This window comes from Thiocapsa sp. C2-2m (genome assembly GCF_041903745.1).
In the GTDB taxonomy this organism is placed as follows: domain Bacteria; phylum Pseudomonadota; class Gammaproteobacteria; order Chromatiales; family Chromatiaceae; genus Thiocapsa; species Thiocapsa roseilacustris.
The window spans coordinates 1-105,291 of the sequence record NZ_JBBWVD010000022.1 but is presented as its reverse complement, the minus strand read 5'-3'; the positions used below and the strand labels follow the sequence as shown (position 1 = coordinate 105,291).

113 protein-coding genes, 1 tRNA gene, 1 other RNA gene and 5 pseudogenes are annotated in these 105,291 nt (G+C 64.5%); 61 read left to right on the top strand and 59 right to left on the bottom strand.

The window, feature by feature from the left end:
- Positions 1–539: 539 nt before the first annotated feature.
- On the top strand, positions 540–1,226 hold the full coding sequence (locus AADX97_RS17655) for a choice-of-anchor Q domain-containing protein (protein ID WP_374239310.1): 687 nt from the start codon (positions 540–542) through the stop codon (positions 1,224–1,226).
- Positions 1,227–1,559: 333 nt separating this feature from the next.
- Here the strand turns inward: AADX97_RS17655 and AADX97_RS17650 are convergent, their stop codons facing one another.
- The 4 genes from AADX97_RS17650 to AADX97_RS17635 are packed head-to-tail and all read right to left on the bottom strand — an operon-like array spanning position 1,560 to position 4,943.
- A complete protein-coding gene (locus tag AADX97_RS17650) occupies positions 1,560–1,967 on the bottom strand; it encodes an ARMT1-like domain-containing protein (protein WP_374237310.1) in 408 nt (135 codons plus the stop codon).
- Between the two features lie 40 nt (positions 1,968–2,007).
- On the bottom strand, positions 2,008–3,168 hold the full coding sequence (locus AADX97_RS17645) for an ankyrin repeat domain-containing protein (RefSeq protein ID WP_374237309.1): 1,161 nt from the start codon (positions 3,166–3,168) through the stop codon (positions 2,008–2,010).
- Entirely contained in the window at positions 3,165–3,788 is a 624-nt protein-coding gene (locus AADX97_RS17640; protein WP_374237308.1) for a hypothetical protein, read from the bottom strand. Before AADX97_RS17640 ends, AADX97_RS17645 begins: the two co-directional genes overlap by 4 nt.
- Positions 3,789–3,842: 54 nt before the next feature.
- Positions 3,843–4,943, bottom strand: coding sequence for a hypothetical protein (locus tag AADX97_RS17635; protein ID WP_374237307.1), 1,101 nt, complete (start codon positions 4,941–4,943; stop codon positions 3,843–3,845).
- Positions 4,944–5,570: 627 nt separating this feature from the next.
- Between AADX97_RS17635 and AADX97_RS17630 the strand changes: the two genes are divergently transcribed.
- Positions 5,571–5,984 carry a metallophosphoesterase gene (locus AADX97_RS17630; RefSeq protein ID WP_374237306.1) on the top strand — a complete coding sequence of 138 codons (414 nt, stop codon included), beginning with the start codon at positions 5,571–5,573 and terminating at the stop codon, positions 5,982–5,984.
- Between the two features lie 111 nt (positions 5,985–6,095).
- Positions 6,096–6,323 carry a hypothetical protein gene (locus tag AADX97_RS17625; protein WP_374233925.1) on the top strand — a complete coding sequence of 76 codons (228 nt, stop codon included), beginning with the start codon at positions 6,096–6,098 and terminating at the stop codon, positions 6,321–6,323.
- 79 nt (positions 6,324–6,402) lie between these two features.
- Here AADX97_RS17625 and AADX97_RS17620 read toward each other — a convergent pair whose 3' ends face one another.
- From AADX97_RS17620 to AADX97_RS17610, 3 genes are all read right to left on the bottom strand, one after another.
- A complete protein-coding gene (locus AADX97_RS17620; protein WP_374235985.1) occupies positions 6,403–6,789 on the bottom strand; it encodes a cytochrome c in 387 nt (128 codons plus the stop codon).
- Positions 6,786–7,853, bottom strand: coding sequence for a flavin monoamine oxidase family protein (locus AADX97_RS17615; protein WP_374237305.1), 1,068 nt, complete (start codon positions 7,851–7,853; stop codon positions 6,786–6,788). Before AADX97_RS17615 ends, AADX97_RS17620 begins: the two co-directional genes overlap by 4 nt.
- Before the next feature lie 167 nt (positions 7,854–8,020).
- Positions 8,021–8,338 carry an antibiotic biosynthesis monooxygenase gene (locus AADX97_RS17610; protein ID WP_374237304.1) on the bottom strand — a complete coding sequence of 106 codons (318 nt, stop codon included), beginning with the start codon at positions 8,336–8,338 and terminating at the stop codon, positions 8,021–8,023.
- A 491-nt stretch (positions 8,339–8,829) separates the two neighbouring features.
- Between AADX97_RS17610 and AADX97_RS17605 the strand changes: the two genes are divergently transcribed.
- A complete protein-coding gene (locus AADX97_RS17605) occupies positions 8,830–9,333 on the top strand; it encodes a globin family protein (protein ID WP_374239309.1) in 504 nt (167 codons plus the stop codon).
- A 61-nt stretch (positions 9,334–9,394) separates the two neighbouring features.
- Here the strand turns inward: AADX97_RS17605 and AADX97_RS17600 are convergent, their stop codons facing one another.
- Positions 9,395–10,363, bottom strand: a complete 969-nt coding sequence (locus tag AADX97_RS17600) for a zinc metalloprotease HtpX (protein ID WP_374238626.1) — start codon at positions 10,361–10,363, stop codon at positions 9,395–9,397.
- Between the two features lie 105 nt (positions 10,364–10,468).
- On the opposite strand from AADX97_RS17600, the gene AADX97_RS17595 reads away from it, so the two are divergent.
- From AADX97_RS17595 to AADX97_RS17585, 3 genes are all read left to right on the top strand, one after another.
- A complete protein-coding gene (locus tag AADX97_RS17595) occupies positions 10,469–11,131 on the top strand; it encodes a class I SAM-dependent methyltransferase (RefSeq protein WP_374238627.1) in 663 nt (220 codons plus the stop codon).
- Between the two features lie 110 nt (positions 11,132–11,241).
- Positions 11,242–11,583 carry a GNAT family N-acetyltransferase gene (locus tag AADX97_RS17590; protein WP_374237313.1) on the top strand — a complete coding sequence of 114 codons (342 nt, stop codon included), beginning with the start codon at positions 11,242–11,244 and terminating at the stop codon, positions 11,581–11,583.
- On the top strand, positions 11,570–12,331 hold the full coding sequence (locus AADX97_RS17585) for a class I SAM-dependent methyltransferase (protein WP_374237314.1): 762 nt from the start codon (positions 11,570–11,572) through the stop codon (positions 12,329–12,331). Before AADX97_RS17590 ends, AADX97_RS17585 begins: the two co-directional genes overlap by 14 nt.
- 220 nt (positions 12,332–12,551) lie before the next feature.
- Here AADX97_RS17585 and AADX97_RS17580 read toward each other — a convergent pair whose 3' ends face one another.
- Together AADX97_RS17580 and AADX97_RS17575 are read right to left on the bottom strand one after the other, a co-directional pair.
- Positions 12,552–12,857, bottom strand: coding sequence for a transposase zinc-binding domain-containing protein (locus AADX97_RS17580; protein WP_374237315.1), 306 nt, complete (start codon positions 12,855–12,857; stop codon positions 12,552–12,554).
- 44 nt (positions 12,858–12,901) lie between these two features.
- Complete coding sequence (locus AADX97_RS17575) at positions 12,902–13,279, bottom strand: winged helix-turn-helix transcriptional regulator (protein ID WP_374237316.1); 378 nt, start codon at positions 13,277–13,279, stop codon at positions 12,902–12,904.
- An 87-nt stretch (positions 13,280–13,366) separates the two neighbouring features.
- On the opposite strand from AADX97_RS17575, the gene AADX97_RS17570 reads away from it, so the two are divergent.
- Both AADX97_RS17570 and AADX97_RS17565 read left to right on the top strand, forming a co-directional pair.
- A complete protein-coding gene (locus AADX97_RS17570; RefSeq protein ID WP_374237317.1) occupies positions 13,367–13,687 on the top strand; it encodes a YdhR family protein in 321 nt (106 codons plus the stop codon).
- A 420-nt stretch (positions 13,688–14,107) separates the two neighbouring features.
- Entirely contained in the window at positions 14,108–14,857 is a 750-nt protein-coding gene (locus tag AADX97_RS17565) for a sulfurtransferase TusA family protein (protein ID WP_374237318.1), read from the top strand.
- A gap of 452 nt (positions 14,858–15,309) precedes the next feature.
- Here AADX97_RS17565 and AADX97_RS17560 read toward each other — a convergent pair whose 3' ends face one another.
- The 5 genes and pseudogenes from AADX97_RS17560 to AADX97_RS17540 all read right to left on the bottom strand — a co-directional run bounded on the left by AADX97_RS17560 (position 15,310) and on the right by AADX97_RS17540 (position 19,739).
- Positions 15,310–15,582 carry a LexA family protein gene (locus tag AADX97_RS17560; protein ID WP_374237319.1) on the bottom strand — a complete coding sequence of 91 codons (273 nt, stop codon included), beginning with the start codon at positions 15,580–15,582 and terminating at the stop codon, positions 15,310–15,312.
- A 137-nt stretch (positions 15,583–15,719) separates the two neighbouring features.
- On the bottom strand, positions 15,720–16,664 hold the full coding sequence (locus AADX97_RS17555; RefSeq protein WP_374237320.1) for a TIGR02452 family protein: 945 nt from the start codon (positions 16,662–16,664) through the stop codon (positions 15,720–15,722).
- Positions 16,661–18,622 carry a TIGR02452 family protein gene (locus AADX97_RS17550; RefSeq protein ID WP_374237321.1) on the bottom strand — a complete coding sequence of 654 codons (1,962 nt, stop codon included), beginning with the start codon at positions 18,620–18,622 and terminating at the stop codon, positions 16,661–16,663. The genes AADX97_RS17555 and AADX97_RS17550 overlap by 4 nt, the downstream gene beginning before the upstream one ends.
- A 98-nt stretch (positions 18,623–18,720) precedes the next feature.
- Positions 18,721–19,089: pseudogene (locus tag AADX97_RS17545) on the bottom strand (ARPP-1 family domain-containing protein); the annotation flags it as partial.
- A 119-nt stretch (positions 19,090–19,208) separates the two neighbouring features.
- Positions 19,209–19,739, bottom strand: coding sequence for a MerR family transcriptional regulator (locus AADX97_RS17540; RefSeq protein WP_374237322.1), 531 nt, complete (start codon positions 19,737–19,739; stop codon positions 19,209–19,211).
- Between the two features lie 251 nt (positions 19,740–19,990).
- Between AADX97_RS17540 and AADX97_RS17535 the strand changes: the two genes are divergently transcribed.
- From AADX97_RS17535 to AADX97_RS17520, 4 genes are all read left to right on the top strand, one after another.
- Positions 19,991–20,728 (top strand): class I SAM-dependent methyltransferase, encoded by a 738-nt coding sequence (locus AADX97_RS17535; protein ID WP_374237323.1) that lies wholly within the window; start codon positions 19,991–19,993, stop codon positions 20,726–20,728.
- A 4-nt stretch (positions 20,729–20,732) separates the two neighbouring features.
- Positions 20,733–20,954 (top strand): hypothetical protein, encoded by a 222-nt coding sequence (locus AADX97_RS17530; protein WP_374237324.1) that lies wholly within the window; start codon positions 20,733–20,735, stop codon positions 20,952–20,954.
- Positions 20,954–21,241 (top strand): zinc-ribbon domain containing protein, encoded by a 288-nt coding sequence (locus tag AADX97_RS17525; protein WP_374237325.1) that lies wholly within the window; start codon positions 20,954–20,956, stop codon positions 21,239–21,241. Before AADX97_RS17530 ends, AADX97_RS17525 begins: the two co-directional genes overlap by 1 nt.
- 286 nt (positions 21,242–21,527) lie before the next feature.
- On the top strand, positions 21,528–21,920 hold the full coding sequence (locus tag AADX97_RS17520) for a YchJ family protein (RefSeq protein WP_374237326.1): 393 nt from the start codon (positions 21,528–21,530) through the stop codon (positions 21,918–21,920).
- Positions 21,921–21,973: 53 nt separating this feature from the next.
- Here the strand turns inward: AADX97_RS17520 and AADX97_RS17515 are convergent, their stop codons facing one another.
- The gene (locus tag AADX97_RS17515) at positions 21,974–22,114 is read right to left on the bottom strand and encodes a hypothetical protein (protein WP_374237327.1); all 141 of its coding nucleotides are present in this window, start codon (positions 22,112–22,114) and stop codon (positions 21,974–21,976) included.
- 131 nt (positions 22,115–22,245) lie between these two features.
- Here AADX97_RS17515 and AADX97_RS17510 point away from each other — a divergent pair, with 131 nt between their 5' ends.
- The 3 genes from AADX97_RS17510 to AADX97_RS17500 all read left to right on the top strand — a co-directional run bounded on the left by AADX97_RS17510 (position 22,246) and on the right by AADX97_RS17500 (position 25,518).
- Entirely contained in the window at positions 22,246–22,950 is a 705-nt protein-coding gene (locus tag AADX97_RS17510) for a cupin domain-containing protein (protein WP_374238628.1), read from the top strand.
- A gap of 327 nt (positions 22,951–23,277) precedes the next feature.
- Positions 23,278–25,002 (top strand): hypothetical protein, encoded by a 1,725-nt coding sequence (locus AADX97_RS17505; RefSeq protein ID WP_374238629.1) that lies wholly within the window; start codon positions 23,278–23,280, stop codon positions 25,000–25,002.
- Between the two features lie 273 nt (positions 25,003–25,275).
- On the top strand, positions 25,276–25,518 hold the full coding sequence (locus AADX97_RS17500; RefSeq protein ID WP_374235915.1) for a DUF4172 domain-containing protein: 243 nt from the start codon (positions 25,276–25,278) through the stop codon (positions 25,516–25,518).
- A gap of 77 nt (positions 25,519–25,595) precedes the next feature.
- Here the strand turns inward: AADX97_RS17500 and AADX97_RS17495 are convergent, their stop codons facing one another.
- Together AADX97_RS17495 and AADX97_RS17490 are read right to left on the bottom strand one after the other, a co-directional pair.
- The gene (locus AADX97_RS17495) at positions 25,596–26,033 is read right to left on the bottom strand and encodes a type II toxin-antitoxin system VapC family toxin (RefSeq protein ID WP_374235916.1); all 438 of its coding nucleotides are present in this window, start codon (positions 26,031–26,033) and stop codon (positions 25,596–25,598) included.
- A gap of 5 nt (positions 26,034–26,038) precedes the next feature.
- On the bottom strand, positions 26,039–26,281 hold the full coding sequence (locus AADX97_RS17490) for an antitoxin (protein ID WP_120795411.1): 243 nt from the start codon (positions 26,279–26,281) through the stop codon (positions 26,039–26,041).
- A 172-nt stretch (positions 26,282–26,453) separates the two neighbouring features.
- Here AADX97_RS17490 and AADX97_RS17485 point away from each other — a divergent pair.
- Together AADX97_RS17485 and AADX97_RS17480 are read left to right on the top strand one after the other, a co-directional pair.
- Positions 26,454–27,215: pseudogene (locus AADX97_RS17485) on the top strand (Fic family protein); the annotation flags it as partial.
- Positions 27,216–27,230: 15 nt separating this feature from the next.
- Positions 27,231–27,398: a hypothetical protein gene (locus AADX97_RS17480; protein WP_374235917.1), complete on the top strand. Its 168-nt coding sequence runs from the start codon at positions 27,231–27,233 to the stop codon at positions 27,396–27,398.
- A 93-nt stretch (positions 27,399–27,491) separates the two neighbouring features.
- On the opposite strand, the gene AADX97_RS17475 is transcribed toward AADX97_RS17480, so the two are convergent.
- The 4 genes from AADX97_RS17475 to smpB form a co-directional block, all read right to left on the bottom strand.
- Positions 27,492–27,584, bottom strand: coding sequence for a type II toxin-antitoxin system ParD family antitoxin (locus AADX97_RS17475; protein WP_374235918.1), 93 nt, complete (start codon positions 27,582–27,584; stop codon positions 27,492–27,494).
- Between the two features lie 252 nt (positions 27,585–27,836).
- On the bottom strand, positions 27,837–28,271 hold the full coding sequence (locus AADX97_RS17470; RefSeq protein WP_374235919.1) for an LAGLIDADG family homing endonuclease: 435 nt from the start codon (positions 28,269–28,271) through the stop codon (positions 27,837–27,839).
- Positions 28,272–28,631: 360 nt separating this feature from the next.
- Positions 28,632–28,967: a transfer-messenger RNA gene (ssrA, locus tag AADX97_RS17465) on the bottom strand.
- A 54-nt stretch (positions 28,968–29,021) separates the two neighbouring features.
- Positions 29,022–29,501, bottom strand: coding sequence for an SsrA-binding protein SmpB (smpB, locus tag AADX97_RS17460; protein WP_374235920.1), 480 nt, complete (start codon positions 29,499–29,501; stop codon positions 29,022–29,024).
- Between the two features lie 273 nt (positions 29,502–29,774).
- Here smpB and tpiA point away from each other — a divergent pair, with 273 nt between their 5' ends.
- The 20 genes from tpiA to AADX97_RS17360 all read left to right on the top strand — a co-directional run bounded on the left by tpiA (position 29,775) and on the right by AADX97_RS17360 (position 49,496).
- Complete coding sequence (gene tpiA, locus AADX97_RS17455; protein ID WP_374235921.1) at positions 29,775–30,539, top strand: triose-phosphate isomerase; 765 nt, start codon at positions 29,775–29,777, stop codon at positions 30,537–30,539.
- Positions 30,540–30,560: 21 nt separating this feature from the next.
- On the top strand, positions 30,561–31,097 hold the full coding sequence (gene secG / locus AADX97_RS17450; protein ID WP_374235922.1) for a preprotein translocase subunit SecG: 537 nt from the start codon (positions 30,561–30,563) through the stop codon (positions 31,095–31,097).
- A gap of 9 nt (positions 31,098–31,106) precedes the next feature.
- Positions 31,107–31,191 (top strand) — tRNA-Leu (locus AADX97_RS17445).
- 188 nt (positions 31,192–31,379) lie between these two features.
- Positions 31,380–31,736, top strand: coding sequence for an NADH-quinone oxidoreductase subunit A (locus AADX97_RS17440; protein WP_374235923.1), 357 nt, complete (start codon positions 31,380–31,382; stop codon positions 31,734–31,736).
- Positions 31,727–32,203 (top strand): NADH-quinone oxidoreductase subunit B family protein, encoded by a 477-nt coding sequence (locus AADX97_RS17435; protein WP_007190930.1) that lies wholly within the window; start codon positions 31,727–31,729, stop codon positions 32,201–32,203. Before AADX97_RS17440 ends, AADX97_RS17435 begins: the two co-directional genes overlap by 10 nt.
- A gap of 16 nt (positions 32,204–32,219) precedes the next feature.
- Positions 32,220–32,933, top strand: coding sequence for an NADH-quinone oxidoreductase subunit C (locus AADX97_RS17430; RefSeq protein WP_374235924.1), 714 nt, complete (start codon positions 32,220–32,222; stop codon positions 32,931–32,933).
- The gene (locus AADX97_RS17425) at positions 32,926–34,182 is read left to right on the top strand and encodes an NADH-quinone oxidoreductase subunit D (RefSeq protein ID WP_374235925.1); all 1,257 of its coding nucleotides are present in this window, start codon (positions 32,926–32,928) and stop codon (positions 34,180–34,182) included. Before AADX97_RS17430 ends, AADX97_RS17425 begins: the two co-directional genes overlap by 8 nt.
- On the top strand, positions 34,182–34,709 hold the full coding sequence (gene nuoE, locus AADX97_RS17420; RefSeq protein WP_374235926.1) for an NADH-quinone oxidoreductase subunit NuoE: 528 nt from the start codon (positions 34,182–34,184) through the stop codon (positions 34,707–34,709). Before AADX97_RS17425 ends, nuoE begins: the two co-directional genes overlap by 1 nt.
- 4 nt (positions 34,710–34,713) lie before the next feature.
- The gene (nuoF, locus tag AADX97_RS17415) at positions 34,714–35,997 is read left to right on the top strand and encodes an NADH-quinone oxidoreductase subunit NuoF (protein WP_374235927.1); all 1,284 of its coding nucleotides are present in this window, start codon (positions 34,714–34,716) and stop codon (positions 35,995–35,997) included.
- A gap of 160 nt (positions 35,998–36,157) precedes the next feature.
- Positions 36,158–38,560: an NADH-quinone oxidoreductase subunit NuoG gene (gene nuoG / locus AADX97_RS17410; protein WP_374235928.1), complete on the top strand. Its 2,403-nt coding sequence runs from the start codon at positions 36,158–36,160 to the stop codon at positions 38,558–38,560.
- Between the two features lie 7 nt (positions 38,561–38,567).
- A complete protein-coding gene (gene nuoH, locus AADX97_RS17405) occupies positions 38,568–39,602 on the top strand; it encodes an NADH-quinone oxidoreductase subunit NuoH (protein ID WP_374235988.1) in 1,035 nt (344 codons plus the stop codon).
- Between the two features lie 14 nt (positions 39,603–39,616).
- Complete coding sequence (nuoI, locus tag AADX97_RS17400; protein ID WP_374235929.1) at positions 39,617–40,108, top strand: NADH-quinone oxidoreductase subunit NuoI; 492 nt, start codon at positions 39,617–39,619, stop codon at positions 40,106–40,108.
- A gap of 208 nt (positions 40,109–40,316) precedes the next feature.
- Positions 40,317–40,970 carry an NADH-quinone oxidoreductase subunit J gene (locus tag AADX97_RS17395; RefSeq protein ID WP_374235930.1) on the top strand — a complete coding sequence of 218 codons (654 nt, stop codon included), beginning with the start codon at positions 40,317–40,319 and terminating at the stop codon, positions 40,968–40,970.
- The gene (gene nuoK, locus AADX97_RS17390) at positions 40,967–41,272 is read left to right on the top strand and encodes an NADH-quinone oxidoreductase subunit NuoK (RefSeq protein WP_374235931.1); all 306 of its coding nucleotides are present in this window, start codon (positions 40,967–40,969) and stop codon (positions 41,270–41,272) included. Before AADX97_RS17395 ends, nuoK begins: the two co-directional genes overlap by 4 nt.
- Before the next feature lie 75 nt (positions 41,273–41,347).
- Positions 41,348–43,354 carry an NADH-quinone oxidoreductase subunit L gene (gene nuoL / locus AADX97_RS17385; protein WP_374235932.1) on the top strand — a complete coding sequence of 669 codons (2,007 nt, stop codon included), beginning with the start codon at positions 41,348–41,350 and terminating at the stop codon, positions 43,352–43,354.
- Between the two features lie 20 nt (positions 43,355–43,374).
- Positions 43,375–44,955 (top strand): NADH-quinone oxidoreductase subunit M, encoded by a 1,581-nt coding sequence (locus AADX97_RS17380; RefSeq protein WP_374235933.1) that lies wholly within the window; start codon positions 43,375–43,377, stop codon positions 44,953–44,955.
- A 54-nt stretch (positions 44,956–45,009) separates the two neighbouring features.
- A complete protein-coding gene (gene nuoN, locus AADX97_RS17375; protein WP_374235934.1) occupies positions 45,010–46,449 on the top strand; it encodes an NADH-quinone oxidoreductase subunit NuoN in 1,440 nt (479 codons plus the stop codon).
- A gap of 141 nt (positions 46,450–46,590) precedes the next feature.
- Complete coding sequence (gene dapA, locus AADX97_RS17370) at positions 46,591–47,466, top strand: 4-hydroxy-tetrahydrodipicolinate synthase (RefSeq protein ID WP_374235935.1); 876 nt, start codon at positions 46,591–46,593, stop codon at positions 47,464–47,466.
- A gap of 67 nt (positions 47,467–47,533) precedes the next feature.
- Entirely contained in the window at positions 47,534–48,721 is a 1,188-nt protein-coding gene (bamC, locus tag AADX97_RS17365) for an outer membrane protein assembly factor BamC (RefSeq protein ID WP_374235936.1), read from the top strand.
- Positions 48,722–48,734: 13 nt separating this feature from the next.
- The gene (locus AADX97_RS17360) at positions 48,735–49,496 is read left to right on the top strand and encodes an MBL fold metallo-hydrolase (protein ID WP_374235937.1); all 762 of its coding nucleotides are present in this window, start codon (positions 48,735–48,737) and stop codon (positions 49,494–49,496) included.
- 101 nt (positions 49,497–49,597) lie between these two features.
- On the opposite strand, the gene AADX97_RS17355 is transcribed toward AADX97_RS17360, so the two are convergent.
- The 4 genes from AADX97_RS17355 to AADX97_RS17340 all read right to left on the bottom strand — a co-directional run bounded on the left by AADX97_RS17355 (position 49,598) and on the right by AADX97_RS17340 (position 52,644).
- Complete coding sequence (locus AADX97_RS17355; protein ID WP_374235938.1) at positions 49,598–50,983, bottom strand: cation-translocating P-type ATPase; 1,386 nt, start codon at positions 50,981–50,983, stop codon at positions 49,598–49,600.
- A complete protein-coding gene (locus AADX97_RS17350; protein WP_374235939.1) occupies positions 50,914–51,603 on the bottom strand; it encodes an HAD-IC family P-type ATPase in 690 nt (229 codons plus the stop codon). Before AADX97_RS17350 ends, AADX97_RS17355 begins: the two co-directional genes overlap by 70 nt.
- 61 nt (positions 51,604–51,664) lie before the next feature.
- A complete protein-coding gene (locus AADX97_RS17345) occupies positions 51,665–51,952 on the bottom strand; it encodes a hypothetical protein (protein WP_213455760.1) in 288 nt (95 codons plus the stop codon).
- Between the two features lie 23 nt (positions 51,953–51,975).
- Complete coding sequence (locus AADX97_RS17340) at positions 51,976–52,644, bottom strand: ankyrin repeat domain-containing protein (protein ID WP_374235940.1); 669 nt, start codon at positions 52,642–52,644, stop codon at positions 51,976–51,978.
- 111 nt (positions 52,645–52,755) lie between these two features.
- On the opposite strand from AADX97_RS17340, the gene AADX97_RS17335 reads away from it, so the two are divergent.
- The gene (locus AADX97_RS17335) at positions 52,756–53,130 is read left to right on the top strand and encodes a hypothetical protein (RefSeq protein WP_374235941.1); all 375 of its coding nucleotides are present in this window, start codon (positions 52,756–52,758) and stop codon (positions 53,128–53,130) included.
- Positions 53,131–53,384: 254 nt separating this feature from the next.
- Here AADX97_RS17335 and AADX97_RS17330 read toward each other — a convergent pair whose 3' ends face one another.
- From AADX97_RS17330 to AADX97_RS17310, 5 genes and pseudogenes are all read right to left on the bottom strand, one after another.
- Positions 53,385–53,828 (bottom strand): DUF4399 domain-containing protein, encoded by a 444-nt coding sequence (locus AADX97_RS17330; protein WP_374235942.1) that lies wholly within the window; start codon positions 53,826–53,828, stop codon positions 53,385–53,387.
- Positions 53,829–54,307: 479 nt separating this feature from the next.
- Positions 54,308–55,189: pseudogene (gene groEL, locus AADX97_RS17325) on the bottom strand (chaperonin GroEL); the annotation flags it as partial.
- A gap of 164 nt (positions 55,190–55,353) precedes the next feature.
- Complete coding sequence (locus AADX97_RS17320) at positions 55,354–55,980, bottom strand: potassium channel family protein (protein ID WP_374235943.1); 627 nt, start codon at positions 55,978–55,980, stop codon at positions 55,354–55,356.
- Between the two features lie 482 nt (positions 55,981–56,462).
- On the bottom strand, positions 56,463–58,094 hold the full coding sequence (groL, locus tag AADX97_RS17315; RefSeq protein ID WP_374235944.1) for a chaperonin GroEL: 1,632 nt from the start codon (positions 58,092–58,094) through the stop codon (positions 56,463–56,465).
- A gap of 56 nt (positions 58,095–58,150) precedes the next feature.
- The gene (locus AADX97_RS17310) at positions 58,151–58,438 is read right to left on the bottom strand and encodes a co-chaperone GroES (protein ID WP_120799636.1); all 288 of its coding nucleotides are present in this window, start codon (positions 58,436–58,438) and stop codon (positions 58,151–58,153) included.
- A 312-nt stretch (positions 58,439–58,750) separates the two neighbouring features.
- On the opposite strand from AADX97_RS17310, the gene tcdA reads away from it, so the two are divergent.
- Entirely contained in the window at positions 58,751–59,569 is an 819-nt protein-coding gene (tcdA, locus tag AADX97_RS17305; protein ID WP_374235945.1) for a tRNA cyclic N6-threonylcarbamoyladenosine(37) synthase TcdA, read from the top strand.
- Positions 59,570–59,780: 211 nt separating this feature from the next.
- On the opposite strand, the gene AADX97_RS17300 is transcribed toward tcdA, so the two are convergent.
- From AADX97_RS17300 to AADX97_RS17240, 13 genes are all read right to left on the bottom strand, one after another.
- Positions 59,781–60,695: a 5-bromo-4-chloroindolyl phosphate hydrolysis family protein gene (locus AADX97_RS17300; protein WP_374235946.1), complete on the bottom strand. Its 915-nt coding sequence runs from the start codon at positions 60,693–60,695 to the stop codon at positions 59,781–59,783.
- 19 nt (positions 60,696–60,714) lie between these two features.
- Positions 60,715–60,855: a hypothetical protein gene (locus AADX97_RS17295; protein ID WP_374235947.1), complete on the bottom strand. Its 141-nt coding sequence runs from the start codon at positions 60,853–60,855 to the stop codon at positions 60,715–60,717.
- 16 nt (positions 60,856–60,871) lie between these two features.
- The gene (locus AADX97_RS17290; protein WP_374235948.1) at positions 60,872–61,495 is read right to left on the bottom strand and encodes a V-type ATP synthase subunit D; all 624 of its coding nucleotides are present in this window, start codon (positions 61,493–61,495) and stop codon (positions 60,872–60,874) included.
- Positions 61,496–61,941: 446 nt separating this feature from the next.
- Positions 61,942–62,271, bottom strand: coding sequence for a YkgJ family cysteine cluster protein (locus tag AADX97_RS17285; RefSeq protein ID WP_374235949.1), 330 nt, complete (start codon positions 62,269–62,271; stop codon positions 61,942–61,944).
- A 222-nt stretch (positions 62,272–62,493) separates the two neighbouring features.
- Positions 62,494–62,841 carry a hypothetical protein gene (locus AADX97_RS17280; RefSeq protein ID WP_374235950.1) on the bottom strand — a complete coding sequence of 116 codons (348 nt, stop codon included), beginning with the start codon at positions 62,839–62,841 and terminating at the stop codon, positions 62,494–62,496.
- A 418-nt stretch (positions 62,842–63,259) separates the two neighbouring features.
- Positions 63,260–64,000, bottom strand: a complete 741-nt coding sequence (locus AADX97_RS17275; protein ID WP_374235951.1) for an esterase family protein — start codon at positions 63,998–64,000, stop codon at positions 63,260–63,262.
- Between the two features lie 71 nt (positions 64,001–64,071).
- A complete protein-coding gene (locus tag AADX97_RS17270) occupies positions 64,072–64,974 on the bottom strand; it encodes an acetylxylan esterase (protein WP_374238845.1) in 903 nt (300 codons plus the stop codon).
- A gap of 59 nt (positions 64,975–65,033) precedes the next feature.
- A complete protein-coding gene (locus AADX97_RS17265; protein WP_374235952.1) occupies positions 65,034–65,231 on the bottom strand; it encodes a hypothetical protein in 198 nt (65 codons plus the stop codon).
- A gap of 299 nt (positions 65,232–65,530) precedes the next feature.
- Positions 65,531–66,229: an alpha/beta fold hydrolase gene (locus AADX97_RS17260; RefSeq protein WP_374238844.1), complete on the bottom strand. Its 699-nt coding sequence runs from the start codon at positions 66,227–66,229 to the stop codon at positions 65,531–65,533.
- Between the two features lie 5 nt (positions 66,230–66,234).
- Positions 66,235–67,089 (bottom strand): GTP cyclohydrolase FolE2, encoded by an 855-nt coding sequence (gene folE2 / locus AADX97_RS17255; protein WP_374235953.1) that lies wholly within the window; start codon positions 67,087–67,089, stop codon positions 66,235–66,237.
- Positions 67,090–67,237: 148 nt separating this feature from the next.
- Entirely contained in the window at positions 67,238–68,131 is an 894-nt protein-coding gene (gene ispA, locus AADX97_RS17250; RefSeq protein ID WP_374235954.1) for a (2E,6E)-farnesyl diphosphate synthase, read from the bottom strand.
- On the bottom strand, positions 68,124–68,390 hold the full coding sequence (locus tag AADX97_RS17245; protein ID WP_093187289.1) for an exodeoxyribonuclease VII small subunit: 267 nt from the start codon (positions 68,388–68,390) through the stop codon (positions 68,124–68,126). Before AADX97_RS17245 ends, ispA begins: the two co-directional genes overlap by 8 nt.
- A 112-nt stretch (positions 68,391–68,502) precedes the next feature.
- A complete protein-coding gene (locus AADX97_RS17240; protein ID WP_374235955.1) occupies positions 68,503–68,688 on the bottom strand; it encodes a hypothetical protein in 186 nt (61 codons plus the stop codon).
- A 146-nt stretch (positions 68,689–68,834) separates the two neighbouring features.
- Here AADX97_RS17240 and parE point away from each other — a divergent pair, with 146 nt between their 5' ends.
- The 9 genes from parE (at position 68,835) to AADX97_RS17195 (ending at position 78,831) form a co-directional block, all read left to right on the top strand.
- Complete coding sequence (gene parE / locus AADX97_RS17235) at positions 68,835–70,721, top strand: DNA topoisomerase IV subunit B (protein ID WP_374235956.1); 1,887 nt, start codon at positions 68,835–68,837, stop codon at positions 70,719–70,721.
- A 48-nt stretch (positions 70,722–70,769) separates the two neighbouring features.
- Positions 70,770–71,888 (top strand): FIST N-terminal domain-containing protein, encoded by a 1,119-nt coding sequence (locus AADX97_RS17230; RefSeq protein WP_374235957.1) that lies wholly within the window; start codon positions 70,770–70,772, stop codon positions 71,886–71,888.
- Positions 71,889–71,923: 35 nt separating this feature from the next.
- Positions 71,924–72,799 carry a GNAT family N-acetyltransferase gene (locus tag AADX97_RS17225; protein WP_374235958.1) on the top strand — a complete coding sequence of 292 codons (876 nt, stop codon included), beginning with the start codon at positions 71,924–71,926 and terminating at the stop codon, positions 72,797–72,799.
- 363 nt (positions 72,800–73,162) lie between these two features.
- A complete protein-coding gene (locus tag AADX97_RS17220; protein ID WP_374235959.1) occupies positions 73,163–73,546 on the top strand; it encodes a DUF6394 family protein in 384 nt (127 codons plus the stop codon).
- A 79-nt stretch (positions 73,547–73,625) separates the two neighbouring features.
- Entirely contained in the window at positions 73,626–75,344 is a 1,719-nt protein-coding gene (locus AADX97_RS17215; protein WP_374235960.1) for a TrkA family potassium uptake protein, read from the top strand.
- Between the two features lie 173 nt (positions 75,345–75,517).
- On the top strand, positions 75,518–76,069 hold the full coding sequence (locus AADX97_RS17210) for a hemerythrin domain-containing protein (protein ID WP_374235961.1): 552 nt from the start codon (positions 75,518–75,520) through the stop codon (positions 76,067–76,069).
- The gene (hemH, locus tag AADX97_RS17205) at positions 76,066–77,166 is read left to right on the top strand and encodes a ferrochelatase (RefSeq protein WP_374235962.1); all 1,101 of its coding nucleotides are present in this window, start codon (positions 76,066–76,068) and stop codon (positions 77,164–77,166) included. Before AADX97_RS17210 ends, hemH begins: the two co-directional genes overlap by 4 nt.
- Before the next feature lie 43 nt (positions 77,167–77,209).
- Positions 77,210–77,674 (top strand): gamma-butyrobetaine hydroxylase-like domain-containing protein, encoded by a 465-nt coding sequence (locus AADX97_RS17200; protein ID WP_374235963.1) that lies wholly within the window; start codon positions 77,210–77,212, stop codon positions 77,672–77,674.
- The gene (locus AADX97_RS17195; RefSeq protein ID WP_374235964.1) at positions 77,671–78,831 is read left to right on the top strand and encodes a PQQ-dependent sugar dehydrogenase; all 1,161 of its coding nucleotides are present in this window, start codon (positions 77,671–77,673) and stop codon (positions 78,829–78,831) included. The genes AADX97_RS17200 and AADX97_RS17195 overlap by 4 nt, the downstream gene beginning before the upstream one ends.
- Positions 78,832–79,039: 208 nt before the next feature.
- Here the strand turns inward: AADX97_RS17195 and AADX97_RS17190 are convergent, their stop codons facing one another.
- The 6 genes from AADX97_RS17190 to AADX97_RS17165 all read right to left on the bottom strand — a co-directional run bounded on the left by AADX97_RS17190 (position 79,040) and on the right by AADX97_RS17165 (position 83,564).
- The gene (locus AADX97_RS17190; RefSeq protein WP_374235965.1) at positions 79,040–79,402 is read right to left on the bottom strand and encodes a DUF5615 family PIN-like protein; all 363 of its coding nucleotides are present in this window, start codon (positions 79,400–79,402) and stop codon (positions 79,040–79,042) included.
- Entirely contained in the window at positions 79,402–79,635 is a 234-nt protein-coding gene (locus AADX97_RS17185) for a DUF433 domain-containing protein (RefSeq protein ID WP_213461593.1), read from the bottom strand. The genes AADX97_RS17190 and AADX97_RS17185 overlap by 1 nt, the downstream gene beginning before the upstream one ends.
- Positions 79,636–79,788: 153 nt before the next feature.
- Positions 79,789–81,009: an argininosuccinate synthase gene (locus tag AADX97_RS17180; protein WP_374235966.1), complete on the bottom strand. Its 1,221-nt coding sequence runs from the start codon at positions 81,007–81,009 to the stop codon at positions 79,789–79,791.
- A gap of 130 nt (positions 81,010–81,139) precedes the next feature.
- Positions 81,140–81,934, bottom strand: coding sequence for an ERCC4 domain-containing protein (locus AADX97_RS17175; RefSeq protein ID WP_374235967.1), 795 nt, complete (start codon positions 81,932–81,934; stop codon positions 81,140–81,142).
- Between the two features lie 78 nt (positions 81,935–82,012).
- Positions 82,013–82,459: a hypothetical protein gene (locus AADX97_RS17170; RefSeq protein ID WP_374235968.1), complete on the bottom strand. Its 447-nt coding sequence runs from the start codon at positions 82,457–82,459 to the stop codon at positions 82,013–82,015.
- A 376-nt stretch (positions 82,460–82,835) separates the two neighbouring features.
- Complete coding sequence (locus AADX97_RS17165; RefSeq protein ID WP_374235969.1) at positions 82,836–83,564, bottom strand: hypothetical protein; 729 nt, start codon at positions 83,562–83,564, stop codon at positions 82,836–82,838.
- A gap of 547 nt (positions 83,565–84,111) precedes the next feature.
- On the opposite strand from AADX97_RS17165, the gene AADX97_RS17160 reads away from it, so the two are divergent.
- Both AADX97_RS17160 and AADX97_RS17155 read left to right on the top strand, forming a co-directional pair.
- A complete protein-coding gene (locus tag AADX97_RS17160; protein ID WP_374235970.1) occupies positions 84,112–84,555 on the top strand; it encodes a transposase in 444 nt (147 codons plus the stop codon).
- Positions 84,556–84,576: 21 nt separating this feature from the next.
- The gene (locus tag AADX97_RS17155) at positions 84,577–85,116 is read left to right on the top strand and encodes a helix-turn-helix domain-containing protein (RefSeq protein WP_374235971.1); all 540 of its coding nucleotides are present in this window, start codon (positions 84,577–84,579) and stop codon (positions 85,114–85,116) included.
- A 230-nt stretch (positions 85,117–85,346) separates the two neighbouring features.
- Here AADX97_RS17155 and AADX97_RS17150 read toward each other — a convergent pair whose 3' ends face one another.
- The 4 genes from AADX97_RS17150 to nhaR all read right to left on the bottom strand — a co-directional run bounded on the left by AADX97_RS17150 (position 85,347) and on the right by nhaR (position 89,956).
- Entirely contained in the window at positions 85,347–85,784 is a 438-nt protein-coding gene (locus AADX97_RS17150; RefSeq protein ID WP_374235972.1) for a CoA-binding protein, read from the bottom strand.
- Positions 85,785–85,990: 206 nt separating this feature from the next.
- Positions 85,991–87,652 (bottom strand): cation:proton antiporter, encoded by a 1,662-nt coding sequence (locus AADX97_RS17145; RefSeq protein WP_374235973.1) that lies wholly within the window; start codon positions 87,650–87,652, stop codon positions 85,991–85,993.
- 800 nt (positions 87,653–88,452) lie between these two features.
- Positions 88,453–88,818 carry a low-complexity protein gene (locus tag AADX97_RS17140; protein ID WP_374235974.1) on the bottom strand — a complete coding sequence of 122 codons (366 nt, stop codon included), beginning with the start codon at positions 88,816–88,818 and terminating at the stop codon, positions 88,453–88,455.
- Between the two features lie 220 nt (positions 88,819–89,038).
- Positions 89,039–89,956 carry a transcriptional activator NhaR gene (nhaR, locus tag AADX97_RS17135; protein ID WP_374235975.1) on the bottom strand — a complete coding sequence of 306 codons (918 nt, stop codon included), beginning with the start codon at positions 89,954–89,956 and terminating at the stop codon, positions 89,039–89,041.
- Positions 89,957–90,346: 390 nt separating this feature from the next.
- Here nhaR and AADX97_RS17130 point away from each other — a divergent pair, with 390 nt between their 5' ends.
- From AADX97_RS17130 to AADX97_RS17090, 9 genes and pseudogenes are all read left to right on the top strand, one after another.
- Entirely contained in the window at positions 90,347–90,994 is a 648-nt protein-coding gene (locus AADX97_RS17130) for a CDGSH iron-sulfur domain-containing protein (RefSeq protein WP_374235976.1), read from the top strand.
- A 286-nt stretch (positions 90,995–91,280) separates the two neighbouring features.
- Positions 91,281–91,949 (top strand): annotated as a pseudogene (locus AADX97_RS17125) (HAD hydrolase-like protein).
- Positions 91,946–93,049: an AAA family ATPase gene (locus AADX97_RS17120; RefSeq protein WP_374235977.1), complete on the top strand. Its 1,104-nt coding sequence runs from the start codon at positions 91,946–91,948 to the stop codon at positions 93,047–93,049. The pseudogene AADX97_RS17125 and the gene AADX97_RS17120 overlap by 4 nt, the downstream one beginning before the upstream one ends.
- 12 nt (positions 93,050–93,061) lie before the next feature.
- On the top strand, positions 93,062–94,063 hold the full coding sequence (locus AADX97_RS17115; protein ID WP_374235978.1) for a DUF58 domain-containing protein: 1,002 nt from the start codon (positions 93,062–93,064) through the stop codon (positions 94,061–94,063).
- Complete coding sequence (locus tag AADX97_RS17110; protein ID WP_374235979.1) at positions 94,060–94,578, top strand: DUF4381 domain-containing protein; 519 nt, start codon at positions 94,060–94,062, stop codon at positions 94,576–94,578. Before AADX97_RS17115 ends, AADX97_RS17110 begins: the two co-directional genes overlap by 4 nt.
- 123 nt (positions 94,579–94,701) lie before the next feature.
- On the top strand, positions 94,702–94,914 hold the full coding sequence (locus tag AADX97_RS17105) for a hypothetical protein (protein WP_374238965.1): 213 nt from the start codon (positions 94,702–94,704) through the stop codon (positions 94,912–94,914).
- The gene (locus tag AADX97_RS17100) at positions 94,911–95,927 is read left to right on the top strand and encodes a VWA domain-containing protein (protein ID WP_374235980.1); all 1,017 of its coding nucleotides are present in this window, start codon (positions 94,911–94,913) and stop codon (positions 95,925–95,927) included. Before AADX97_RS17105 ends, AADX97_RS17100 begins: the two co-directional genes overlap by 4 nt.
- Positions 95,917–97,950 carry a VWA domain-containing protein gene (locus AADX97_RS17095; protein WP_374235981.1) on the top strand — a complete coding sequence of 678 codons (2,034 nt, stop codon included), beginning with the start codon at positions 95,917–95,919 and terminating at the stop codon, positions 97,948–97,950. Before AADX97_RS17100 ends, AADX97_RS17095 begins: the two co-directional genes overlap by 11 nt.
- A gap of 114 nt (positions 97,951–98,064) precedes the next feature.
- Positions 98,065–100,002 (top strand): BatD family protein, encoded by a 1,938-nt coding sequence (locus AADX97_RS17090; RefSeq protein WP_374235982.1) that lies wholly within the window; start codon positions 98,065–98,067, stop codon positions 100,000–100,002.
- Between the two features lie 831 nt (positions 100,003–100,833).
- Here the strand turns inward: AADX97_RS17090 and AADX97_RS17085 are convergent.
- On the bottom strand, positions 100,834–101,184 hold the full coding sequence (locus AADX97_RS17085) for a helix-turn-helix domain-containing protein (protein ID WP_374235983.1): 351 nt from the start codon (positions 101,182–101,184) through the stop codon (positions 100,834–100,836).
- A gap of 356 nt (positions 101,185–101,540) precedes the next feature.
- Between AADX97_RS17085 and AADX97_RS17080 the strand changes: the two genes are divergently transcribed.
- Positions 101,541–101,741 carry a hypothetical protein gene (locus tag AADX97_RS17080; protein ID WP_374235984.1) on the top strand — a complete coding sequence of 67 codons (201 nt, stop codon included), beginning with the start codon at positions 101,541–101,543 and terminating at the stop codon, positions 101,739–101,741.
- Between the two features lie 81 nt (positions 101,742–101,822).
- On the opposite strand, the gene AADX97_RS17075 is transcribed toward AADX97_RS17080, so the two are convergent.
- The 4 genes and pseudogenes from AADX97_RS17075 to AADX97_RS17060 all read right to left on the bottom strand — a co-directional run bounded on the left by AADX97_RS17075 (position 101,823) and on the right by AADX97_RS17060 (position 104,822).
- Positions 101,823–102,209 carry a cytochrome c gene (locus AADX97_RS17075; RefSeq protein ID WP_374235985.1) on the bottom strand — a complete coding sequence of 129 codons (387 nt, stop codon included), beginning with the start codon at positions 102,207–102,209 and terminating at the stop codon, positions 101,823–101,825.
- Entirely contained in the window at positions 102,206–102,349 is a 144-nt protein-coding gene (locus tag AADX97_RS17070) for a hypothetical protein (RefSeq protein ID WP_374235986.1), read from the bottom strand. The genes AADX97_RS17075 and AADX97_RS17070 overlap by 4 nt, the downstream gene beginning before the upstream one ends.
- A gap of 215 nt (positions 102,350–102,564) precedes the next feature.
- Positions 102,565–103,452: a phosphoribulokinase gene (locus AADX97_RS17065; RefSeq protein WP_374235987.1), complete on the bottom strand. Its 888-nt coding sequence runs from the start codon at positions 103,450–103,452 to the stop codon at positions 102,565–102,567.
- Positions 103,453–104,348: 896 nt separating this feature from the next.
- Positions 104,349–104,822: pseudogene (locus AADX97_RS17060) on the bottom strand (glycosyltransferase).
- Between the last annotated feature and the right edge of the window lie 469 nt (positions 104,823–105,291).

Below are 105,291 nucleotides of genomic sequence, written 5' to 3'. Positions count from 1 at the left end.
TAATCCGGTTTAATTCCACGAATCCGCATCGAATGCGGCTCGATTGAATACGCTGGCCCCGGCCCGCCATTCAGGGCGAGGTGCCGGGGCGGGAAAAAACGGGGTTTTCGGTCGAGCACTACCTATACTTCTCCGGTGACCACAGTTTCACGGGTAACCGGTTTGAGGACAACACCTCGTCCGGCAACCAAGGAGGCGGCCTACGGGTTTTTAACTTCAACGCCACGCTCACCCTCGTCGAGAACCAATTCGAGGACAACGAATCAAAATCGCATGGCGGGGGCGCTTATGTGATGGGGTGGGGGTCGGCCAGCACCGCGCTGACCGCGAATCGCTTCATCCGTAATCGGTGCATATCCAGCTCCGGAGACGACTCCGGGGGCGGTGGCCTCTTGATCACCGGAGCCAGAGGGACTCCGGAGGATCCCCTCCCCGCGGCAACACTCATCGGCAACACCTTCATCGGAAATAGCTGCGGAGCCGCGGGCGGCGGGCTCAGAATCGGAACAAATCCGGCATCATCCATCTGGGACCGCCTCGTGCTGAGCGGCAGTCTATTCAGCGGCAACCACTCCGCACTGGCGGGCGGCGGGCTGTACCTGCGCTTGGAGGCGGTGGAAAACGCGATCCTCACCAACAACAGCTTTGCCGGCAACCTCGCCGGGGACTCCGGCCTTCACGGGGGCGGCGGCATCGCCGCGGTGCTCGAGGACGAGGAAGCCGTCGCACTGTCGCTGCACAACAACCTGTTCTGGGACAACAGCGCCTCGGCTGGCGAGGGCGCAGACCTCCATTTGGCCAACGACTGGGACGCCGACGGTATCCCGGCGTCCGTGACCCTGATGAACAACGCCTTCGACCAGAGCGCCGCGGGCTTCTACGCGGATGTGGCGTTCGCCGTCGACCCGAGCAACCTGGATGCGGTCGACCCGATGTTCGTCGATGCGGCCAGCGGTGACCTGCACCTGCAGGCCGGCTCGCCGGTCATCGATCGAGGCGACGATACGGCCCCCGAGCTGCCGGCGACCGACATCGACGGCGAGGCGCGTATCTCCGGTGCGGCGGTGGATATCGGCGCGGACGAGACAAGCGCAGCGCCCAACTGCGATCGGAATCAAGATGGAATGTTCAACTTCCGCGATATCCTTCTGTTCTACAGGAGTTGCGGCGGAGCCTGCAGCCCCGGCGAAATCAAGGGATTCATCCGCGAGTGTCGCCCGCAGTAGCGAAAAGGGAAACGTGCCCCGGCAAGCGATCCCACTGTGACGAGCAGTGGGATCTCGCTTTACTGATACCAATAAGTGCGGGATTTCGTAGATTCTCAATAAGTCGTGGCAAGCTCGCGCACTTACCTCGAAAAATCCGTAATTTACGGAACCGCCTCTGTGTTTGCTACGGGTTATTGAGAAGCTACGAACACCCTACCGCACCACATCGGACTTCTTCATCACCCGCGGCGCCGACCCCGACCAGCTCCGCCATAACCACCAAGATCGCATCAATCCGCCCCAGCCGACGCCCTGGCGGATCCCTATCGCTCTCCAATCCCCCTCGAGCGCTCATGACGCGGTCGGCCCCTTGACCACAAGCGCACCCGGCGCAACCCCCAGATCGGCGGCGATGACCGCGCATTTGGCCTGCAGCAGAAAAAAAACCGGAGCCGACACGGTGCTGAGCGTCTCGTAGTTGGCCTGCCCCTTCGCGATGATCAGCTCTGCCTCGGCGAAGCGCTCGCGAAAGGATTCGGCGCACTGTTCGAGCACCGTACCGGGCGCTTGCGAGCCGTTGTCGACGATCTCGGCGATCCGGTCGATCCCGGCAACCAAGGCAGCCTCGCGGGTGGCATCGTTTCGGAGCACGGGCAGCAAGGCCAATGCCTCGCGGGTCGCCTCGGCCTTGGCCTCTCGGTAGGGGTCCGGGTTTGCGGTGCGCGTGCGCACCAGGCGGTGAATGTCATCCGCCATCATCGGCGGCGTGGCCTCCGGGATCGGAGCCTGCCGGATGGGCTCAGTCCCACCACAAGGCGATCGAATGCGTGGCCTTCAGCGATCGGCCCAGCACCCATGCGATGAAGCTCGGGTCTTCCGGGTCGGCCGCCGCGATCTTCTTTGCCGCCGCCGGTGTCCACCAGCCCTCTCGCTGTGCCGTCTCCGAGACGCACGCCAGACCGGCTGCGTCGCCGTAGCCTTCGAGCAGCTCCGGGCAGAGCGCGCCGAGCGACGCGATCAACCGGGACAGGTCGCGCGGAAGCCTGGCGAAGGTGACCCGCAGGGCGCTGTGCGTCACCTCGCTGACCGTGACGCCATAGCCTTGATCCCACAGCTCCAGTCGCCGGATCAGGGCCTCGGTCGTCAACCCGACATTCGGACCGGCGGTCTGCTGCTCGGCGAGTGCCGCGAACTTGGCAGAGGGCGCCGGTGGTTGGTCGGATGGCGGGGCAGATCGGCCCCGGTCCATCGCGGCCTGCAACCCATCGGCGAGAGCCGTATGGCCTGCATCACGCGCGAGGAAAGCGGCGGTCGCGCGCGGGTCGCCATAGGCCACGGCGAAGAGGTCGGCCCCTGCCGCGACCAAGAGCTCGACGAGGGCCTGTTGACCGTCGCGGGCGGCCTGCACCAGAGGTGGCTCCTGCGCGGCATGGCGCGGACCGTCCGGCGACAGTCCGTGCCGAAGGAGCCGCCGCAGCATCGCAACATCCTGCCTCATCACCGCGCTACCGATCAGGTTGATAAAGGGCGCATCCGTCGCTACACCTTGCGCCAACAGAGCCTCAACTTGATCCGAGTCGCCGGCGAGCACCGCCTCCTGCAGCAACAGGGCCGGCTCGTCGCCGCGATCGGCGCCGTGCTCGAGCAACAGATCGGCGATCCGCTGTTGCCGTTTGGCGACCACCGGATTGTCGCGGGCCGCGAAACAGGCGCCCCACGGCGTCCAGCCATTGCGATCGCGCTGGTTCGGGTCCGCACCGTGCGCGAGCAGCACCTGAACTGCGCGCGAGCTGCCGATGCCGCCCTGGATGGCCTCGGTCAGCGGCGTGCGGCCGTTCTCGAACATCGCATCGCGATGGACACCCGCCGCGCACAGCTCGGCGATGCGGCGCGCTCCGTCGGGCTGATGAGAGCGCGCAATGGCGAGAGACAACAACTGGAGCGGATCATCGCCGGTCATGTGTCGATGTCCTCGGAGCGAGGCGACTGCGTGCCGCCGCCGGGCCTCGAGCCCCTCGCGCGTGGTCGACGGGCCAACAACCGGATGAACCAGCCGCCGCTGCGCTTCGCGAACCCGATGTCCTCGGTCCCGCCGCCGTCAAACCGGCGGGTGCCCCATGCTCGGTGGCCATCGATCTCGACCCCCTCCAGGCGCTCGCCGACGAAAAGCGACGACGAGACCGAGCCGCCGGAACCGGCCGCGCGAAACGTCCTCTCCAACGCCGCCGCAAACCGCCCCGGATCGGCGATTCCTTTCAGTATCCGCTTGAGCAGATCCTCGTACGCGCCGACGATCGCCCGGTGAGCTGCGGACGGTGTTGCGGCACGGGCGGAGGATACGATGCGCTCCACGCCGGCAATCAGCTCGGCGACCATCTCCGCGTTGATAGCGTGCTCGGCACCGAGGTCGCGGAGAATGGCGGCTCCGCTCGGACCCTGGCCGACCAGGCGATTCACTCCGTTCGCGGCGATCTTCATCAGATCATCGCGATCCAGCGTCGCGAAGAAGCCATCCCAATCGCCGTTGGTCATCGCGGCCTGCGCCTCGGCAAAGGTCTCTGCTGGAGTGGTCAGCGCCATCGTCATCTCCCGATGAATGAATGAACCGCCTGATTCGATCCGCTGCCACCGTGCCTACCGCACCACATACGGCGTCGTCGTCACCCCGGCCGCGCCCGCTCCGACCAACTCATCCGCGTTCACCAACACCGGCTGAATCAAACCGCTCGCCGCCGACCGCCCCGGATCGAACGACTCCTCCGTCCAATCCACCCCGGTCAGCAGCACCGACAGCATCCGCGCCCGCTCGGCGCACGACAGATAGAGATTCGTCACCAATCCCGGCTGATAGGCCGTGTTCGGGAAGAACGCCTGGAACGCAAGCGTCCCCTCCTCATAGCCGAAGCTGCCGAACCCGTAGCCCATCGGGGCCTCGCTCAAGGCGCGAGCATTCAGCTCGAGCGCCAGGTGCCGCCCCTCCACGTTCGATGTCACCGACACGGGGAAGCGCTGCCGTAATGCCAAGCCGTGGCCATACCAGGGGTGGGTCTGATCCGTGGCGACCTCGCAGAGCGAGGAGGCGCGCTTGCCGTGGGGAAACTCCACCGTAAAACCCGTCGCGTCCCCGGTTCCCAAAAGGGCAGGGGACTGATCCAGATAGGACTCGGCGAAGCGCACGAGCTCCTCGCCCGGCCAGCGTGACGCCGCCCGGCCCTCGGCATCGAGTCGCAGCAGGGCTTCGGCGATCAACGCATCCGGCTCCGCGCGCGCTCCCCGCTCGGGATGGCCACTCCGGGCGGGCGCAGCACCAACCGCCTCGGCGATGGCCGACGCGCCGCGATCGGCATCACGGATCTGCAGCATGGCGGCCAAGCCGATCAGACGCCGCATCCAGCCGTCGATGTCGGCATACACCCGTACCAGCGTGCAGAGATCCAGGGTGCGGCGCGCCGGGTCATAGACCGGACCGGCCATCCCCGCCGTGCGCAGCGTGACCGCCTGCAGCACCGCCAAGACCTCCTCGTCGAGATCCAGGTCGCGCAGCAGCTCGGTGTGCACCAGCACCAGTGCCGCCGGCGCGCCGTCCGGCCCGGCTTCCGGGCCGATGACCTCCAGCGTCTGAGCCTGCTGATGCGGCCACCAGCGGAACCCGCGCGCGGTCTCCACCGACGAGGCTGCTTCGACCTGGAACAGCTCGGTACGCAGCCAATCCAGCGTGTTCTGTCCAATGCTCATCCTGATCCTTCCTTCGGGTTGTGATGCGGGCAAGCCGCCGTCGATGCCCCTTGCGGTTACCGTCATGCCCGATTCGGTGGATCATGACCCGAGCTTGAGCAGGATCCCATCGCGCCTCGTCGTTGTCCGACAGATCGGCACAGACTTGTTCGGTCATCTCGACTCCCTGTTGCCCATCGTCAGTGCTCCGGCCTGCACGAGCCACGGAGCGAAATCGCCCGCCTCGTGCGGCCAGCCTATGCACAGGTCCATGGCGTACATCCGGGCGAAACGGCCTGTCGGAGGCATGCTCGCGAAACGGATAAAATCGTACGCTGATAGGATGTTAAAATCGTCGCGTCACAATCATGAATTTTTTTACTCGCCCGAGTCTTTATCAATTCAACCCGAAAGGCTTGGCCTTGCCGTACGATTGTTTCCGTTTCGTGAGTGGCCCCCGGGGACCACGGCTTGGATGGCCGCGACAACACAGCGCTGCAAGGAGATCCTGATGATCGACGACACCCGCCCGCCGCGACCGCTCCGGGGGCGCCAGGGGGCCGCCTCGCTCCCGCACGCGTGGCTTGCAACCCGAGTGCAACCTGCGCGGCGTGCCGCCCGCGCGGATCGCCCCGTGGCACCCGCACCATGATCAGTCGCCCTTCACCGCTGGTGGTGATCGGCGATCTGCACGGGCACCTAGACCTGTTCGAGCGTCAACTCGCGTGGATCGACCAAGAGGTGCCGGATGCGCGGATCGTCACCCTGGGGGACTATGTCGACAATGGACCCCAGATCCCCGCACTCCTGGACCGCCTGAACGCGTTGCAGGAGGCGCGCCAGGGGCGCTTCTGTCCGATCCTCGGCAACCACGATCTGGCGCTGCTGCGTGCGCTCGGGTGGCCGCACGCGGACCCGGACCCGGCCTGGTATGCGCGCTGGGCATCAGGCTACTGGAATCCGGGACTGGGCACGCCACATGCGTATAGCGCGCAGGATGCGCCGAGCTTCGCACGCCGGTTCCCCGAGACGCATCGACGCTTCCTCGCCGCGCTGCCCTGATACCACGACGACGGCGAGCACTTCTGTGTCCATGCCGGCCTGGAAGTGGGACCGATCGCCCCGCAACGCGCCGCGCTCGCGGCCCGGACGCTGCCCGCGGAACCCGCCTTCATGCCCGCCCCCCTGCGCGACAAGCGCTTGGCGCTGCAACATGATCCGACGTGGGAACGTGTCGTGGTGAGCAGCCACACGCATCTGCGCGGACAGCCGTTCTTCTTCGCACCGAGGCGGGTCTGCGTCTCGGCCACCGCCGATCACGGCGGAGGACTCTTCGCGGTCCTGCTCCCGGAGCGGCGCTGCTGGTGGACCGACGGGGGTCCGGTGACCGAGGTCGCGTGACCGTGTGCCGGCACGGGGCCGGGCTTCGCCGGATCAGCACAACGGCGTTGGGGCCGAGACGACCGGGAGCTTGCGCCGTTCACTCGGCGGGTACCGGCGCGTCGTCCGGTGCCGGGCGCAGGGCCGTGACCTGAGCGGCGCTCAGCGCCGGCGCCCGACTGCCGTTGGCAATCGCCAGATGGTTGGCCAGCGCTACGACCTCGGCGTCGCCGAGCAGATGGGCGAGGGGATACATGTTCCCGGCACCCCGCAGCATCTTGTTGGCAACGAGGATCGGACCACCGGCCGCGATGCGCGGATTGTCGTACAAGGGTGGATACAGCACCATGTCGAGCGGCGCCCCGCGTTGCCCGTGGCAGGCCGCGCAAAGCGCGTCATGCAGACGCTCCGGCTCATCGCCCATCAGCGCACCGCTCCACAGCAGGGCGACGAACGCGCCTATGGACGATCGGTGTCGGATCCTCATGCGGGTGACTCCCAACGCTGTTGCAGCAGGGCCACGCCGGCGTGCGCGGACTGGACCGCACCCTCGATCCAGGCCGGCAGCGCACTGACGTGCTCGCCCGCGAAGATCACCCGACGATCGCCCTCGGCGATCCGTGGCAGAGCGTCGCGACGGGCGCGCGCGGTCCATTCGCCATAACAGCCCGCACTGTAGGGGATGCGCGACCAGGCCACCGACACGAGGTGCTCCACCGCGCCGCCGGCCCCCGGATGCAACCGCTCCACGTGCGCCAGCGCGAGGCGGTGACGCTCCGCGGGCGGCAGACCACTGAGCCACAGTGCAGGCCGCTCCATGTAGTAGTTGGTGAGCACTCCCCGGGACGATCCCAGCCCGCTGCTGGGATAGGCGACGAACAACTCGGGGTCGTCCAGATACGAATAGCCGCCGTAGATCCGATCCTCTTGCTCCCAGAAACGCCGCCCAAACGCGAGCCCGACCTTCACCGCCGGGGCATAGGCCAGTTGCCCGACGACCCGCTTGATCTCGGGGGGGAAGTCGGTGTCGATGCGCGCCAGCACGATGAAGGGGAGGGTGCAGATCAGCGCCTCGGCACGTTCCGCGTGGATCTCGCCGGTCGCGGTCTCGCGCCAGTGCACCTCCACCCCGTCGGCATCTTGACGCAGGCGCACGACCTCGGCGCCGAGCTGGATGGCGGTCGCGGGCAAGGCGGTGGCGAGCGCGCGCGGGAGGCGATCCATCCCGCCCGGGATCGTCAAGACCGGCGTCGGAAAGGTGGCACTGTTGACCGCCGCCGTGGTCGTGTCGAGCGATCCATAGGACCAGACCACATCGGGCGGGTACGGTGCGGACCACTCGCCCGGCTGACCCGTCGCCCCCGGCGGAACCCGATAGCCGCGTGCCGCACCGCCGTGATAGCGCCCGTCCTCGGCGAGGAGGCCAAAACGTCGCGCCCACCGCGCGAGCACTTCATCCTCCGGCGCGGGCGCAGCGGTGTCCCCCAACAATTCGACCAACCGCTGCATGGCATAGCCGATCTCGTCGCGGTCGAGCTCGCGAAAGCGCACTCGCTGCCCGTTCGCTCATACGCTGCGTGCTGTCGGTCAACGGCCCTTCCTCTGCCATGCGGTCGGTCTTGCGGGCGTGTCATGCCCATGACTGGGGAGCATTATAGACCTGTGGCGAACGGGACTTGGGCACGGGGTTGGGCCGGTACCGGACTTCGGCTTGCCGATCAGGATCCAGGGACCGGGGCCGACTCCTCCAGCACCACATCGAACAGCTCCAGCAAGGGATGGCCCGCATAGGTCCCCTGAGGCGCTTTGGCCTGCGCATGGGCCTTGTGGAACGCCTCGGACTCGCGCCAAGCGTCGAAGTGACCGCGCGAGGCCCAGGTCGTGTGAGAGGCGTAAAGCGTAGTCTCCTCGTCTTCCGGCCCTTTGAGGAGCCGAAAAGTCACGAAGCCCGGCACCTGCGCGAGTTGTGATTGACGCTCCCGCCAGAGGCGCTCGAAATCGGACTCGAAACCCCGGTTGATGCGAAAGCGATTCATGGCGATGAACATCGATCGGATACCTCATGCAGTGACTGTGAATGACAAGACGGTCCGGCTTGCCCAAGGGACTGTAACGCGGCCGTTCCGGCACTGCTAGGCATTCGCCTGGTTGCCGCGAGGGTCGGCTGAACCTGTTCGGGATCACGCCCCGAGGCGGCCGGTCTCAGGTCGTGGGTTAGGATGCGCAGCAGAACCGACGCGGTCTGCGCCCGTATCGCATCCGCACATCGAGACGAGACCATGACTCGCACAACACCGGACGACCCGATCCTCGCCTACTACGAGAACCAGGCCGAGACTTTCTTCACCGAAACCGTCGACCTCGACATGGCCCCGCTGAACTCCCCGTTTCCTCGCCCACGCTCAGTCCGGTGCGCATATCCTCGAAACCGGCTTCGGCTCGGGGCGCGATGATCCAGCGATTCCGCGTACCGACCTTAGACGATTTGATTTCCTCCCCCCGAGACTCTTGGCGCACGGAATTGGTCATGTTGAAATCGGTCACCGTCGACCAGGAAAGCGCATTGGATCAGCGTTTCCATCACCGAATCGCCAGAGCAAACCGGAGAGAAACGTCCATGAACCCAGAGACCATAGCGCTCGTCAGAGCCTCTTGGGCGAAGGTGGAGCCCATATCCGAACAGGCCGCGGGGCTTTTCTACGGGCGCTTGTTCGAGGTTTATCCCGAGGTCAGGCCCATGTTCAAGGGCGATATGAAAAAGCAGGGCAATAAGCTCGTCGTCATGCTCAGCACCGCCGTAAACGCCCTCGACGATCTCGATCCCTTGATCCCGGCCATCAAGAAGATGGGGGCACGCCATGCACGCTACGGGGTTCATGACGACGACTACGCAAAAGTCGCCGACGCCCTGCTGTGGACCCTTGGCCAGGGCCTCGGCGATGATTTCACCCCCGAGGTAAAGAACGCTTGGGTGGGTGTCTATAGCGCCTTGGCCGACACCATGAAGGCAGGCGCCGCTGAGTCCACCTAACCGACAGTTCCGAGGCAGGACCTCGGATTCGGATTCCAGCGTGCATTCACACCACGAGCGCTCAGTACCACAGACCGGTCCAGTGCCGACGCGGCGCTTGCCGGGGCGGGCTCCCGGCCCAACCCGAAGGATCCGCAAGAGGCAACCAAAGCGGGCTTCCCGAGGAAAATCCGGTCGCGCGCGTTGACGCGAGATCGCGCAGACGCTCCACCCGCTCGGCCGTCGGCGGATGGGTACGCAACAGCGAGGGCTCGGGCAGACGTCGACCGGGCAGCAACAGTTGCTCCCAGGACGCACGCCCGGTCTGCTCCAGCTTCACCAAGGCCGAGGCCAAGGCGGCGGGATCGCCCGACAGCTCCACCGCGCCGCGGTCGGCCTCGTACTCGCGACTGCGCGACAGCGCGAGCTGCACCAGCGCGCTGAGTGTCGGCGCGGCCAGCAAGATCAGGATGGGAAGCCACGGCAGCCCGTCCATGCCGAGGACGAGTGCCGGCAGCACCAGAAGGAGCAAGAGCTGGCCGGCGAGGCTCAGCGCGGCGGTGATGCGGCTGACCAGATCGGCGAGAGCCATCACCCGAATGTCATCGTGGGCGATATGGGCGACCTCGTGCGCCAACACCGCCGCCAGCTCGCGCCGGTCGAGCCGCCGCAGCAGGCCATCGGAGACGAGGATCGCAGCATCGTCGCGACGTCCGGTCGCAAAGGCGTTGACGGTCGCCGAGGGCAGATAATGGAGCTGCGGGACGCGTGCCAATCCGGCACGCCGCGACAGCGCGCCCAGCAGGCGATAGAGCCCCGGAGCCTCGCCCGGTCGCACCGGGGGAGCGCGATACAGCGACATCAGCAGACGCGGCGGGATCGCGGGATTGGCCGCGGCGAGGACCAGCACACCGAGCAGGGTGCCCCACAGCAGCGGCTCGCCCCCGATCGCCCAGGCCGGCGAACCGAGCAAGAGGGCGAGCAACGCCAACAGCCCCAGGCTCTGAAGATTGTTGCGCAGCTTGTGCCGAGCGAGTTGACCGTGATTCATGCACCATCCGTGAGGTCGTCCGGCTCGAACCTCAATCGGACGGCGCGGGTCTCGCCGCGCCGGTCACCGGCCTTCCCGGCGGGTGCTGCCACGCGGAGCGATGCCTTGACCGTAACCAGAGATCGAGAGTTCGCCATGTCGCATGATCCCAAGCCGCAAGACCGAGACACCGAAGCCGACTCGATCGCCTACTACGAAGACCAGGCCGAGACCTTCTTCGCCGAAACCGTCGACGTCGACATGGCCCCGCTGTACGCCCGGTTCCTCGCCCGCGTTCCGCCCGGCGGGCATCTCCTCGATGCCGGCTGTGGGTCGGGGCGCGATGCGCTGGCGTTTCGGCGGCTCGGCTATGCCGTGACTGCCTTCGAGGCATCGCCGAAGCTGGCGCGGCTGGCCTCCGAGCACTGCGGCTTGCCGGTCGAGGTGCGGCGCTTCCAGGAGATTGACTGGGAGGGCTGCTTCGACGGTATCTGGGCCTGTGCGAGTCTGCTGCATGTGCCGTTGGCGGAGTTGCCCGAGGTGCTCGGGCGTCTCGGGCGTGCGCTCAAGCCGGGGGCCGTGCTCTATGCCTCGTTCAAGTACGGGGCTGGGGAGCGGGAGCATGGCGGGCGGCGGTTTACGGATCTGGACGAGGCGGGGCTTGCGGGGCTGGTCGGGGCGGTGCCGGTGCTTGCGGTGCTCGAGGTCTGGGTCAGCGGGGATCGGCGGGAGGGGAGGGAGGGGGAGCGGTGGTTGAATGCTGTTGTCGCGAGGGGATCGCCGACATAGGCGGTTCGCCGGATGTCCGGACAACCGCATGAGTCGTCGGGGCCGGCCGAGGGCGCGACCTAAAGGTTCGGATTGCTGCCAGTCGAGCCGCCTCGACCAGTGCTGTTCCAGTGAGAGACGCCGGAGCTTCGTCGGTCCGAGTCGTCATCGGGCAGACCGCCGACGTTCACCCCCTTCACGAGCTCCTCATCGACATCATGATCGGCGAGCGCGGTGACGCCGGAAAGGGCGTGGGGGCGGCAGCCATCCGTCTCGTCGCTGAGGTGGCCTTGTCCGATCCCGCCGTGCCGTTCGTGATTGCGGCCGTGTTGGCGGACAACCTGGCCTCGCAGCGTGCCTTCGCCAAGGCTGGCTTCCGCAACGACCGGGAGTTCGACGACGTGCCTAGCGGGCGTTGCGTGCTCATGTCGCGTCCCCGTCAGGACGGGGAGGTCGCTCATGAGCGACCCTAGTCCGCGTTTTCAAGAGATCTTCTTCGAGGTCTACGAACACTTGCCCAGGCAGGGTCCCGGCAACCGTGCCTGCGCCGCAAGGGCACTCGGTCTGTGCCATGCGCTTCCGGAGTCCCCGGCAATCCTCGACCTGGGATGCGGAGTCGGCGGGCAAACCCTCCACCTCGCCGAGCTGACCTCGGGCTCCATCCTGGCGATCGACAGCCACGCCCCGAGCATCGAGCGACTGAAGGGGGCAGTCGCCGGGCGTGATCTTTCACAGCGCATTCACGCCCTCGTTGCAGACATGGCCAACCCGGCGTTGCCGCTCGGGAGCTTCGATCTCATCTGGTCGGAAGGCGCGCTCTACAACATCGGGATCGGGAACGCCCTGCGGATCTGTCGCGGCTTGCTGCGCCCCGGCGGCTATCTCGCCTTCACGGATGCGGTCTGGCGCAAGGAGAACCCTCCGGCCGAGGTCCAGGCGAGCTTCGATCTGGACTACCCGGCCATGGGCCGTATCGACGACCTCGTAGCGATCATCGAGGATTTCGAGCTCGATCTGATCGGCCATTTTTCCCTGCCGGACGATGCCTGGTGGGATGACTTCTACACGCCCATGGAACAACGCATCCATCAGTTGCGTGGCAAGTACAGCCGAAGCGCCGAAGACCTCGTCATCCTCGACATCCTTTCACAGGAAGTCGAGATACACCGTCGCTACGCAGATGATTACGCCTATGAGTTCTTCGTAACGCGTCATCCCTGAGCCTATCCTGCCGCTGGCAAAAACGCCGACAAGGGGCTGAGAAGTATGACGAAAACACTCCTCTGGACATCCGTTCGCCGACGTGTTCGACGACCTTGGTTCGATGGCGAGGGTCCGCTATCCGGTGGTCTCTCGACAACACGGATCCGTCCGCTCCACGCCTTTGCGGTCACCGATCTGCGCCGTAAGGGGGCAGGCCGACCAGGAGCAAGCGGACATTCTACCGAGGATGGTGGCGAGGCCTGCCGCCCCCCGCACGGGTTGAAACCTGTCTGCCGCTGGTAGAACCGGACCCGCCACGGGACCCGTCATAAGCAGACAGCTTCGGATACATCGGAGTCATCCTCGACTGCGCGAACACCCCCCGACGATTGCATGAGAAGGCAACCAGGAAATGACGACCGCAGTCTGGACATCTGGTCCGGGCGAACGCATAGGCAAGGATGCCGCACTCGAGGTAACGCCGGAACTCGCGTTCCACATAGGCCGGCACGCGCTGCCCGTCGCAGCTGGCTTGGGACGACATCGATCGGGCGGTCGCGCTGACCTGCGCGTGGGGCGGTTCCTCTATTAACGGGAGTTGACCCCGTTACCTCGGACCCCTTTACCTCGGATTGCCATGATGGCTGGATAGTTCGCGACGACCCACTGCTCCATCGCGCGCGCCAGTTCGCTCAAAGACCGACCGAGCTCCGTAAGCTGGTACTCGACGCGAGGCGGCACCTCCGGATAGCTGATGCGCTCAACGAACCCGTCGCGCTCAAGATCGCGCAGGGTTTGTGTGAGCATCTTCTGCGAGATACCCCCCACCGAACGCATCAAGGTGCCCGTTCGAACCGGGCCCTGCTGGAGGCAGCACAGAATCAGGATCGTCCACTTGCCCCCGATCAGGTCGAGCAGGTCGCGGGAGGGACAATTCAGGTTGTACGGGTTGGCAGCTTCAAACATGGGCTCAAATATTACCAAAAGGTGCGTACTTGCCAAGAGTATACAGGTGAATCTACGATGCTCAACAATTAACCGAAGGAGCCAGCCATGATGCAACCAGGTCGTGTTTTTCTTTATGCCGAATTTCAAGCCTCCGTGCCTTTCAACGAAGGCGTTTGGCGGGAGGCAAATGCCGCCATGCAGTCCGTGCCCGGACTGCGCAGCAAGACTTGGTTGAGCGGTATCAACACCCACTCCGTCGGGGGGTTCTACGAGTTCGACTCTGAGCAGAACGCCAGAAACTATGCCGAAGGCATGCTGGACGAGTTTGCCAAAGCTGCCGGCGCCAGCCTCAGCGTCAAGCTATTCGATGGCGACATTGTGGCCGAGGCGAGTAAGGGCATGAATTCGCCGTTCTTCGCAATTTGACTGCTGCCTCGGCCGAAGCGGTGATAGATAGCCCTGTAGCGACAGTATGCCATTCCCACCTTTAACATGGCCGCTTTCGGCGCTAGCGTCCGCGCGTTCGCTCCTGGCCTCCAACGGTATTCCTTGCGCTACCGCGTAACTTAGGCGAATACCGGAAACCCTCATACCAACGGCGTAGGTTGTGCCGAGCCGCGCGAGGCACAACCAACCGTCGGCGCAAGTTGTGCTTCCTATCGTCAGCACAACCTACGGGTATGGAAGTTTGCGGAAATCACCTTAAGCGTTGGGCAGTCAAGGGATCTTGATGGGTTTGAAATGGATCGATGTTGCACATCAACCGCGCGTCGCATCTGCACGATTTGGCGGTTCCAGCAGTACGAGATATTCCCACAATTGAGCGAGGCATAACTGGCTTCCGTCATGCTAGACAATCACGATGCATCGAAACAGTCTGTCGCTTTACTGCCTGGTACGCTCGCAGGCATTATCGACTGGCATATCCTCGACCGGATTTTTAGTGTCATCCGCCAGTCAGATGGCTCAGGGTGGTGGCTTTACAGAAATGATGCACGTATGCCAGGTGATAACCGACCCAGTGAAGTCGATACCAGTGGCGACCTCGCCTCCTCGCTAAATTCACTTCAAGCCTACCTTCGTCAGTCACATCCACGCCCCTATTGCGGGCTCGTATTCGCAGACTCATTTACAGATCCGACACTAATGCGGATCTTTGACCCGAAATCCCTCACGTCAATATGCAACATCTATGGTAATACGCCAGCGCCAAGCTGGGTCATCTCCACACTGAATTCGGAACAACTTTCCGCGAGTCAAAAGACATCGTCGAAACTCCAAAATCATCGTTTCGGTAAAGATTTGCCCACCGCGCCAAAGCATCCACAGATAGCAGACTCTCTTGATGCTAGACGCATGGGATGCCCGCTTCCGCTGGTCCACACTGCCCGTTCACTTCGTCGATTAGCGGTCGGAGAAATCCTTGAAATCGTTACGATCGATCCGGGCTCTGTCAACGATATTGAATATTTGTGTAGATGCACGGGCGCAAAGCATCTGGCTTTGGTCGAAGGGGAATACGGGTATTCATATTATCTCGAGCGTGGTTCGGACGAAAAGCTCGATAGCGAGAGAAAGATTGCGAACAACCAGTAAGCCCACCGCATGTTGGGCTCTGCCATGGAGCATACGTTCAGAAACTCCAGAGTTGCCCTTCCAAATCTCGGCAGATAAAACCCCTCCCGCCGTAGACTTCATCCCGAATGTCGATGGCAATCTCAGCCCCGCAGCTTTCGGAAAAGCATAGTCTGCATGCTTGCCCTGATTGGTGCCGTTTCGGCCGAGGGCCGGAATGCGTCGGGAACGGTCGCCCATGATGAAGCGCCCGGCGGCTGGTCTGGGTCGACTCCGTAAGCTGCCCCTCGGTAACGCGAAAAGAGCCCAGCAGCCTGATGGCCGACTGACCGACCCAATGCTTTCTCAAGCCCTCGCAACATTCGGCCGCACAAGCCGCGGAATCTGGCCTCGTTCATAACTCCGACCACATGGTCGACTGCCTGCGTAGTCAGGCCATCCTGGCTTGACAGAATCAGGGCTAGAAGCCCTGACTACGCACTGTTCGTCAGCCACTGGCCGGGACTATGATCAAGGCCCGGAATCTCCTCCGGCTCGACCAAGAGCAGGATGGACCACGCCTTCCCCGGCGTGCGGCGGATCAACTCCTTTTCCGCGAGCGTCACGAGCATCTGATGGATGGTCGGCGGTGACGTCCCGAAGAAGTGCTGCAGATCGGCTTCAGCCGGAGGTTGGCCGAACATCATGGAGGAGTTGTCGATGAAGGCCAGGTATTGGCCCTGTTTTGCAGTGAATCGTTCGGCCAAATCGGACTCCGGGTGTGGTCGAGCAGCCCTCGCCATCTGATCACTCGTACGCGTGGCGTGGCGGATTACCGCCCCGTCCAAGGTTGTCGCTCGAAAGGATGGTGGCGCAGGGCATTGGCGGATCCAGCGGTGCTCGATCAAGGCGTCGGAGCAAACGACAACGCAAACGGCGTCAGAAACCGCCGCTCCGGCGACCAGTCCGCAACCGCGAAGACAACCTGCGCAAAGGCGCCGGCATGCCGCATCAAGGCGGCATGAAAATCACGCGCGGTGCGGTGCGGATCGTTGCCGAACGCACCGCAGCCCCAGGCGCCGAGCACCAGGGCGGTGTAGCCGTGGGTCCGAGCGATGTCCAGGACCCGCGCGATGCGCTGCTGCAGCAGGTCGCCCGCGCGCGGTTGGCCAACCCCCGGCGCATAGGGCGCGGCACAGGTGATGACGCTCAGCGGCCAATGCGCGTCGAGGGGCGTGCCGTCGTCGCTGCGGAAGACCGGCACATCCGGGGAGAGAATCGCCCAATCGGTGGAATCCGGCAGGGTCCTTTGTCGGTGGGCGTCGTACATCGGATCACCGCGCAGCGTCGCGTAGAGCGCGCTCGAGCGGCACAGCACCTCCTCCTGTGCGCGGGCGCCGTGCAGGAATCCGCCGCCGGGCGCGATGCCGTTGGCGAAGTTCAGCGCGAGGACCCGCTCGCCCGTCTCGGTCAGGCGCTTGGCCGCGACGAGCGTGGTTTCGTTGGCCACCTGCACGCCGGTCTCGCGCCGGCTCGGCGCAGGCGCGGACGGCAAGGCCGCATCCGGCGGCAGGCTGCGCTTGGCGGCGACGGCCGCGGTGACCGCCTCGCCCCAGTCGACCGGACGACCCGCACGATCGACATACACCCCGCGCTCGATCGCCTCCAGCGCACTGCGCCCGAGCCGGGCGGCCTGCTCCCTCGGCACGGCAAGGTCAGCTTGGCAGCGCTGCGCGTGTGCCTCGGAATCGAGACAGGGCAGCGCGACCAGGCCGGTCGCGGTGTCTTCAGGGTCGAGGCGGTCCATGGCCTCGCCGCGCAACCCGTGCGAAGACTCTGAGCGGCTCATCGCGATCCTCCAAACTCCGCAGCGAAGGGCCCGAAGAACGCCCGCTCCGATGACCCGTCCGTGACCGCAAACACGACCTTGGCGAAGGCGCCGGCCTGCTCGCGCAGTGCCGCGTGAAAGATCGCCGCGATGCGCGCCGGGTCATTGCCGTAGGTGCCGCACCCCCACGCCCCCAAGACCAGGGCCTCGTATCGATAAGCACGCGCGACGGCCAACACCCGACGGATCCGACTCTCCATCAGAGCTGCCGATGCCTCCACCCCCAGCGTGGGCGCATAGGGCGCCGCGCAGGTGATGACGCTTAAGAGCCAGGGACGCTCCAGCGGCGTACCGTCATCCGTGCGGAACACCGGCACGTCCGGGGAGAGGATCGCCCACTCGGTGGAGTCCGGCAGTGGGCGAGCCTGGTGGTACGCATACATCGGATCCCCCTGCAGGGTGGCGTAGAGTGCGCTGGAGCGGCACAGCACGCTCTCCTGTCCGCGGTGGCCCTGGAGAAAGCCGCCGCCCGGCTCGATGCCGTTGGCGAAGTTCAGCGCCAGCACTCGAAGACCCTGTTCACTCAGACGCCGTGCGGCAGCCAGCGTGGTCTCGTTGGCGACCTGGATCCGCGTGGTCGGATAGACCGGCGACAGCGGAGCGGGCAAGGGCGCATCGGGCGGCAGGCTGCGCTTGGCGGCAACGGCCGCTTGGATGGCAACCCGCCAATCGACCGCGCGACCGGCGGCATCGGTATAGAGACCGGTGCCGAGCGCCGTCACGGTCGCATTGCCCCACGCCGCGGTCTGTTGACGCGGGATCGCCCGCAAGCGCACGTTCGTCTCGGCGTGTTCCCGGCTATCCACGGCCGGCAGCACCTGAAGACGCGGCGCCGGCCGCGACGGCTCGTCACGGTGCCTGCAGCCGTCTTCGGTACGGCCGGACTGCATGTTTCTGTCGCGATAGAGGCGCTCCTTCAAGTCGCGCGGCGTCTGCCGCGCGCGATGCCGCTCGCACTCCGCATCGAGCGCCTCGGCCAACGCCCGGAGCGCGGGGTTGTCGGTCCCGTAGGCGCGAATCGCCGCGGCGCCTTCGCGCAGATGCCCCCGCGCCCGATCAAGATCGCCTTCGCGGTTAGCGGCGTTCGCGGCCAGACGAGCCCGGCTCGCGAGCATCTCCCCGACCCGCTGCTCGACGATCCAGTCATGCGGCTGAGCCTTGCGTCGGGCGCTGTCGACCCAGGTCCAATCGAAGCGGGTCTGCGCCAAGATCGCTGCGCCGTCGGTCACCCGAACCTGCATCGCGCAGTCGGTGTCTTGCGCGCCGGCGGGGAAACGCACCGCCACCAGCAGATCGAGCACCTGGCCACTCACCAGATCGCCGGGCTGAATGGTCAGGGTCCGCTGCCCGGCCTTACTCGACCATGGTCCGAGCACCTCCACCTGCAGATCGGACGCCCACTCGAGCTGGATCTGCGGCGCGGCGTAGACGACCTCGAGCGCATCGCCCAACTCGCGATCCAGGACGGCCGCGATCGTCTCGGCCCCGGCGATGTCGTGGAAGGCGCCACCCCCGGCATCGGCTAAGGTACCGAGCAGGGCCTCGTCGTAGTCGTCGCCGACCCCGAAGGTGCCGGTGACGACACCGAGCCGACGGAGCTCGGCGGCATGGTGCGCCAGGATCGCGGGATCGACGATGCCGTGGTTCGCCTGCCCGTCGGTCAGCAGGAAACACCGATGCAGGCGCTCGTCCCCGTCCGCACCCCCGATCAGACCGCACCCGGTGAGCCAGCCCCCGGCCAGATCGGTTTGGCCGCGCGGCCCGATCCTGTCCAAAACCCGCGCCGCCGCGGTTTGCGCCTCGTGCGCACGACACAACGGCAGCAGGGTGTCGACCTGCTCGTCGAACACCACCAGCGCGACCCGGTCTTCGGACCCGAGACGCGCGATGGCCGCCTGCGCCGCATCGCGGGCATGCACCCATTTCCCGCCGCCCATGGATCCGGAGCGATCGAGCACCGCCAGACCGCCCCCTGATCGCTCTCGCGCGATCCACGCCGACGCAGCGAGCTGCTCACGTCGGCCGCCTTGCGGGCACGTCCGCTCGCAAAGTGCGCACGGCGCGCACTGGCGAACGCGGTCGACCGGGCATGCCAGCGACCCTGCTCGACACAGGAGACCGGAATCGTGATGGTCCGGTGTGCCGGGGCGAGGATCGTGAGATTGAGGATGCGATTCTGCTTGGCGCCGATCAGCTCCTCGCCATCGAGCAGCAGCACGGGACGATCCCCGTCGTTGACGAAGCGAAGCTCCGGCACCGAACCCGACGCGGAGACCTCGGTCACGCGGGCAGTCCCGTCGGCCAGGGCGGCATCGAGCAATCGATAGACCGGCTCGGCCACGCCATCGGCCAAGAGCGGGAACAGGGTCAGCTGACCGTGCTGCATCGGCGATCCGATGGTCACGCGGGACAAACATTCGGCGATGACGGACATCGTATTGTCTCCTTGAAGTATCGCGGCCGGCGCTCGGCATTGATCGCGCGCCGGTGTCCCGGGGTCCCGGTTCAGTCGTTGCCGACGAACAGCCGCTTGGCCTGTTCCAGCAATGCCTCGAGCCGGCGTTGATCGGCGCGGGCCAAGGGCCGGCGCACATGCAATTCGATGTCGGGATGCACGGTGATCCGCTCCCAGGTGCTGCGGGGCGGCATCTTGGGCGACGTGATCTGCTCGGTCCCTTGCGTGGAGGGCGTCTCCGGGATCGACTCGCCCTGTCTCGCTTGGGCCATCACCTGACGGACATAATCGGCGGCCGAGCGTGGTTCAGCTTGAACCTCGCCTTCAAACTCGGCGAGTGCTCGCGCCACCCCGGCCGGATCGAGTTCGGCCAGCCGCGTCTTGATCAGGGCCAGCGGCTGGTGGGCATCCTGCAGACGGCGGATCAGTCGGAGCCGATCCAGGTGCTCCCGGCTGTAGCTCGACGCCGGACCCCGGCCATTGGGCGACGGCAGCAGCCCTTCCGCGAGGTAGTAGCGGATCGTCCGCACCGGGACGTCGGCGGCGCGGCTCAGGCTGTTGATGTCCAGAGTCTCGTTCATGGGAGTCAATATAGACAGTGACAGCGTTACTGTCAATACAGCGGCGCCGAAGAGCCAAGCCATACAGGTTGAAGAATCCGCAGACCCCTCGATGCAGGGATGAGCGCTGCCACCTCGCCTGTTGAAACCCGAAGCACGACGACCTGTCTGAGCCTGCTTCGATCCGTGCCTGACGAACGGCCGGTGTGATTTGATCGTGCCGTCCAGCCGGACTGCGTCGTCCCGCCACCACATCTCGGAGAATGCTCCCGATGAAACCCTGGAATCCGCGGTTGCTGCTGGTCGCCGGCTTGTGCCTGCTCGCAGCCGTCCCTGCGCTTGCGCAATCCGAACCCGCCGCCGACAGCCTCTACACCTTCCATACACCGAGCCGCGACGGGATCGGCAAGACCTATTTCGGCCGCGAGATCTCCCAAGTCATGGGTCACCAGGGCGCCGCTTGGCTGGAGCGAAGGACCCGTGTCGTCGAGGAGCGGCCCGACCGGGTCGTGGAGGGCATGGGGCTCGCGCCCGATGCGCAGGTCGCCGACATCGGCGCAGGGACCGGGTACTTCACCTTCCGGATCGCCGAGGCCGTCCCGACGGGTCGCGTCTACGCGGTCGACGTTCAACCGGAGATGCTCGAGGTCCTGCACAAGCGCATCGAGCGACGCGCGATCACCAACGTGGTCCCGGTCCTCGGCGCGGAGGATGATCCCAAGCTGCCGTCGGAGAGTCTCGATGCCGTGCTGCTTGTGGATGCCTACCACGAGTTCGCCTATCCCTACGAGATGATGCAGGGCATCCGCAGCGCGCTGCGACCGGGCGGACGGGTGTTCCTGATCGAGTACCGCGGCGAGGATCCACGGGTCCCCATCAAACCACTGCACAAGATGACCCAAGCGCAGGCCATCACCGAGCTCGAAGCCGTCGGGCTGCGCTGGGTCGAGAGCCTCGACATCCTGCCCACGCAGCATTTCATGGTGTTCGAGAGACCTGCCGAGGGCTGACTCCGTGCACAAGGTCGACCGCATCATCGAAGCCCCCGCCGGCGTCGCCTGGCGGATCCTGACCGACACACGTGAATGGCCGATCTGGGGGCCGAGCGTGCGCGCGGTGGAGGCACCAGCTGATCTGATCGGCCCCGGCATGCGAGGCCGGATCCAGACCCCGGTCGGCCTCTGGAAGGGATCGATCCGCGCAACGAGCTCGTGGTACCACCGCCGGGAGCCGTGATGGCAGATCCCGAGCAGCTCCGCCACAACAACACCTATGCTGTTCTTCCGCGGTTCTATATCGACAGGGTGGTGGTATGCCGTCAGTGTGGACAGGAAGATGTCTGGCCTGCCGCGCGGCAAATGTGGTGGTACGAGGTGGCGAAAGGCAACATCAACACCGAGGCGGTGTTGTGCCGAGCCTGCCGCAAGGCTGAGCAAACTCGCAGAGAAGAGGCTCGGCGGCGCCACCTGGAGGGCCTCGCGAGAACGCGCCGGTGCAGTGAAACAGAACCTCGATCGAACTGACGGCCTTGAACGCTTGCGGCGTTCGCCCGCCGGGTCCGCGCCCGGCTGCCGTCAGGCGGCCGAAGGTCGACGATGCCGTGCCGCGGTCATGAATCCCGTCGACCGCTATGGCAGACTGCCCAGTAAGGCGAATTCCGGAAACCTTCATGCCAAGGGCGTAGGTTGTGCCGAGCCGTGCGAGGCACAACCAACCGTCGGCGCAAGTTGTGCTTCCTATCGTCAGCACAACCTACGGGTATGGAAGTTCGCGGAAATCACCTAAGACATCCAACTGATGCCCAGACCCATGACGCAAGCGACTCCGTGCCCCTGTGGCGGCCCACGGCCCTATGAGCGCTGCTGCGGACCCTATCTGGACGCCGCCGCGCTCCCGCCCGGCGTCGAGGCCCTGATGCGTTCGCGCTACGTGGCCTATGTCATGGATCGAACCGACTACATCCTCTCGACCTGGCATCCCCGCACGCGACCGCCCAAGCTCGATCAGGACCGCGCGCCGGTGCGCTGGCTCGGGCTGACGATCCGCCGGGTCGAGGCGGGCACACCCGAGGATCGCGAGGGCCTCGTCGAGTTCGTCGCACGCTACAAGGTCGGCGGTCGCGCCCACCGGCTCCACGAGACCAGCCGATTTGTGAAAGAAGACGGGCGATGGCTCTATCTGGAGGCCGTCGCGCCGGACTGATGCACGGCCGCTGGGCCGCCCTCCATCGGCACTGCCTTCACGGGCGGCCATGTTCAGTGAGCACACTTCACGGCCTCGTGATCAGTACGGGTTAGACGGATGCCGGCCGTGACGCGCTCCAACGCAGCGAGCAGGGCAGGAAGGTGGGCGCGGATGCGTCGGCGGATCTCTTCCAGCAGGGCCTTGCAGTTCATGGCGTCGCCTCGTCGCTGCGTTGATGTCGACGGCGGGTGCCGCAACGTCCGGAAGATCGGCAGAACGACCAAGCATGTGCGTCGTGCACTGCGGTCCGATGCATTCTCCTCGACTCGACCACCGACCCGCCATGATCGAAGCCCCGTCCACATCGACGCCGACCCCTACGACCCTTGCAGACGTCCATGCCGACCTCGGCCGACGCACGGTGGTCGACACGGCCGCGATGTCCTGGGAACCCAGCCCGAGCGGCACCGTTTGGCGCAAGCCGCTGTACCGGGCGGGCGGTGAATCCGGCCCGGTCACCAGTCTGGTGCGCTATACCCCCGGCGGTGCCTTCCCCGAGCATACCCATCCCGAGGGCGAAGAGATTCTGGTGCTCGACGGTGTCTTCTCCGACGAGCACGGCGACTACCCGGCCGGCACCTTCCTGATGAACCCCCACGGCAGCCGGCATTCTCCGCGCTCCGCTCCGGGCTGCACGCTCTTCGTGCGACTGCGCCAGTATCCGGGCGCGGATCGCCCGCGGTTGGTCGAGGACACGCGCGCCCCCTACGGCTGGCGCCCCGGCCTGGTGGAAGGTCTCACCGTGCGCCCCCTCTACGCACAGTCCGGCTACCCTGAGAGCGTCGCCCTGGTGCGCTGGGCGCCGGGAACGCGGTTTCAGACCCACACCCATTGGGGTGGCGAGGAGATCCTGGTCCTCGAGGGTGAGTTCGCCGACGAGCACGGGCGCTATCCACCGGGAACCTGGATTCGCAGTCCGCATCTGAGCCGGCATACCCCGTTCTCGGATACGGGGTGTCTGATCTACGTGCGGGTCGGGGGGCTGTAACCGCCCGGCTAGCGATTCTTCCGATACCGTCTCGGGAATGCCTCGACCGGCAAAGCGCGCGTGCGATTGATTAGCCCGAAAGCGATCCCGCATCTCACCACCAGCTCATCAAGCCCAAGACCGTTGCACCGTCGACGCCTCCGGCTAGGGAGTTCAATCTGACCCGATAAGGCACGAAATAGCTCATGCCGGTCTCGTGTCGCGGGGTGCGGGTGGTGATGCGCCGGCTGTCCTCCCGCCGGCCGCCATCGACAGCCCTGTCGCCTCCAGGCACACTTCGCGGCACCGGGACCCCACCACCAGCCGAATCCGAGCCGACGCACACCGATGGACACTTTCAAAACCCCCGTGGCCCGATTGGCCCGACTGTTCCGGGCATCGCGCGATGCGTGGCGGGCCAAAGCCCTGGACAAGCAACAGCGACTGCGCGCGGCTCGGGTCAAGATCCGAGATCTGGAAGCGAGCCGCACCTATTGGAAGAACCGGGCGCTGGCGTCGGAAGGCGGTGAACAGCCCGCGGCATCGGCAGCAACACCCGCCGGCGAGGCGGAGGACCCGGACGATGCGGTTCGGCAGCTGGTGCGCTTGCCCCCGCCCGGTCACCGGCATTCGGTCCTGGTCATTCAACTGACGCTGCGGATGTATCTAAGTGCCGGACTCGGCAGCCGCGGGGTGCCCCGCGTACTGGGTCTGCTCGCGCCCTGGATGCCGGTGAGCATGCCGGCGCATACGACGGTCCTCAACTGGGTTTACCGCTGCGGATTGGCGATCCTCCTGCAGCCGCCGCAGCGGCGCGAGGATTGGATTTTCGTGGCCGATCATACGCTTGAACTGGGCACATCGAAGTGTCTCGTGATTCTGGGCATCCCCGCCGCCCGACTGCTCGAGACCGGCTACAGCCCGTCGCACCGGGCCATGCAGGTGCTCGCCGTGAAGGTGACGACGCACAGCACCGGGGAGTGGGTCGCCACGGTGCTGCGCGAGGTCGCCGAGCGCACCGGTGTGCCGGTGCAGATCGTCGCCGATCACGGCAGCGACCTGCACAAGGGGATCACGCTGTTTCGGCAGGAACAGACTACAGACTGTGTGGAAACCTATGATATTTCGCACCGCATCGCCACCCTGCTCAAGGCGGAGTTGCATCCGGACGGGCGCTGGCAGACCTTTTTGTCGCACTGCACGCGGACCCTGGCGTCTTTTCAGCAAACCGACTTGGCCTTTCTGTTGCCGCCGCGTCAGCGCACCAAGGCGCGCTTCATGCACGTCGACACCCATGTCGAGTGGGCGCAAAACCTACTCGCCTACCAGGAGCGGGGAGATTTCAGTGCCGTTCGGCCCACCTGCGTTCTGACGGTCGCCGCCCGGGACCACCTGCGCGATCGCTTGGGCGTCGCCCGCGTGCGTCCCCTGCACGTGCTGCTGGGCCATCGGCATCCCGATAAGGCAGCCTTCTGCGAGGCCCTGCAGGCGGCATCCGACCTACAGCTCGCGGATCTGGACGACGCCTTTTGGGATCTCGCCGACACCGGCCGCGCGCGCTTTCTGGAAGGCTTCGCCTGGGTGAGTGCCTATCGCGAGGATCTGGCGGTCTATGCGCAGATGATGGAACAGTCCAAGGCCATCCAGAGCGTTCTCAAGTCCGAGGGACTGCACGCCGGCGTCTGCGAATCGCTTCAATCCACACTCGCCCCGCGCACCGCGCTCGCTCCGCGAGCCGCCCGCTTTACCGACCGGGTCCTGGAACAAGTCGCGGTACAAGCCGCCAAGATCCCGCCCGGCGCGACCTGGCTGGCGTCCTCCGACATCATCGAATCGGTGTTCGGAAAATACAAAATGTTCACCGCACGCGGCCCCCTCAAAGAGATCGGCCGGCTGGTGTTGGCGATTCCCGCCTTCCTCACCGATCTGACGAGCCCGGTTATTCACGAGGCGATGACCTCGGTGCGCACCCTGGATGTCGAGCAATGGGTCAAGACGCATCTCGGCGACTCTATGCTGGCCCGGCGACGACAGGCGTTCAAGGCGCCGAAGCTCGACATGAAAACGGCATGAAGGTTTTGATGGGAAAGCCTGGGCGATTGAACATCCTACCCTTGGGCTTCGGCGATTTGACGCAGTGCTGCCAGAACCTCAGGCGCCGCTTGGGATGAGAACTTCTCTCGTGCAGTGGTCGACATGGGCGAATCCGTCAAGATGAATCTTGATGTTGCAGGGTAGGGCATCGTGGAGCGCTTGACTATCGATCAAGGCGCATTGCGCCCACTTTCACCGCGCAAAGTGCGGCGAATAACTTGAGCATGCGGAGAGTCCGGCCATAATCTCCGCATGAACAGCGGTGATGACACATACCTCTGGCAGGCCAACGATTGGCCGAGCTGGCGCTTTGACTTGGCGGCATTGGCCGGTCCGATGGCGGACTTGAGTCGCGCACAGGGTCTATTGATGGGCCGCCTAGCCGATGTCGGGATGGCGCTGCGCGATCAGGCCAGCCTGGGCGCGCTCACCGAGCGCAGCGGTCGCGGGGTCGAGTCTTTCCTTTTGCGCTTAAGGCGAGATGGCTCGATCTAGATGGCTGCTGCCCCCCTAAAGCGGACAATCCTCTACCCAGCGCCGCTGACCGCTCCATAACTGGCCTATCCGGAGAATCATTGCGTCTCGGACGCCGGGCTGTTCAGCCAATTCTCCACACGCAGCCCGGCAACTCGCACGAACTCGTCCACATTGTCGGTCACGAGGATTAGACCGGACTCCAGAGCATGCGCCGCGATCAGCAGATCGTTGGGTCCGATGGGCGTCCCGGCTCGCTCCAGCTGATGTCGTATGTCCGCGTAGGTCCGATCGGCTTCGGAGTCCAAGGGCAGGACGGGCAGCGAGGCCAACAGGTCGTCGACCCTGTCGGTCAGGGACTTGGAGCCGAGCTTACGGGCACCGAAGCGCAGCTCGGCGGCCACGACGATGCTGGTACAGACACTCCCGTAGCCGCGCCGAGCAAGTGTCGCGGCCACTGATCCCTGGGGTTGACGAATCAGCGCGGAGAGGATGTTGGTGTCGAGCAGGTAGCGCAGGCCCGCAACGTTTGCCATGGCACTTAGAGTCGGATGTCGTCCAAGGGCAATAGCCCTTCGTCGACATCGGGGAGGGTCTCGTCCAGCGGCTCCCATCCGGCGAGTAGCGTGGCGAGGTCTGGCCGGCGCTTCACCGGCTCGACGATCAGACGCTCGCCGTCCTTGCGGATAATCGCCTCGTCCGCGTCCAGCTCGAGCTCCCGAGGGATGCGTAAAGCTTGATTGCGACCGTTGCGAAACAGGCGGACGTGGCGTTCAGGGTGCATTGGAGATCGATCCGACGGGAAGGGCGAAGACATACGCGCGAGCATATGCCAATTGCTGGGGTCGCGCGAGATGTCGGGAGCGGCGGTTGTGGAAATGCTCTCTGCGCTTCATGCGCGGGAACCCGTTTGAGTACCGGCTTGGTGAGCCGACTGCCATGCCCCGGTGTCGCGGGAGCGGTTGTTCGGCTGGCACGCTGCGCTGTGTCCCACCGGCTACTCAGGTCTATCCAAGATCAAGGTCGGAACTTGGCGCGACGATAATAGCGGCCCGATGCAGGTGGTGTCCGGCCCCATCGGCCGACAGCCTGTGCGTTTCGAGGCACCGCCGGCGGATCGTCTGGACGCAGAAACGAGTCGATTCCTCGATTGGGTCAATGGCGCCTCGAAGGATCCGCCGCTCATCAAGGCAGGGCTAGGCCATCTGTGGTTCGTCACCCTTCACCCGTTCGACGACGGCAATGGCCGTATCGCCCGAGCCATCGGCGATCTGCTGCTGGCGCGCGCCGACGGCAGCCCCCAGCGCTTCTACAGCCTGTCGGCGCAGATCCAGCGGGAGCGCACGGCCTACTACGTCATTCTGGAACGGACCCAGAAACAGTCGATGGATGTCACCGAGTGGCTCGCCTGGTTTCTCGACACCCTCCATCGCGCCGTCGATCAGGCACAGCACAGCCTCGACGCCGTGCTCTTGAAGACACGGTTCCGGCAGCGATGGGCGACCACGCCATTGAACGAGCGGCAAGTGAATCTGCTCAACCGGCTGCTCGACGGCTTCGAAGGCAAGCTCACCAGCAGCAAGTGGGCGGCCATTGCCAAGTGTTCTCCGGACACGGCCTTGCGTGACATCAACGACCTGCTTGCGCGGGGCGTACTGCGGAAAACGGATGCGGGCGGGCGCAGCACCGGGTATGAGCTTAACGAACTGTTTGAGTAGCCGCGTCTGCGACAAATGCCTTGGCTCCCTGAAGCAGAAACGGACGGCGCCAACGAGCATGTCCTCGCCGTGCTGGCGGAGCTGCTCGCGCGGGACGACGGGCTTGGTCTTCAGCCCGCCGATCAGGTCCTGCGTCGGGTCTTGATCTCACCGCGCACCCGCTCGCACAGGCTGTCGAAGTAAGCCTCGTTCACCGGCGCGGTAGGAGCAGACGAGGCGCCCGCGAGCAGCAGGTTGCGCAGTTGCAACCGATCCTGATCGCGGCGGATCAGCTCGCTAGTCACTGCTGGTGCCGAAGCCACGCTGGCTGACCTGCTCGTCGACGAATGCCTTGAGGCTGTCGGGCAAAGAGATGTTCATCGTGCTCATGGTGCGAGGTTAGGTTCCTTGGCAAAATTTGGCAAGCCATCATCCTGGTCGAGAACGACTCCCTTGCGCCGGTGTCGCGGGAGCGGTTGTTCGGCTGGCTTGCCGCGCTGTTTCCCACCGGCTACTCAGATCCGTCTAAGATCAACGTCGGATGTTCGCCGGACACGTCTCTCTGAGACATCAATGACGTGCCCACGTCTGGCGCGCTGCGAAGGGGTCGTTACGGATCGGGCTAAGTCGCTCTCCTGAAAACTACGGCTCGATCGCGAAGAATGCTTCGATAAAGGCATCCCTTTCCAATGCTCCAGCCAGGGAGTATCGGCCATTCCGCGGGGTGAGCCTGATGTAGTCTACAAGCAGCAGCTCGGTTCGCCGGGCTTTGTAAGTTCGAAGGTACGGGGCGACCTGCCGGAGCAGATCGAGCGCGTGACGGTTGGTGATGGCGTACGTGAAACTCGGCGTATGCCGGTCGGAATAGGTGCGCTTGCCTGTCGCCTTGCCGGCTCCGATGGTCTCGAGCAGGTAGTTGATCAACGGGCGGTCTGTGTTGGAAATGGAGACGACGACCTGGCGGTTGTCCTGTTTGTGCTTTCGCAGCAGGGAGACTGTGCCTTCCCCGTCGATCAAACCGGCAATATAGGCTGCGTCGATGCCGCTCAAGGTGTTGACTTTGCGATAATTCGCCACGGACTTTGTGAACACGAAAAGAAAACGGGCCTTGGAGTGTACTCCAAGGCCCGTTGATTTGGTGGAGGCGGCGGGACAGTGATTCCCCACCTTTCGGTGAGGCCTGGACTATGCCTTCATCCGGATCGGATACGACCCGATGGGGTCCGGATGCGGGGCGTGTTATCCGCGTTGCCGCGGATCCTAGTGGACGCTCCACCGTTGCCGGGTCAGCGTCTCTATGAGTCTCTACAGGGCAGGTCTGAGGTTGGCCCTCTTCCTACCCCTCGGCGTTGCCGTGTCGGTCTGAGCCGACTGCAGGGTTCGCCGATGTGAGCCCCGTTTTCACTTTGCCCTTACGAGCAAAGGCGACCTGTGCGTTGATCGAACCCGCGTCCGCAAGCCCTCTGCCATTGGCCCTACATGCTTAGCCCGTTCTATTATTTTTAGCTTTCCGCCGCCCGAAGGGCAGGGCGATCAGTCGGCGATCTCGAATTAGGTTTTAGCGGATCAGGTCCGAGCCCCCGTCACCGCGATCCCATGTTATGTTACCCCTGGAATCCGCCCCCCATAGGCAGGGAACGGTCAGAGGCTCGCTGGCCTAAGCCGCGAGAGCGTAGTTGTCGTCGTTGGCAACTATAGATTTGCGGTTGGATTTACGAGGTCACCCGCACCTCGGCATGCACCTCAGGTTTTGCGACCCACGTCGAAACCATGTCGCCCCCAGGTATCAGTAGGACACTCTAGAGGAACCGCGGTTCCACGGCAAGCTCAGCCGGTCTTGAAGAGACGTTCCTTGTCGCGCTGCCAGTCGCGGTCCTTCTCGGTGTCGCGCTTGTCGTGCTGTTTCTTGCCCTTGGCGAGCCCGATCTCGAGCTTGGCGTTCCCGCGCTTCCAGTACATGGCCGTGGGGACCAGGGTGTAGCCGGCGCGCTCGGTCTGGCCGATCAGGCGGCTGATCTCGCTGCGTTTGAGCAGTAGCTTGCGGCTGCGGGTGGGGTCCGGGTTGACGTGGGTGGAGGCGGCGGCCAAGGCGGAGATGTGCGCACCGATCAGGAACGCCTCGCCGTGCAGAATCTTGACGTAACCCTCTTTGAGCTGGAGCCGGCCGGCGCGCAGGCTCTTGACCTCCCAACCTTCCAAGACGAGGCCGGCCTCGATGCGCTGCTCGATGAAGTACTCGTGCCCGGCCTTCTTGTTGAGCGCAATGGTCGAGCCGCCATCGTTCTTCTTCTGTTTTCCTTTCGCCATTGAACCGCGTCCCGGGAGTCAAAACCGTCGTTGGATCTGAGGCCGGCCCGGGTAGACCGACGCGGGCCTCGTACCTGACGCGGTTCAAGAAATGTTTAAGAGCAGATTGTTTGAAATGCGTCTGGAAGGCGCTCGTCGGTGGCTCCGAGCATGGCCGACGGGCTCGGAGAAGACAGGAGGCACCGGACGCATTTCAAGTGTAAATCAAACGAGGCTTGATTTCCGCACCGAGGGCGGCTAAATTCGCGGGCTCGACTTACCTGGAGGGGTTCGATGCGCCAGCCGCTGATCGCCGGAAACTGGAAAATGAACGGCAGCAAGTCCAGTGCCGAGGCACTGTTGAACGGCGTCGTCGCCGGGGCCGGAAGTCTCTCGAAGACCGAGATTGCGGTGTGCGTACCGTTCCCGTACCTCTACCTCGGCGAGCAGTTGCTCGCCGGTAGCACGGTGCGGCTCGGTGCTCAAAACCTCTGTACCGAAGCCGGCGGCGCCTTCACCGGCGAGGTGTCGGGCTCGATGCTGGCCGATTTCGGATGCAAGTATGTCATCTGTGGTCATTCCGAGCGTCGCGAGTATTATGGCGAGAACGAGGCATCCATCGCGCAGAAGCTGGCACGCGCGACCGAGAGCGGCCTGATCCCGATCCTGTGCGTCGGCGAGACGCTGCAGCAGCGCGAGGCGGGCGAGACGGAGTCGGTGATTGCCGCTCAGATCGATGGCGTGGTCGAACGCGTCGGTATCGACGCCTTCGCTGGGGTCGAGATCGCGTATGAGCCGGTCTGGGCGATCGGCACCGGGATGACGGCGACGCCTGAGCAGGCGCAGGCGGTTCACGCATATATCCGCGGCCGGATCGCCGCACTGGACGGTTCGATCGCCGAAAAATTACGCATCCTCTACGGAGGCAGCATGAAGCTGGGTAATGCAGCGGAGTTGCTCGCGCAACCGGATATTGACGGCGGTCTGATCGGTGGCGCATCGCTGAGCGCCGATGATTTTCTAGCGATCTGTCTAGCCGGGGAACAGTTAGCGGCCTAACGCTGCAGCAACGAGATACTCATGCAAACCATTTTGACCATCATGCAGGTCTTCCTGTCGCTGGGATTGATCGGGTTGATCCTGATCCAACACGGGAAGGGTGCGGATGCAGGTGCTGCGTTCGGGAGTGGCGCTTCTGCGACTGTGTTCGGCTCGCGCGGATCGGGTTCGTTCCTGACGCGCACGACCGCGATCATGGCGACGGTCTTCTTCCTTACCAGCATCGCTTTGGCGTATTATGCGACGAAGGGGTCAGAGCCGGTGACGATTATGGACAGCGTGGACGAGCGCACGATCATCGTCCCGCCGCCCGCAGCAACGCCGACCTCGGACATTCCGGCGATTCCCGAGGACGAGGGTGGGAACGAGCTCGATTCACAATCGGACGTTCCGGTCGGGCTGACGCCAGACGTTGAGGAGCCTCTCGAGGCCGTCGGCGAGACCCTTATCGAAGGCTCGGGCGAGGTCGAGGTCGACACTGGCGAGGTGATTTTCGACGAAAACGCTGTCGAAGCGCAGAATAAAGACGTGGATGCCGATACGGCGACACGAGAGTAAAGCGACAACGCCGACGTGGTGAAATTGGTAGACACGCTATCTTGAGGGGGTAGTGGCGTAAGCCGTGCCAGTTCGAGTCTGGCCGTCGGCACCATCTGCAGTTGCAGGAAAGCAAACGGCATGCCGCTATAGTGGTATGCCGTTTTTTTTGCGTGGCATGATGCGCAAAGGTTTGAAAAACTTAATGAATTGAATTGTTCCTCGGGTTGACAGTGCCGTGATGGCTGCACTAGACTCTTTCTCCGGCTCGACGTCAGAGAATAAGTAAATTCGGGAGGACTGATGCTCGACAATTATCTGCCGATCCTGATCTTCATCATCGTCGGGATCTTGGTTGGCGTCGGCCCGCTCGTTTTGGGTTACTTTTTGGGACCTCGCCGCCCCGACGCGGAGAAAGACTCCCCCTATGAATGTGGGTTTGCGGCCTTCGAGAGTGCGCGTTTAAAGTTCGACGTGCGCTACTACCTGGTGGCGATCCTCTTCATCGTTTTCGATCTGGAGATCGCCTTCCTCTTCCCCTGGGCGGTGGTGCTCGAGGAGCTCGGTATGTACGGCTTCTGGGCCATGGTCATCTTCCTGGGGATCCTGGTGGTCGGCTTTATCTACGAGTGGAAGAAGGGGGCGCTGGAATGGGAATAGAGGGCATCCTCGAAGAGGGCGTCGTCACGACCACGGCCGACAAACTCATTAATTGGGCCCGGACCGGGTCCTTGTGGCCTATGACCTTCGGTCTGGCCTGCTGCGCGGTCGAGATGATGCACGCGGGCGCAGCTCGTTATGACCTGGATCGCTTCGGGATCGTCTTTCGGCCCAGCCCCCGCCAATCCGACGTCATGATCGTCGCGGGCACCCTGGTCAACAAGATGGCCCCGGCGCTGCGCAAGGTCTACGACCAGATGGCAGAGCCGCGTTGGGTCATCTCGATGGGGTCTTGTGCGAACGGTGGTGGTTATTACCACTACTCCTATGCGGTGGTGCGCGGTTGCGATCGGATTGTCCCGGTCGACATCTACGTGCCGGGATGTCCGCCCACTGCCGAGGCCCTGCTTTACGGCATCCTGCAGTTGCAGAACAAGATTCGCCGAACCAATACCATCGCTCGCTGAGTCGTACCCAATTCCAATGGCAAAAGACATCCTGTCCAACCCCGTCAGGCTGACCGCGCTCGTCGATGCACTCGGCGAGGCGCTCGCCGACAAGGGATGCGAGACCATCACGGGCCTCGGCGAGGTCACCTTGATCGTGCCGTCGGGGCGTTTGACCGAGGTGGCCTGGATCCTTCGCGACCATCCGCAACTGCGGTTCGAGCAGCTCATCGACCTTTGCGGCGTCGACTATGCCGCCTACGGCAAGTCCGAGTGGGCGACCGAAGAGGCGTCCACGACCGGTTTCGGCCGCGGTGTCGACCGCGATCAAGAGCTGGCGGTCGACGACCCCAAGCGCTTCGCCGTCGTCTACCATCTCCTATCGCTTGTACACAATTGGCGGGTTCGCCTGCGTGTCTATGCAGGGAGCAGTCAGCCGATGGTCGACTCGATCGTCCCGGTTTGGGCGGCGGCCAATTGGTTCGAGCGCGAGGCATTCGATCTCTTCGGGATCCTCTTCCGGGGTCATCCGGACCTGCGTCGAATCCTTACCGACTACGGCTTTGTCGGATACCCCTTCCGGAAGGATTTTCCCCTATCCGGGCATGTCGAGATGCGCTACGACCCGGAGCAGGGTCGCGTCATCTACGAGCCGGTCTCGATCCCGCCGCGTGTCCTGGTGCCGCGCGTGATCCGCTCCGACAGTCGATACGTGCAGACGGGCGCGAGCTCGGAGTCCGCCGATGCCTGAGATTCGCAACTACACCCTGAACTTCGGACCTCAGCATCCCTCGGCCCACGGCGTCCTGCGCCTGGTGCTCGAGATGGACGGCGAGGTGATCGAGCGGGCCGATCCCCATATCGGTCTGCTGCATCGCGGGACCGAGAAGCTCGCCGAGTCAAAGCCATTCAACCAGAGCATCGGTTACATGGACCGGCTCGACTATGTGTCCATGATGTGCAATGAGCATGGCTATGTCCGCGCCATCGAGAAGCTGCTCGGCGTCGATGCCCCGGAGCGCGCGCAGTACATCCGGACTCTGTTCGACGAGATCACCCGCATCCTGAACCATCTGATGTGGCTCGCCGCGCACGGCCTGGACATCGGGGCCATGTCGATCTTTCTCTACTGCTTCCGCGAGCGCGAAGACCTTCTCGATTGTTACGAGGCCGTCTCGGGTGCGCGGATGCACGCGACCTATTATCGGCCCGGCGGAGTTTACCGGGATCTGCCCGATCGGATGCCGCAGTATTCGGGAAGCTCCAAGTGGCACAGCGCCAAGACGATCGCCAAGCGCAACGGTCCGCGTCAGGGCTCGCTGCTGGACTTTATCGAGGATTTCACCGATCGCTTTCCGGGTCATGTCGACGAATACGAGACCCTGCTGACCGATAATCGAATCTGGAAGCAGCGTACCGTCGGCATCGGTGTCGTATCCCCTGAACGTGCGCTTCAATTGGGTTTCACCGGGCCGATGCTCCGCGGATCCGGCGTGGAATGGGATCTGCGCAAGAAACAGCCCTATGCCGCCTACGACAAGATGGACTTCGATATCCCGGTCGGGGTCAACGGCGACTGCTATGACCGCTATCTGGTCCGTATGGAGGAAATGCGACAGTCCAATCGGATCATCAGGCAGTGCGTGCAATGGCTGCGCAACAATCCGGGACCGGTCGCCATCGAGGATCACAAGGTCATGCCGCCGTCGCGGGCAGACATGAAGGACGACATGGAAGCCTTGATTCACCACTTCAAACTCTTTACCGAGGGCTATTGCCCGCCGCCCGGCGAGGTCTATGCCGCGGTGGAGGCGCCGAAGGGCGAATTCGGCTGCTATATCGTGTCCGACGGGGCCAATAAGCCCTATCGTTTGAAGGTCCGTGCGCCCGGCTTTCCGCATCTCGCCGCGCTGGACGAGATGTCCCAAGGCCATATGCTCGCCGACGTGGTGGCGATCATCGGGACGCTGGACGTGGTATTCGGGGAGATCGATCGCTGATGAGCTTTCGCAACGCACCGCTTGCGGTCATTCACGATCGCGATCAATCGACCCTGTTCACCGCTGAGGTTCGCGAGCAAATCGATAGCTGGATCGCCAAGTATCCGGCCGAATGGAAACAGTCCGCGGTGATGCCCGCGTTGACCATCGTGCAGGACGCCAACGGCGGCTGGCTGACCACCGAGCTCATGAACGACGTCGCCGCCTATCTGGACATGCCGGAGGTGTCCGTCTACGAGGTTGCAACCTTCTACGGGATGTACGACCTGGAGCCGCAGGGTCGGCACAAGGTGTGTGTCTGCAACAGCGTCTCCTGCTTGCTGCTGGGCTCCGAAGCGCTGATCGAGCATGTCGAGCACAAGTACGACGTGCGTCTGGGCGAGACCACGGCCGACGGCCGCTTTACCTTCAAAGAGGTGGAGTGTCTCGGCGCATGCAGGCATGCGCCCGCGGTGCTGGTCGACAAGACCTATCACGAGAACCTCTCGCCACAGGCGCTCGATAAGCTGATCGACGAGCTGGAGTAGGCCGATGGTCCCGAATCAGAACAGCGTCTGTTTTCGCAATATGCACCTGAATGTCACGACTCGGCATACCTTGGATGCGTATCGAAGCCTGGGCGGCTATGTGCAGTGGGAGAAGATCCTGCGCGAGCGCCCGGACCCGGCCGACATCATCGAGGAGATCAAGCTCTCGGCGTTACGTGGTCGCGGCGGTGCAGGCTTCCCGACGGGTCTGAAGTGGAGTTTCATGCCCCGCACGGCGCCCGGCCAAAAGTACATCGTCTGCAACTCGGACGAGGGCGAGCCCGGCACCTGCAAGGATCGCGACATCCTGCGCTACAACCCGCATCAGTTGATCGAGGGCATGGCGATCGCCGGTTACTGTATCGGGGCGACGGTCGGCTACAACTATATCCGCGGCGAGTTCTACGAGCCGATCGAGCGGTGCGAGGACGCCATTCGCGAGGCTTACGCGGCGGGTCTGTTGGGCAAGGACATCCAGGGCTCGGGCGTGGATTTCGACCTCTACAACCATCTGGGGGCGGGGGCCTACATCTGCGGCGAGGAGACGGCTCTCCTGGAGTCGATCGAGGGCAAGAAGGGACAGCCGCGCTTCAAGCCGCCGTTCCCGGCCCAGGTCGGTCTCTACGGGCGTCCGACCACCATCAACAATACCGAGTCGCTGGCCTCGATCCCGGTCATCCTGGAGAAGGGCGGGAAATGGTTCTTGGAGCAGGGGCGCCCGAACAACGGCGGTCCAAAGCTCTTCTCGGTCACCGGGCATGTCGCTCGACCGGACAACTTCGAGGTTCCGCTCGGCACACCCTTCCGGGATCTGCTCGAGCTGGCCGGCGGGATGAAGGACGGCCGAGCGATCAAGGCGGTGATTCCCGGCGGGTCATCGGTCCCGGTGGTGCCCGGCGACATCATGATGGATGTTGACATGGATTACGATTCGATCGCCAAGGCCGGCTCCATGCTGGGTTCGGGTGCCGTGATCGTGATCGCCGAGGGGACCTGCATGGTCAAAGTCCTGCACAACCTGTCGCACTTCTATATGCATGAGTCCTGCGGCCAGTGCACACCCTGCCGAGAAGGCACCGGCTGGCTCGAGCGGGTGCTGCGTCGCATCCTGGACGGCAAGGGGCGGCCGGGCGACCTGGATCTGCTCGACAGTGTTGCGGGTCGGATCGGAGGACGCACCATCTGTGCCCTGGGCGATGCCGCGGCAATGCCGGTGCAGAGCTTTCTCAAGCATTATCGACACGAATTCGAGCACCTGATCGAGCGCGGCCAAAGCATGGCAGCTTAGACCTGCGGCCTGATCCGAATCGGGGCGAGCACGGTATGCCGTCGCTGTCCCGGAATCGCAACTTGTAGAATGGCCCCGTTCGCGCGAGCGAGCAGGTCCGAGGGCGCGCGCCGAAGCGGTGCGCGACATCCGGCCCACGGGCGCCGATCGAGAGAGCTGAATGACGGACAAGATCACCATCGAGATCGACGGCCGCACCTGCGAAGCGGCGCCGGGAGAGATGATCATCACGGTCGCGGACCGCGAGGGGATCAGCATCCCGCGTTTTTGCTATCACAAGAAGCTGTCGATCGCGGCCAACTGCCGCATGTGTCTGGTCGAGGCGGAGCAGGGAGGCCGCCCCTTCCCCAAACCGGTGCCCGCGTGCGCCACGCCGGTCGGCGCGGGCATGAAGGTCCTGACCCGCTCGCCCAAGGCCATCGATGCCCAGCAGGGGACGATGGAGTTCCTGCTCATCAACCATCCGCTTGACTGCCCCATCTGCGACCAGGGCGGCGAATGCGAGCTGCAGGATGTGGCGATGGGTTACGGCGGCGATGTCTCGCGCTTCTCCGAGCGCAAGCGGGTCGTCAAGGACGAGGATCTCGGTCCGCTCATCGCCACCGATATGACCCGCTGTATCCATTGCACCCGCTGCGTGCGCTTCGGCGCCGAGATCGCCGGCGTGCGTGAGCTCGGCGCCACGGGGCGCGGCGAAGACATGCGTATCGGGACCTTCGTTGCCCATACCGTGAGCCATGAGCTGTCGGGCAACATCATCGATCTCTGTCCGGTTGGTGCGCTCACCTCCAAGCCCTATCGTTTCACCGCGCGGGCCTGGGAGCTGACCGACGCCGACAGCATCGCCCCGCACGACGGGGTCGGCTCGAACATCCGTCTGCATGTGCGTGGCGGTCAAGTGATGCGGGTGCACCCGCGCGACAACGAGGCAGTCAACGAGACCTGGATCTCGGACCGCGATCGGTTCAGCTACGCGGGCCTGAACGCCGAGGATCGTCTGACCGCGCCTATGATCAAGGCCGACGGGATCTGGCGCGAGGTCGAGTGGCAGGAGGCACTGACCCTGGTCGCCGAGCGTCTGAAGGCGGCTGATGCGAACCGTATGGGCTGGCTGATGGCCCCGAACGCGACGCTCGAAGAGCTGTATTTGGCGCAGCGGGTCGCGCGCGGCCTGGGTTGCGCCAATGTCGATCATCGTCTGCGCCAACAGGACTTCAGCGGCGATGACGCAGATCCGATGTTGCCCTGGCTGGGTCTGCCGATCGCCGATCTGGAGACCCGCGAGGCGATCCTCCTGATCGGAACAGAGATTCGCACAGAGCAGCCGCTCTTGGCCCATCGCATCCGTAAGGCTGCGCTGGAGGGTGCGACCGTCGCCTGCGTGAATCCCCTGACCCTGGCTCTGACCCATCCCGCCCGGCAGTTGGTCGGGACGCCGGCGCAGATGGTCTCGGATCTCGCGGCGATCGCCAAGGCGCTGGGCGCTAAGGCGTCGGGGACGCTCAAAGCGATCGTCGGCTCGGCCAAGCCCGACGATGCCCATCAGGCGATCGCCGACGCTTTGCGTGCTGCGGAGGAGAAGGCGACCGGCGCTGTTCTGCTGGGCGCGCTGGCCGCCGCGCATCCGAACTATGGGGTGCTCAAGGCGTTGGCCTATCGGATCGGCGAGTTGAGCGGCGCCGTCGTGGGTTTCCTGCCGGCATCGGCGAACAGCGTCGGCGCGTATCTGGCCGGTGCTGTACCGCAGGGGCTGCCCGGCGGCCGGCCTACCGAGTCGAAGGGCCTCGGGTTGGGCGAGATGCTGAGCGCACCGCCGAGCACGCTGGTCCTTTGGGGCTTGGAGCCGGATCGGGATCTGAATGATCCCGCGCGGGCGATGGCCATGTGCGAGGCGGCCGATCTGGTGATCGCCTGCTCCGCCTTCCGTTCCCCGTCGCTCGAAGCCGTTGCCGACGTGCTGCTTCCGATCGGGGCCTTCGCCGAGACCTCCGGGACCTTCGTCAATGCGGGCGGCCTCCGGCAGCGGTTTCAAGGTGCTGTCGCGCCCCCCGGCGAGGCCCGTCCCGGCTGGAAGGTGCTGCGCGTGCTGGGCAATCTGCTGGATCTTCCGGGCTTCGAGTACCGGGATGCGGCGCAGGTGCGCGACGAGCTTGACGGGCTGTGCGGCGATGCCGCACACGACAACGCCCCGCGCGAGGATTATCCGACGGCGACACCCGGCACAGCCGCCGGGCTGATGCGGCTCGGGAGCGTGCCCATTTATGCCCTGGATCCGCTGGTCCGACGGGCTCCGGCGCTGCAGCGTACGCCCGTGCAGGGTGCGGCATTCGGTGTCTATCTGCATCCGGAGCAGGCACGTGGCGATGGACTGATTGCCGATCAGACGGTCTTGATCGTTCAGAACGGCCACGAGGTCGAGGCCAATGTGTTCCTGGACGAGGCTATCGCCATGGGCTGTGCGCGGATCCCGGCAGCCGTGACCGGAAGCGGGCGCCTGGGCACGCAGATCGGCCCGGTCGAGATCAGGCCATGGTTCGGCGAGACGGGTAGCGAGGCGGGATGATTCAATGATGATCGAACTATGGAATGCGCTTCCCGTGGTGATCCAGATCCTGATCAAGATCATCGCAATCGTGTTGCCGCTGCTCGGCATGGTGGCCTATTACACCTTGGCCGAGCGCAAGGTCATCGGCTATATCCAGGTCCGCATCGGGCCGAACCGGGTCGGCTGGCGCGGCTCGTTGCAGCCGATCGCGGATGCGGTCAAGCTGATGATGAAGGAGATCGTCATCCCGACCAAGGCCGACAAGGCGTTGTTCTTGTTGGCGCCCATGATTGCGATCGCGCCGGCCTTGGCCGCCTGGGCGGTATTCCCCTTCGATGAAGGCATGGTGCTCGCCGACATCAATGCCGGCTTGCTCTATCTCCTTGCGCTGACCTCGCTCGGTGTCTACGGCATCATCATTGCGGGTTGGGCGTCGAACTCGAAATATGCCCTGCTCGGGGCCATGCGCTCGGCGGCTCAGATCGTTGCCTACGAGATCGCAATGGGCTTTGCGCTGGTCGGTGTGCTGGTGGCCGCCGGGAGCCTGAATCTGGGTGCGATCGTCGCGGCCCAGGAAGGGAATATCCTGACTTGGTTTTGGCTGCCGCTGCTGCCCTTGTTCGGCGTCTATCTGATCTCGGGTATCGCGGAGACCAATCGGGCGCCATTCGACGTCGCCGAAGGCGAGTCCGAGATCGTCGCCGGTTTCCATGTCGAATATTCCGGGATGGCCTTCGCGGTCTTCTTCCTGGCCGAATACGCGAACATGATCCTCATCTCGGCGCTCTCGGCCCTGCTCTTCATGGGCGGCTGGCTGTCGCCTTTCCCGCAGACGTGGGTCGAGGGCAGCCTGCTGCTGGGTGACGGCTTCCATTGGCTGTTGCTCAAGACCTTCTTCTTCATGTTCGTGTTCCTGTGGTTACGGGCGACCTTCCCGCGCTATCGCTACGACCAGATCATGCGTCTGGGTTGGAAGGTGTTCATCCCGATCACGATCGTCTGGATCTTGGTGGTGGCGCTCGCGGTGCTCGCAGAGCTGCCCCCTTGGTGGTCCGCCTGAGCCGGAGACGACCGATGCTGAAAGCCACACGCGATTATCTTCAAAGCCTCTTGATGGTGGAGCTCTTCAAGGGCTTGAGCCTGACCGGCGCTTATCTGTTCAAGCGCAAGTTCACGGTTCAGTACCCGGAAGAGAAGGCCCCGATATCGCCGCGTTTTCGCGGCCTGCATGCCTTACGGCGCTATCCGAACGGCGAGGAGCGCTGCATCGCCTGCAAGCTCTGCGAGGCGGTCTGTCCGGCACTGGCCATCACGATTGAGGCCGAGCCGCGCGAGGACGGGTCGAGACGGACGACGCGCTACGACATCGACCTCTTCAAGTGCATCTATTGCGGGTTTTGCGAGGAGTCTTGCCCGGTGGACTCGATCGTCGAGACCGGGGTCTACGAGTACCACTTCGAGAATCGCGGCGAGAACATCATGACCAAGGAGAAGCTCCTTGCGATCGGGGACAAATACGAGGCGGACATCGCCGCGGCACGCGCCGCGGATGCGCCTTACCGCTGACCGCGATGGACCCCGGATCGCAGGGATTGCGTCCGGCGATGCAGGCATGCTCGAGGATCGATGCCTTCATGCCGAGCGGGCCGGAGCTTTCGTCGATCCGCCTGCGGCGCTTCGGGGCTCGATCGAACAGAGGGCGATCAGGCGCCGAGCGGGCGCTCCGTTGGCGCTTATTTGACCATTGCGCCTAACCACGGCATTCGGATGAATCATGGGCTTTGAAAAATTCCTCTTCTATGTCTTTGCGGCCATAACCCTAGTTGCTGCAGGGATGGTGATCACGCGTCGCAATCCGGTCCACGCCGTTCTCTATCTGGTGCTGGCCTTCATCAGCAGCGCGACCCTCTGGATCATGCTCGAGGCGGAGTTCCTCGGCATTGTACTGATCCTGGTCTATGTGGGCGCGGTGATGGTGCTTTTCCTCTTCGTGGTCATGATGCTCGATGTCGATATCGCGACGCTGCGTGCGGGCTTTATTCGCTATTTGCCGATCGGTGCGCTGATTGCGGTCGTGCTCGCCCTCGAGATCTTCCTGATCGTCGGACCGGCCAACTTCGGATTGCAGCATTTCCCGTCGCCGGTGCCGGCAGGCCCCGAGGTGAGCAATACCGAGGAGCTCGGTCTCCTGCTCTATACCCTCTATGTCTATCCGTTCGAGATTGCCGCCGTCATCCTGCTTGTCGCCATCGTCGCCGCGATTCGCTTGACGCTGCGCCGTCGGCCCGAGACGAAGTACATGGATCCGGCGAAGCAGGTCAGGGTCAAGAAGGGTCCAGACCGGGTTCGTATCGTCAAGATGCCTTCCGAGCGTGCCGCGGTTCCGGCCGTCGCTGCCTCGGCTGCACCACAGGAATCGACCGAATGATCGCGCTCTCAGACTATCTGATCCTGGCCTCAGGGCTCTTTATGCTGGCGGTCGCCGGGATCTTCCTGAATCGCAAAAACGTCATCCTGCTGCTGATGTGCATCGAGCTGATGCTCTTGGCGGTGAATATGAATTTCGTCGCCTTTTCCCATTTCCTCGGGGATATGACGGGGCAGGTCTTCGTCTTTTTCATCCTGACCGTGGCGGCGGCGGAGGCGGCGATCGGGCTGGCGATCCTGGTGGTGCTTTTCCGTAATCGGCAGACGATCAACGTGGAGGATCTGGACAGCCTCAAGGGGTAGCGCGCACGGCGTCAAGGTGTCTGCGCAACTGGCGGGTCGATTCGGATCACATCAAGCGAAAGAGCGAGCTAAACAGTGGAAAACGTCTACCTGACCATCGTGCTTGCGCCGCTCCTGGGCGCCATCATCGCGGGCTTTTTCGGCGGCCGAATCGGCCGACAGGGGGCGCATGCGGTGACGATCGCCGGCGTCGGGCTCTCCACGGCGCTGTCGCTCATGGTGCTGGCGCGCTTCATCTGGGGCGATCTGCCGGTCTACAACGAATCGGTCTATACCTGGATGGTCTCGGACGGGATCCGCTTCGAGATCGGCTTCTTGGTCGATCGGCTCACGGCGGTCATGATGGCGACCGTGACCTTTGTTTCCTTGATGGTCCATATCTACACGATCGGCTACATGGCCGATGACGAGCACAACTGGCCGAAAGGCGCGCTGACCGGCAAGAACAGTTACCAGCGGTTCTTCAGCTACATCTCGCTCTTCACCTTCTCCATGTTGATGTTGGTGATGTCCAACAACTTCATGCAGCTCTTCTTCGGGTGGGAGGCGGTCGGTCTGGTCTCTTACCTGCTTATCGGTTTCTGGTCGACGCGCGAGACGGCGATCTTCGCCAACATGAAGGCCTTCCTGGTCAACCGCGTCGGCGACTTCGGGTTCATCCTCGGCATCGCTGCCATCGGGATGTATTTCAACAGCATGGATTACGCGGAGGTCTTTGCCGCGGCACCCGCCCATGCCGGCACGCAGGTCGCCCTGTTCGGCGGCGTTTCGCTCATGACCCTGATCTGCATTCTGCTCTTCATCGGTGCCATGGGTAAATCCGCACAGGTCCCTTTGCATGTGTGGCTGCCGGACTCGATGGAAGGCCCCACGCCCATCTCGGCCTTGATTCACGCCGCGACCATGGTCACCGCCGGCGTCTTCATGGTCGCGCGGATGTCGCCGCTGTTCGAGATGTCGGAGACGGCGCTCAGCTTCATCCTCATCATCGGCGCGACGACGGCACTGTTCATGGGCCTGATCGGTCTGGTGCAGAACGACATCAAGCGCGTGGTCGCCTATTCGACCCTCTCGCAGCTCGGTTATATGGTGACGGCGCTCGGTGCCTCGGCCTATGCGGCCGGGATGTTCCATCTGATGACCCATGCCTTCTTCAAGGCGCTGCTGTTCCTGGCGGCCGGCTCGGTGATCATCGCTCTGCATCACAAGCAGGACATCCGCGAGATGGGCGGCCTGCGCCGTTACATGCCGATCACCTGGATCACCGCGTTGATCGGCTCGCTGGCCCTGATTGGTTTCCCGGCCTTCTCCGGCTTCTTCTCGAAGGACGCCATCATCGAGGCGGTGGGGCATTCGACGCTCTACGGGTCCGGTTATGCCTCGCTCCTACTGACGATCGGTGTCTTCGTCACGGCGCTCTACAGTTTCCGCATGTACTTCCTGGTCTTTCACGGCAAGCCGCGGATGGACGAGCACACACGACACCATCTGCACGAAACCCCGTGGGTAGTGACCTTGCCGTTGGTGCTGCTGGCGATCCCCTCGGTGGTGCTCGGCTGGCTGGTCGTCGAGCCGCTGCTGGTGACCAATTGGTTCGCGACCGGTGACTGGAACCCCATCGTCGTGGCGCCCGAGCACGACACCCTGCAGCCGCTGCGCGAGCACTGGCATGGTCAATGGGCCTTCGTCCTGCACGGGATGAGCATGCCGCCTTTCTTCCTGGCGATGGGTGGTTTGATCTTGGCCGCCGTCGTTTGGTGGTTTGTCTTTGCGAGGAATCCGAAGATCGACGATCAACTGCAGGCGATGGGTGGTCCCGTGACCAAGGTCCTGCAGGCGAAGTACGGGTTCGACGATTTCAATCAGAAGATCTTTGCCGGCGGCAGTCGTTGGCTGGGCAAGGTACTCTGGCTCGGCGGTGACCGCGCGATCATCGACGACGGTGTGGTCAACGGATCGGCTCACCGGGTTGCAGCGCTGGCGCAGCGCGCGCGGCATTTGCAAACCGGTTACCTCTATCACTACGCGATTGCGATGATCGTCGGGCTCGTCGGGCTCTTGACGATCTTCGTCGTGCTCTAAAGCGGAAGGAGACACCCCGCATGTACGAGTTACCTCTCCTGACGCTGATCATCTGGTTGCCGATCATCGGCGGTATCGCCGTACTGGCGAGCGGAGATCGAGGCTCCGACATCTCCAAGTGGATCGCGCTCGCTTTTGCGATCCTGACCTTCGCGATCAGCCTCGGTCTCTGGACAGGGTTCGACGCCGGCATCGGGCAGATGCAGTTCGTCGAGCGTGCGCCCTGGATACCGACCTTCAATGTCGAGTACTACCTGGGCGTCGACGGCATCTCCATGCCGCTGATCATCCTCACGACCTTCATCACCATCTTCGTGATCATCGCGGGCTGGGATGTCATTACCTACAAGCCGTCGCATTACATGGCGGCCTTCCTGATCATGGAAGGCGTGATGGTCGGCGTCTTTTCGGCGCTCGATGCCATCCTCTTTTATGTCTTCTGGGAGGCGATGCTGATCCCGATGTTCATCATCATCGGGGTCTGGGGCGGACCGAATCGGGTCTATGCGACCATCAAGTTCTTCCTCTATACCTTCTTCGGCTCGGTCTTCATGTTGGTCGCCTTGATCTACATGTTCTTCCAGGCCGACAGCTTCAGTATCCTGGATTTCCACGATCTGGAGCTCGGCATGACCGCCCAGATCCTGATCTTCATCGCCTTCCTGCTCGCCTTTGCGGTGAAGGTGCCGATGTTCCCGGTCCACACCTGGTTGCCCGACGCGCATGTCGAGGCGCCGACCGGCGGGTCGGTCATCCTTGCGGCCATCATGCTGAAGATCGGCGGTTACGGGTTCCTGCGCTTCTCGATGCCGATCACACCGGACGCTAGTGCCTCGCTCGATTTGCTGATGATCGCGTTGTCTCTGATCGCCGTGGTCTACATCGGATTCGTGGCCCTGGTTCAGCAGGACATGAAGAAGCTGATCGCCTATTCGTCGATCGCGCACATGGGTTTCGTGACGCTCGGTTTCTTTATCGTTTTCACCATCATCCGCAATCCGGATGTCGCCGGCGGTGCGGTGATGGGGATCGAGGGCGGAATGGTCCAGATGATCTCGCACGGCTTCATCTCGGGTGCGCTCTTCCTCTGCGTGGGCGTGCTCTATGACCGCGTTCATTCACGCGAGATCGCAGACTACGGCGGTGTCATCAACACTATGCCCTGGTTCGGCGCCTTCGTCGTCTTTTTCGCGATGGCCAATGCAGGCCTGCCCGGAACCTCAGGTTTCGTCGGCGAGTTCATGGTGATCCTCGCGACCTTCCGGGCCGATTTCTGGTGGGCCTTCCTGGCCGCGACCACCTTGATCCTGGCGGCGGCCTTTACCCTTTGGATGGTCAAGCGGGTGATCTTCGGCGAGGTCAAGAACGAGAAGGTGGCCGGTCTGCAGGATCTGAGCCGCCGCGAGACCTTCAATCTCGGGGTGCTGGCAGCCGCGGTCCTGGCCCTCGGGATCTGGCCCGCCCCCTTGATGGAGGTGATGCACGCCTCGGTCGAGAACCTGGTTGCCCATGTCAGCGAATGCAAGCTGCCGGCCTCCGAGGCGGCGGACTGCGTCCTTGCGGTGCCCGCATCCGTCGCCGGTCTGACTGGGCAGCCCTGACGACCTGTTCGGGGATGCGCTCGGGCGCGGGTCTCACTTAATCGGAATTCTCACATGCCATTCGACGCCGCCAATCTGATCCCCATCCTGCCGGAGATCGCGATCCTGGTCACCGCCAGCATCGTGCTGGTGCTGGATCTCTATCTCAAGGAGAAGGATAAGGACATTAACCATACCCTGACCCTGATCGGTCTGCTGGTCGCGATCGGCCTCACGGGTGCCGTGGGCGGCGGCGAGACGCGCATCGTCTTCGACGGCAATGTCGTGCGCGACGGCCTGACCGATCTGCTCAGGGGCGCGATTTTGGTGGTCAGCCTGCTCGCCTTCGTCTACGCGCGGCCCTGGCTGAAGGATCGCGGACTCTTCGTCGGGGAGTTCTATGTCTTGGGGCTCTTTGCGATCCTCGGGATGTTGATCATGGTCTCGGCCAACAGCTTCCTGACCATCTATCTCGGTCTTGAGCTTCAGGCGCTCTGTCTCTATGCCTTGGTCGCCTTCGATCGCGACTCGAAGAAGGGCGCCGAAGCGGCGATGAAGTATTTCGTGCTTGGCGCGCTTGGCTCGGGAATGCTCCTCTACGGCGTCTCCATGATCTACGGCGCGACCGGTTCGATCGAGTTCGGTCCGGTCGCAGAGGCGGTGGCCGAGCAGGGGATGGACAACAGGGTCCTGGTCTTCGGCGTGGTCTTCCTGGTCATCGGCGTGGGATTCAAGTTCGGCGCCGTGCCCTTCCACATGTGGGTTCCGGACATCTACGAGGGTGCGCCCACGCCGGCCGTCCTTCTGCTCGGCAGTGCGCCGAAGATCGCGGCCTTCGCGTTGGCGATCCGCATGTTGGTGGATGGACTGGAGGCGGTCCAGCCGGATTGGCAAGGCATGCTCCTGATTCTCGCCGTGCTCTCCATGGGTCTGGGAAACCTGGTCGCGATCGCACAGACCAACATCAAGCGCATGCTGGCCTACTCGACGATCTCGCACGTCGGCTTTATCTTCCTCGGGCTCTTGGCCGGCTCCGCGCAGGGCTACGCATCGGCGATGTTCTATGCGATCGTCTACGCCGTCATGTCGACCGGCGCCTTCGGCATCCTGCTGATCCTGAGCCGAAAAGGCTTCGACGCGGAGAATCTGGACGACCTCAAGGGGCTGAACGACCGGGATTCCTGGTACGCCGCCATGATGGCGCTGGTGATGTTCTCGATGGCCGGTGTCCCGCCGACGGTCGGCTTTATGGCGAAGCTGCTGGTGCTGGAGTCTGTCGTGCGCATCGACTTGGTCTGGCTCGCCCTGGTCGCCGTTGCCTTTTCGATCATCGGGGCCTTCTACTACCTGCGCGTGGTCAAGCTCATCTATTTCGACAAGCCGGATCCGGATATGCCGGTCTTGACGACCAGCGGCGGCGTGCGTTTCGCCATGAGCCTCAACGGTCTTTCCCTGTTGGTCCTCGGCCTGTTCCCGGCGGCGCTTCTGAGTTGGTGTCAAAGTGTCTTTGCTTGAGCCTCTGGGCTTAGAACGCCTCGGGGGTGAGTGCATAGGGGCCGAACGCTCGGGGTCCTCGCACCCGGGCTCGGATCATCTCGGTTGTGTCGGCGACGTCTCGCGTACTACCATCAGGGCTTTCGCCTAACGGAGTTGGACATGTTTCGCGGCAGCATCGTTGCCCTCATTACCCCCATGCACGAGGACGGGGGCATCGACGACGCGAGCCTCCGGCGTCTCGTGGACTTCCATGTCGACGCGGGGACGACGGCGATCGTCGCCGTGGGGACCACCGGAGAATCGGCGACGCTCGACGAGGAGGAGCACTGCGCCGTCATTCGCAAGACGCTTGAGCTTGCCGACGGCAGGATCCCCATCATCGCGGGCACTGGCGCCAATTCGACCCGCGAGGCGATCAACCTGACCCGCTGCGCCAAAGAGGCCGGCGCACAGGCCGCCCTTCTGGTGACGCCTTACTACAACAAGCCCACTCAAGAGGGGCTGTATCTGCATTATCGTGCGATCGCCGAGGCCGTCGATATCCCTCAGATCCTCTACAACGTGCCGGGTCGTACGGCGTGTGATCTGCTGCCCGAGACGACCGTTCGGCTCGCACCGATCGACAACATTGTCGGCATCAAGGATGCGACGGGCGACCTAACCCGTGTTGCGCGGTTGCGCGACGGCTGCGGCGAGGGATTCGCCCTCTACAGCGGAGACGATGCGACCGGATGCGAGTTCATGCTGACGGGAGGAAACGGAGTCATCTCGGTGACCTCGAATCTCGCTCCTCGATTCATGCAGGACATGTGCGACGCGGCGCTGGCGGGCGATCGCGAGCATGCGGAGGCCATGAATCGTCGGCTTGATGCGTTGCATCATGACCTGTTCGTACAGTCCAATCCGATCCCTGTAAAATGGGCCGTTGCCGAGATGGGGCTGTGCACGAAAGGCATTCGGCTTCCGCTCACCTGGCTCTCCGAAGAGCATCATGCACGCGTGCGTGCCGCGATGGAGCAGGCGGGTGTGCTCTGACGCCCTTTGCAGCGCTGCCCCGCCGGATCGGAGGCGTATGCGCAATCGATTAAAGAGGTCGCTCACCTTGAGACCACGTTTTTGGCTGACCTGCGGAATCTGTGCCGGACTTGCGCTGACTCTGCTGCTGTCCGGCTGCGGCTCGAACGTCATCAACGACGCGATCCCCGATCAGCGACTTGCCTACAAGAAGCAGCAGGAGGCCGGCGAGAATCTCGAGATCCCTCCGGATCTGACCGCAGGGCGGTTTGACGATGCCTTGGACATTCCGCCAGCCGGCGGGGCGACCTTCTCGGAATACAGCGGGAGTCGCGCGCAACGCCAGCGCGTCGCGGCTTCGGGCGAGGTTCTCCCCGAGACACCCAATGTGGAGCTGAGGCGGCGCGACTCCGAGCGGTGGCTCGAGGTCCAGGCCTCGCCGCAGCAGGTGTGGCCCAAGGTCATCGCCTTCTGGCGCGAGCAGGGCATCCTCTTGGTCGAGCAAAATCCATCCGTCGGCGTGATGCGTACCGATTGGCTGGATAACCGCGCCGAGATCCGGCGCGATTTCGTCACGCGCATGATCAGCAAGGTCGTCGAGGGGGTTTACGCGACCTCGACGCGCGATCAGTACAGTCTGCGTATCGAGCCCGGGACGACACCCGGAACCACCGACATCCATCTTACGCATCGCGGGATGGAGGAGCGTCTGGTGACCAATGCGATCGGTGACGGGAGCCGGACCATTTGGGAGCCCAGCGGGACCGATCCGGCCAAGGAGGCCGAGATGCTGCGGCGCCTCATGGTCTTTCTGGGTGCATCCGAGCAGCGTGCCGCGGCCGCGAGCCCCGTCTCCGCGGGCAGATCCGGCGCCGCCGGAAGCGGTCTTGCCATGCAGGCCGTCGGTGCTCGCCTCGTTACCGAGGGAGGCTCTCAAGCCTTGGTGATCCAGGAGGATTTTCGCCGTGCATGGAGAACCGCCGGATCGGCACTGGATCGGGCCGGATTCGCCGTTGAAGATCGCGATATGAGTCGGGGTGTCTACTATGTCCGCTATGCAGGGCAGGACGGCGCGTCCGACGACAAGCGCCCCGGCCTCCTCTCGCGAATGGCCTTCTGGAAGAAGAACGAGGTCGACCCGGTCAAGCAGTATCAGGTGCGTGTGCAGGGGGGCGAGACCGAATCACGTGTCACCGTGCTGGATGCGAGCGGGAATCCGGATACATCCGAGTCGAGCCAACGGATCCTGACGCTGATGAAGGAACAAATGCGTTAGGCTGAGACGCGACGTGCGTTTCTGCTCGCTTGGCAGCGGCAGCCGCGGCAATGCCACGCTGGTGGAAAGCGCGGGCTGCCGCGTGTTGGTGGACAACGGCCTCAGCCTACGCGAGCTGAATCAGCGACTGCGGTCGGTGGATGTCGAGCCGGACAGCATCGATGTCCTGCTCCTGACCCACGAGCACGGTGACCATGTGAAGGGCGTGTGGTCCTTCGCAAGGCGGCATCGCGTGGAGGTTTGGACAACACCCGGGACTTGGCGGGCGGTGGGCGCCCCCGAGATCCCGAGGATGCGGCTGCTCTCCGGTCAGGGGCAGTCGATCCGAATCGACGGCCTGCGTATCCGGTCTTATCCTGTCCCGCACGATGCCCGCGAGCCCTGTCAGTTCCTCTTCGAGGCCGACGGGCGTCGCCTGGGGATGTTGACGGATACCGGCTGCGTGACTCCCCACATGACGGAGGTTCTTCAGGATTGCGACGCGCTGATCCTGGAGCTCAACCATGATCCGGAGCTGCTGCGTCGCGGCCCTTATCCGCCGAGTCTGCAGCGACGCGTCGCCGGCGACTTCGGGCATCTCAGCAACCTGCAAGCCGCCGGCCTGCTCGATGCCTTGCCGAACCGAGCCATCGCGCAGCTCTGCGTCGCGCATGTCAGCGAGACCAACAACCATCCCGATCTCGTCCGCGCAAGCATCCGCGGGGTTTGCGAGTCGCTCGCCGATCGGACTTTGATCTTTGAGCAGGATCAGGCGAGCCCTTGGTGTGTCTCTTGATCAAGGCAGGAGTGCGGCCTCGTTCGTCGTGCGGCCATGGCGGCAGTAGGCGCAGAGCGCCAGGGCATGCGTGACACCGCGGAGCGGATGTCACGAGCCCCTCACGGTCCGGGTGGCCGGTCTAACGAGCGAGGCTCGAATCGCCGCTGCGCCCACTTCCTGCCGTCGTCGAGCAGGAGCACGCTGGATGCGATGAGCGTGGCCGTGAGCCAGTCAATGGGTTGCAGGTGAACCGTTCCGAAGAACTCCTGAGCCGTTGACCAATTCACGACCAGGACCTGGAGTGCGAGGACGGCGCCGAGTGCGAGCCAGAGTTTGCCGTTTGCGAGGAAGTGGGTGTTGAATGCGCTGCCGTGCTCGCTGCGGGCATTGAAGACATTGAAGAACTGAAAGAGCACGAAGGTGGTGAAGGCGAGTGTGAGGGCATAGGCCTGGCCGTGGCTGGTCAAGGCATCCTGAAACAGCCAGAGGGTGCCGACCATCATGATGGTGCCGTAGAGGCCGAGGAGGGCCGAGCGCTGCAGCGTGAGGATCTGAGAGTCCTGTCGGCGGGGCAGGGCCCGCATGTTGCCGGGGCGCGCCGGCTCGACGCCGAGTGTCATCGCGGGCGGGCCGTCCATGATGATGTTGATCCAGAGGAGCTGGATCGCCGTGAAGGGTGTCGGCAGCCCCATCAGGGTTGCCGCCAGCACAGTCAGGATGGCGCCGATATTGGTCGAGAGCTGAAAGCGTACGAACTTCACGATGTTGTCGAAGATCACGCGCCCTTCCTCGACTGCCCGGACGATGGTCGCGAAGTTGTCGTCCATCAACACCATGGTCGCGGCCTCGCGCGTGACCGCCGTGCCCGTCAGACCCATGGCGACACCGATATCCGCGGCCTTGACCGCTGGCGCGTCGTTCACCCCGTCGCCGGTCATGGCGACGACATGGCCACGCGCCTTGAGCGCCTTCACGATCCGGACCTTGTGGGCCGGCGAGACCCGCGCGATGACGCCGATGTTCTCGATCCGCTGCCCGAGTGCGGCCTCGTCCATCGCGTCGAGCTCCGCGCCGGTGACGACCTCGCCGGTCAACCCGAGCTCGCGCCCGATGGCCTCGGCAGTGAGCTTGTGGTCGCCCGTAAGGCGGCGAGCCTGCTCGGATTCGGGGTCCAGACCGGCCTTGCGGGCGAGAATCCAGAGCGCTCCCTCGGTGGGATCCCCGATCAACGCGCCGTCGCGCACGCGCGATTCGTTGCAGAGCGCCATGGGGCGGCCTAAGTGGACCGGAGCGATCTGATCGCTCGGATCGTCCCGAAGAATCGCGCCTTCGGTCCCGTAGCCGTCGCCTTCGACACTGAAGCGCCCGCCTGCAAACCAGCCGGCATGCGCCGTCATACGGTTGAGTGTGAGTGTCCCCGTCTTGTCGGAACAAATCACGGTGGTCGAGCCCAGGGTTTCGACCGCCGAGAGCTTCTTGTTGAGGATCGTCCGGTTTTGGGCCATCCGCCACATGCCGATCGCCAAAGCATGTTCAGGCGCTCGGCCAGCGGCGGACCCGCGGCGTCCAAGGCCTGCGTGCTCTTGCCAGCCGGCTGAGACTCGCCGGTCAGGGCGGCCTCGTCGACCTCCAGGTTGGGTGCCGTCAGCAGCCGCCCGTCCGCGGGAACGCGATCGCCCGCCTCTAGCAGCACAAGATCCCCGGGCATCAGATCGGTCGCTTCGACCTCGCCGATCCGACCGTCCCGACGCACGCGAGCACGGACGGCGACCATCGCCTTCAGGGTGGAGAGTGTTCGCTCCGCACGGTGCTCTTGATAAAAGCCGAGCGCCGCATTGAGGATCACGACGATCAGGATGGCCACGGCGTCTTTGAGGTCCCCGATCGTCCAGGCCAGTACTGCCGCGCAGAGGAGCACGATCACCAGCAGGTTTCGGAACTGGTCCAGGAATCTGAGCCAGAGCGGGCGCGACTTGGTCTCGGCGAGCGCGTTCTCGCCGTGACGGTGACGTCGCAGGTCTGCCTCGGCCGTGGAGAGACCCCGAGCGGGATCCGCCTCCAGCGCCTTGGTCGTCTCCACGACACCCAAGCAGTGCCACGGACGCGTCTGCGTCTTGGCAGTCATCGTCACGCCCCCCGCCTCACCCACCGGTTTGGGCTATCGGTGTCCACCCGCTTGCGCGCGATCAGTCGTCAGTCAGCCAACCCTGCAATGCCTCGACGAGTGCTTGGGCCTGTGCGCGGCTGGAAATGTTGAACTTCGACTGCTGCCGGTACTCTCCACTGCGTTTCTGATAGCGACGAATTGTATATTTGTCCGGACCGTACGCCTCCTTTGCGCGATCCCAATCCTGGTAGCGAAAGAGGATCGTGGTCCAACTCCCCTTGGAGAGGACGACCTTGTCGATCTCCTTGGTCGTGTCGATACCGTCTTCCGTGTAGGTCACCGTCAGATCTTCGATCCGCTCGGCCATTCGGTCGCTCCTGTGCGTGTCTGTCAGGGGAGTGGGTCGGCCCTCGCACCGTTGCGCTCAAGGGTCGAGACGATAAACCGGGCGTCGCGCCCGGGCGCCGATTCTCGCGCAATCCGCAGCGGCAAGCGACCGTCACCGGCGACTTGATTCACATCTGCGCCTGCAAGGATCAGTCGCCGTACCGTCTCGAGATGCCCATTGCGGATGGCGACATGCAGCGGCGCATCCCCGTTCGGATCCGGTCTGTCGAGCTGTGCGCCTGCATTGACGAGGAAATTCAGGGTATCGCGGTCGATTGTTCCTGCCTCGACCAACGCGACCAGCGTGACCTGCGCATCGAGGGGTGCACCTTGGTCGACGAGCATGCTCGCGACCTGCGTGCGCCCGTGCTCGAGTGCGACGGCGAGCGGGGTCTTCCCCGCGGCGTTCAGCGACTCGATACTCCCGCCTTTGCGGGCGAGCTCCCGCGCGATGGTGACGCGTCCTGCGCGCGCGGCGACGTGTAGCGGCGGATCGCCGTGCGCATCCGGCCGATCGAGATCGCTTTTCCAGTGGATATGACGCGAGACCTGGTCGATATCCCCGATCTCGACCGCCCGGTGCAAATTCACCGTCGGTGCGGCGGGTTCCGTGCAGCCCAGGAGCGACAGCGCCGCAATCAGCAGCAGCGTCGGAACGTAAACCTTCTTCATGCCTGCGCTCCGATCTCGTCGCCGCCGGGCCTTCTGTCGCGGCCGGCGGCCGCGACCCCGCAGCGCGCGAATGGGCTGCCTGAACCGGCCGGTCGTGCTAACGTAAACACCATGATCTGGAAACTCCTCCTAACCGCTGCTGTCATCTTCGGGGCCTATCTTGTCATCCGAGCCCGCATCATGCGCTCTCGCGAGGCCGCCGGCCTCGTGGCGCCGCGTCCACCTCTGATTCCTCCGGCGCTGATCCGTCCGCTCGCCTATGTCCTCCTCGGGGTCATGTTGCTCGGGAGTTTGTCGCTTCTCGTTCGGGATTGGGATCGCGACCGGGAGATCATCCCCGTTCGGATCGTCAATGCCAACACGGGAGAGGTCACGCTCTACGAGGTCCGTCGCGGCAGCGTCGACGGCCGGCGATTCGTGACCGCCGACGGTCGAGAGATCCGCATCGCCGAGGTCGAACGCTTGGAAATGGTCATGGACCGCTAGGCGAATCTCGCCGGGTCAGCTTCTAAGGCGATTTCCGCAAACTTCCATACCCGTAGGTTGTGCTGACGATAGGAGGCACAACTTGCGCCGACGGTTGGTTGTGCCTCGCACGGCTCGGCACAACCTACGCCATTGGCACGAAGGTTTCCGGAGTTCGCCTTAACGGGTCTCGGGCGATTCAACGCTCCGATCGCAGACATAGGTCGAAACTCTCCGGCGCCCGGCATGAGGCGCACGGGTGGCCTGCGGCAGCTCTACTCGACCGTTACGGTGATCCGCTCCGAGAGGATCGGTGGGTCATGCGGAATGTGATTTTTGTCGCCCAGGAGGATCTGCAGGGTGTGCTCGCCCGGCGGCAGCGTGAGCTCGGTCTCCGTCTGACCGCCCCCGAAATGCAGGATGTCGGCGCCGATCGGTTGGTCGAGCGGCGGCAGACCGTCCATGTCGACCAGCAGGTGATGATGTCCCGTCTTGGGGAGATCGGCTCCCGCCGGTGCAACCCCCATCCCGGAGAGTCCGAACCGCACCACGAAGGTCTGTGGCACGGTCGCACCGTCCTCCGGCGCAATGATGTACGCCTTGGCCCCCTCGGGCGCTGGGGTGCGTTCGACGGCTGCGAGCGCCCCGAAGGCACCGAAGGCCAGGCCTGCGGCGATCAGCAGGGACAGTGATGCACGTTTGAACCCTCTCTTCTTCATCGGTCGTCTCCTCTTGTGGTTTCGAACAATATTCTGAGGAGAGTCAGGAGCCCGGGCGCCGATTTCAAGCAAATCTGTGTTGCAGACGACCCGCCAGGCGCGGGTGCGGCCATGCCGGATCGAGGGTCTTCCGCTCCCGATCACCTTCGCGGCGCGCCGAGACGGGACGATCCTAGCGACCTGCTTGCATGGGGATCGGCGCGGTCATCAGGAGCACCAAAAACATGTTACAGCGGGGCCGCACTCTAAACCGCGCCCAGCGCGGTATGTGATGTTTTTGGATGGGATCGGCCCCGGCAGACTTGACGATTGTAGGAGCTGGCGCGGTTTAAAGTTCTAAAAAATATGCAATTTTAAACCCTGTATCCGCCGATCCGATAGCTGTTGATGGAGCATGAGCAGCAGGAGGAGCGCCGCCAAGCTGCGATCCGGATCTCTCCGGAACCGCCGCCCACCCGATAAAGAAACGTTGCGCTGGCTCACGGTGCGGCGCCATCATCCTTCTTGGGCTCCTCGGCCACCATGGCTTCGGTGGTGATCATCAAACCGGCGATGGACGCGGCGTTTTGAAGCGCCGTGCGGGTGACCTTCGTGGGATCGATGATGCCCATGTCCATCATGTCGCCGTACTCGCCGGTCGCGGCGTTGTAGCCGAAGCTTGCGATGCCTTCGGCGACCTTGCTCAGGACCACGGATGCCTCGTCGCCCGCGTTCGTGACGATCTGACGCAGCGGCTCTTCCAGGGCGCGGCGCGCGATGGCGATGCCGAGATCCTGGTCGCTGTTGGCGCCCTTCAGACCGACGACTGCGCCGATGGCGCGGATCAGAGCGACACCGCCGCCGGGAACGATCCCTTCCTCGACTGCCGCACGGGTGGCGTGCAGGGCGTCTTCCACACGCGCCTTTATCTCCATCTCGGTCGCCGCACCGACCTTGACCACGGCCACGCCGCCGGCCAGCTTGGCGAGACGCTCTTGCAGCTTCTCGCGATCATTGTCGGAGGTGGTGTCCTCGATCTGACTGCGGATCTGATCGCAGCGGCCCTTGATCTCGTCGTGTGAGCCGGCGCCGTCGATGACGGTGGTCTCCTCCTTGGCGATCTGGACGGTCTTGGCCGAGCCCAGATCATTGAGGGTTGCCTTCTCGAGCGACAGACCGACCTCTTCGAAGATCACGGTGCCGCCGGTGAGGAAGGCGAGATCCTGCAGCATGGCTTTGCGACGATCGCCGAAGCCCGGCGCCTTCACCGCACAGACCTTCAAGATGCCGCGCAGATTGTTTACGACCAGGGTTGCCAGCGCCGGTGGGGCATGCGGTTTGGAGAGTGCCGTAGATGCGGTGACCTCAGTTCCGGGCAGCATTCAGGTCGCGGTCTATGACATTGCCGAAGTCACACGCCGTCGCACGCTTAGGGAGTTCAATCTGACCCGAAAAGGCACTCCATCGCTCATGCCGGTCTCGTGGCGCGGGGTGCGGGCGGTGATGCGCCGGGGTTCGGGGTTCAGGGGTTTCATGGGTTCGCGGTTCATGGATCACGACGATAGAGGGTGACCAGTCGCGCGATCAAGATAGTCGGATAGAGTTGACCGATCAGGGCCTGCATGGTGACGAGTGATCGTGCGACGGGATGCAGGGGTGTGATATCACCGTAGCCGACCGTCGTCAGCGTCATGAAGCTGAAATAGACCAATTCTGGAAGTGGTGGGTCGTTGATTTGGACGCCGGGTGCAAACCGAAAGGCATCCGGTGCCAGAAGCGAGAGGAAGAGGTAGGCGTTCGCGAAGATCATCCCGATGATCAGATAGCCCGCGATGGCGCCGAGGATCCGGTAACTGTTGATGGGGCCCGCTCGGAAGACCCGCTGAACGGTGAAATAGGCCTGGGCGATAAAAAACAGCATCGCACCTGCGGTATCGATCAGATGGATCGTGATCCCGCCCAAAACGAAATGCGCCCAATGCGAGGCGAAGGCCATCAGCGCGATGATCGTGATGCCGACCCGAGTCGCGTCATATTGGGCCGTCGTGAAGACACCCGTTAGCAGGATCAGCGAGAAGGTGATGCTGATCAATCCGCCGTCGGCAAGCGGCGAGCCGTACATCGGCGTAAAGACCAGGATGTAGAGGATGAGCAGCAGGAGGAGTACCGCCAAGCAGCGATCCGGATCTCTCCAGAAGCGCCACCAACCCGATAAAGAAACCTTGCACTGACTCACGGCGCGGCGTCCGATCCTGTGGGGCGATTGCCTGTATTCGGCAGGGTCCAATATGATATCCCTTCTGCGCCGTGTCGAGTCAGGGCGATCGGATCGGCGAGGTGAGGAATCTGCTTCGAAGCATATCGAGGCGACGGGGCAGACCATCTACAAGTCATAAAACTCGGCGAAAGAACACCTGTGCCACGGCTGTCGTTGTCGTATTCGTAATCGACAACGACAACGACAACGATTAGATTCGGTGCTCAGCCGATTTCCGGCGCGTTTCTGAGTGCGCGCGCCGGGTTCCGTCGGCTCCTGGAGCCGGAACGACAAAGGAGCCTTCCGGCTCCTTTGTCGTGGGTCGATCGCCTTTGCCGCGGCAGGGTCCGACACGAGACGGCGCTCGCATCGGACCGGGCATCGGCTTGGCGACGGTTTTAGTAGTCCATATCGTCCATGCCGCCACCCGGTGCAGCGGCGCCCTTCTCTTTCTTGGGCTCATCGGCCACCATGGCCTCGGTGGTGATCATCAGGCCGGCGATGGACGCGGCGTTTTGAAGCGCCGTGCGGGTAACCTTCGTGGGGTCGATGATGCCCATGTCCATCATGTCGCCGTACTCGCCGGTAGCCGCGTTGTAGCCGAAGCTGGCGGTGCCCTCTGCGACCTTGCTCATGACGACCGATGCCTCGTCGCCTGCGTTGGTGACGATCTGACGCAGCGGCTCTTCCAAGGCGCGGCGAGCGATGGCGATGCCGAGGTCTTGGTCGCTGTTGGCGCCCTTGAGGCCGACGACCGCGCCGATGGCGCGGATCAGGGCCACACCGCCGCCGGGAACGATCCCTTCCTCAACCGCCGCACGGGTGGCGTGCAGGGCGTCTTCCACACGCGCCTTCTTCTCCTTCATCTCCATCTCGGTCGCCGCGCCGACCTTGACCACGGCCACGCCGCCGGCCAGCTTGGCGAGACGCTCTTGCAGCTTCTCGCGATCGTAGTCGGAGGTGGTGTCCTCGATCTGACTGCGGATCTGATCGCAACGGCCCTTGATCTCGTCGTGCGAGCCGGCGCCGTCGATGACGACGGTGTCCTCCTTGGCGATCTGGACCGTCTTGGCCGAGCCCAGATCATTTAGGGTCGCCTTCTCCAACGTCAGACCGACTTCTTCCGAGATCACCGTACCGCCGGTCAAGATGGCAAGATCCTGCAGCATTGCCTTGCGACGATCGCCGAAGCCCGGCGCCTTGACCGCGCAAACCTTGAGGATACCGCGCAGATTGTTCACGACCAGGGTCGCCAGTGCCTCGCCCTCGACATCCTCGGCGACGATCAGCAAAGGCTTGCCGGCCTTGGCGACGGCCTCCAGTACGGGGAGCAGATCGCGGATATTGGAGATCTTCTTGTCGTAGAGCAGGATGTAGGGCGCATCCAGCTCGGCCTTCTGGCTCTGCTGATTGTTGATGAAGTAGGGCGAGAGATAGCCGCGGTCGAACTGCATACCCTCGACCAGCTCAAGCTCGTTCTGCAGCGACTTGCCTTCCTCAACCGTGATGACGCCTTCCTTGCCGACCTTCTCCATCGCCTCGGCGATGATCTGGCCGATCGACTCGTCTGAATTGGCCGAGATGGTGCCGACCTGGGCGATCTCTTTGTTGGTCGAGCAGGGACGCGAGAGCGCCTTGAGCTCGGTCACCGAGGCTTCGACCGCTTTGTCGATGCCGCGCTTGATGTCCATCGGGTTCATACCGGCAGCCACGGCCTTCATGCCTTCGCGGACCATGGCCTGAGCCAGCACGGTGGCGGTGGTGGTGCCGTCACCGGCGATGTCGGAGGTCTTGGATGCGACCTCCTTGACCATTTGGGCGCCCATGTTTTCGAGCTTGTCCTTCAGCTCGATCGCCTTGGCCACGGAGACCCCGTCCTTGGTGACGGTCGGGGCGCCCCAAGACTTCTCGATGACGACGTTGCGGCCCTTAGGGCCCAGGGTAACCTTGACTGCATTGGCGAGGATGTCCACGCCGCGGAGCATCCGGGCACGGGCTTGTTCGCTGAAGGAAATCTGTTTTGCACTCATGGATTGCTTGCCTCGGTAAAGCGAAATGGGGGGTGGAGGACGCGGGCGGTTGGCCGCTATTCGATGACGCCCATGATGTCGTCTTCGCGCATCACCAGCAGCTTCTCCTCGGAGAGCTTCACCTCTGTGCCGGAATATTTGCCGAACAACACGCGGTCGCCGACCTTCACATCCAGGCGGCGGATCTCGCCGTTGTCCAGCAGCTTGCCGTTGCCGACGGCGATGACCTCGCCCTCGATCGGCTTTTCGGCCGCCGAGTCCGGGATCAGGATTCCACCGGCGGAGGTGCGCTCCTCCTCCTTGCGGCGAACGACGACACGGTCATGCAAAGGACGTAGGTTCATAAACGACGTGACTCCTTGAGCAAAGAAACTGAAAGTTCGCGATCTCGACGGGCTGTTAGCACTCGGTCGGATCGAGTGCTAACAATCTAGAGAAAATTCCCAAGATGTCAAGCGCTGCTGAACCGCTGCTGAACCGCGTCCGGAGTTTCCCGATCGGGCGTCGGTGATTTCGATCTCGTGTTTCTCAAGGGCTGTCGGGGGGGACGCGGTTCAGGAGATTAGGAATCTCGGAGAACTGCGTTGTGGGTGCGGGTTCGAGGTCGATTTGGGCGAACGCTTTCAGTCAGGGCGTAGATCGAGGAAGATGACGGCATGGATACAGCGGACACGCATGCGGATAAAGAGGTTTCGGTCGGGCGCGAGGCGCGCTTCGGCGGGATTGCACGGCTCTACGGGGCGGTGGAGAGCGCGCGGATCGCCGAGCTGCATGTCTGCGTCGTCGGTGTGGGCGGGGTGGGATCTTGGGCAGCGGAGGCGCTCGCCCGCACCGGGGTGGGCGCCATTACCCTGATCGACGACGACACCATCGAGGCGGGCAATGTGAATCGCCAGAGCCATGCCATGACCAGCCAGTTCGATCGGGCGAAGGTCGAGGTGATGGCCGAGCGCATCCGAGACATCCATCCGCTCTGCCGGTGTGAGCCGATCCGCGATTTCGTCACCGATCGGACACTCGAGGCATATCTAAGCCGTGGCTATGACGCGGTTATCGACGCGATCGACAGTATTCGACTTAAGGCGGCGATGATTGCACACTGCAAGGCACACAAGATCCCCATCGTCACGACCGGGGGTGCAGGCGGGCGGCGCGACCCGACCGCGGTTAGGGTGGCCGATCTGAGCCGAACCGAGCATGACCCGCTGGCCTCGAGGGTGCGGCGGCGGTTGCGCGAGGCCTATGGATTCCCGCGCGATCCGAAACGGCGGTTCAAGGTCGACTGCGTCTACTCGCTGGAGCAGCCGGTCTACCCGAGGGCGGATGGATGTGTCAGCCACCAAAAGCCCGGCATCAGCGGCGTCTCGCTCGACTGCCGGCTCGGCTACGGTTCGGCAAGCTTCGTGACTGCGACGTTCGGGTTCGCGGCCGTGTCGAGGGTGATCGAGGTGTCGATTAGACCGCGTCCGGAGTGACTTGATGCCGGTTGTGCTGACAATAGGAAGCACGACTTCCGCCGACGGTCGGTTGTGCCTCGCACGGCTCGGCACAACCTACGGCTCACTCGGATTCGATCTCGCCTTGACCCTCTGAACTGCGTCGCCTCGACCTCTTTGTCATGCTGCAAGGTTGCATAGCGCATCGACGCTTGAGGATCGCTTCTCGACGCGGTTCATGCGACGCGGTTCATAAGAGCCCCTCGCGCTTCAGTTGGCTCGTCAGCACCTCGATCTGTACGTCCAGGTCCATGATGTCGGACTCCAAGAGCTTCTGGCGTTGCTCCTGGAACACCTCCTCGATGCTCGTGAGGACCCGCCGGAAATTGGCGTCGAGATCGGGCGACGCGGCGCGTTGGTGCGTCCTCGCGTAGCCTTCGACGACACGTTGCACACCGTCCAGATAGACGTTCAGAAACTTGCGGGCGCGTCGCAGGTCGCGCGGGTCCTCTTCCAGCAAGGTCAGGATCTCGCGGGCGAGCACGGCGACGCGCCGCAGGCGCTGATTGAGCTCGGGTTGTCGGATCTCCCGGCTCGACTGCTCGACGGCGGCGATCGAATGCTCGGCTTGCGCTAAGGCGGCAAGCACTTGATCCGTTGTGTTCAGTCCGGAGGCGGCCGTGACCCGCTTGGCTGCAACTGGATCACCCCCGTAGAAGAGCCGACAACCGAGCAGGGCGACGACACCGAAGGCGAAGGCGATGCCCGGGTGGTGCCCGACGCCGAGCCACGCGGTCAGCCCCGTCCCCAAACCGATCAGGATGCCTCCCGATGCCTTGAGCGGCCAAGGCGTCTTGGCCACGAGACGGCGCTCGTAGGCAGCTTCCGAGACCAGACCGCGCCACAGCAACCAAGCCCCGCCCAGCAGCAGCGTGTAACCGACGGCGTTGCCGATCATCGGCATCAAGAGTCCACGGGCCATGGCGACAACAGCGGCAACGAAGACCGGCAGCGTCAACAGGAACATCAAGAGCCCCTTTGCCGGGCTCGGCTGATCCGGGATCGAGCGCCGGTGATCGTCGGTGCGGAGAAGCTTGAAGCGGATGACCAGGATCAAAACGGTGATCGCGGTGAGGATCGCGACAAGCGCAAACACGCGGATCATGGAAGCGTCTCCAGAGGGCTCAGCGTGGCGGGGCGGCGTGCCGGGCTGTCTCGGCGGCGGCAGGAGACGAGCAGGAGACTGCCAGTGCCTGCCAAGAGGCGACGCCGACGGCGGCCAGGATCAAGAGCAGACCCAGGACCTTGCGCGGGAAGTCGGGCATGGCGTTGGATCGCTCCTCAAGCCTCGGCCCGTTGCCGCAGCAGCTTGACCTGGAAGAGCGTGTTGCGCTCCTCTTCCTCGAGCGATGATTGGATGAAGTGGATGGTCCGCCGATAGAGCGGAATGATGTTGTACTTGAGCGCATTGACACGCTTCTGGGCCTTGCGTTGCTCTTCCATCAGGCGGTGCAGCGCGATCTCGACCTCGGCAAGACGCGCGAGCAGCACGCAGGCGTTGGAGAGGTTCTCGCGGGTGGTGTCGAAGCTCGCGTCGGTCCCCAGGAGGCCGACCGGCTTGAGCGGAATGCGCTCGCTGGTTACGGCCGGATACTCGACGCCGAGTGCGCGGCGCGGCAGGATGTCGACCGTCAGGGCCAGCTCCGAGCCGAGCGCGGCTTGATGGATCCCTCGGCTGCCCATGCGCAGATGGGTGATGCTGAGACAGCGATAGGCCTCGGCGAGCGCCTTTTCAGATGCCTCTCGCAGCCGCCGGTACTCGCCGATGCGCTCGTAGACGAGGCGCGTGAGCAACTCGCGCTTGCGTTCGAGCAGGTCGTGGCCTTCTTCGAGAAACTTCTCCTGCTTCTTCAGTCGGAGGAGCGTGTTCTTGGTTGGCGGAACCTTGATCAGTTGTTGTGCCATCTGGACTCTCTCAACCCGAGCGAACGGTATCCGTCCTCGACGTGCCGATGCTCATCCGGACGGAAAGGTTGCATGATCGCATGATCGTCGTGTCGGATGCAGTGGTTCATGGACGCGTCTTTGCCACCGATCAGCTGACGCCAGGCACGGCAACTTGGTTCCAGCTTGAGATGCCTCTCACGGAGACACGAAGAGCACGGAGAATTCGAGATCTTTCCTTCGCGCCATCCGAGTCTCCGTGAGAGATCTTGGAAACGGATCTGTGCCAAGGGTCGCGGCGTCGGTCTCCACGAGGCCGTAGCTTCAGGCCGCCAAACCGCCGTCGGGTCGCAGGACGCGTCGGACCTCGGCGATGCTCGGCTGCAGGATGGCCGCGGTTGAGCTGGGTTTCGCTGATCTCGGAGGCGATCACCTGCTCGACGTCGTCGGGGACGAACGCCGGTATTCTAACCGCGCTCGGTGAGACACTCCGGGCTGCCGACCTCCAATTCGCGACAGACTAAGGGCCGCTGCGCGTAGATTCGGCACAGCAGTGTGTCGCGGTCCAATGCTGCACACCAGCCGTCGTCGAGCCGGTCCATGATGGTGCGGCCGAAGTGATCAGTGGCGGTGAGATGGCCGGGGACGCCGGTGTCGGTGAGGCACCAGACTTCCAATCGACAGCAGTTGGCGGCACAGGTCTCGCAGGTGAACGGGGCGGCGGGAGTCGGATTCGGGTCGTCCTCTACGAATGCCAAGCCCACCTCGACACCACAGGCGCGACGCCCTTGGGTCATGTGCGTGTCCCCGATGGTCGTTGCGGTGTCATCATGGCGAAGTCACTGCGGAGGATTCGGGGCGCCGACGAGTGCGACCTAGCCTTGGTCGCGACACACGAGGTCGCGCGGCGATCAAGAAAGAGGATCCGTGAGGGGAACACCCGAGTTGCCCGGGGTTCCCCTGGGCGATCCCGGCGGCTCGGATCGCGTGCGCGACCGCAGCCGGGATCAAGCAGCGGACTACTTGTACTTGCCGCTGATGGCACCGGAAGCATCTTCCTTCTCGAGTGCCTCTTTCGTTGCGGCCTGCGCTGCAGGGTCCGGGGTCGGATCCTTGACCTGTCCCTCTGCGCCTTGATCGGTCGGGTAGTCTCCGCTCAGCTCTTCGCCCTGCTTTTTGAGCATCGCGCCGGTCTTTTCCTGCGCCTTTGCATCCGGGGTCGGGTCTTTCAGCTCAGCCTCTTGACCGACGTTCATCGGCTCGTCGCCCGAGACGAGCGGCGTTGCAGGCTGCTCGGCAGCAACAGTGCCGGCGAGCATGATGGCGAGTGCCGCAGCGGAACTGAACAGGATTTGCTTCGTTTTCACTTGCTTCTTCTCCTTGCTGGTCGCACGAATCGGACAATCCAGACCTCTTTAGCTTGGCGTCGATCGACTGCCGCGTCGAGATCCTGGACTCTCCGGACTGAAGTGACTCGTCTTGCCTCGCATCGGCGGTCGCGGTCGACCACTGCGTTTTAGAAGGCGCCCTCGGTGAAACATGATGCGCTTCCGAGTGCTCCGTCGATCCGGTCCTGCCACGTCCTGCGTCTCGCCGGACCGATTCGGCGGCCTTCGGCAAAACATCGCCGCTGAATCATAGCAGGTGTTGGCGATGATCAAAGGGTGCCAGGACCACATTTCGATCGGCGTGTGCAAAATCCGACTCGACGAAGGCTTCTGGAGGCCAGGTCTTATCGCGAGCCTCGGTTGATCCTTGGGGCGGGTTCGCCGGAGACCGCGCGCGTTAGAGGTACAGGGGCGCCATGCGCCGCCAGTGATAGCCCTGGTGCGCGCGACCTTCCCACTCGTGCAGTGTCGGCCGCGCTCCCTTTTCTCGCAGGACGTGACCGATGTGACGGTTGTTGTCCCGAAAGGGGTCGTCCTGCCCGACGACCAGAACGATGTCCATCCCGCGCAGCGCACCCAACCGCCAGGGGCACGCCAGATTCGGCAGGAAGTGCGCGGGGGTGTGGAAATAGACGAGGTCGTCGCGATAGCCGCCGAGCAGGTCTTGGAATTCGGCGATCTGGAGCGTGAGATCGTAGCGGCCGGAGAAGGCCGCCAGCTTACGAAACAGGTGCGGATGCCGGAACGCGATGTTGGCCGCGTGATAGGCGCCGAGGCTGCAACCGTGCGCAATCGTGCAGGGATGTGGATTCTTGTTCGACATCAGAGGCATGACCTCGTTGAGGATGTACTCCTCGAAGGCATGGTGACGCCGAATCCGATCCGCCGGGTTGCACCACCCGCAGTAAAAGGTCTCCCGGTCGATGCTGTCGACGCAGTAGAGCTGAAGCTGCCCGGCCTCGAGCTTGGGTCGTAGGGCCTCGACGATACGGAGATCCTCGTACTCGTGGAAGCGACCGTCGCGGGTCGGGAAGACGAGCACCTTGGCGCCGGCATGCCCGAAGACGAGCAGCTCCATATCGCGGCCGAGGCGTGGACTGTACCAGCGGTGATACTCGCGGTTCACGATGCGTCTCATCGGCCGATCGTCCGGCAGCGGGTCAGATTCGACCGACTCTTCGGGCAGGCGTCGAACGGGTCGGTGCCGGCTCAGAGGGCCGCGAAAAAGGCCCGCAGCTCCGCCATGAGCTCCTGCTCTTGGCGTTCACGATCGGGATAGTCGACATGTCCGGCTTCCAGCACGAACAGCTGCTTGTCGCCGGGGATCGCGGTGTAGATCGCGAACTGGCCCGGCGGTGCGACCGCGGGGTCGAGAAGAGCAGCAGCCACATGCATGGGCTGGGTGATGAGCCGCGCGGCGACAGCGGCATCGTAATACGCCAAGGTTTCGAGAACGTGACCGCGCCCGTGAAGGCGAGCGAAGTCCTGAACCGCTGCACCGCTGCCGATCGTCGGCAGCTCGAGTCTCAGACGTTGGTGGCCGAAGGTGGGAACGTTCAGATGCCCGCGCGCGATCCGCCGGTCCCACGGCAGTGCGATGGCGCCGATCCCGCCGCCGAAGCTGATGCCGAGATAGCCGATGTGCCCGTCCAGGTCGGGAAAGAGGCGCAGCAGGGTGCCGACGCCGGTCCAGACATCCTCCACGCAACCCCCGATGATGTAGCGGTCGCGCCGGTCGATGTCGTGCAGGACGTGCCATCTTGGCTCCTCCGAGATGGGGGGGCAGCGACTCAGACCGAGCCCCCGAAAGGCCGGCACGAGATAGACCGCGTCGGCCCTCGGTAGCTCCAAAGGGGGTTCGGTGATGCCGCCGTAGCCGTGGCCGAGGACGAATCCGCACGCGGGGACCGTCCCGATCGGCTGCAGAAGCCAGCCGCGAATGGTGAAGTCGTCGGTGGAGCGATAGGCGATCTTGTCGATGCGGAACCGTCGATCGACGAGGTCGCTGATGCCGAGCGTCGGCATCGGATCGATCTCCAAGGCGCGACGGTAACGCCTGCTCCAGAAGTCCTCGAATCCGGGCGGAGCCTCGGGCGGGGAGACCGAGAGCAGGTCGGCCAGGCTGTAACCGTAACTCGGATCGAATCCGAATCCTTGGTCGAGGGGCTCGCTCAGGAACGCTCTCGCCGATGCGGTGCGAACAGGCTGAGCGCCGTTGCCGCAGCACCTAGGAAAGCGAACAAGACCTTAAAGCCCCACTCGCCCAGGATGACGGTCAGGTTGCTGTCCTCGGATCGGACGTGGTCGGTCCCCGGCGTTTGCTCGGACATGGGTGTTGCCGGTTGTGGATCGGACGTTTTGTGTTTCATGGATGCCTCCTCCGGCTTGGGTCGAGGTGTCGGTTCGATCGGGGGTGCCAGGTGCCGTCGCTTCCGGCCCGATCGGCTGTTCGGGTCCGCATCCAGGCGCGGACGCCGGAGACGCGATTCTAAACCGCGTCCAGAGCGACATGCGTCATTTTCATTTTGCGTTTGGCTTTGGCGTTGTCCTCGATCACGGTGAGACGCGGTAAAAATGTACTAGGTTAAATCGCGCCAGCTCCGACAGTCGTCGGAGCTGGCGCGGCCGATCCACTGCAACAAACGACGCATGCCGCACCCGGCGCGGTTTAGACCAAAAGTCCGTCCAGGATTTCGGGGCACTCAAGCAACGGATTATGGCCGACACCGGGCAGGACATGCAGTCGCGTCGCCGGACGCCGCCGTACGACCTCCCGAGCGATTTCGAGAAAGCGCGCATCGGAAGCCCCGACGATCCAGGTCAGCTCTCCCGGAAAGGCCGTCAAGGGTCCCCAAAAATCCGGCATGCGCCCGAGTCCGTGTAGCTCGAGGGAGGCCGCGAGCCCCGCCGGGCGTTGGCGTAAGCGCCGCCGACGCTGCCGCTCCAGCACCGCGGTTGGCAAGACGGCCTGGGTTGCGAACAGGGGTTGTGACTCCCAATCGTCCACGAACGTGTCGATGTCGTCATCTTGGAGCCGTCGGATCCATGCCCGGTCGCCCGCAAGCCGATCGACGCGTTGCGATGCGACTTCGAGACCCGGATGGGCGGAGATGATGGTTGCACGGCGAAAGCGTTCCGGGTCGAGCGCCATCAAGCCGAGCGCGAAACGTCCGCCCAAGGAGTAGCCGACGACCTCGTCGACACTCTCGGGCAGGGCGCCGAGGATGTCGCCGATGCTGTCTTGGAAGGGCCGAACGGGCGCCGAGTCGGCGCCATGTCCGGGTAAGTCGATGGCGAGTGCACGGCCCCTCAGGCGCGGGCAACAAGCCCACCAATCCTCGCCGCTCCCGGTAAACCCATGAAGCAGCAGGATCAGAGCGTCGCCTCGGCGATACGCGCCTCACGGTCCTTGTCGCGCTCGATCAGGGCGTAGGCCGAATGGTTGTGGATGGACTCGAAGTTCTCGGCCTCGACCACGTAGGCGCCGATGCGGTCATCCTCGTTCAGGCGCGTGGCGATGTCCCGCACCAGGTCTTCGACGAACTTGGGGTTGTCGTAGGCATGTTCGGTCACGTACTTCTCGTCCGGTCGTTTCAGTAATCCGAAGAGCTCGGAGGATGCCTCCGCCTCGACCATTTCGATGAGCTCCTCGATCCAGATGTGACCCTGCGAGCGCACCTGCACCGTCACATGGGAGCGCTGATTGTGCGCACCGTAGGCCGAGATCTTCTTGGAGCAGGGGCAGAGGCTGGTCACGGGCACGACTACCTTGATCTCCAAGGTGGGCTTGCCGTGACGGATCTCCCCGACAAATGTGACCTCGTAGTCGAGCAGGCTCTCTACGCCGGTGACGGGCGCCTTCTTGTTCACGAAAAAGGGGAAGCGCATCTCGATGTGACCGGCCTCGGATTCCAGGCGTTGCGACATCTCGGTCAGCATTCCCTTGAAGGAGGCAACGCCGATCTCGCGCTCGTGATTGTTCAGGATCTGCACGAACCGGGACATGTGGGTCCCCTTGAAGTCGTGCGGGAGGTACACGTACATGTTGAAGTTGGCGACCGTATGCTGCTCGGTGCCGCTGCGATCGCTCACCCGCACGGGGTGGCGGATGTCCTTGATCCCCACCTTGTCGATGGCGATCCGACGAGAGTCGGCGCTCCCCTGGACGTCGGCGATTTCGGCGCTGGCGGGTACGGCGCGGCAATTGGGCTCGAGCAGGTGCTCCATGATATGACTTCTCTCGATGGATCGTCTTGGGTGTCAAACCGGGAAACTGGGGACTGCGGCCGACAAGACAAACCGGCGCGGATCGCCCGTTTCGAGCTACGGAGCCGATCCTTAAGATGCGGGCGCCTTTGCGGCGACGTTGCGCGCCTCAGTGTTTGCGACCGATCAGTGCGCCTGCGATCCAGCGCAGGGGCTCGGACCCGTTCGAAAAAATCGCGATGCTCTCGAGCGCATCGGCAATCAAGGCGGCGGCCATCTCCTTGGCTTCCGGCAGCCCTACGAGGGCCGGGTAGGTCGCCTTCTCCAAGACCAGATCGCGACCGGCCGTCTTGCCGATCAGATCGGTGTCGCCTTCTACGTCGAGGACATCGTCTTGGATCTGAAAGGCGAGACCGATACATTTAGCAAAGCGATCGAGACGCTCGGCATGATCCGGGTCCGGTGCGTCGTGGGCAAGGATGCCCATCTGCACGGCCGCTCTGATCAAGGCGCCCGTCTTGTGGATGTGGATGTGCTCAAGCATGGCGACGTCCAGGATGCTGCCCTCGGCGGCCAGATCAAGCGCCTGACCACCAACCATGCCGCGTGCCCCGCTGGCACGTGCGAGGCTGGCGACCATCGCGATGCGCTTCTCGGAATCCAGTCCGGGCGACTCGGCGAGCGCCTGGAAGGCGAGGGTCTGGAGCGCATCGCCGGCCAGGATCGCGGTCGCCTCGTCGAAGGCACGATGACAGGTCGGCCGCCCGCGCCGCAGATCGTCGTCGTCCATGGCCGGGAGGTCGTCGTGGATCAAGGAGTAGGCATGGATCAGCTCGACGGCACAGGCGGGGCGGTCGAGCAGGGCGGGATCGACGCCGAGTGCCTCGCCGGCGGCATAGGCCAAGAGCGGACGGATGCGCTTGCCGCCGCCGAGGACCGTGTAGCGCATGGCCTCGTGCAGCCGAACCGGCTGCACGGCCGCAGAGGGCAAAAGCGCGTCGAGCGTGGCTTCGACGCGGGCGCAGTAACGCGCGCGGAAATCGTCCAGTGTGGCGTCAGTCATTGGATTCGAAGGGCTCTAGATCGGCACCGGATTCGGACCTGGGTCCGGCATCGGGCCGAGTGTCGGTGAGAATACGCACGCGTTGCTCGGCCACGTCCAGCGCCTGTTGGCAGGCGCGGGTCAGGCCGATGCCTCGCTCGAAAACGGTCAGTGACTCTTCGAGGCTCATCTCGCCCTTCTCGAGGGCATCGACGATCGATTCCAGCTCGGCGAGCGACTGCTCGAAGGAAGGCGGGGGCGGAGCGACTGGCTTTTTCATGCGCTTGAACCGCGTCCTGAACGGATACCGATGCTTCGTTGGATAACGCCGCTCGGTTGAATCCAACGGGTTCTGGCCGGACGCGGTTCGAGGTCTTGGAGGTCGAGTTAAGTTACCCCAGCTCTTGGGATGGGTCAAACCGCAGGTGTGCAGGCTCGCCACCGATCCGATGCCGCCGCAGTGGATCGGCCGCATACTCTTGGCCGACGCGGTCAAGCGTGCAATGAGCGCCGGCGCGACCTTCGGTATCCATGCCTTGGTCGTCGATGCGAAGATCGATCAGGTACAGCGGTTCCAACTTTTACACGCTGCCGGACAGGCCTGGGCGTCTGTTCTTGCCGCTGGGTCTACCGGCGCAATAGACTCCGAGATCGACAGTCACTTCATCTGCTCGTTTCGAGCCTACCATCAGTGTTTTTCCGACAGGATTGACCCACAGCCCCCATGACCGGCCACTACGATGCCTCAGCCATCGAGGTCCTCAGCGGCCTCGACCCGGTGCGCAAGCGCCCCGGGATGTACACCGAGACCACGCGCCCCAACCACCTCGCCCAGGAGGTCATCGACAACAGCGTCGACGAGGCGCTCGCCGGCCATGCCCGCCGGATCGAGGTGGTGCTCTTCGCCGATGGCTCGCTCGAGGTGAGCGACGACGGGCGTGGTATGCCGGTGGATATCCACCCCGAGCAGGGCCTGCCCGGCGTGGAGGTCATCCTCACCAAGCTGCATGCGGGCGGCAAGTTCAACGGCGACAACTATCGCTTCTCCGGCGGTTTGCACGGCGTCGGCGTCTCGGTCGTGAATGCCCTGTCGCAACGTCTGGATGTCTGGGTGAAACGCGGCGGTCACGAGCACCACATGGCCTTCGCCGGCGGGGAGAAGGCGAGCGATCTCGTTCAGCTTGGAGGCGTCGGGCGCGGCAACACGGGCACCCGATTGCGGTTTTGGCCGGATCCGAAGTATTTCGACACGCCCAAGATCGCCACCCGCCCGCTGACCCATCTGCTTCGGGCGAAGGCCGTCCTCTGTCCCGGACTCGAGGTGCGCTTTCGCGACGAGGCGAGCGATGACGAGCAGGTCTGGTGTTATCAAGACGGGCTCAAGGACTATCTGCTCCAGGCGCTGAACGGGGCCGAGACCCTGCCCTCGCAGCTCTTCGTCGGCGACCTTGAAGGGACCAACGAGGCGGCGAGTTGGGCGCTGGGCTGGCTGGCCGAGGGCGGAGAGGCGGTCGCCGAGAGCTACGTGAACCTCATCCCGACGGTGCAGGGCGGCACCCACGTCAACGGGCTGCGCACGGGTTTGACCGAAGCCGTGCGCGAGTTCTGCGAGTTCCGCAACCTGCTTCCGCGCGGCGTGAAGGTGGCCCCCGAGGACGTCTGGGGCCGGGTCAGCTACATCCTCTCGGTCAAGCTGATCGAGCCGCAATTCTCCGGGCAGACCAAGGAGCGACTCTCCTCGCGCGAGTGCGCCGCCTTCGTCTCGGGCGTGGTCAAGGACGCCTTCAGTCTCTGGCTGAATCAGCATGTGGCCGAGGGCGAGCGGATCGCCGAGCTGGTCATCGGCGCCGCCCAGGCGCGACTGCGCGCCGGGCGCACCGTCACCCGCAAGAAGATCACGCAGGGGCCGGCCCTGCCGGGCAAGCTTGCCGACTGCACCTCGACCGATCCGGAGCGTGGCGAGCTGTTTCTGGTGGAGGGCGACTCGGCCGGAGGCTCGGCCAAGCAGGCGCGCGATCGCGAGTTCCAGGCCATCCTTCCGTTGCGCGGCAAGATCTTGAATACTTGGGAGGTCGACCCGGCCGAGGTTCTGGGCTCTCAGGAGGTGCATGACATCGCGGTGGCCATCGGCGTGGATCCGGGCAGCGACGATCTCGCACGGCTGCGCTTCGGCAAGGTCTGCATCCTTGCCGATGCCGATTCGGACGGCGCACACATCGCGACCCTGCTCTGTGCGCTCTTTCTCCGTCACTTTAGGCGCTTGGTGGCCGAGGGGCACGTCTTCGTCGCCATGCCTCCGCTCTACCGGATCGACGTCGGCAAGCAGGTTTTCTACGCGCTGGACGACAGCGAGAAGCGCGGTATCCTGGACCGCATCGAGGCCGAGAAGATCAAGGGCAAGGTCAATGTTCAGCGTTTCAAAGGGCTGGGCGAGATGAATCCGGGCCAGTTGCGCGAGACGACCATCCATCCGGATACCCGACGCCTGGTCCAGCTCACGGTTGAAGCCGAGGACGACAGCAACAACCTCCTCGACATGTTGCTGGCGAAGAAGCGCGCATCCGACCGACGTGCCTGGTTGCAGGAGAAAGGCGACCTCGCCGAGGTCTAGCCTCGTGTCGGTGCGATTCGACATTCCACCCTGGATGACTCCACCACTATGACTCCATTCCGCTTCGGACATGCCGCGGATCCCGATTGGCGTCAGGCCGCCGATCGATGTCTGACGCAGATCGGGAGTGTCCCGCAGGAGGCGACGCTCGGGTTTCTGTATGTGACCGACGCCCTTGCCGAGGATCTCGACGAGATCCTCCGCAGCCTTCGTGCGGCGACGGGCATCGCGCAATGGGTCGGCAGTGTCGGCATGGGCATCTGTGCGACAGGTGCCGAGTATTACGAAGAGCCCGCGCTCGCGGTCATGCTCGGCGAGTTTCCGACCGATGATTTTCGTGTCTTCCCCAGTCTGGTCGAGGATCTCGACGACTTCGATGCGCGTAACGGCGAGTGGATGCGCGTCAACCCGCCCTACCTGGGCCTCGTCCACGGCGACCCCTCCAACGGTCTGACCGAAACGCTGATCCAACAGCTCGCTCAGCGCACGACCGCGGGTTTCCTCGTCGGCGGGCTTGCCAGCGCGCGTGCGCACGCCCTGACCATCGCCGACGGGGTGACGCGCGGCGGCCTGTCCGGCGTCCTCTTTTCCGAACGGGTCGGAATCCTGACCCGCCTCAGCCAAGGCTGCTCGCCGATCGGACCGCATCATGTGATCACCGAGGGCCAGCGCAACATCCTGATGCGACTCGATGGCGAGCCCGCGCTCGATGTGCTCAAGCGCGATGTCGGCGAGATCCTCGCCCGGGATCTGTCGCGTCTCGGCGGCTACATCTTTGCCGGACTGCCGATCCAGGGCTCGGACACCGGCGACTACTTGGTGCGCACTCTGGTCGGCATCGATCCCAACAACGGCTTGGTCGCGATCGGCGATCTGGTGGAGCCCGGACGCGAGCTGATGTTCTGCAGGCGCGATGCCGACACGGCCCGCGAGGATCTCGACCGTATGCTCAAGGGCATCAAGGGCCGCCTGAGCGCTCCGCCGCGAGGCGGCATCTACGTCTCCTGTTTGGGGCGCGGGGTCAACCTCTTCGGCCCGGACTCGGCCGAGCTCAAACAGATCCAGGCGACGCTCGGCGATGTCCCCATCGTCGGCTTCTACGCCAACGGCGAGATCTCGCAGGATCGCCTTTACGGTTACACGGGCGTCTTGACCCTATTCACCTGAAGGCTCCGGTACCCTCGCAACCCACGGGGAGCGCGATGACGAACAAGGACATCAGTATTCGCACCATGTCGCCGGCCGAGGTCGATCTCGCCATCGAATGGGCTGCACGCGAGGGTTGGAATCCGGGCCTGGAGGATGCCGCCTGTTTCCGACCGACCGACCCGGGCGGGTTCCTGATGGCGTTCGTTGAGGGCGAGCCTGCGGCGAGTCTTTCGGCCGTGCGCTATGGCGAGACCTTCGGGTTCATCGGCCTCTATATCGCCGCGCCGCCCTATCGGGGGCGCGGCATCGCCTTGCGGCTGTGGGAGGCCGGAATGGCCCATCTCGGCGATCGGGTGATCGGGCTCGACGGGGTGCCGGAACGCCAGCACGATTATCGTCGTTCCGGGTTCGAGCTGGCCTGGCGCAACGTCCGCTATGCGGGCGCGGTTGCCGTTGCCTCCCCCGAGGACCCACGCCTCGTTCGGGTCGAGCCGTCGATGATTCCCGCCTTGCTCGATTACGACCGGACCTTCTTTCCCGCCCCCCGAGATCGGTTCCTCGAATCGTGGCTCGCCCGCAAGGAAACCCGCCGAAGCTGGGTCCTCGTCGAGCCGGAGGTCGATGCGGGCAGTGGCCCCGGACGCGTGACGGGTTACGGTACGGTCAGGCATTGCCGCGCCGGTTGGAAGATCGGTCCGCTCTTCGCGGACGATCCCGCCGGCGCCGATGTCCTGTTCCGACGCTTGGCAAGCTGCGCCGGCACCGATCCGGTCATCCTGGATCTGCCCGAGCCCAATCCTGCCGCGCTGGACCTGGCGAAGGCTTTTGGCCTGTCTCCCGTGTTCGAGACCGCCCGCATGTATCGAGGCGCCGCGCCCTCGCTCCCGATCGATCGGATCTACGGTGTGACGACCTTCGAGCTGGGCTGAGCGCGTCTTCCGCGGTTCCGAGACACAATCTTGCGGTGCCGTCGATCCATTCCCAGCGATGCATCGGCGTTGCTTCACCGCGACACCTTCGGGGGGCCCATGCTTCATGCCAAGTGATTTCTGAAGGATCTTCTCCCCCTTTACATCTGTAACCGCTTTGGCGCAATCGATCGGCCGTGGGTTTGAGGCGATTTCCGCATAATTCCATACCGTAGGTTGTGCTGACGATAGGAAGGACAACTTGCGCCGACGGTTGGTTGTGCCTCGCACGGCTCGGCACAACCTACGCGACTAACCACTAACCACTAACCACTAACCACGATAAAAAGCGCGTGCACGAGTCCGCGCAAGGAGCAGGTCGACATGAATCCCGAGAAGGTCGTCTTCGGCTTCTTCATCGTCTTGGCGTTGACCCTGAACTTCGGGTTCTTCGTCGGCGAGATCGACAACCCCGAGCATCATCACGTCTGGGAGCTGTTCGCCGTCATCTTGGTCAACCTGGTCGCGACCGTGCTGAAGTTCGGCGACCGCAGCCACATGGGCGCCTTGTTGTTGGCGACCAGTTTGGTCGCCATGCTGCAGCTGATCGGCGCTGCCCTGGTTTGGACGATCGCCGTTCACGCGACCGAGGAGGGAATGACACCAGGGGTCATGGCCAGCATCGTCTCTTTGAGCGGCGGGGCCATGATCGCCAACGTGGTGTCGGTGGTGCTGCTGGTGATCGAGACCTTTACCCTGCGTCGCTAGCACGCGTCGCCTGCGCCATGCGCGGCCCGGGTTCGATGCCGTCGCCGTGGATGCTAGCCCCATCCGAACGAGTTTGACTATGGACAACGTCGTCTTTCTGATCATGCGGCGGATGCGCGCGCCGCTGTTGGTCCTGATCGGGACCTACGCCGTTGCGATGACGGGTATGGCGCTGATACCCGCGCAGGATGCGGCCGGCAATCCGGTTCCGATGAGCCTTTTCCATGCCTTCTACTTCGTCAGTTACATGTCGACGACCATCGGGTTCGGCGAGCTGCCGAATGCCTTCACGGATGCGCAGCGGATTTGGGTCTCCTTCAGCGTGTTCGCCACGGTGGCGGTCTGGCTCTATGCGATCGGCACACTGATCACGCTGCTGCAGGACACGACCTTTCAGCGTGCCATTCTGGAGAACCGGTTTCGTCGGCGGGTCCGGCGACTGCGCGAGCCCTTTTATCTCGTCTGCGGCTATGGCCAGACCGGCACCGCATTGGTGCGCAGCCTGACCGATCGACACCAACGCGCAGTGGCGATCGATATCGATCCGGAACGCGTGAATCTGCTCAAGCTGGACAACCTGCGCGAATACGTCCCCGCCTTGTGTGCCGATGCCCGGCAGCCGTCCAGCCTCGAGGCCGCAGGTCTTCGACATCCGCTCTGCAAAGGGGTCGTGGCGCTGACCAACGTCAACGAGGCCAATCTCAAGATCGCCATTGCAGCGAAGCTCCTGCATCCGGAGATCACCCTGATCTGTCGGGCCGATTCCCAAGAGGTCGAGGCCAACATGGCCTCGTTCGGCACCGATTATATCTACGACCCTTTCGATACCTTTGCCCTCGACATGGCCATCGCCATTCAGTCGCCCTGTCTGGCCCTGTTGAGCAAATGGCTGGCCGGTTACGAGGACCAATCGCTCGATGCGCCGATCTTTCCGCCGGCCGAAGGACGCTGGGTGCTTTGCGGCTTCGGGCGTTTCGGCAAGGCGATGTACCGCCACCTGAGCGAGCAGGGCCTCGACCTCACCGTGATCGAGGCGCTTCCGCACAAGACCGGCATCCCCAAGGAGGGTGTCGTGCACGGGCGCGGCACCGAGGCGGTGACGCTGGAGCAAGCCGGGATCGGCGACGCCGTCGGCCTGGTGGCCGGCACCGACAGTGATGCGGACAACCTCTCGATCATCATGACCGCCCTGACGCTGAACCGGTCCTTGTTCGTCGTGGCGCGACAGAATCAACGCCACAACAAGGTCCTGTTCGAGCGCGTCGGAGCACAGGTGGTGATGATGCCCAGCAGCATCATCGCCGACCGGATCCGGGTGCGTCTGAGCACGCCCTTGCTGGCCGAGCTCACGACGCTGGCCCGTTGTCGCGAGGACGACTGGGCCTGCGAGCTGGTCAGTCGGGTGGTCGCGCTGGTCGACGAGCATTCGCCGCATGTCTGGGAGGTCACGGTCGACGAGGTCGAGGCACCGGCCGTGTGCGCCATGGATCGGCGCGGCAACCCCGTCACCGTCGAACAGATCTCGCGCGATCCACGCGACCGCGATCGGGCGCTGCCCTTGATCGTCCTGCTGCGGATGGATGCTGACGAGCGCGAGCTACTGCCTGCTGCGGACGTGCAGGTGCGCAGCGGCGATCGTCTGCTGCTGTGCGGGCGCGCCGATGCGAGCCGTAGCCTGGCGTGGACGCTACACAACCTCAATGTGCTGGATTATGTCTTGACCGGGAACGCTGCTCCCGGCGGGCTGATCTGGCGTTGGTTGGCACGGCGTCGCGCGCGTGCCGCCTCCGGCACCTGATCCCCATCCGGAGGGCCACATCTCGGTGCGACGTTCGGTATACCGAGCGCACGCGGTTTTTTCGGAAGGCAGGGGGCGTGCCGTGCGGCTGAAAAATCCGCGTGTGCTCGGTATCACGATGAGGATGATGGCATACTGCGGCCACGTCGACCGCTGTCACGAGGAGAAGGCTCATGTACCCGGTAATGACTCGACTCGCCGAGGACCACGTCCGTCTCGCAAGGCTGCTCGATCTGTTCGAAGACCTCCTGAACCGTTTTCACGAGGGTGCGGAGCCCGATTACGAGCTGATGGCCGAGATGCTCGAGTACATGGACAACTACTCCGACATCATCCATCACCCGACCGAGGATCTGATCTTCGAGCGCGTTTTGGAGAAAGGCACCGAGCGACGTGATGTCTTCGATGTCCTGATGCGGCAGCACAAGGCGCTCGGGCAGCTGAGCAAGCGCTTTCGCGAATCGCTCGACGGGATCCTCCACGAGGAGGTCTTGCTGCGCGAAGACGTCGAGGCGCACGGGCGCGAGCTGATCGGAACACTGCGTGCCCACAAGCGGCTCGAGGACGAGGAGGCATTTCCGATCGCGCTCGAACGTCTGTCCGACGAGGATTGGGCGCAGATCGAGGCGCAGGCGCCGACCCAGGACGATCCCCTGTTCGGGACCCTGGATCCGGCGCGTTATCACGCGCTCTATGCGCGACTCTCGGCCGAGACGCAGTTATGACGTTCGTAAGTACCCCTGATTTTCGCCACGATACCCCGGAATGCCTCGGGGTCCTGCTCGTCAACCTCGGCACCCCGGATGCGCCGAGCGTGCCTGCCGTGCGCCGCTATCTGGCCGAGTTCCTGGCCGACCCGCGCGTCGTGGAGCTACCGCGTGCGCTCTGGCTCCCGATCCTGCATGCCGTCATCCTGCGCGTGCGTCCGGCCCGCTCGGCAAAGGCGTACCGGGCGGTGTGGGCGGAGGACGGCTCGCCGCTTTTGAGCATTGCCCGACGGCAGGCCGCAGCCGTCCAGACCCGTCTGAGCGAGCGATGTGTCGGACCGGTCAAGGTCGTTTTGGGGATGCGCTACGGTAACCCGTCCATCCCTGCCGCCCTGGCGGAGCTGCGCCAAGCCAACGCGCGCCGCGTCTTGGTCTTTCCGCTCTATCCGCAGTATTCCGGATCGACCACCGCCTCCGTGTTCGACGCCGTCACGCGCGAGCTGCAGCGTTGGCGCTGGCTCCCCGAGCTGCGTTTCATCAACCATTACCACGACGAGCCGGCCTATATCGATGCAGTGGCCCAGAGCATCCGCAATCACTGGGCCGAGCAGGGCGAGCCCGAGCGCCTGCTGTTTTCTTTCCATGGGATCCCGAAGGATTATTTCGAGAATGGCGACCCTTACTACTGCCATTGTCAGAAGACCGCGCGGCTGGTAATCGATCGTCTCGGTCTGCCGTCGGATCGCTGGGCATTGACCTTCCAGTCACGCGTCGGCTTCAAAGAATGGCTCAAGCCCTATACGGACGAGACGCTGAAGGCCTGGGGTGCCGAAGGCGTGCGTTCGGTCCAGGTCTTGTCGCCCGGATTCTCGGCCGATTGTCTGGAAACCATCGAGGAGATCGACGAAGAGAACCGTGGCTATTTCATCGGTGCCGGCGGCAAGGATTTCAGCTATATCCATTGCCTGAACGACGCTGCCGCGCATATCGAGATGCTGGCGGGTTTGGTTGAACGGCACACCGCCGGCTGGCCGGAGATGACGCAGGTGGCGGCCGACGACGCTGCGCTGGCCGCGCGGCGCGAGCGTGCGATTGCGCTCGGGGCTGCGGCTTGAGGCGAGTTTGTTTGACGCATGACCACCCATTTCGAGGAGAACGATGGACCAACGCGCCCGACCGACTGAAATCAACCTGCATCAAAAGTCACGCATCCTGGAGGTGGCCTTCGACGACGGGGCACGCTTCAAACTGCCATGCGAGTACCTGCGGGTCTATTCGCCGTCCGCCGAGGTCCGTGGCCACTCGCCGAGCACCGCGAAGCTCCAGGTCAAGAAGGAAGATGTCAACATCACCGATCTGCAGCAGGTCGGCAGCTATGCGGTGAAGATCTTCTTCGACGACGGCCATAAGTCCGGCCTCTATGACTGGGACTACCTCTACAAACTGGGGCGGGCCTGGCAGCCGTTGTGGTTCGACTATCTGGAAAAGATCGGCGCGGCCGGATACAGGCGTACGGCGCCGGATCCATTCGAGTCCATGAAGGCGCGTGGGGAGTCGCCGTCCGAGCTGCCCGAGCGTTCAGCGGCGAGCTCGGCCGACACCGCCGAGGAAGCGACCCCATGATCCGTCCGATCCTGCTCCTGGTCCTCGGTTTGCTTTGGCTGCCGCTCGCCAACTGCGCACCGGTTGAAGGTCCGGTCAAACCCACCGCGGATGTTCCCGAAGCGGAGGGGTGGAGCAGCGAGGTGGTGGCGGATGGACTGGAGCATCCCTGGTCCATCGCCTGGCTCCCGGACGGTTCGGCGCTGATCACCGAGCGTCCTGGACGTCTGAGACTCCTGCGCGACGGTGCCTTGGTCCGCAAGCCCGTCGCCGGTCTGCCTACGGTGTTGTCCCACGGTCAAGGCGGACTGATGGATGTCGCTTTGCACCCGGATTTCGAGCGCAACCGACTGGTCTATCTCACCTTCGCGACCGGGACACCGAACGCCAATCGGACCGCACTCGCACGCGGACGACTCGACGGCGACCGGCTTCAGGATGTCGAGGTGATCTTCGAGAACGCCGACGTCAAGAGCGGTGGGCAGCATTTCGGCTCGCGCTTGGTCTGGCTGCCCGACAAGAGCCTGCTGATGAGCATCGGAGACGGCGGCAACCCGCCGGCCTCCTTCGCAGGCGGCAACATTCGCGATCAGGCCCAACGGCTGGAGACCCATTTCGGCAAGGTCCTGATACTGACCGAAGACGGGCGTCCTCACCCGAACAACCCTTTTGTCGATCGAAAGGGCGCGCGTCCCGAAATCTACAGCTACGGCCACCGCAACATCCAGGGCCTTGCCCTCGATCCCGTGAGCGGACGCGTCTGGGCCAACGAGCACGGTTCCCGCGGCGGCGACGAGCTCAACCTGATCGAGCCCGGCAAGAACTACGGCTGGCCCGAGGTCACCTACAGCATGGAGTACCGCGGGCCACGCATTTCCGACGAGACCAGTCGCCCAGGGGTGGTCGATCCGCTGATCAACTGGACACCATCCAAGGCCCCCAGCGGTCTTGCCTTCTACACCGGCGATCGCTATCCCGGCTGGCAAGGCAACCTCTTCAGCGGCGCCCTAGTCTTCGGAGAGGTGCGGCGTATCGTCCTGGACGGCGCGAAGGTCGTCGACGAGGAAAAGCTCACCATCGGCAATCGCGTGAGAGACGTCCGGCAAGGCCCGGACGGTTATCTCTATGTGCTGATCGATTCCGGAGCGGGGTCCCTGTTGCGCATTCTGCCCCGCTAAAGTCTATGCCCTCCCGTCATCCCAAGCCCCTTGACCGCCGCCGTCATGGGATCGGAGTTCCATACGAACCACAGGGAGAAATGGGTATCGAGCAGGATATCTGTCATTGCGTGTATTCCCTTTCACCTGGCGTCAGACGATGGAGAAGATCGGGCAAGTTGACCCGCGCTTCCTGAAGGGTGACGGTTGGCATGGTCGCGATCGTCTGTTATGCACTTCCATTCCGAATACGAACGCGCTGCTCCTCGACGATCCAGAGGTGCCCGATCAATGGAACCGTTGAGAGGAGCGGCATGAATTGAGTCAGCGCGCGCATAACCGAAGCGCGGCCCTTGCTCCCTGGCCGCAGAACGATGATCCCGGCATAATCCTGCGGCGGATAGCGTCTGATGTTGCTGAAATCCAGGTCGAGCGTCAGGATCACTCGTTGCTCGGCTTGACAGACGACAGCTATCTCGTCGTCGGGATGGCCACGCAAACCCTGCCCGAAGACCGTCATCGCGTCATGGCCCTCCGCACACAGTCGCGCCGCGACCTCGGGATGGAGGTTCTCATCCACCTTGAAGCGCATCAGGCCGCTTCCCGGGACAGGGCGACGATCCGGTCGCTCGCCAGTGCCGCGGCATATTGCAGCGCCGCCTGAATATCTTCCTCCTCGACTCGATACCCCTCTCGAATCGCCTGGTGCGTTTCACCCTCCGCCAGATTATCGAGGATCACGGACACCATGACGCGCGTGCCTTTTACGCACACCTTTCCGTGACAGATATTGGCGTCGGCGCTGAGTCGGTCCTGCCAGTTCATGAGGTTCTCCGGTCTGTGGGTGATTGGTTTCGCTCTATGCACCAGTCCCTTCTCGCGCAACTGCTTGCCGATGGAAGACCACTCGTATTTCCCTGCGAGGGTTGGGATTGTCCCCGGCCAAGCAGGTAGCCTCGGACGCGGTTGAGTGGCCGTTTAGCGACGTTTGCGCCCGGCGACCCGCAACCGCAACGCATTCAACCGAATAAACCCAGTCGCGTCCTTCTGATCGTAGGCCCCGGCATCTTCTTCGAAGGTCGCGATCGATGCGTCGAAGAGGCTGTTGGTTTCGGACTTGCGCCCGATCACCATCACGTTGCCCTTGTAGAGCCGCAGGCGCACGACGCCATTCACCACGTCCTGGGTTGCGTCGATCGCGGCCTGGAGCATCAGCCGCTCGGGCGCGAACCAATAGCCGTTGTAGACGAGGCTCGCATACCGCGGCATCAGCTCGTCTTTGAGGTGCGCGGCCTCGCGGTCGAGCGTCAAGGATTCCATCGCGCGATGGGCCTTGAGCAGGATGGTCCCGCCGGGTGTCTCGTAGCAGCCGCGCGACTTCATGCCGACATAGCGGTTCTCGACGATGTCGCTGCGCCCGATGCCGTTGGCCCCGCCGATGCGGTTCAGCTCCGCGAGGACTTCGGCCGGGGATAGGCGCTGACCGTCGATCCCGACACAATCGCCGCGCTCGAACATCAGCTCGATCAAGGTCGCCTGATCCGGTGCATCCTCCGGCGCAACACTCCAGCGCCACATGTCCGCACCCGGCTCGACCCAGGGATCTTCCAGGTCGTAACCTTCATAGGAGATGTGCAGCAGGTTCGCATCCATCGAGTAGGGCGACTTGGTGCCGTCGCGCTTCATCTCGACCGCGATCCCGCGGCTCGCCGCATAGTCCATCAGCTTCTCGCGCGAGAGTAGATCCCACTCGCGCCAGGGTGCGATGATCTTGATGTCCGGGTTCAGCGCGTAGGCGGTCAGCTCGAAACGAACCTGGTCGTTGCCCTTGCCGGTTGCACCGTGCGAGATGGCGTCGGCCCCGGTCTCGGCGGCGATCTCGATCAGGCGCTTGCCGATCAAGGGCCGCGCGATCGAGGTGCCGAGCAGATACTCGCCTTCGTAGATGGCGTTGGCGCGGAACATGGGGAAGACGAAATCGCGCACGAACTCCTCGCGCAGATCGTCGATATAGATCTCCTTCACGCCCGCCGCAGTGGCCTTGGCGCGCGCTGGCTCCAGCTCCTCGCCCTGGCCGATGTCGGCCGTGAAGGTTACGACCTCGCAGCCATACTCCTCCTGCAACCAATTGAGGATGACCGAGGTATCCAGGCCACCGGAGTAGGCCAACACCACCTTCTTGATTGCGCCTTGCGCCATCGTTCTGCTCCAACTCGGAAAATCCGTGAGTATATACCGAGCGCGCGTGGGTTTTTCGCAAAGCAGGGTGCGTCAGCAGTTCCAAATTTGCGTCAGCCCGGACAGCGACCCACTCCTGGGACCGCCGACTTCAGTCGGCGAGAAATGCCGCGGACCCGGCACACCGCTGAATCCGGAGCGCCTTCGCCTCGCGCCGACTGAAGTCGGCGGTCCCGGGGGGCGCGCCGGGCGATTTTGGGTCGAACTTGGAATTTGCGCTCGGTAGGTAACCCGTGGGGATTTCCCGCACTGCCCAACGGATCGTCTCGGCGACCGCATCGCCGATGCCGGGCACCGCGGTCAATGCCTCGGTATCCGCCGCGATCACGGCCTCGATACTGCCGAAGTGCTCGATCAGTCGTTTCGCCCGCTCGGGTCCGACCCGCGGCAGTCCCTGCAGGATATGGCTCTGAAGTCGCGCCTTACCGCGTGGTCGTTTGCCGTGTCGCGGGAGTGCGCCCCGGGCGAATGCACGTTGCTGACGCGCAGCGAAGAGCATCAGCCGGGCGGATTCCTCCGGATCCCGAGCGCGCAGAAGCGGCAGGTCGAAGAACAGCGTCAAGGTCACGAGTGCGCCCTGAATCGCCTCGCGCCGCATGTGGCTCTCGGTCAGGTCCTTCGCGGTCCCTTCGAGGATCAGCGCACCGCGCGGCCCGGCATTCGCCAGACGTTCGGCCTGTGCGAAGAGCCGCCCATCCTTGATCGACGCCGAGAGATCCATCAGTGTCTTGCGCTCGAAGAGCAGGCTGTCGTCGATCAGGTAGTCGCCGACCGGGAGGCGCTCGACCTGGATTCGGAATTCCGGGTGACCACGCAAGGCCGCGAGGACCGGGCTCGATGCCTCGCGATCGTCTACACGCATCGAGAACGTCTGACTCGGATCCATCGCCTCGTGCCTCCATCCGGAGATCCCGTCGCCGACGTGCGCTGCCGAGTCGGCGTTCCATTCGAGTCCGCGCGCCGCCTATCCGAACAATCGATTCCACCAGCGCCGCCGGTTCTTCGGCGGGGGGCGCGTGCTCGGCAGGTCAACCGGTGGAGTCAGACTCATGACCCAGCCGGGCAGGGGAGGGGCGTCGCTGAAGCCGCACACCACGCCCAGATTGTTCGGATCATAGATCTTGACGAAGGTCGGTGCCCGCGGATCGTCGGCATAGACGATGCCGCAATAGTCCTCGCGATGCTCGGCGCGCAGCAGCCGGTCGATCTCCGCGACGAAGGCCCTGACACCCGCCGCATCGGTCGCCGCCGTCGGCGGCGGCTCGCCGACCGCGTAGAGAAACCAACCCGCATCCGCGCGCGCGTCGATCCGGCCCCAGAGATCGTCGAGCTGATGCCAGCGTAATGCGGAGGTGAAGCTGCCGCGAAAGGCGCGCAGATAAGGGTCCTCTGTGGTGTCGGATTCGCTCATGCTCGTCTCGGTTCGTGATCGGCGCACCCATCGTTCCCGCGAGTGGGTGAACCCGGCCGTCAAGGTTCGAGATGGGCCTTGTGCCCGGCTCCGTAGCGCATACAACGGAACCTTGGGCGATTTCTGCAAACTTCCATACCCGTAGGTTGTGCTGACGATAGGAAGCACAACTTGCGCCTAGGGTAGGTTGTGCCTCGCACGGCTCGGCACAACCTACGCCCTTGGCATGAAGGTTTCCGGAATTCGCCTTAAGCGATTTCCGGGCCAGAAACGACCGGCGTGTAGGTGTGAATTTATTCGCACGCAGTGTCCATCAGGTCTTCCGGGCATGCGAGGTCGGGATGTTTATTTCCGGAAATTACCTTTCGATCCGGGATCAGAGCGTGCTCGGCGAGTCACACATCTCCGGCGCCGGATCGAGCGCCGCCCCGCCATGGCGCCGCATGGCCCGCAGGGCCACCCAGACGACCGCGACGAGGAAGAGCCCGATCAGCGCCCACCGGACGTCACCCGAGAGGATGGCGTCGCCGAGCAGAATCACCCCGAGGCCGATCAACGCCTGCACCGGGATTCCGAACAGCATGTAAGCGCGGAAGGGCGCGCCGCCGAGGGTCAGGAGATAATTCTGCATCATCCAGGGCAGCGGGGACGCCCGCACCATCAGGATGATCTTCCATTCATCGCCGGCCCGAAGGCAGGGGATGGTGTAGCCGCGGCGCGCCGCCAAGCCTTTCAGCGGGCGATGGAGACCCCGCGCGAGCAGATAGGAGAGGGCCATGTTTCCGGCCATGCAGATCCATGCCGCGAGCAGCGTCCAACCAAGGCCGTCGATCACGACCCCGATCGTCAGGTAGTAGGCGAAGATAGGAACGCCGAAGGCGGGAAGGACAACGAAGCTGATCAGATACACCCACGGCGGGATAAGCTCCACCCGAACGAGGAACAGCTCTGACCAGTCTGCGAGCTGTCCTTCCGGACCCGACGGGAGAGCCCACCAGAGAACAGCGAGCAGAAGCACGCCGAGTACCGCGACAACGAACCGACGCGCGCTCAAGGCACCTCGGCGGCCGATTTGGAACGGTACAGTGGTCAGTGTTGTATGCATCGGCAACAATTCCGGGAAACCAAAGGTGAGGGCTCGCGAGCTTAGCCGCTCGGTTCGGGCGTGCGCAGCATGACCGAGCGCACCGGGCGATGCACATGCTTGTTGTCCCGGGCGGCACCCATGAGGAAGACCCATGGGATCTCTGCATTTCCCGGGTCCATGCACATCCGGCTCGCCACCGCGAAGGATAGTCGAATCGGCGCCGTCTGCATGGTCCCGACGACCAACGGCTGGCGATTGATCCGGAGCGGTTGTGAGTCGCCCCGCGTGCCCGGGACTGCGCGCCGGCAAAGCCGATTTCGGCGTTCGGTCGTCCATCCGCCAAGCCGCGCGATACCGTGGCTTCGCCGTAGCTGAGCGGTGTCGACACGATGCAGGAAATTCTGAAGTCTTCTGGTGTGCACTGCTCGACTGTCAGTTGCGCCGAGCGCCGATTCAAAGTGCCCGGACGCCACTCCCACTGAAGTCGAGCACCGGATTGCTGCTTTCAAGACCTGATCACCATGTTGCCCCAATTGCCCCAGGCAGGGGTGAGCTGGCGAAGGGGATGCGCCAGCTCAACGGCGTCTTCACCCAGCGGGTCAATCGTCGTCATGGGCTGGTCGGACACCTGTTTCAGGGCTGCTTCAAGGGCATTCTCGTCGAGCGCGATGCCTATCTGCTCGAGCTGGCGCGTTACGTCGTGCTCAATCCGGTGCGCGCCGGCATGATGGCCGATGCCGGCGAATGGGCCTGGAGCAGCGACCCGGCCATGTTGGGCCGGGAGCCGGCACCGCCCTGGTTGGAGACCGACTGGGTGCTCGGGCAGTTCGGTCATGAACGTGCGGCGGCCCGTGCCGCCTATGCGGCCTTCGTCGCCGATGGGGTCGGGCGGTCGGGCGTGTGGGACGGAATGCGGTGCCAGGTCTTTCTCGGCACCGACGGCTTTGTAGAGCGTCACCGCGGTCTGGCAAAGGATCCGCAGCGGCTGCGGGAAGTCCCGCGTGCCTAGCGCCGGGCGCTCGCGAAACCCTTGTCGGCGTTCGGCGATGAATACGCGATGCGGCATGAGGCGATGGCGCGGGCCTTCTCGAGCGGCGCCTACACGATGCAGGAGATCGCCGAACATTTCGGCGTGCATTATTCGACCGTCAGTCGCGCCGTGCGCCGGTTCGAGCGCTCCGATGCCGGCAAGACCTCACCATTTCGCCCTCACTTCGGCCCTCACAGGTCGACCGTCGGTGTTCCTGACGGTCGGCAACCGCAGCAGCGTCGAGAGCGCAGGCGTCGGCTGGTTGAGCAACCCGGAGGACGCGGTATGAATCGGTGGTGTGGTCGGTGGTGGCTGGCTCTGTGTTGTGCGTTCGGGTTGGCGTTTGCCGCTACCGCCGGCGCCGGTCGGATTCTGGTGCCGGTGCATGGGTACCTCGGAGATTCTGCATCCTGGCAGCAGAGCGGAGTCTTGCCGGTGTTGGAGCAGGCTGGCTGGAAAGTCGCCGGCATCTGGCGGTCCACCCCGGCCGGGGTGCGGCTCGAGACGGTCGAGCCACCGGCGGGGGCGTTCGTCATCTAGACGGTCGACCTGCCCTCCACCGCCCGCTGATGGAGCAGGGCGTAGGTTGTGTCGAGCCGTGCGAGGCACAAACAACCGTCGGCGCAAGTTGTGCCTCCGATCGTCAGCACAACCTACGGGTATGGAATTTTGCGAAAATCGCCTAAAGTCTTCGCGCGTTATTCTCGCGGACCTATCGCCACTGATGCCCGGCAACCTGTTGTACTGGCTGAACGGCCGCAGGCCGCGCGTCAATACCTCCCGGTCAGCTTCATGACGAGCTTGTGGATGCCGTGAACGGACGGTCCGGGATTCAGATACATGACGGCACAGGTCCCGGTGCGCAGGTTGATGCCTTTCTCCGCGGCGAGTGCCGTCGCCTCCGGGGTCTCGTGGGCCATGTGGATCCAGACATGGCCGATCCCGGCATCCGCGGCCGCGGCAACCCATCCTGCGGTTTCCGCCTTCGGTACCTCGATGATCAGACCATCCACGGGTTGGGGTAAGGACGCGAGCGTGGGATACGCGGGATCACGGTCGACGAGCATGGTGCTGGGGTCGATCGGATAGACGGTCTTGCCCATCGCCTTCAGCCGCCGATAGCTGAGGAGCGGAAAGGGCTTGGCTGTAGTGTGTCCGACGACGCCGAAGCGGCCGAGGGTAAAGAAGTCTTCGTAGTTCGAGGCCATGAGGTCGAGATTCCGGTTCAATGGGTGACTGGGGCACGAGTGCCCGGGGTCGAGAGCGCCATGCGTTCGAGCTGGCGTGCGTTCTAAAGTGGCGGCATTTCCTGTAGGAGCTCACCGGCATCCCGGGAGCCGATGCGCTGAACGGTCGAGCGAGCGAAGGATCGCCGAGGGCGTCGCGCGAGGACTGCGATGTCGGAGGTTCGCGATCAAGTGGCCTGGCCGTGGCGGCGCATGATGGCCATAATGTTGTCCGCGGCGAAGTCCACCGCATCGCGGAAGGGGTACAGAATCACGGGCGCGCCGACCTGCCAGAGCTGTGCGCCCTGCGCATCGTCGCGGGCGACGACGGCGATCTCCCCCGAGAAACGACGCTCGGCCAGTGCATAGAGCAGGACGCGGTTTGAATCCAGGTCCGGCAGGGTGCTGATGGCCCAGCGCAGTCCATCCATGGGGAGACTATCCAGGAAGGCCGCGTCGTGGCCATCGCCGAAGCGGACGTTCAAGCCGGCGTCGGACAGTCGCCGCACGACGTCGGGATCACAATCCACACCGATTACCTGCAGGCCCTCGTCGCGCAGGCGTCGCGCCAAGCGCAGTCCGTAGCGGCCGAGACCGATCACCAGCACCTCCGGCTGTGCCTCGTCCGCAGTGGCATTTTCCCCGCCGAGCTCTCGGTATGGGTGGCGTCGCTCGAACAACCCGAGCAGAGGCGCGAGTGTGCGGTACAGCGGGTGCGAGTACAGTATCATATAGGTCGACAGCGTGATGGTGATCAGCCCGACCAAGGTCGTCAGCCCGAGCGCATCGACCCCGACATGGCCCAGGGTGATGCCCATCGCCACGAAGACGATCGAGAACTCGCTGATCTGGGCGACCGTCAGGCCCGCCAGAAATCCCGTCCGCTTGCGATAGCCCATCGCGCCCATGATGGCCATCACGATCAACGGATTGCCGATGAGCACGAACAGCGATAACCAGATCGCGGGCCAAACCTCGGCACCGAGGGTCGAGAGGTCCAGCTCGGAACCGAGATGAATAAAGAAGAACAATAGCAGAAAGTCGCGGATGCCCGTCAGGCGCGCGCTGATCACCTCGCGATAGGCGGTCGATGCCAATGAGAAACCGGCCAGGAAGGCCCCTGCTTCCTTGGAGAAACCAACCCACTCGCCGAGTGCCGCGAGCCCGGTGCCCCACGCGATGGCGAAGATCAGGAGCAGCTCCTGCGAGCGCGCGATGCGATGCAGGAGATCCGGGAGCACGTAGCGCATCAGCACGAACATCAGCACAGCCGCGGCCGTGATGCGCCCCACCAGCGAGATCGCGACAGCCCAAGCCGACGCGTCGCCGCCCGTACCGAGCGCGCTCATCGCCATCATCGCCAGCACCACGGCGATATCCTGCACGATCAGGAAACCGATCGCGATGCGACCGTGCAGCGCGTCGAGCTCGCCCTTGTCGGAGAGCAGCTTGACGATGATGATGGTGCTCGAGAAGGTCAGCGCGACCGCGACATAGAGTGCTTCGACCAGTCCTTTGCCCAAGGCCAGGATCATCAGAAAGCCGAAGACGATCGTGAAGGCTAGCTGGCCTAGTCCGGTAGCCAAGGCGACCGGGCCGATGTCGCGCACCCGGGTGAGGTCCAGCTTGAGCCCCACGACGAACAAGAGCACCGCCACGCCGACCTGCGCGAGCACCTCGATCTGGTCGTGGGATTGGACCAACGCGAATCCCGCCGGTCCGACCGCAATGCCGACGACGATGTAGGCAATCAGCAGGGGCTGTTTCAGTCGCACCGCGATCGCGCCTGCAACGGCCGCGATCACCAAGAGGACGGCAAGCTCCGCAAAGGCGTCGGTTATCGTAATCACGCCGCTCGATCTGCCGCACTCATCGATCACCCCCGTTTGATCCGTCGATGTGAAGGGCGTCGCGCCGGTCGAGCTTCGGATACCGTTCAACCACACCCGTCCGCGAGTTTACTTCAGAACGGGTGATCCTTTCAGCGCAGAACGCCGTATGGCGCGAAGGATTTCGACATCGGCGCCCCTTCCGATCCCATCCTCCTAGGCGGTCTGGACTCCAAGGTGATTTCCGGGAATAGGCATCCCGACCCACCGATCGTTCCTTCACCGGAAATTACGTTGTCACGAGTCGAGAAGTAAGGCGATTTCCGCAAAATTCCCTACCCGTAAGTTGTGCTGACGATAGGAGGCACAACTTGCGCCGACAGTTAGTTGTGCCTCGCACGGCTCGGCACAACCTACGCCCTTGGTATGCGGGTTTCCGGAATTCGCCTAAGTTGAACGACGGACGCGATCGTTGTGGTTGTCGTAATCGGAGAATCGATGCATTTCGCCCACGAGCAACTCGATGTCTACCACGGGTTTTGGTCCATGACGTCGCTTGGGCGCACGAAACCACCAAGCTTGGGCAGCGAAGCTACGAGGGGCGAGAGAATTCGGGGTTCTGAGATCGTCTCGACAACGACAACGACAACGGTGCTGAACGGATTAAGGGACTCGTTTGACTCATTCGTGCACCCTTCCTTGAAGAGGACGACGTCCCGGGAGCCGCTCGGCCGCGGCGCTGAAGTCAGGGGCGCCGCGTTCCGAGACCGGCGCCATGAACGGGCTAGGGTGCCGGGTTCATGGCCGCCGGCGAGGTCGTATCAGGTGGCGCTGCCGGATGCGCTGTCCTTGCCCTTGTCGGCGCCGCATTTGCCTTCGCCGCACTTGCCTTCGGTGCCTTTGTCGCCACCGCATTTGCCTTCCCCGCATTTGCCTTCCGCATCCTTGGTGCCGCCGCATTTGCCTTCGCCGCACTTGCCTTCGGTGTCGGCACCGGCGATCTGCATATAGCCGGTATCCAGCGGCTGAGCGGCGAACGGGTTGCCGGCGGCTTGGGCAAGGCCGAAGGTGCCAAGGCTGCCGACGATGGCGGCGCCGACCAAGGCAGCGGCGGGCGTGATGGTTTTCGTGTTCATGGTCTCGTCCTCGTGTTGATCGATGCGGGGGCTTCGTCCGGAATCGGACATCCGTCGCTAGTATCGCAGCATTTCGCTCGGCTTTGATACCTCGGAATCTCCGGGGGTTCAATCCGGGTGCGTCGACCGGAGTCCGGGCATTCGGCCCTACCCTCCGACAGGGATCCTGCTCATCGCAGTTTTCTTGCCCCGCGTCTGCGCTTTCGGGGCTCGGATACGCGTTCTCGCCGCTCGCGAAGCCGTCGACGCGGATCGCCTTCGTCGAAGACCGTCACCCCCGCGGGGCAAAGGGGGCAAAGAGGTCATGCCGCGCCGACTCCGTGATGGTCGAGACCGCCGGGTGCTTGATGTGGCGCTCGGCCGAGATGGCGTAGTAGCGCTCCTTGATCTCGTCGACCCTGGCGATCAGCGCGACCCCGTACTTGGCAAGAATGTCCTGCTCCACCGCGGTCGGTGTCGTGAAGATCCCGACCCCGGCCTCGCCGAAGGCCTTCATGAGTGCGCGGTCCTCGAACTCCGCGACGACGCGCGGCTTCACGTCGTGTCGGTCGAACCAATGCCCGAGTGCGCGATAGAGCGAGCTCGAGCCCGTCGGCATCAGCATCGGTGCGTTGTCGAGCGAGCGCGGAAAGTCGTTGCGATGGCGTGCTGCGAGCTCCGGGACCGCGAAGAAGCTAATCCCGGATTCGCCTAAGACATGGTTGTAGGCGCGGATGTTGAGTGCCGGATTCACCGGGCTGTCGGCGAGAACCAGATCGAGCTTGTGTACCGAGAGATCGGCCAAGAGGTCGGTCAGGGGTGCCTCGTGACAGACCAGGCGCACCGGCTCCGGGAGCGCCAGCGCGGGTGCCAGAACGCGATAGGCGAGCAGTTTGGGCACCACCATGGCGATTCCGACCCTGAAGGTGATGCCGGAGGCCGGCGGGCGGCCCGACACCACGTCCTGCAGCTCGCCCGTCAGCCTGAAGATCTCGTCGGCATAGGAGAACACCACCTGGCCGCTTTCGGTCAACGCGAGGTTGCGTCCGGATTTGCCGAACAGCTTCGTCCCGATCTGCTCCTCGAGCTCGCGCAGCTGCCCGCTGATCGTCTGGGGCGTGAGGTGCAGGACCTCCGAGGCGCGGGCAATGGACCCGTGCGTCGCCACGGCCCAGAAGTAGCGCAGGTGCTTCATGTTCAGGTTCGGCATCGGGGGCGGATCCGTGCGATTGGTGTGGAATGTGATGGATCCGGGCCGAGGTATCGCTGGTGGGCGGTCTCGGCGATGTCTATGGCGGATGAACCTGCGCAAGCTGTGACCGGATCGCTCGGGATCATAACCCGAAAGCCGTTTTTGCGGATCCGATCCGCGACCGCGTAAAGCGTTCAAGCGACCCGAGTCCGTCCCGTGCTGAGGGCGTTGCCTGTTCGCGGACCGACCCCCACACTATCTGGAGAACAAAAACGGCAGCAGCCGCTCGCTTGCGAATCATCGGGACGCGATGCTCTTCCGGCCTAAGCTCCCATCCAAACCACACTGTCGGCGGATCGTCCCGGAACAGCGCGCTCCGGGGTCCCGGCCGATTCCATCGAGGCACGCATGAGCAAGAAACGACAATTAGACTTCGCGGGGAATGAGATCGACGTCCGCTTCGACGGACGGCTCTGCATCCACGTCGGCGAATGCGGTTACTCAGAGGGAGACCTCTTCGTGGCCGACCGTCAACCCTGGTGCATGCCGGACCTGGTGTCGAAGGCGGAGGTCCGGGAGATCGTCGAGCGCTGTCCGAGCGGTGCCTTGACCTACACCGACAAGGCCGGTGCTCCCGAGTCCGCGCCTGCGGAGAACAGCCTGACCGTCGCCTGCAACGGCCCGCTCTATCTCACCGGCGACCTGGAGATCGAAGGCGCCGGAGACGATATGCCCGGCGTGCGTTTCCGCGCGGCGCTCTGTCGGTGCGGGGCGTCCAAGAACAAGCCGTTCTGCGACAACAGTCATGTCGAGGCCAGGTTCGAAGACTATGGCGCCGTGGGCAAGAAAGGGCCGGGGCTCACCGCGACGGGCGGCAAGCTCGGCGTGGAGATGCGGCCCGATGGTCCTTTGGTCCTGACCGGAAATCTGAGCATCCACGCCGGTAGCGGTCGGCTCGCCTGGCAGGGCGACAAGGCGTTTCTGTGTCGCTGCGGGGCCTCGAAGAACAAGCCGTTCTGCGACGGGACCCATAAGAAGGTAGGCTTCAAAGGATGACCCGAGTCCGCTGAACCGCGTCCAGAGCGACAGGGGTAGCGTGTCGATTTGCTTTATCGTATCGCGGCCAACGGCGGCGGTGAGACGCAGTTCAGGAGCGGAAATAAGAGAACCTCAACTGCCGTAGGTTGTGCTGACGATAGGAAGCACAACTCCCGCCGAGGGTTGGTTGTGCCTCGCGCGGCTCGGCACAACCTACGCCCCTCCGAAGGGGTCAGGTCGAGCGATAAGCTAACCTTACTGGAAAACAGCGCATAAGCCGCGGGACGCAGTTTAACGAGGGCCGATGTCGGTTCACATCCTGTTCGATTTCGACGGTACCCTTGTCGACAGTCTCGAGGCCGCCTTCACGGCCTTCCGGCAGGTCGGCCCGGAGTTCGGGTGCGCGCAACTGAGTCGGGAGTGACTTGAGCGACTCAGGGGGATGCACGCGCTCGAGGTGGTGCATGCCCTTGGTGTGCCCATGTACCGTCTGCCGCAACTGGCGACACGGATGCGCCGTGCCATGCGTGCCGATCTGATGGAGACGGCTCCGATCGAGGGTGTCGGCGAGGTGTTGGAGACGCTGCTGCAACGCGGGCATCGGTTGGGTATCCTGTCGTCGAACGCACGGGCGAGCGTGCACGAGTATGTCCGACGGCATCGGCTGCCCGGTCTCGATGCTGTGATCGGCGGAACCGGTCTTTTCGGCAAGGCCGGTGCGTTGCGCCGGCAGGCCCGGGTGCAGGGGATCGACCCCGGGCGTCTGGTCTATGTGGGCGACGAGCTGCGCGATCTCGATGCGGCGCGCGATGCGCGGGTCCGCTTCGCCGCGGTGGCGTGGGGCTATACGCCCTTGGAGAGTCTGGCCGCCGCGGGCCCCGACTTTCAGTGCCGTCATCCGCGCGATCTGCTCTCGATCGACGCCGTGACTGACCCCGGCAACCGGAGCGCAGGCAACATAAGAGACGCATGACGGCACCGGCCGATGGCGTCCGCTACGACACCACGATGGAGGAATCGACGACCTTGGATCAGATCACCGCCTCGCAACGCAATGCCGCAACGACGGTCGCGTCCAACACTGGTTTCACTGTTGCCGACACCTCGCCCGATTCACTCGCGACAGAATTTTCCGCACTGCGACAGCAGTTCGGCGAAACCATCCTCGGTCAGCAGGGCCTGATCGATCGGCTGCTCATCGCGCTGCTTGCCGACGGCCATCTGTTGGTCGAGGGAGCCCCGGGGCTGGCCAAGACCACGGCCGTGAAGGAGCTTGCCGCCGGGCTAGAGGGCGATTTCCATCGCATCCAGTTCACCCCGGATCTCCTGCCGGCGGACCTGACCGGGACCGAGGTCTATCGCCCCCAAGACGGGACCTTTCGGTTCGACCGCGGCCCCATCTTTCACAACCTGCTGCTCGCCGACGAGGTCAACCGCGCGCCGGCCAAGGTGCAGTCCGCCCTCCTGGAGGCGATGGGCGAGCGTCAGGTCACCGTCGGGCGCGAAACCTACCTGTTGCCGCGGCTCTTTCTGGTCATGGCGACCCAAAACCCGATCGAGCAGGAAGGCACCTATCCGCTGCCCGAGGCGCAGCTCGATCGCTTCCTGATGCATGTCCGGGTTGACTATCCGGATATCCAGACCGAGCGCGCCATCCTGCGGCTCAATCGCGAGGAGGCCCGGCGGGATCGTGCGGCGTCTCCGGGCGTTGTCCTGAGTCAGGCCAGCGTCTTTGCCGCCCGGCACGCCATTCTCGATCTCTACATGGCCCCCGAGGTCGAGGATTATCTGGTCCATCTGGTGATGGCGACCCGCAAGCCCGAGGCCTATTCCCAGGACCTGGCCGGGTGGCTGCGTTTCGGCGCGAGCCCGCGCGCGACAATCGCCTTGGACCGCTGCTCGCGCGCGCTGGCCTGGCTGAACGGGCGCAGCTTCGTCTCGCCCGAGGACATCCAGTCGCTCGCCCCCGATGTCCTGCGTCATCGCGTGCTCCTGTCCTACGAGATGGAGGCGGAAGGCCGCCGGCCGGACGACTTCATCGAGGCACTGCTCGCGCGCGTTCCGGCACCTTAGGCGGTGGTTGGAATGCGATCGATCCCCTCGAGCGGGAATGGCGCCAAGGATCCTCACGCGCGGACCGAGGGCGTCCTCCCCAAGCTGACCGAGCTGATCGCCCTGCGCGAGCAGGCGCGTCGGCTTGATCTCGCACCACGCGGCCGAGTCCTGGCGACACGCACCGGCGGCCATGTGGCGCGCTTTCGCGGGCGCGGGATGGAATTCGACGAATCGCGCGTCTATCAGCCCGGCGACGACCCGCGCAACATGGACTGGCGTGTCACGGCCCGGGCCGGCCGTCCGCACGTCAAACTCTTCCGAGAGGAGCGCGAGCGCCCGGTCTGGCTGCTGATCGACCAGGGACCGTCCATGCGCTTCGGCACCCGCATCGCCTTCAAGTCCGTCGTCGCCGCGCGTGCGGCCGCGCTGCTCGGCTGGGCCGCGGTGGATCGCGGCGATCGGGTCGGCGGTCTGGTCTTCGACGAGACCCGGCATCTGGAGCGCCGCCCGGCCTCGCGTGCCGCGGGACTCCTGCCGCTCCTCGACCGTCTGGCGAGTCCGGCGCCCGCCTTCTCCGCCGACGCCGAGTCCTGCGGCCCAGCCGGCGGCTACGCCTCGCTCGGGGACGCCGCGGGACACCTCGTTAGGCTGGTCCGCCCCGGCAGCTTGGTCGCCGTGATCAGCGATTTCGCCGACATACTGCGCGCGCAAACACGCTGGATGACCGAGCTGGCCGCCGGCTGCGAGGTCATCCTCCTGCCGGTCCACGACAGCATCGAGATCCAGGCGCCGCCGTCCGGACGCTATCCCGTGACCGACGGGCGCCGGCGCGGCCTACTCGATCTGACCCGCTCCGGAAGCCGCGAGGCGTACGAGGACCTGTTCCGCGTCCGAATGGACGCCCTCGAGCGGCTGGCGCGGCGCAACCGCGCCCATCTGCTGCGTCTGACCGCCGATGTCCCGGTCGGTCCCGCGCTGGCGCTCGGTCTCGGCGGGCGAGGGCGCTTGCCCGCCGCGGGGGGCTTCGCGTGAACGCCGATCCGTTGGCGCAACTGCGCGACTGGCATCTGCCGGATCCCATCCAATGGTGGCCGCCGGCCCCCGGTTGGTGGATCTCTGCCGCCGTGCTTCTGGCGGTTCTGCTTTGGGTGGCCGGCGTGCGCTGGCGCCGGCATCACCGAAGTGGTGCCGCCGCCCGATCGGCCCTGCGCGAGCTCGCCGCGCTGCGGGCGGCTGTCCGGGCCGACGGCGACACCCGCGCCTTCGTCGCTGCACTCTCGCGACTGCTTCGCCGGCTCGCCCTCGCACGCTTCCCGCGCGAGCAGGTTGCCGGACTTACCGGGGATGCCTGGCTCGCCTTCCTGGATGCGACCGGCGGCGGGGAGGACTTTCGTCGCGGACCGGGTCGGGCACTCGCCGACCTGGTATACGGCGCGACCCGCGCCGGCGATCCACCGCCGAATCCCGATGCGCTCGCTGATTTGGCTGAGATCTGGATCCGCGCCAACCGTCGGCACGCCCACACACGATCGTTGTCGTTGTCGTAACGACAACGACAGCAGATCTGCACGCGACAATGGACTTGTTCAACTAAATCGCGAACCGTTCCTAAGCTCTTCTGAAACGCGCCTTTCCGAGGCGGACATGTCGCGCGACATCGAGGCCATGCCATGACCATTCAAAGATCCGCCGAGCGCGTTTCAGCTCCCTGTAATGCCGGCGCGGGTTGGGCACGCTGCGCTTTGCCCAACCTACCTGTTCCTGCTGTTCTCGAATCGTTCCTAAAACCTTCTGAAACGCGCCGCTCCAAGGCCGAGATGTCGCTTCGACTTCAAGGACATGCGATGACCTTCCAAAGACCCGCCGAGCGCGTTTCAGCATGATCACGCTGGCTTGGCCCCTAGCCCTCCTCGCCCTCCCTCTCCCGCTCTTGGCGACCTGGCTCCCGCGCGCCCGCGACGAGCAGGGCGCGGCCCTGCTCTTCCCCCTGGAGCCGGACCTCGCATCGGAGGTCGCGCGCGGTACCCGAGGCTCCGGCTCGCTGAGTCCGCGCCTGATTCTCGCCTTGATCGCCTGGGTCTTGCTGGTGCTCGCCGCGGCGCGTCCCGAATGGGTCGGGGAGCCCGTCAGACTCCCGGTCTCGGGTCGCGATCTGATGATCGCGCTCGACATCTCCGGGAGCATGGAGGTGGCCGACTACGAGCTGAACAACCGCATGGTCTCGCGCATCGCACTCGTGAAGGCGGTCGCGGAGCGATTCATCGGGCGGCGCGAGCAGGACCGTCTCGGACTTATCCTCTTCGGCTCCAGGGGCTATCTGATGACGCCGCTCACATTCGATCGCACCACGGTCGGAACCATGCTCAGCGAGGCGGTCGTCGGACTGGCCGGGCGCGAGACCGCAGTCGGCGATGCCCTTGCCCTGGCGGTCAAGCATCTGCGCGACCAGCCGGAGGACAATCGCGTCGTCATCCTCATGACCGACGGCGCCAACAACGCCGGACACATCGAGCCGCTCGCGGCCGCGGAGCTGGCGGCTCAGGCGGGCGTGCGCGTCTACACCATCGGGATCGGCGGCGGAATCGGCGGCGGGATGGCGCAGTCGCGCTCGCCCTTCGGCGGCGTTCCGTCGCGCGCGGGCAGCGATTTCGATCCGGCGACCCTCCAGCGCATCGCCGAGATGACCGGCGGTCGCTTCTTCTCGGCCCATGCCCGCGAGCAGCTCGAAGAGATCTACGCCGAGCTCGATCGACTCGAGCCGAGCGAGCGCGACGAGCGCTCGCTCACGCCGCGGCGCTCGCTCTACATGTGGCCGGCGGCCGGTGCGCTGCTCCTGAGCCTAGGCTTGGCGGCCGCGCCGCTACTCTCCGCGGGGGCACGCCGTCGTGTGGCCTGAGCTGCAGCTTCTGCGTCCGGTCTGGCTGCTGGCCCTGATCCCGGCGGTGATCCTCCTCGTGCTGCTGTGGCGACGGCCTGCCGGAGCGCTGGTGTGGCGTCGCTTGGTCGATGCCCATCTGCTGCCGCATCTCCTGGTGGGCGCCGACCATGCACCGCGGCGTCTGCCGCTGTGGCTCTTGGGTTTCGGTTGGCTCCTGGCGACGCTGGCGCTGGCCGGACCGGCCTGGGAGCGTGTCGCCCAGCCCGTCTACGGGACCAGTGCGGCGCGGGTGATCCTGCTCGATCTCTCACCGAGCATGAACGCGGCCGACCTGCGGCCATCCCGTTTGACACGTGCCCGATTCGAGGTCATGGATCTGCTCAAGGCATCGGAGGAAGGCCAGGTCGCGCTGCTCGCCTTCGGTCCGGAGCCCTTCGTGGTCTCGCCGCTGACGCAGGATGCCGCGACCATCTCGGTCCAGGTGCCGCAACTCACGACCGACCTCATCCCGGTGCCCGGTGCGCGCGATACCGCACGGGCCTTGAGTGCGGCCGGCGAGCTTCTGGGCCGTGCCTCCGCCCACCGCGGCGATATCGTCCTGGTGACCGACGGGGTCGGCGACATGGCCGCGGCCCGGCTCGCCGTGCAGACGTTGGCGACCGGCGGACATCGCGTCTCGGTGCTTGCGGTCGGCACCTCCGAGGGAGCGCCCGTGCCCCTGGCCTCGGACGGGACGCGCGGTTTCGAGCCCCACCGCGACGGCGGGGTCCGCATCGCGCGCCTGCCCGAGTCCGAGCTGCGCGAGCTGGCCCGGCTCGGCAACGGCCGTTATGTCGAGTCAGACGCCGGCGACGCGGACACCCGCGCACTCATGGCCCTCGGCTCGATGGATGCGGAGATGACCGAGGAGCCGTCGCTCCTATCCGATCAATGGCGCGAGGAAGGCCCCTGGTTGTTGCTCGCGATCTTGCCCTTCGCCGCCTTGGCCTTCCGGCGCGGTTGGCTGTTGTCCATCTTCGCCTGCATCATGATCCTGCCGCCGTCCCCCGGATGGGCCTTAGATTGGTCCGACTTCTGGTTCCGGGCCGATCAGCAGGCCGCCAGACAATTCGACGCCGGCGCGAACGCCGAGGCGGCCGAGCTGTTTCGGGATCCGGCGTGGCGGGCCGCCGCCAGCTATCGGGCCGGCGATTACGAGCGTGCACTCGCGGCCTTGTCCGACGTGCCGGATCCGGATGTGGACTACAACCGCGGCAATGCACTGGCACGCCTCGGACGGCTCGACGAGGCCATCGCCGCCTACGCGCGCGTGTTGGAGCGCGATGCAGAGCATGCGGATGCGCGTCACAACCTGGAGCTGCTCGAGGCGCTGCGGGACCAGCCGCCGGAATCGTCCGAGGGCGGCGAATCGGGCGAGGGTGGCGAGGGCGCCGACGGCGACCCCGCGGACGGGTCGCAAGGCCCCTCGGGAAACGAGCCCTCGGGCGGCGGGGGAGATCCGTCCGACGCGCCGGGCAGCGGCGACGCGCAAGCCGACCCGACCGAGAGCCCCGAGGACTCGGGCGAACAGGTGGGCGAAGGCAAAGAAGGCGCCGAGCCGACATCCGAACCCTCATCCGATACGGCCGAGCACGACGGCTCGGATGCCGAAGCCGAGCCAGGCGCCGACGCGTCATCCGATCAGGCATCGCCGAACCGCTCCGAGACCGGACCCGCATCGAGCGGAAAGTCCGGGCCGACCGGTGACTCCGACGACATCGGTCCGGAGGACATCGTCGAGACCGAGGATGTTTCGCTGCCGGAGGATGAGCCCGGCGGAGCGGCGCATCACGCGGACGGGGCATCCGATCCGGCTAACGACGAGCCCGCGCCATCGGACAGCGTCCCGTCGGACGTGTTGAGCCCAGATGTGAGCCCGGCTGCTCTGGAACGCGAGCAGGCGATGGAGGCGCAGTTGCGCCGAGTCCCGGACGACCCGGGCGGTTTGCTGCGACAGCGGTTTCTCCTTCAACATCTGCGTCGCGAGGGGCGCTTGCCCTGAGCCGCGTCATCCGCGACAACGACACCTCGGCACGCACGCATGCGTCGACCTTGATCCAGGATGTATGAATTGAATCGTCTCGACCGGACCTCTTCTCGACGAGCGCACGACGCGATGGGCACGCGGCATCGGCGCCCGCTGCTTGCCGTCCTGCTCACGATGCTCTATGCCGTCACGCTGTTGGCGGCTCCGGTGTTGACCGGCCTAACGGTCGTTGCGCCGGTGCTCGCCCAAGGAACAGTCTCCGACGGGTTTCGCGCCGAGATCGATCGCGACCGCATCGCCGCGAACGAGACCCTGGTCCTGCAGCTTCTCGGCGACGGTCGACTCTCCGGAGAGCCCGAGGTCCAGGTTCTGGAGACGGATTTCGACATCCTGAGTCGCAGCCAGAGCGAGCGCATGAGCGTTCTGAACGGCGCCGTGTCGCACACGCGCGATTGGCGCATCGAGCTTGCCCCCAAGCGATCGGGTCGATTGGAGATCCCAGCGCTGGCGTGGGGCGATGCGCGTAGCGAGCCGCTCACGGTCGAGGTCGTCGAGGACGCCTCGTCCGCTGACCCCTCTGCCGGCCCGAAGCCGATCTTCGTGCGGACCGAGACAGACACCTCCACGCCCTACGTGCAGCAGGCGTTTCACTATCGGGTTCAAGTGCTCTACCGCGAGCGCGAGGCACCTCAGCGGGCGGTCCTCTCCGAGCCGCAGGCGGAGGGTGCGACCCTCGAGCGCGACGGCGAGGATCGCACCTCGGTCGAGGTCATCGACGGCCAGCGTTATCAAGTGATCGAGCGACGCTTCCTCGTCGTGCCGCTGCAGAGCGGGCCCCTCGTCATTCGCGGTCCCCGACTGGAGGCGATCATGCCGGCGCCGCGGCCGGCCGGACGCCGTCCGGTCGACGATTTCGATGCGCTGTTCGGCGCCGGACCCTTCGCGGGGCTGTCGGGGATGACGACCAGCGGACGACGGGTCGTCGAACGGGCGCCCGATCTCGAGATCCAGGTCCGTGCGCAGCCGCCCGGTTCGAGCTCGCCCTGGTTGCCTGCGGAGTCCGTCGAGATCTCGGACGAGTGGATCCCCGGGTCGCCGCGATTCCAGGTCGGCGAGCCGGTGACCCGTGTTCTGACGGTCATCGCGCGCGGCGCCACCGCGGCCCAGCTGCCGCCGCTCGTGGTCGATCCGCCGGACGGCGCGCAGATCTACCCCGGTCAGACCAGCGCGGAGGATCTACCCGGCGTCGGTGCGCCGGTCGGAATCAGGAGCTTCGAGGTGGCCTTCGTGCCGACCCGCCCTGGGCCTGTGACCCTTCCCGAGGTACGTGTCCCCTGGTGGGATACGCGCGAGGATCGCGAGCGGGTCGCGATCGTGCCCGCGCGGACCCTGGAGGTGGCCGCAGCTTCCGCCGGGACCCCGGGCGGCGGGTCGACCGGGGCGTTCGCGGGCGCGGGCAAGTCGGCGTCGGAGGACACGGCCGCCGTGCCGGATCCCGTCGACGCGGACGCCGAGCCTCGACATTCCGGCACACTGGCGTCCAAGGCAGAGGACTGGGTGCGTCGGGCGATCGCCGGTCCGATCGGCCTCGGGGTGTCCGCGCTCGGCCTCATTGGCCTCGGTTGGCTCGCAGCCCTTGTCTGGCTCAAACGCGGATCGCGCCGTCGCGAGACCCCCGATCGAGTCGAGCCCCGCGCTTCGCCGCAGGCGCTGCGTGAGGCGCGCCGCCGCGTCGAGCAAGCCTGCCTGACCAACGACGCCCGCGGTGCGCGCACGGCCTTGCTCGATTGGGGTCGGGTCCGTTGGGCCGGGCAGGCTCCGGCGGGGCTCGGCGCCTTGGCCCGGCGGCTGGACGATGCCGCGGCGGCCGAGATCCTGGCGCAGCTCGACCGAGCACTCTATGCGGGCACCTTGGGCGCGGGCATTGGCGTCGGCTCAGGGGGCGAGGCGACATGGGATGGTGTCGGCACCTGGCAGGTCCTCGCGCCTTGCCTATCCCGCAACGAGGGTGAAGCCGCATCCAATCCCTCGGCGGCCCTGCCGGAGCTGTATCCGCGCCGGATCTAATCCGCCTCGACTCTTCATCACACACGTAAAATGGGTAGAGCGCAGCGAAACCTATCCTCCCCGCTCCGACTCCCCGGCTCCTGCACCGGTAGAGCACAGACCAGGTCGGTTGGGCAAAGCGCAGCGTGCCCAACGGCTCCCCGTGATGCTCCTCCGGTCGCCCACCGGTTGGCGCGAAGGAGATTCCATCTGCCGAGCGGGCGCGCCTTGACCGAGGCCATGTAGGAGCGCGTGGCGACGGTCATGTGGTCGCTACTGGGGTGACGGCACGGGCCGGGAGCTTCGTCCGCCTGGATCACTCCGAGAATCCAGTCGACGCCCCCAGCCCGACCGGGCATCGTGGATCCCTGCCGTGACACGGTCACCCTCAAAACTCACCCTCGCGCACCGCACCCGCTGGCCCGAGCGGCTTGACCTTCGGCGTCCCGATCGGCCCGTTGTCCGCAATAACCCCGGCCCCCTTCTTGATCGACATCGCTGCCACACTGTCCAGGCCAGCCAGCTTCGCTGCGCCCTCCAAGGCTTCGCGCTCGGTATCGCAATACTCGAACCACGGTAAGCCGGCTCGCGTGTAATCCGCGCCTGATACACCGGCAGAAAGACGCCGCCATGGCGGATCCAGTCCGCGGGAACCGCGTCCTTGAAGTCATCCACGTGCTGCAGCGGAAACGGCCCCAAGCCCGGCGGCAGCGGGTAGTCGCGGTTGTCGTCGGGGATCCGCAGGGTGCGCTGGAAATCGATCCGGCAACCCGCCTCGGGATGGACCTGCGGAAAGCTGAAGTCGAGTCTGTCGTTCTTGATCTCGATCATGTGTGTGCTCCCTTGATTGATCTACCACTCACCGTCTCTGACTTCCCGCACCACCCGCAGGATCGCATCGTCCGGACACTCGCGCAGCTGGCGTAGAACCTCCGCGAACAGCCGAGGGCGCGCCCGGATGATGGCTTGCAGATCCGACGAGACCTTTCCCGCCATCGCCAGCAGAACATCCACGTCCTCGTCGAAGTCCACGGCGAGCTTGCGAATCGTCGCCTCGGACGGTGGCGCCACCTCGCCGCGTTCGACCTTGCTCAGGTACGCCGGCTCCACGCCGATGCGCTGGGCGACCTGCCGCAGCGAGTACGCCTTGTCGGCGACGCGCCGGGCTTCGCGCTGCTCGCGGATGTAGATTCCGAATGTCATGTATTATATATGGTACATGCTAGGTGATCCGGCAAGAAGTTGGCGCGGCTCAAAGCCGTCCGGCGCACTTCTTGGGCGTACCCGACGTCACGACCATTGCAACGAACAACGGGGCCAGTGGCCCCGTCGTGATGCAATCGCGACAGACGCCGGGCGATCAGGAACCGGGTAACGCCCAAGCCTGATGGCAGATCCACCCCGAATCCGGAGTGCGCTTGTAGTAACGAACCTGCCAGGGGGGCCACCTCGCTCCCGCATGCGTCGCTTGCAACCCGAGTGCAACCTGCGCGGCGTGCCGCCCGCGCGGACCGCCCCGCGGAACCTGCCTTCATGCCCGCCCCTTGCGCGACAAGCGCTTGGCGCTGCAACATGATCCGACGTGGGAGCGGCTCGTGGTGAGCAGCCACATGCATCTGCGCGGACAGCCGTTCTTCTTCGCACCGCGGCGGGTCTGCGTCTCGGCCACCGCCGTTCACGGCGGAGGACTCTTCGCGGTCCTGCTCCCGGAGCGGCGCGGCTGGTGGACCGACGGGGGTCCGGTGATCGAGGTCGCGTGACCGAGCGCGCCGGCACGGGGCCGGGCTTCGCCGGATCAGCACAACGGCGTTGGGGCCGAGACGACCGGGAGCTTGCGCCGCTCACTCGGCGGGTACCGGCGCGTCGTCCGGTGCCGGGCGCAGGGCCGTGACCTGAGCGGCGCTCAGCGCCGGCGCCCGACTGCCGTTGGCAATCGCCAGATGGTTGGCCAGCGCCACGACCTCGGCGTCGCCGAGCAGATGGGCGAGGGGATACATGTTCCCGGCACCCCGCAGCATCTTGTTGGCAACGAGGATCGGACCACCGGCCGCGATGCGCGGATTGTCGTACAAGGGTGGATACAGCACCATGTCGAGCGGCGCCCCGCGTTGCCCGTGGCAGGCCGCGCAAAGCGCGTCATGCAGACGCTCCGGCTCATCGCCCATCAGCGCACCGCTCCACAGCAGGGCGACGAACGCGCCTATGGACGATCGGTGTCGGATCCTCATGCGGGTGACTCCCAACGCTGTTGCAGCAGGGCCACGCCGGCGTGCGCGGACTGGACCGCACCCTCGATCCAGGCCGGCAGCGCACTGACGTGCTCACCCGCGAAGACCAGACCACATCGGGCGGGAACGGCGCGGACCACTCGCCCGGCTGACCCACCGCCCCCGGCGGAACCCGATAGCCGCGTGCCGAACCGCCGTGATAGCGCCCGTCCTCGGCGAGGAGGCCAAAACGTCGCGCCTACCGCGCGAGCACTTCATCCTCCGGCGCGGGCGCCGCGGTGTCCCCCAACAATTCGACCAACCGCTGCATGGCATAGTTGGCTGCAGCGGCCGCACGCCCCCCATCGGCCCGACGTCAATCAGCGTCATCCAGATGACCGCGCCGCTTCATCAACTCCAGGATGCGCTCGGTCAGAATCAACTCCATCGCATACATCATCTTGCCGCCGGGGATCACCAGGGTGTTGAAGCCGGTGATCATTGAGCCGTCGATGAGCCCCTTGAGTTTGATCTTGTAGTCGACGCTCGGCTTGGGCTTCAGGAAATGGATCAGCACCAGGCTCTCCTCGGCGGTCGGAATGTGCGACACGCAAAACGGGTTTGAGGTATCCGTCACCGGTATGCGCTGAAAATTGATGTGTGTCTTGGAGAACTGCGGCAGGATGTAGTGCATGTAGTCGTACATGCGCCGATAGATCACGTCCTTGACGTCGTCGGGCTTGTAGCCGCGCTCGCGGGTATCTCGATGAATCTTCTGCACCCACTCCAGGTTGATGGTGGGACACACGCCGATCAGCAAGTCCGCCTCCGCCGCCAGGTCGATGTCACCGTCCACGACTCCACCGTGCAGCCCCTCGTAGAACAGCAGGTCGGTATCCGGCGGGATCGGATCCCATTCCGTGAAGGTGCCCGGTTCGCACTCGTGGCGCGCTGCCTCCTCCTCGTTGTGCACGTAGAACCGGCGCATCCCTGTGCCGGTTTGGCCGTAGCTCCGAAACAGCTCCAGCTGCTTGTCGAACAGATTCCCCTCGGGGCCGAAGTGACTCAGGTTGCTGCCGCTCTCCTTGGCGCGAGCCAGCTCCTCCTTCATGGTTGCGCGATCGTAGCGGTGGAAGCTATCGCCCTCAATGAAGGCCGCCCTCGCACCGACGCGTTTGAAGATGTGCTCCAGCGCATTCTTGACCGTGCTGGTTCCGGCCCCGGAGGAGCCGGTCACCGCAATGATGGGATGTTTCCTCGACATCGTGTCCTCCAAACCTCGAATCGATCTGTGCCCTCGCTCTACTAATACACATTATTGTCTTGGTCAATGTTTTTGAATGTGGTCGGTTCGGCTTGATGGCGCTGCGTTCTCGCGGCGGTGGGTGCATTCACGACGCGCGAAGAAGGCGTCCCGCATCGCCAGCTGTCCCTCCGGGCAGGCCGAGCAGCAGCCAGCCGAATCCGTCGGGTGTGGGATCAACGACCGGAGCAGATCACGAACTTGGAGAGCTCGCGGCACGCGACCCGACCGCCAGCCTTCGGTGATGGCGATGGATGGCGGATTCGATGCCTCGATCAAGCCTCCGCTGGCCCGCGGTCTGACGCGCATCGCCCTGGGCGAGGCGGTACGGCGCTCGGCGCCGACCGTCAGCAAGTGGGAGAGCGGGCAGCGTCGGCGCCGACATCGAATCAGGGATGCGCCGGCCCCAAGCAGATCGCTCGGAAGCAGGCGAGGCCGATTCGTTGTCGATCGCGATGACCGTGGTACGTCCCCGGTTTGATGAACACTCAACGTGTCGAATCGGGGCGCTTGAGGACGGATGGTCCGCGCAGCAGACGGCCTTGGACATCCTTTCGTTCAAGCCTCGTGGGGTTCCCGATCGGGCGCGAGATTCCGGCCGCACGCCGGGTACGCCGACTTCAGTCGGCGCGTGTGACGAGCGGTCCGGGCGTGACGGATCGGCCCGCTCGCCCGGGCTCCGTGCCGACTGAAGTCGGCGGACCCGGAGATCGTGCTGTTTCCGGGGACGTCGCGTTGAAATCGGCCCTGCTGGCGGTCTGCGCGGCTGAAGAGGACGACTGCAACCCATCAGGGAAGGTGGCCGTACTCACCCGGCCGGTGGTCCGGGCACGTGCCGCTCGAGGTTAAAGCGCCCGTCAAGCGCGCGGCGCAGATACAGCGTCGGATGCGGCGGCATCCAGTCCAGACGCAGCCGCGCCGGCTGAAACGCCCCGGAGCGCCAATCGCGGATCCCGCCCGGTGTCCTCCCGCGCCACGTACACCAAGTCGCCGTAGACCGCCTCCACCGCCGGATCCGCGAAGGCCACGGCCACCCGCGCGAGCACCTCCCCGTCGGCATAGACATCGTCGGCATGCAGCAGACCCGCCACCTCCCCGGTCGCCCGCGCGAGGCCCTTGTTCAGCGCATCCTAGATCCCCCCGTCCGGCTCGCTCACGAGCACCGCAAGCCGCTCGCGATGGGCCTGCAGGACCTCCAGCGTCCCGTCCCGGCTCCCGCCGTCGATCAGGATGCGCTCAAGGTCCGGATAGGATTGCCCGGCGACCGAGGCCAAGCAATCGCCGACCGTCTCGACGCCGTTCCAGGTGGCCGTGATGACCGAAATCTTCATCAGCGTAGACCAAACACCGAAGCCCAAAACGAAAAAACCGAGCCGAAGCTCGGTTTCAGTCAACGCACGCCCCGCGCCGGCGAGAGCGCCGGCAACCGGGTCAGACGCGCTCACTCCCAAACGCAGAGACTGCCGACGCGCTCCCGCGCTCCGAGATCGTGCAAGTATTCCCCGACGGTGTCGACCGAGGCGCCGATCTCCCCAACGCGCTCCCACGCTCCGCATGGAGCGCGCCGGATGTCGACCGAGGTTGTCGTCAGCCTTTTCGATCCAGTGACCTGAGAAAGAGGTCGCCGGATCGGGTGCCGTCGCCGATCGCGATCACCGTGGTAGGTCCCCGGTTTCCCCCCAATGCCATTAAGTTAAGCCCTAGCGGCAGCGCTTGTAGTTGGGATGGAAGCGTTTTGGCTTCGTGGACTTGATGTTGCGCGGGAACGACCGATCGGGCCGGATCGCCTCCACCTCCAGT

Coding starts and splice junctions, on each gene's coding strand:
- AADX97_RS17650 (WP_374237310.1), bottom strand. CDS start 1,967: ATGATGGCGGATGACATTCACCGCCTGGTGCGCACGCGCACCGCAAAC.
- AADX97_RS17645 (WP_374237309.1), bottom strand. CDS start 3,168: ATGACCGGCGATGATCCGCTCCAGTTGTTGTCTCTCGCCATTGCGCGC.
- AADX97_RS17640 (WP_374237308.1), bottom strand. CDS start 3,788: ATGGCGCTGACCACTCCAGCAGAGACCTTTGCCGAGGCGCAGGCCGCG.
- AADX97_RS17635 (WP_374237307.1), bottom strand. CDS start 4,943: ATGAGCATTGGACAGAACACGCTGGATTGGCTGCGTACCGAGCTGTTC.
- AADX97_RS17630 (WP_374237306.1), top strand. CDS start 5,571: ATGATCAGTCGCCCTTCACCGCTGGTGGTGATCGGCGATCTGCACGGG.
- AADX97_RS17625 (WP_374233925.1), top strand. CDS start 6,096: ATGCCCGCCCCCCTGCGCGACAAGCGCTTGGCGCTGCAACATGATCCG.
- AADX97_RS17620 (WP_374235985.1), bottom strand. CDS start 6,789: ATGAGGATCCGACACCGATCGTCCATAGGCGCGTTCGTCGCCCTGCTG.
- AADX97_RS17610 (WP_374237304.1), bottom strand. CDS start 8,338: ATGAATCGCTTTCGCATCAACCGGGGTTTCGAGTCCGATTTCGAGCGC.
- AADX97_RS17605 (WP_374239309.1), top strand. CDS start 8,830: ATGTTGAAATCGGTCACCGTCGACCAGGAAAGCGCATTGGATCAGCGT.
- AADX97_RS17600 (WP_374238626.1), bottom strand. CDS start 10,363: ATGAATCACGGTCAACTCGCTCGGCACAAGCTGCGCAACAATCTTCAG.
- AADX97_RS17585 (WP_374237314.1), top strand. CDS start 11,570: ATGAGCGACCCTAGTCCGCGTTTTCAAGAGATCTTCTTCGAGGTCTAC.
- AADX97_RS17580 (WP_374237315.1), bottom strand. CDS start 12,857: ATGTCGTCCCAAGCCAGCTGCGACGGGCAGCGCGTGCCGGCCTATGTG.
- AADX97_RS17575 (WP_374237316.1), bottom strand. CDS start 13,279: ATGTTTGAAGCTGCCAACCCGTACAACCTGAATTGTCCCTCCCGCGAC.
- AADX97_RS17570 (WP_374237317.1), top strand. CDS start 13,367: ATGATGCAACCAGGTCGTGTTTTTCTTTATGCCGAATTTCAAGCCTCC.
- AADX97_RS17565 (WP_374237318.1), top strand. CDS start 14,108: ATGCTAGACAATCACGATGCATCGAAACAGTCTGTCGCTTTACTGCCT.
- AADX97_RS17555 (WP_374237320.1), bottom strand. CDS start 16,664: ATGAGCCGCTCAGAGTCTTCGCACGGGTTGCGCGGCGAGGCCATGGAC.
- AADX97_RS17540 (WP_374237322.1), bottom strand. CDS start 19,739: ATGAACGAGACTCTGGACATCAACAGCCTGAGCCGCGCCGCCGACGTC.
- AADX97_RS17535 (WP_374237323.1), top strand. CDS start 19,991: ATGAAACCCTGGAATCCGCGGTTGCTGCTGGTCGCCGGCTTGTGCCTG.
- AADX97_RS17525 (WP_374237325.1), top strand. CDS start 20,954: ATGGCAGATCCCGAGCAGCTCCGCCACAACAACACCTATGCTGTTCTT.
- AADX97_RS17520 (WP_374237326.1), top strand. CDS start 21,528: ATGACGCAAGCGACTCCGTGCCCCTGTGGCGGCCCACGGCCCTATGAG.
- AADX97_RS17515 (WP_374237327.1), bottom strand. CDS start 22,114: ATGAACTGCAAGGCCCTGCTGGAAGAGATCCGCCGACGCATCCGCGCC.
- AADX97_RS17510 (WP_374238628.1), top strand. CDS start 22,246: ATGATCGAAGCCCCGTCCACATCGACGCCGACCCCTACGACCCTTGCA.
- AADX97_RS17505 (WP_374238629.1), top strand. CDS start 23,278: ATGGACACTTTCAAAACCCCCGTGGCCCGATTGGCCCGACTGTTCCGG.
- AADX97_RS17500 (WP_374235915.1), top strand. CDS start 25,276: ATGAACAGCGGTGATGACACATACCTCTGGCAGGCCAACGATTGGCCG.
- AADX97_RS17495 (WP_374235916.1), bottom strand. CDS start 26,033: ATGGCAAACGTTGCGGGCCTGCGCTACCTGCTCGACACCAACATCCTC.
- AADX97_RS17490 (WP_120795411.1), bottom strand. CDS start 26,281: ATGCACCCTGAACGCCACGTCCGCCTGTTTCGCAACGGTCGCAATCAA.
- AADX97_RS17480 (WP_374235917.1), top strand. CDS start 27,231: ATGCCTTGGCTCCCTGAAGCAGAAACGGACGGCGCCAACGAGCATGTC.
- AADX97_RS17475 (WP_374235918.1), bottom strand. CDS start 27,584: ATGAGCACGATGAACATCTCTTTGCCCGACAGCCTCAAGGCATTCGTC.
- smpB (WP_374235920.1), bottom strand. CDS start 29,501: ATGGCGAAAGGAAAACAGAAGAAGAACGATGGCGGCTCGACCATTGCG.
- tpiA (WP_374235921.1), top strand. CDS start 29,775: ATGCGCCAGCCGCTGATCGCCGGAAACTGGAAAATGAACGGCAGCAAG.
- secG (WP_374235922.1), top strand. CDS start 30,561: ATGCAAACCATTTTGACCATCATGCAGGTCTTCCTGTCGCTGGGATTG.
- AADX97_RS17440 (WP_374235923.1), top strand. CDS start 31,380: ATGCTCGACAATTATCTGCCGATCCTGATCTTCATCATCGTCGGGATC.
- AADX97_RS17435 (WP_007190930.1), top strand. CDS start 31,727: ATGGGAATAGAGGGCATCCTCGAAGAGGGCGTCGTCACGACCACGGCC.
- AADX97_RS17430 (WP_374235924.1), top strand. CDS start 32,220: ATGGCAAAAGACATCCTGTCCAACCCCGTCAGGCTGACCGCGCTCGTC.
- AADX97_RS17425 (WP_374235925.1), top strand. CDS start 32,926: ATGCCTGAGATTCGCAACTACACCCTGAACTTCGGACCTCAGCATCCC.
- nuoE (WP_374235926.1), top strand. CDS start 34,182: ATGAGCTTTCGCAACGCACCGCTTGCGGTCATTCACGATCGCGATCAA.
- nuoF (WP_374235927.1), top strand. CDS start 34,714: ATGGTCCCGAATCAGAACAGCGTCTGTTTTCGCAATATGCACCTGAAT.
- nuoG (WP_374235928.1), top strand. CDS start 36,158: ATGACGGACAAGATCACCATCGAGATCGACGGCCGCACCTGCGAAGCG.
- nuoH (WP_374235988.1), top strand. CDS start 38,568: ATGATCGAACTATGGAATGCGCTTCCCGTGGTGATCCAGATCCTGATC.
- nuoI (WP_374235929.1), top strand. CDS start 39,617: ATGCTGAAAGCCACACGCGATTATCTTCAAAGCCTCTTGATGGTGGAG.
- AADX97_RS17395 (WP_374235930.1), top strand. CDS start 40,317: ATGGGCTTTGAAAAATTCCTCTTCTATGTCTTTGCGGCCATAACCCTA.
- nuoK (WP_374235931.1), top strand. CDS start 40,967: ATGATCGCGCTCTCAGACTATCTGATCCTGGCCTCAGGGCTCTTTATG.
- AADX97_RS17380 (WP_374235933.1), top strand. CDS start 43,375: ATGTACGAGTTACCTCTCCTGACGCTGATCATCTGGTTGCCGATCATC.
- nuoN (WP_374235934.1), top strand. CDS start 45,010: ATGCCATTCGACGCCGCCAATCTGATCCCCATCCTGCCGGAGATCGCG.
- dapA (WP_374235935.1), top strand. CDS start 46,591: ATGTTTCGCGGCAGCATCGTTGCCCTCATTACCCCCATGCACGAGGAC.
- AADX97_RS17355 (WP_374235938.1), bottom strand. CDS start 50,983: ATGGCCCAAAACCGGACGATCCTCAACAAGAAGCTCTCGGCGGTCGAA.
- AADX97_RS17350 (WP_374235939.1), bottom strand. CDS start 51,603: ATGACTGCCAAGACGCAGACGCGTCCGTGGCACTGCTTGGGTGTCGTG.
- AADX97_RS17345 (WP_213455760.1), bottom strand. CDS start 51,952: ATGGCCGAGCGGATCGAAGATCTGACGGTGACCTACACGGAAGACGGT.
- AADX97_RS17340 (WP_374235940.1), bottom strand. CDS start 52,644: ATGAAGAAGGTTTACGTTCCGACGCTGCTGCTGATTGCGGCGCTGTCG.
- AADX97_RS17335 (WP_374235941.1), top strand. CDS start 52,756: ATGATCTGGAAACTCCTCCTAACCGCTGCTGTCATCTTCGGGGCCTAT.
- AADX97_RS17330 (WP_374235942.1), bottom strand. CDS start 53,828: ATGAAGAAGAGAGGGTTCAAACGTGCATCACTGTCCCTGCTGATCGCC.
- groL (WP_374235944.1), bottom strand. CDS start 58,094: ATGAGTGCAAAACAGATTTCCTTCAGCGAACAAGCCCGTGCCCGGATG.
- AADX97_RS17310 (WP_120799636.1), bottom strand. CDS start 58,438: ATGAACCTACGTCCTTTGCATGACCGTGTCGTCGTTCGCCGCAAGGAG.
- tcdA (WP_374235945.1), top strand. CDS start 58,751: ATGGATACAGCGGACACGCATGCGGATAAAGAGGTTTCGGTCGGGCGC.
- AADX97_RS17300 (WP_374235946.1), bottom strand. CDS start 60,695: ATGATCCGCGTGTTTGCGCTTGTCGCGATCCTCACCGCGATCACCGTT.
- AADX97_RS17295 (WP_374235947.1), bottom strand. CDS start 60,855: ATGCCCGACTTCCCGCGCAAGGTCCTGGGTCTGCTCTTGATCCTGGCC.
- AADX97_RS17290 (WP_374235948.1), bottom strand. CDS start 61,495: ATGGCACAACAACTGATCAAGGTTCCGCCAACCAAGAACACGCTCCTC.
- AADX97_RS17285 (WP_374235949.1), bottom strand. CDS start 62,271: ATGACCCAAGGGCGTCGCGCCTGTGGTGTCGAGGTGGGCTTGGCATTC.
- AADX97_RS17275 (WP_374235951.1), bottom strand. CDS start 64,000: ATGAGACGCATCGTGAACCGCGAGTATCACCGCTGGTACAGTCCACGC.
- AADX97_RS17265 (WP_374235952.1), bottom strand. CDS start 65,231: ATGAAACACAAAACGTCCGATCCACAACCGGCAACACCCATGTCCGAG.
- folE2 (WP_374235953.1), bottom strand. CDS start 67,089: ATGGAGCACCTGCTCGAGCCCAATTGCCGCGCCGTACCCGCCAGCGCC.
- ispA (WP_374235954.1), bottom strand. CDS start 68,131: ATGACTGACGCCACACTGGACGATTTCCGCGCGCGTTACTGCGCCCGC.
- AADX97_RS17245 (WP_093187289.1), bottom strand. CDS start 68,390: ATGAAAAAGCCAGTCGCTCCGCCCCCGCCTTCCTTCGAGCAGTCGCTC.
- parE (WP_374235956.1), top strand. CDS start 68,835: ATGACCGGCCACTACGATGCCTCAGCCATCGAGGTCCTCAGCGGCCTC.
- AADX97_RS17230 (WP_374235957.1), top strand. CDS start 70,770: ATGACTCCATTCCGCTTCGGACATGCCGCGGATCCCGATTGGCGTCAG.
- AADX97_RS17225 (WP_374235958.1), top strand. CDS start 71,924: ATGACGAACAAGGACATCAGTATTCGCACCATGTCGCCGGCCGAGGTC.
- AADX97_RS17220 (WP_374235959.1), top strand. CDS start 73,163: ATGAATCCCGAGAAGGTCGTCTTCGGCTTCTTCATCGTCTTGGCGTTG.
- AADX97_RS17215 (WP_374235960.1), top strand. CDS start 73,626: ATGGACAACGTCGTCTTTCTGATCATGCGGCGGATGCGCGCGCCGCTG.
- AADX97_RS17210 (WP_374235961.1), top strand. CDS start 75,518: ATGTACCCGGTAATGACTCGACTCGCCGAGGACCACGTCCGTCTCGCA.
- hemH (WP_374235962.1), top strand. CDS start 76,066: ATGACGTTCGTAAGTACCCCTGATTTTCGCCACGATACCCCGGAATGC.
- AADX97_RS17200 (WP_374235963.1), top strand. CDS start 77,210: ATGGACCAACGCGCCCGACCGACTGAAATCAACCTGCATCAAAAGTCA.
- AADX97_RS17195 (WP_374235964.1), top strand. CDS start 77,671: ATGATCCGTCCGATCCTGCTCCTGGTCCTCGGTTTGCTTTGGCTGCCG.
- AADX97_RS17190 (WP_374235965.1), bottom strand. CDS start 79,402: ATGCGCTTCAAGGTGGATGAGAACCTCCATCCCGAGGTCGCGGCGCGA.
- AADX97_RS17185 (WP_213461593.1), bottom strand. CDS start 79,635: ATGAACTGGCAGGACCGACTCAGCGCCGACGCCAATATCTGTCACGGA.
- AADX97_RS17180 (WP_374235966.1), bottom strand. CDS start 81,009: ATGGCGCAAGGCGCAATCAAGAAGGTGGTGTTGGCCTACTCCGGTGGC.
- AADX97_RS17175 (WP_374235967.1), bottom strand. CDS start 81,934: ATGGATCCGAGTCAGACGTTCTCGATGCGTGTAGACGATCGCGAGGCA.
- AADX97_RS17170 (WP_374235968.1), bottom strand. CDS start 82,459: ATGAGCGAATCCGACACCACAGAGGACCCTTATCTGCGCGCCTTTCGC.
- AADX97_RS17165 (WP_374235969.1), bottom strand. CDS start 83,564: ATGCATACAACACTGACCACTGTACCGTTCCAAATCGGCCGCCGAGGT.
- AADX97_RS17160 (WP_374235970.1), top strand. CDS start 84,112: ATGCGCCAGCTCAACGGCGTCTTCACCCAGCGGGTCAATCGTCGTCAT.
- AADX97_RS17150 (WP_374235972.1), bottom strand. CDS start 85,784: ATGGCCTCGAACTACGAAGACTTCTTTACCCTCGGCCGCTTCGGCGTC.
- AADX97_RS17140 (WP_374235974.1), bottom strand. CDS start 88,818: ATGTCCGATTCCGGACGAAGCCCCCGCATCGATCAACACGAGGACGAG.
- nhaR (WP_374235975.1), bottom strand. CDS start 89,956: ATGCCGAACCTGAACATGAAGCACCTGCGCTACTTCTGGGCCGTGGCG.
- AADX97_RS17130 (WP_374235976.1), top strand. CDS start 90,347: ATGAGCAAGAAACGACAATTAGACTTCGCGGGGAATGAGATCGACGTC.
- AADX97_RS17120 (WP_374235977.1), top strand. CDS start 91,946: ATGACGGCACCGGCCGATGGCGTCCGCTACGACACCACGATGGAGGAA.
- AADX97_RS17115 (WP_374235978.1), top strand. CDS start 93,062: ATGCGATCGATCCCCTCGAGCGGGAATGGCGCCAAGGATCCTCACGCG.
- AADX97_RS17105 (WP_374238965.1), top strand. CDS start 94,702: ATGACCATTCAAAGATCCGCCGAGCGCGTTTCAGCTCCCTGTAATGCC.
- AADX97_RS17100 (WP_374235980.1), top strand. CDS start 94,911: ATGATCACGCTGGCTTGGCCCCTAGCCCTCCTCGCCCTCCCTCTCCCG.
- AADX97_RS17090 (WP_374235982.1), top strand. CDS start 98,065: ATGGGCACGCGGCATCGGCGCCCGCTGCTTGCCGTCCTGCTCACGATG.
- AADX97_RS17085 (WP_374235983.1), bottom strand. CDS start 101,184: ATGACATTCGGAATCTACATCCGCGAGCAGCGCGAAGCCCGGCGCGTC.
- AADX97_RS17075 (WP_374235985.1), bottom strand. CDS start 102,209: ATGAGGATCCGACACCGATCGTCCATAGGCGCGTTCGTCGCCCTGCTG.
- AADX97_RS17065 (WP_374235987.1), bottom strand. CDS start 103,452: ATGTCGAGGAAACATCCCATCATTGCGGTGACCGGCTCCTCCGGGGCC.